The sequence below is a fragment of the Nesterenkonia aerolata genome (assembly GCF_031470965.1).
GTDB classification, from domain to species: Bacteria; Actinomycetota; Actinomycetes; order Actinomycetales; family Micrococcaceae; genus Nesterenkonia; species Nesterenkonia aerolata.
Map to the genome: position 1 here is coordinate 1 of NZ_JAVKGR010000004.1, position 114,370 is coordinate 114,370.

103 protein-coding genes, 1 tRNA gene and 5 riboswitches (1 of these 109 cut by a window edge) are annotated in these 114,370 nt (G+C 65.9%); of the genes, 54 read left to right on the plus strand and 50 right to left on the minus strand.

The annotated features are described in order from the left end of the window. Positions 1-101: 101 nt before the first annotated feature. The 4 genes from RIL96_RS05055 to RIL96_RS05070 form a co-directional block, all read right to left on the minus strand. A complete protein-coding gene (locus RIL96_RS05055) occupies positions 102-716 on the minus strand; it encodes a TIGR03085 family metal-binding protein (protein ID WP_310547925.1) in 615 nt (204 codons plus the stop codon). A gap of 62 nt (positions 717-778) precedes the next feature. After that, positions 779-2,494, minus strand: a complete 1,716-nt coding sequence (gene poxB / locus RIL96_RS05060; protein WP_310547926.1) for a ubiquinone-dependent pyruvate dehydrogenase — start codon at positions 2,492-2,494, stop codon at positions 779-781. A gap of 115 nt (positions 2,495-2,609) precedes the next feature. After that, positions 2,610-2,909 carry a hypothetical protein gene (locus RIL96_RS05065; protein WP_310547927.1) on the minus strand — a complete coding sequence of 100 codons (300 nt, stop codon included), beginning with the start codon at positions 2,907-2,909 and terminating at the stop codon, positions 2,610-2,612. After that, the gene (locus tag RIL96_RS05070) at positions 2,909-3,262 is read right to left on the minus strand and encodes a hypothetical protein (protein WP_310547928.1); all 354 of its coding nucleotides are present in this window, start codon (positions 3,260-3,262) and stop codon (positions 2,909-2,911) included. Before RIL96_RS05070 ends, RIL96_RS05065 begins: the two co-directional genes overlap by 1 nt. A 345-nt stretch (positions 3,263-3,607) precedes the next feature. Here RIL96_RS05070 and RIL96_RS05075 point away from each other — a divergent pair, with 345 nt between their 5' ends. Then, the gene (locus RIL96_RS05075; protein WP_310547929.1) at positions 3,608-4,414 is read left to right on the plus strand and encodes a metallophosphoesterase; all 807 of its coding nucleotides are present in this window, start codon (positions 3,608-3,610) and stop codon (positions 4,412-4,414) included. 16 nt (positions 4,415-4,430) lie between these two features. Here RIL96_RS05075 and RIL96_RS05080 read toward each other — a convergent pair whose 3' ends face one another. The 4 genes from RIL96_RS05080 to RIL96_RS05095 form a co-directional block, all read right to left on the minus strand. Next, on the minus strand, positions 4,431-5,333 hold the full coding sequence (locus RIL96_RS05080; protein ID WP_310547930.1) for a hypothetical protein: 903 nt from the start codon (positions 5,331-5,333) through the stop codon (positions 4,431-4,433). Positions 5,334-5,580: 247 nt separating this feature from the next. Beyond that, entirely contained in the window at positions 5,581-6,573 is a 993-nt protein-coding gene (locus RIL96_RS05085; protein WP_310547931.1) for a replication initiator, read from the minus strand. Between the two features lie 422 nt (positions 6,574-6,995). Beyond that, positions 6,996-7,700 carry an HAD family hydrolase gene (locus tag RIL96_RS05090; protein ID WP_310547932.1) on the minus strand — a complete coding sequence of 235 codons (705 nt, stop codon included), beginning with the start codon at positions 7,698-7,700 and terminating at the stop codon, positions 6,996-6,998. A 63-nt stretch (positions 7,701-7,763) separates the two neighbouring features. Beyond that, entirely contained in the window at positions 7,764-8,615 is an 852-nt protein-coding gene (locus RIL96_RS05095) for an EamA family transporter (RefSeq protein ID WP_310547933.1), read from the minus strand. Between the two features lie 167 nt (positions 8,616-8,782). On the opposite strand from RIL96_RS05095, the gene RIL96_RS05100 reads away from it, so the two are divergent. Then, on the plus strand, positions 8,783-9,694 hold the full coding sequence (locus RIL96_RS05100) for a DUF4282 domain-containing protein (protein ID WP_310547934.1): 912 nt from the start codon (positions 8,783-8,785) through the stop codon (positions 9,692-9,694). Between the two features lie 52 nt (positions 9,695-9,746). Here the strand turns inward: RIL96_RS05100 and RIL96_RS05105 are convergent, their stop codons facing one another. Further along, positions 9,747-10,550 (minus strand): exodeoxyribonuclease III, encoded by an 804-nt coding sequence (locus tag RIL96_RS05105; RefSeq protein ID WP_310547935.1) that lies wholly within the window; start codon positions 10,548-10,550, stop codon positions 9,747-9,749. 13 nt (positions 10,551-10,563) lie between these two features. Next, positions 10,564-11,589 (minus strand): LacI family DNA-binding transcriptional regulator, encoded by a 1,026-nt coding sequence (locus RIL96_RS05110; RefSeq protein ID WP_310547936.1) that lies wholly within the window; start codon positions 11,587-11,589, stop codon positions 10,564-10,566. A 123-nt stretch (positions 11,590-11,712) separates the two neighbouring features. Between RIL96_RS05110 and RIL96_RS05115 the strand changes: the two genes are divergently transcribed. From RIL96_RS05115 to RIL96_RS05150, 8 genes are all read left to right on the plus strand, one after another. Next, positions 11,713-13,248 carry a sugar ABC transporter ATP-binding protein gene (locus RIL96_RS05115; RefSeq protein ID WP_310547937.1) on the plus strand — a complete coding sequence of 512 codons (1,536 nt, stop codon included), beginning with the start codon at positions 11,713-11,715 and terminating at the stop codon, positions 13,246-13,248. Next, positions 13,245-14,285 (plus strand): ABC transporter permease, encoded by a 1,041-nt coding sequence (locus RIL96_RS05120; RefSeq protein ID WP_310547938.1) that lies wholly within the window; start codon positions 13,245-13,247, stop codon positions 14,283-14,285. The genes RIL96_RS05115 and RIL96_RS05120 overlap by 4 nt, the downstream gene beginning before the upstream one ends. Then, a complete protein-coding gene (locus tag RIL96_RS05125) occupies positions 14,282-15,358 on the plus strand; it encodes an ABC transporter permease (protein WP_310547939.1) in 1,077 nt (358 codons plus the stop codon). Before RIL96_RS05120 ends, RIL96_RS05125 begins: the two co-directional genes overlap by 4 nt. A gap of 38 nt (positions 15,359-15,396) precedes the next feature. Further along, entirely contained in the window at positions 15,397-16,425 is a 1,029-nt protein-coding gene (rhaS, locus tag RIL96_RS05130) for a rhamnose ABC transporter substrate-binding protein (RefSeq protein WP_310547940.1), read from the plus strand. 13 nt (positions 16,426-16,438) lie between these two features. Continuing rightward, complete coding sequence (locus RIL96_RS05135) at positions 16,439-16,801, plus strand: L-rhamnose mutarotase (protein WP_310547941.1); 363 nt, start codon at positions 16,439-16,441, stop codon at positions 16,799-16,801. Then, a complete protein-coding gene (gene rhaI, locus RIL96_RS05140) occupies positions 16,798-17,958 on the plus strand; it encodes an L-rhamnose isomerase (RefSeq protein WP_310547942.1) in 1,161 nt (386 codons plus the stop codon). The genes RIL96_RS05135 and rhaI overlap by 4 nt, the downstream gene beginning before the upstream one ends. Positions 17,959-18,056: 98 nt before the next feature. Beyond that, positions 18,057-20,093: a bifunctional aldolase/short-chain dehydrogenase gene (locus RIL96_RS05145; RefSeq protein WP_310547943.1), complete on the plus strand. Its 2,037-nt coding sequence runs from the start codon at positions 18,057-18,059 to the stop codon at positions 20,091-20,093. Positions 20,094-20,121: 28 nt separating this feature from the next. Further along, complete coding sequence (locus tag RIL96_RS05150; protein WP_310547944.1) at positions 20,122-21,588, plus strand: rhamnulokinase; 1,467 nt, start codon at positions 20,122-20,124, stop codon at positions 21,586-21,588. 17 nt (positions 21,589-21,605) lie between these two features. On the opposite strand, the gene nadE is transcribed toward RIL96_RS05150, so the two are convergent. After that, positions 21,606-22,430 (minus strand): NAD(+) synthase, encoded by an 825-nt coding sequence (gene nadE, locus RIL96_RS05155; RefSeq protein ID WP_310547945.1) that lies wholly within the window; start codon positions 22,428-22,430, stop codon positions 21,606-21,608. A 373-nt stretch (positions 22,431-22,803) separates the two neighbouring features. After that, complete coding sequence (locus RIL96_RS05160) at positions 22,804-23,595, minus strand: GAP family protein (RefSeq protein ID WP_310547946.1); 792 nt, start codon at positions 23,593-23,595, stop codon at positions 22,804-22,806. Between the two features lie 118 nt (positions 23,596-23,713). Between RIL96_RS05160 and RIL96_RS05165 the strand changes: the two genes are divergently transcribed. Next, complete coding sequence (locus RIL96_RS05165) at positions 23,714-25,078, plus strand: sensor histidine kinase (protein ID WP_310547947.1); 1,365 nt, start codon at positions 23,714-23,716, stop codon at positions 25,076-25,078. After that, positions 25,068-25,769, plus strand: coding sequence for a response regulator (locus RIL96_RS05170; protein WP_310547948.1), 702 nt, complete (start codon positions 25,068-25,070; stop codon positions 25,767-25,769). The genes RIL96_RS05165 and RIL96_RS05170 overlap by 11 nt, the downstream gene beginning before the upstream one ends. A 48-nt stretch (positions 25,770-25,817) precedes the next feature. Here RIL96_RS05170 and RIL96_RS05175 read toward each other — a convergent pair whose 3' ends face one another. The 3 genes from RIL96_RS05175 to RIL96_RS05185 all read right to left on the minus strand — a co-directional run bounded on the left by RIL96_RS05175 (position 25,818) and on the right by RIL96_RS05185 (position 29,404). Beyond that, on the minus strand, positions 25,818-27,515 hold the full coding sequence (locus RIL96_RS05175) for a dihydroxyacetone kinase subunit DhaK (protein ID WP_310547949.1): 1,698 nt from the start codon (positions 27,513-27,515) through the stop codon (positions 25,818-25,820). Between the two features lie 39 nt (positions 27,516-27,554). Further along, on the minus strand, positions 27,555-28,148 hold the full coding sequence (pyrE, locus tag RIL96_RS05180) for an orotate phosphoribosyltransferase (RefSeq protein WP_310547950.1): 594 nt from the start codon (positions 28,146-28,148) through the stop codon (positions 27,555-27,557). Between the two features lie 407 nt (positions 28,149-28,555). Beyond that, positions 28,556-29,404: a CPBP family intramembrane glutamic endopeptidase gene (locus RIL96_RS05185; RefSeq protein WP_310547951.1), complete on the minus strand. Its 849-nt coding sequence runs from the start codon at positions 29,402-29,404 to the stop codon at positions 28,556-28,558. A 140-nt stretch (positions 29,405-29,544) separates the two neighbouring features. Between RIL96_RS05185 and RIL96_RS05190 the strand changes: the two genes are divergently transcribed. Next, complete coding sequence (locus RIL96_RS05190; protein ID WP_310547952.1) at positions 29,545-30,225, plus strand: TrmH family RNA methyltransferase; 681 nt, start codon at positions 29,545-29,547, stop codon at positions 30,223-30,225. 162 nt (positions 30,226-30,387) lie between these two features. Beyond that, a tRNA-Ala gene (locus RIL96_RS05195) sits at positions 30,388-30,460 on the plus strand. 111 nt (positions 30,461-30,571) lie between these two features. Here RIL96_RS05195 and RIL96_RS05200 read toward each other — a convergent pair. Together RIL96_RS05200 and RIL96_RS05205 are read right to left on the minus strand one after the other, a co-directional pair. Further along, positions 30,572-30,778 carry a hypothetical protein gene (locus tag RIL96_RS05200; RefSeq protein ID WP_310547953.1) on the minus strand — a complete coding sequence of 69 codons (207 nt, stop codon included), beginning with the start codon at positions 30,776-30,778 and terminating at the stop codon, positions 30,572-30,574. Between the two features lie 83 nt (positions 30,779-30,861). Then, entirely contained in the window at positions 30,862-31,566 is a 705-nt protein-coding gene (locus tag RIL96_RS05205; protein ID WP_310547954.1) for a hypothetical protein, read from the minus strand. A 445-nt stretch (positions 31,567-32,011) separates the two neighbouring features. On the opposite strand from RIL96_RS05205, the gene RIL96_RS05210 reads away from it, so the two are divergent. Continuing rightward, complete coding sequence (locus RIL96_RS05210) at positions 32,012-32,968, plus strand: L-lactate dehydrogenase (protein WP_310547955.1); 957 nt, start codon at positions 32,012-32,014, stop codon at positions 32,966-32,968. Between the two features lie 17 nt (positions 32,969-32,985). On the opposite strand, the gene RIL96_RS05215 is transcribed toward RIL96_RS05210, so the two are convergent. Together RIL96_RS05215 and RIL96_RS05220 are read right to left on the minus strand one after the other, a co-directional pair. Next, entirely contained in the window at positions 32,986-34,845 is a 1,860-nt protein-coding gene (locus RIL96_RS05215) for a heavy metal translocating P-type ATPase (RefSeq protein WP_310547956.1), read from the minus strand. After that, positions 34,845-35,363, minus strand: a complete 519-nt coding sequence (locus RIL96_RS05220) for an acyl-CoA thioesterase (RefSeq protein WP_310547957.1) — start codon at positions 35,361-35,363, stop codon at positions 34,845-34,847. Before RIL96_RS05220 ends, RIL96_RS05215 begins: the two co-directional genes overlap by 1 nt. A 91-nt stretch (positions 35,364-35,454) precedes the next feature. Here RIL96_RS05220 and RIL96_RS05225 point away from each other — a divergent pair, with 91 nt between their 5' ends. The 5 genes from RIL96_RS05225 to RIL96_RS05245 all read left to right on the plus strand — a co-directional run bounded on the left by RIL96_RS05225 (position 35,455) and on the right by RIL96_RS05245 (position 42,074). Next, entirely contained in the window at positions 35,455-36,204 is a 750-nt protein-coding gene (locus RIL96_RS05225) for an HAD-IA family hydrolase (RefSeq protein ID WP_310547958.1), read from the plus strand. A gap of 122 nt (positions 36,205-36,326) precedes the next feature. Beyond that, positions 36,327-36,668 (plus strand): YqfO family protein, encoded by a 342-nt coding sequence (locus RIL96_RS05230; RefSeq protein WP_310547959.1) that lies wholly within the window; start codon positions 36,327-36,329, stop codon positions 36,666-36,668. Further along, complete coding sequence (locus RIL96_RS05235; RefSeq protein WP_310547960.1) at positions 36,665-37,933, plus strand: MFS transporter; 1,269 nt, start codon at positions 36,665-36,667, stop codon at positions 37,931-37,933. The genes RIL96_RS05230 and RIL96_RS05235 overlap by 4 nt, the downstream gene beginning before the upstream one ends. Positions 37,934-38,020: 87 nt before the next feature. Next, complete coding sequence (fbaA, locus tag RIL96_RS05240) at positions 38,021-39,043, plus strand: class II fructose-bisphosphate aldolase (protein ID WP_310547961.1); 1,023 nt, start codon at positions 38,021-38,023, stop codon at positions 39,041-39,043. A 235-nt stretch (positions 39,044-39,278) separates the two neighbouring features. Further along, positions 39,279-42,074 (plus strand): HAD-IC family P-type ATPase, encoded by a 2,796-nt coding sequence (locus RIL96_RS05245; protein WP_310547962.1) that lies wholly within the window; start codon positions 39,279-39,281, stop codon positions 42,072-42,074. Positions 42,075-42,083: 9 nt separating this feature from the next. On the opposite strand, the gene RIL96_RS05250 is transcribed toward RIL96_RS05245, so the two are convergent. Then, positions 42,084-42,887, minus strand: coding sequence for a VOC family protein (locus RIL96_RS05250; protein WP_310547963.1), 804 nt, complete (start codon positions 42,885-42,887; stop codon positions 42,084-42,086). Between the two features lie 130 nt (positions 42,888-43,017). Here RIL96_RS05250 and RIL96_RS05255 point away from each other — a divergent pair, with 130 nt between their 5' ends. The 5 genes from RIL96_RS05255 (at position 43,018) to phnE (RIL96_RS05275) (ending at position 47,585) form a co-directional block, all read left to right on the plus strand. Continuing rightward, positions 43,018-43,764: an HAD family hydrolase gene (locus RIL96_RS05255; RefSeq protein ID WP_310547964.1), complete on the plus strand. Its 747-nt coding sequence runs from the start codon at positions 43,018-43,020 to the stop codon at positions 43,762-43,764. 137 nt (positions 43,765-43,901) lie between these two features. Further along, positions 43,902-44,891 (plus strand): phosphate/phosphite/phosphonate ABC transporter substrate-binding protein, encoded by a 990-nt coding sequence (locus RIL96_RS05260; protein WP_310547965.1) that lies wholly within the window; start codon positions 43,902-43,904, stop codon positions 44,889-44,891. Next, positions 44,888-45,679, plus strand: a complete 792-nt coding sequence (gene phnC, locus RIL96_RS05265) for a phosphonate ABC transporter ATP-binding protein (protein WP_310547966.1) — start codon at positions 44,888-44,890, stop codon at positions 45,677-45,679. Before RIL96_RS05260 ends, phnC begins: the two co-directional genes overlap by 4 nt. Before the next feature lie 5 nt (positions 45,680-45,684). Further along, on the plus strand, positions 45,685-46,695 hold the full coding sequence (phnE, locus tag RIL96_RS05270; RefSeq protein WP_310547967.1) for a phosphonate ABC transporter, permease protein PhnE: 1,011 nt from the start codon (positions 45,685-45,687) through the stop codon (positions 46,693-46,695). Next, the gene (gene phnE, locus RIL96_RS05275; RefSeq protein WP_310547968.1) at positions 46,692-47,585 is read left to right on the plus strand and encodes a phosphonate ABC transporter, permease protein PhnE; all 894 of its coding nucleotides are present in this window, start codon (positions 46,692-46,694) and stop codon (positions 47,583-47,585) included. Before phnE (RIL96_RS05270) ends, phnE (RIL96_RS05275) begins: the two co-directional genes overlap by 4 nt. Here the strand turns inward: phnE (RIL96_RS05275) and RIL96_RS05280 are convergent. Together RIL96_RS05280 and RIL96_RS05285 are read right to left on the minus strand one after the other, a co-directional pair. Next, positions 47,485-48,237, minus strand: coding sequence for an ABC transporter ATP-binding protein (locus RIL96_RS05280; protein ID WP_310547969.1), 753 nt, complete (start codon positions 48,235-48,237; stop codon positions 47,485-47,487). The two genes, phnE (RIL96_RS05275) and RIL96_RS05280, sit on opposite strands and share 101 nt — an antisense overlap. Then, entirely contained in the window at positions 48,237-49,427 is a 1,191-nt protein-coding gene (locus RIL96_RS05285; RefSeq protein WP_310547970.1) for an FtsX-like permease family protein, read from the minus strand. The genes RIL96_RS05280 and RIL96_RS05285 overlap by 1 nt, the downstream gene beginning before the upstream one ends. Positions 49,428-49,619: 192 nt before the next feature. On the opposite strand from RIL96_RS05285, the gene RIL96_RS05290 reads away from it, so the two are divergent. Next, positions 49,620-50,954 carry a sensor histidine kinase gene (locus RIL96_RS05290; protein WP_310547971.1) on the plus strand — a complete coding sequence of 445 codons (1,335 nt, stop codon included), beginning with the start codon at positions 49,620-49,622 and terminating at the stop codon, positions 50,952-50,954. 71 nt (positions 50,955-51,025) lie between these two features. Continuing rightward, positions 51,026-51,712, plus strand: a complete 687-nt coding sequence (locus RIL96_RS05295) for a response regulator (protein ID WP_310547972.1) — start codon at positions 51,026-51,028, stop codon at positions 51,710-51,712. A 95-nt stretch (positions 51,713-51,807) separates the two neighbouring features. Here the strand turns inward: RIL96_RS05295 and RIL96_RS05300 are convergent, their stop codons facing one another. Both RIL96_RS05300 and RIL96_RS05305 read right to left on the minus strand, forming a co-directional pair. Beyond that, positions 51,808-52,143, minus strand: coding sequence for a hypothetical protein (locus RIL96_RS05300; RefSeq protein ID WP_310547973.1), 336 nt, complete (start codon positions 52,141-52,143; stop codon positions 51,808-51,810). 216 nt (positions 52,144-52,359) lie between these two features. Beyond that, on the minus strand, positions 52,360-52,752 hold the full coding sequence (locus tag RIL96_RS05305) for a hypothetical protein (RefSeq protein ID WP_310547974.1): 393 nt from the start codon (positions 52,750-52,752) through the stop codon (positions 52,360-52,362). 395 nt (positions 52,753-53,147) lie between these two features. Here RIL96_RS05305 and RIL96_RS05310 point away from each other — a divergent pair, with 395 nt between their 5' ends. The 3 genes from RIL96_RS05310 (at position 53,148) to RIL96_RS05320 (ending at position 55,862) form a co-directional block, all read left to right on the plus strand. Beyond that, entirely contained in the window at positions 53,148-53,573 is a 426-nt protein-coding gene (locus RIL96_RS05310) for a DUF3151 domain-containing protein (RefSeq protein WP_310547975.1), read from the plus strand. Positions 53,574-53,730: 157 nt separating this feature from the next. Further along, entirely contained in the window at positions 53,731-55,161 is a 1,431-nt protein-coding gene (locus RIL96_RS05315; RefSeq protein WP_310547976.1) for a lipase family protein, read from the plus strand. Between the two features lie 20 nt (positions 55,162-55,181). After that, positions 55,182-55,862 (plus strand): thymidine kinase, encoded by a 681-nt coding sequence (locus RIL96_RS05320; RefSeq protein ID WP_310547977.1) that lies wholly within the window; start codon positions 55,182-55,184, stop codon positions 55,860-55,862. 508 nt (positions 55,863-56,370) lie between these two features. Here the strand turns inward: RIL96_RS05320 and nagB are convergent. The 7 genes from nagB to RIL96_RS05350 all read right to left on the minus strand — a co-directional run bounded on the left by nagB (position 56,371) and on the right by RIL96_RS05350 (position 63,048). Next, complete coding sequence (gene nagB, locus RIL96_RS05325) at positions 56,371-57,153, minus strand: glucosamine-6-phosphate deaminase (RefSeq protein WP_310547978.1); 783 nt, start codon at positions 57,151-57,153, stop codon at positions 56,371-56,373. A gap of 7 nt (positions 57,154-57,160) precedes the next feature. Further along, positions 57,161-57,490 (minus strand): FAD-binding protein, encoded by a 330-nt coding sequence (locus tag RIL96_RS13320; RefSeq protein ID WP_374761852.1) that lies wholly within the window; start codon positions 57,488-57,490, stop codon positions 57,161-57,163. Positions 57,491-57,567: 77 nt separating this feature from the next. Next, positions 57,568-58,599: an N-acetylglucosamine kinase gene (locus RIL96_RS05330; protein WP_310547979.1), complete on the minus strand. Its 1,032-nt coding sequence runs from the start codon at positions 58,597-58,599 to the stop codon at positions 57,568-57,570. Beyond that, positions 58,596-59,540, minus strand: coding sequence for an N-acetylmuramic acid 6-phosphate etherase (locus RIL96_RS05335; RefSeq protein WP_310547980.1), 945 nt, complete (start codon positions 59,538-59,540; stop codon positions 58,596-58,598). Before RIL96_RS05335 ends, RIL96_RS05330 begins: the two co-directional genes overlap by 4 nt. Next, a complete protein-coding gene (locus tag RIL96_RS05340; protein WP_310547981.1) occupies positions 59,540-61,060 on the minus strand; it encodes a sodium:solute symporter in 1,521 nt (506 codons plus the stop codon). Before RIL96_RS05340 ends, RIL96_RS05335 begins: the two co-directional genes overlap by 1 nt. A gap of 6 nt (positions 61,061-61,066) precedes the next feature. Continuing rightward, complete coding sequence (locus tag RIL96_RS05345; protein WP_310547982.1) at positions 61,067-62,302, minus strand: anhydro-N-acetylmuramic acid kinase; 1,236 nt, start codon at positions 62,300-62,302, stop codon at positions 61,067-61,069. After that, on the minus strand, positions 62,299-63,048 hold the full coding sequence (locus RIL96_RS05350; RefSeq protein ID WP_310547983.1) for a GntR family transcriptional regulator: 750 nt from the start codon (positions 63,046-63,048) through the stop codon (positions 62,299-62,301). The genes RIL96_RS05345 and RIL96_RS05350 overlap by 4 nt, the downstream gene beginning before the upstream one ends. Before the next feature lie 389 nt (positions 63,049-63,437). On the opposite strand from RIL96_RS05350, the gene bioB reads away from it, so the two are divergent. The 3 genes from bioB to RIL96_RS05365 all read left to right on the plus strand — a co-directional run bounded on the left by bioB (position 63,438) and on the right by RIL96_RS05365 (position 66,551). Next, positions 63,438-64,511 (plus strand): biotin synthase BioB, encoded by a 1,074-nt coding sequence (bioB, locus tag RIL96_RS05355; protein ID WP_310547984.1) that lies wholly within the window; start codon positions 63,438-63,440, stop codon positions 64,509-64,511. Between the two features lie 89 nt (positions 64,512-64,600). After that, positions 64,601-65,137, plus strand: coding sequence for a DUF421 domain-containing protein (locus tag RIL96_RS05360; RefSeq protein WP_310547985.1), 537 nt, complete (start codon positions 64,601-64,603; stop codon positions 65,135-65,137). A 124-nt stretch (positions 65,138-65,261) separates the two neighbouring features. Beyond that, positions 65,262-66,551 carry an adenylosuccinate synthase gene (locus RIL96_RS05365; protein ID WP_310547986.1) on the plus strand — a complete coding sequence of 430 codons (1,290 nt, stop codon included), beginning with the start codon at positions 65,262-65,264 and terminating at the stop codon, positions 66,549-66,551. Here the strand turns inward: RIL96_RS05365 and RIL96_RS05370 are convergent. Continuing rightward, positions 66,486-67,151: a TetR/AcrR family transcriptional regulator gene (locus RIL96_RS05370; protein ID WP_310547987.1), complete on the minus strand. Its 666-nt coding sequence runs from the start codon at positions 67,149-67,151 to the stop codon at positions 66,486-66,488. The genes RIL96_RS05365 and RIL96_RS05370 overlap by 66 nt on opposite strands. A 103-nt stretch (positions 67,152-67,254) precedes the next feature. Between RIL96_RS05370 and RIL96_RS05375 the strand changes: the two genes are divergently transcribed. From RIL96_RS05375 to RIL96_RS05400, 6 genes are all read left to right on the plus strand, one after another. Beyond that, positions 67,255-68,421, plus strand: coding sequence for an acetyl-CoA C-acetyltransferase (locus RIL96_RS05375; protein WP_310547988.1), 1,167 nt, complete (start codon positions 67,255-67,257; stop codon positions 68,419-68,421). Positions 68,422-68,423: 2 nt separating this feature from the next. Continuing rightward, positions 68,424-70,088 carry a fatty acyl-CoA synthetase gene (locus RIL96_RS05380; protein ID WP_374761855.1) on the plus strand — a complete coding sequence of 555 codons (1,665 nt, stop codon included), beginning with the start codon at positions 68,424-68,426 and terminating at the stop codon, positions 70,086-70,088. Next, positions 70,075-71,313, plus strand: coding sequence for an acyl-CoA dehydrogenase family protein (locus RIL96_RS05385; protein WP_310547990.1), 1,239 nt, complete (start codon positions 70,075-70,077; stop codon positions 71,311-71,313). Before RIL96_RS05380 ends, RIL96_RS05385 begins: the two co-directional genes overlap by 14 nt. A gap of 82 nt (positions 71,314-71,395) precedes the next feature. Continuing rightward, positions 71,396-72,754: an NADP-specific glutamate dehydrogenase gene (gene gdhA / locus RIL96_RS05390; protein ID WP_310547991.1), complete on the plus strand. Its 1,359-nt coding sequence runs from the start codon at positions 71,396-71,398 to the stop codon at positions 72,752-72,754. Between the two features lie 122 nt (positions 72,755-72,876). Continuing rightward, positions 72,877-72,976, plus strand: a riboswitch (SAM riboswitch). Positions 72,977-72,980: 4 nt separating this feature from the next. Continuing rightward, a complete protein-coding gene (locus RIL96_RS05395) occupies positions 72,981-74,246 on the plus strand; it encodes an acyl-CoA dehydrogenase family protein (RefSeq protein ID WP_310547992.1) in 1,266 nt (421 codons plus the stop codon). Beyond that, entirely contained in the window at positions 74,243-75,493 is a 1,251-nt protein-coding gene (locus tag RIL96_RS05400) for an acyl-CoA dehydrogenase family protein (RefSeq protein ID WP_310547993.1), read from the plus strand. Before RIL96_RS05395 ends, RIL96_RS05400 begins: the two co-directional genes overlap by 4 nt. A gap of 362 nt (positions 75,494-75,855) precedes the next feature. Here RIL96_RS05400 and RIL96_RS05405 read toward each other — a convergent pair whose 3' ends face one another. From RIL96_RS05405 to RIL96_RS05440, 8 genes are all read right to left on the minus strand, one after another. Continuing rightward, on the minus strand, positions 75,856-77,268 hold the full coding sequence (locus RIL96_RS05405) for an NtaA/DmoA family FMN-dependent monooxygenase (protein ID WP_310548089.1): 1,413 nt from the start codon (positions 77,266-77,268) through the stop codon (positions 75,856-75,858). A gap of 88 nt (positions 77,269-77,356) precedes the next feature. After that, the gene (locus RIL96_RS05410) at positions 77,357-77,875 is read right to left on the minus strand and encodes a flavin reductase family protein (protein WP_310547994.1); all 519 of its coding nucleotides are present in this window, start codon (positions 77,873-77,875) and stop codon (positions 77,357-77,359) included. A 37-nt stretch (positions 77,876-77,912) separates the two neighbouring features. Further along, positions 77,913-78,431, minus strand: a complete 519-nt coding sequence (locus RIL96_RS05415; protein ID WP_310547995.1) for a CoA-binding protein — start codon at positions 78,429-78,431, stop codon at positions 77,913-77,915. Next, the gene (locus RIL96_RS05420) at positions 78,428-79,789 is read right to left on the minus strand and encodes an O-acetylhomoserine aminocarboxypropyltransferase/cysteine synthase family protein (RefSeq protein ID WP_310547996.1); all 1,362 of its coding nucleotides are present in this window, start codon (positions 79,787-79,789) and stop codon (positions 78,428-78,430) included. The genes RIL96_RS05415 and RIL96_RS05420 overlap by 4 nt, the downstream gene beginning before the upstream one ends. Beyond that, complete coding sequence (acs, locus tag RIL96_RS05425) at positions 79,786-81,843, minus strand: acetate--CoA ligase (protein WP_310548090.1); 2,058 nt, start codon at positions 81,841-81,843, stop codon at positions 79,786-79,788. The genes RIL96_RS05420 and acs overlap by 4 nt, the downstream gene beginning before the upstream one ends. 18 nt (positions 81,844-81,861) lie before the next feature. Next, positions 81,862-81,961: riboswitch (SAM riboswitch) on the minus strand. A 120-nt stretch (positions 81,962-82,081) separates the two neighbouring features. Next, positions 82,082-82,963, minus strand: coding sequence for an ABC transporter permease (locus RIL96_RS05430; protein WP_310547997.1), 882 nt, complete (start codon positions 82,961-82,963; stop codon positions 82,082-82,084). Then, complete coding sequence (locus RIL96_RS05435; RefSeq protein WP_310547998.1) at positions 82,960-84,003, minus strand: aliphatic sulfonate ABC transporter substrate-binding protein; 1,044 nt, start codon at positions 84,001-84,003, stop codon at positions 82,960-82,962. Before RIL96_RS05435 ends, RIL96_RS05430 begins: the two co-directional genes overlap by 4 nt. A gap of 17 nt (positions 84,004-84,020) precedes the next feature. After that, a complete protein-coding gene (locus tag RIL96_RS05440) occupies positions 84,021-84,935 on the minus strand; it encodes an ABC transporter ATP-binding protein (protein WP_310547999.1) in 915 nt (304 codons plus the stop codon). A 10-nt stretch (positions 84,936-84,945) separates the two neighbouring features. Then, positions 84,946-85,062, minus strand: a riboswitch (SAM riboswitch). A 161-nt stretch (positions 85,063-85,223) separates the two neighbouring features. Continuing rightward, positions 85,224-85,347: riboswitch (SAM riboswitch) on the plus strand. 3 nt (positions 85,348-85,350) lie between these two features. On the opposite strand from RIL96_RS05440, the gene RIL96_RS05445 reads away from it, so the two are divergent. From RIL96_RS05445 to RIL96_RS05475, 7 genes are all read left to right on the plus strand, one after another. After that, positions 85,351-86,178, plus strand: coding sequence for a methionine ABC transporter ATP-binding protein (locus RIL96_RS05445; protein WP_310548000.1), 828 nt, complete (start codon positions 85,351-85,353; stop codon positions 86,176-86,178). Then, the gene (locus RIL96_RS05450; RefSeq protein WP_310548001.1) at positions 86,178-86,840 is read left to right on the plus strand and encodes a methionine ABC transporter permease; all 663 of its coding nucleotides are present in this window, start codon (positions 86,178-86,180) and stop codon (positions 86,838-86,840) included. Before RIL96_RS05445 ends, RIL96_RS05450 begins: the two co-directional genes overlap by 1 nt. A 48-nt stretch (positions 86,841-86,888) precedes the next feature. Then, the gene (locus RIL96_RS05455; RefSeq protein ID WP_310548002.1) at positions 86,889-87,803 is read left to right on the plus strand and encodes a MetQ/NlpA family ABC transporter substrate-binding protein; all 915 of its coding nucleotides are present in this window, start codon (positions 86,889-86,891) and stop codon (positions 87,801-87,803) included. Positions 87,804-87,859: 56 nt separating this feature from the next. Then, entirely contained in the window at positions 87,860-88,693 is an 834-nt protein-coding gene (locus RIL96_RS05460) for a MetQ/NlpA family ABC transporter substrate-binding protein (RefSeq protein WP_310548003.1), read from the plus strand. A gap of 56 nt (positions 88,694-88,749) precedes the next feature. Next, on the plus strand, positions 88,750-89,568 hold the full coding sequence (locus tag RIL96_RS05465) for a MetQ/NlpA family ABC transporter substrate-binding protein (RefSeq protein ID WP_310548004.1): 819 nt from the start codon (positions 88,750-88,752) through the stop codon (positions 89,566-89,568). Positions 89,569-89,657: 89 nt separating this feature from the next. Continuing rightward, positions 89,658-90,464, plus strand: a complete 807-nt coding sequence (locus RIL96_RS05470; protein ID WP_310548005.1) for a MetQ/NlpA family ABC transporter substrate-binding protein — start codon at positions 89,658-89,660, stop codon at positions 90,462-90,464. Further along, positions 90,461-91,753, plus strand: a complete 1,293-nt coding sequence (locus RIL96_RS05475) for an acyl-CoA dehydrogenase family protein (RefSeq protein WP_310548006.1) — start codon at positions 90,461-90,463, stop codon at positions 91,751-91,753. The genes RIL96_RS05470 and RIL96_RS05475 overlap by 4 nt, the downstream gene beginning before the upstream one ends. Here the strand turns inward: RIL96_RS05475 and RIL96_RS05480 are convergent. Continuing rightward, on the minus strand, positions 91,734-92,597 hold the full coding sequence (locus tag RIL96_RS05480; RefSeq protein WP_310548007.1) for an ATP-grasp domain-containing protein: 864 nt from the start codon (positions 92,595-92,597) through the stop codon (positions 91,734-91,736). The genes RIL96_RS05475 and RIL96_RS05480 overlap by 20 nt on opposite strands. Before the next feature lie 86 nt (positions 92,598-92,683). Then, a riboswitch (SAM riboswitch) is annotated at positions 92,684-92,781 on the plus strand. 78 nt (positions 92,782-92,859) lie between these two features. Between RIL96_RS05480 and RIL96_RS05485 the strand changes: the two genes are divergently transcribed. Next, positions 92,860-94,287: an LLM class flavin-dependent oxidoreductase gene (locus RIL96_RS05485; protein ID WP_310548008.1), complete on the plus strand. Its 1,428-nt coding sequence runs from the start codon at positions 92,860-92,862 to the stop codon at positions 94,285-94,287. Positions 94,288-94,311: 24 nt separating this feature from the next. On the opposite strand, the gene RIL96_RS05490 is transcribed toward RIL96_RS05485, so the two are convergent. Next, positions 94,312-95,508, minus strand: a complete 1,197-nt coding sequence (locus RIL96_RS05490) for an isocitrate/isopropylmalate family dehydrogenase (RefSeq protein ID WP_310548009.1) — start codon at positions 95,506-95,508, stop codon at positions 94,312-94,314. A gap of 111 nt (positions 95,509-95,619) precedes the next feature. Between RIL96_RS05490 and RIL96_RS05495 the strand changes: the two genes are divergently transcribed. Beyond that, the gene (locus RIL96_RS05495) at positions 95,620-97,143 is read left to right on the plus strand and encodes an aldehyde dehydrogenase family protein (protein ID WP_310548010.1); all 1,524 of its coding nucleotides are present in this window, start codon (positions 95,620-95,622) and stop codon (positions 97,141-97,143) included. Further along, positions 97,143-97,931, plus strand: coding sequence for an SDR family NAD(P)-dependent oxidoreductase (locus RIL96_RS05500; RefSeq protein ID WP_310548011.1), 789 nt, complete (start codon positions 97,143-97,145; stop codon positions 97,929-97,931). Before RIL96_RS05495 ends, RIL96_RS05500 begins: the two co-directional genes overlap by 1 nt. On the opposite strand, the gene RIL96_RS05505 is transcribed toward RIL96_RS05500, so the two are convergent. From RIL96_RS05505 to RIL96_RS05530, 6 genes are all read right to left on the minus strand, one after another. After that, positions 97,911-99,344: an amidase gene (locus tag RIL96_RS05505; protein ID WP_310548012.1), complete on the minus strand. Its 1,434-nt coding sequence runs from the start codon at positions 99,342-99,344 to the stop codon at positions 97,911-97,913. The genes RIL96_RS05500 and RIL96_RS05505 overlap by 21 nt on opposite strands. Before the next feature lie 70 nt (positions 99,345-99,414). Next, on the minus strand, positions 99,415-101,049 hold the full coding sequence (locus tag RIL96_RS05510; protein ID WP_310548013.1) for a dipeptide ABC transporter ATP-binding protein: 1,635 nt from the start codon (positions 101,047-101,049) through the stop codon (positions 99,415-99,417). Beyond that, on the minus strand, positions 101,049-101,945 hold the full coding sequence (locus RIL96_RS05515) for an ABC transporter permease (protein WP_374761853.1): 897 nt from the start codon (positions 101,943-101,945) through the stop codon (positions 101,049-101,051). The genes RIL96_RS05510 and RIL96_RS05515 overlap by 1 nt, the downstream gene beginning before the upstream one ends. A gap of 7 nt (positions 101,946-101,952) precedes the next feature. Next, complete coding sequence (locus tag RIL96_RS05520; protein WP_310548014.1) at positions 101,953-102,900, minus strand: ABC transporter permease; 948 nt, start codon at positions 102,898-102,900, stop codon at positions 101,953-101,955. Further along, positions 102,897-104,444 carry an ABC transporter substrate-binding protein gene (locus RIL96_RS05525; RefSeq protein WP_310548015.1) on the minus strand — a complete coding sequence of 516 codons (1,548 nt, stop codon included), beginning with the start codon at positions 104,442-104,444 and terminating at the stop codon, positions 102,897-102,899. Before RIL96_RS05525 ends, RIL96_RS05520 begins: the two co-directional genes overlap by 4 nt. Positions 104,445-104,585: 141 nt before the next feature. Continuing rightward, positions 104,586-105,578 (minus strand): bile acid:sodium symporter family protein, encoded by a 993-nt coding sequence (locus RIL96_RS05530; protein ID WP_310548016.1) that lies wholly within the window; start codon positions 105,576-105,578, stop codon positions 104,586-104,588. Positions 105,579-105,761: 183 nt separating this feature from the next. Here RIL96_RS05530 and RIL96_RS05535 point away from each other — a divergent pair, with 183 nt between their 5' ends. Beyond that, positions 105,762-106,559, plus strand: coding sequence for a FadR/GntR family transcriptional regulator (locus RIL96_RS05535; RefSeq protein ID WP_310548017.1), 798 nt, complete (start codon positions 105,762-105,764; stop codon positions 106,557-106,559). A 10-nt stretch (positions 106,560-106,569) separates the two neighbouring features. Here the strand turns inward: RIL96_RS05535 and RIL96_RS05540 are convergent, their stop codons facing one another. Beyond that, positions 106,570-106,992 carry a hypothetical protein gene (locus tag RIL96_RS05540; RefSeq protein WP_310548018.1) on the minus strand — a complete coding sequence of 141 codons (423 nt, stop codon included), beginning with the start codon at positions 106,990-106,992 and terminating at the stop codon, positions 106,570-106,572. A gap of 215 nt (positions 106,993-107,207) precedes the next feature. Between RIL96_RS05540 and RIL96_RS05545 the strand changes: the two genes are divergently transcribed. Beyond that, positions 107,208-108,599 (plus strand): aspartate aminotransferase family protein, encoded by a 1,392-nt coding sequence (locus tag RIL96_RS05545; protein WP_310548019.1) that lies wholly within the window; start codon positions 107,208-107,210, stop codon positions 108,597-108,599. A gap of 30 nt (positions 108,600-108,629) precedes the next feature. On the opposite strand, the gene RIL96_RS05550 is transcribed toward RIL96_RS05545, so the two are convergent. Beyond that, positions 108,630-110,129, minus strand: coding sequence for a PucR family transcriptional regulator (locus tag RIL96_RS05550; RefSeq protein WP_310548020.1), 1,500 nt, complete (start codon positions 110,127-110,129; stop codon positions 108,630-108,632). On the opposite strand from RIL96_RS05550, the gene RIL96_RS05555 reads away from it, so the two are divergent. The 3 genes from RIL96_RS05555 to RIL96_RS05565 all read left to right on the plus strand — a co-directional run. Beyond that, positions 110,040-111,530 carry a CoA-acylating methylmalonate-semialdehyde dehydrogenase gene (locus RIL96_RS05555; protein ID WP_310548021.1) on the plus strand — a complete coding sequence of 497 codons (1,491 nt, stop codon included), beginning with the start codon at positions 110,040-110,042 and terminating at the stop codon, positions 111,528-111,530. The genes RIL96_RS05550 and RIL96_RS05555 overlap by 90 nt on opposite strands. Positions 111,531-111,541: 11 nt before the next feature. After that, on the plus strand, positions 111,542-112,900 hold the full coding sequence (locus tag RIL96_RS05560) for an aspartate aminotransferase family protein (protein ID WP_310548022.1): 1,359 nt from the start codon (positions 111,542-111,544) through the stop codon (positions 112,898-112,900). A 134-nt stretch (positions 112,901-113,034) separates the two neighbouring features. Further along, on the plus strand, positions 113,035-114,370 hold the 5' portion of the coding sequence (locus RIL96_RS05565) for an HAD-IC family P-type ATPase (RefSeq protein ID WP_310548023.1). The gene runs 1,226 nt beyond the window's last position; 1,336 of the gene's 2,562 nt are visible here — the first part of the coding sequence; it begins with the start codon at positions 113,035-113,037; the stop codon falls past the right edge of the window.

The window sequence follows — 114,370 nt, forward strand, 5'->3', positions numbered from 1 at the left end:
GAGTAGTCCTCTGCGCCATCATCGCCTGCCTACGCACATAGGAGACACGCCCTAGATTCCGCAGACGCTCAGTGCTGACGCATCACGACCTCGGCCACACTCTAGCGGCCGAAGGCCCAGAGCACCAGCTCACTCGGGGCACCCTCGAGGGAGATCATCGGGTCCCTGAAAGCTCCGTGCGTGACCGACCCGTAGCCGGGACTGATGTAGGTGATGCGGCGTCGGCGCTTCCGAGCCGCGGCCATCAGCAGAGTGCGGGAGGCCTGCTTCCACAGACGTCTCTGGAGGCTCGGAGACAGCCTGCGGCGGTGCGGCTGAAGAGCGGATGAACCCTCCGGGCCAGCATCAGCCCCAGTGCTGTGGTCGTCACCGCGCAGGACATCCTCCGTGTGGACGAAGAACTCCAAGGTGTTCATCGCGTCATCGACGGACCGACTGCGGGCCGGATGCCAGGAGGGCACCCCGTCCCCGATCCGGTCGACGAGCTCGGCGAAGCTGAGCCCTTCGAAGCTCCGGTACTGCTCCTGCGCTTTGGACCCCACCACCGGCAGCCCTCGGCCGAGGACCAGGTGCGGACGAGAGTCTCGGGCGACCACATGGACTGCGAGGTCGTGGGTGGTCCATCCTTCGCAGAGCGTAGCGGCGGCGGGGCCCTTCTCGCGCAGGGCCGCGACGAGAGCCTGCCGCTCAGCCGCGGCGGTGGATGGTGAACGCATCGATGGGGGTCCTCACTGTCGGGGAGGCGGCATGGTCAGAGGGTTGGAAGATCAGCGACGGCTCAGAACAGCTGACGCCAATTGGTGCGGGCCAGGTCCACCAGCTCGTCCCCGCGACCGGAGAGCACCGTGCGGATGGCGTAGAGGGTGAAACCCTTGGCCTGCTCGGCGGTCACGGCCGGGGGCATGGACAGCTCCTGCCGTTCGGTGACCACGTCCAGCACGGCCGGGCCGTCGTGGGCGAAGAACTCCTCCACCGCGTCCGGGAGCTCCGCTGAGGACTCCACGCGGATGCCGCGGATCCCCATGGACTCTGCGATGTCGGCGAAGCTCGGGTTGGTCAGACCGGTGCCGAAGTTCACGAAGCCAGCGGCCTTCATCTCCACCTCCACGAAGTTCAGCGAGGAGTTGTTGAAGACCACCGTCTTCACCGGCAGCTGAGCCTGGGTCAGGGTCAGCAGCTCGCCGAGCATCATGGTTAGTCCGCCGTCGCCGGCCAGGGCAACCACCTGTCGCGAGGGGTCGGCCGCAGCCGCGCCGACCGACTGGGTGAGCGCGTTGGCCATGGAACCGTGGGAGAAGGAGCCGATCAGCCGGCGTCGGCCGTTCATGCTCAGGTACCGCGAGGCCCAGACCACCGGGGAGCCGACGTCGGGGATGAACACGGCGTCCTCGGCGGCGGCCTGGTCCACCAGCCGCGCCAGATACTGCGGGTGGATGGTGCGCTTGGAGGGCGAAGCCAGCGAGTCCAGGTCCTTGCGGGTGCGCCGGTAGTGCTTGGTCATCGTGTCGAGATGCTTGGAGCTGCGATCAGCCGCCAGCCGCGGCAGCAGCGCGTCGATGGTCTCCCTGACCCCGCCGACCAGCCCGACGTCCACGGAGGTGCGCCGGCCCAGCTGGGATCCGCGCAGGTCGACCTGCACCACCGAGGCGTCCTGCGGGTAGAACTGCTGGTAGGGCAGGTCGGAGCCCAGGACCAGCAGCGTCTCAGCGGCCTCCATGGCGTGATAGCCCGAGGAGAAGCCCAGCAGGCCGGTCATGCCGACGTCGTAGGGGTTGTCGTAGGCGACGTGTTCCTTGCCGCGCAGGGCATGGACGATGGGCGCCTGGAGCCGCTCGGCGATCTGCAGCAGCGCATCGTGTGCTCCCGCCGCACCGGCGCCGGCGAGGATGGTGACCCGTTCGCAGCCGTTGAGCGCCTCTGCCGCAGCCTCGAGGTCGCCTTCGGCCGGGGTGACCACAGAGGTCGTCGGCCGGATCGTCTCAGGCTCCGCGCTGATCTCCTGCAGGGCGACGTCGCCGGGGATCACCAACACTGCCACACCCTGCTTCTCGATGGCCTCACGCATGGCGACGCGCATCAGACGGGGCATCTGGTCAGCTTGGGAGACATGCTCGACGTAGACGCTGCATTCGCGGAAGAGCTCCTGCGGGTGAGTCTCCTGGAAGTAGCCCGAGCCGATCTCCTCACTGGGGATGTGGGCCGCGATGGCCAACACCGGGGTGCGGGAGCGCTGGGCGTCATAGAGCCCGTTGATCAGGTGGAGGTTGCCGGGACCGCAGCTGCCCGCGCAGACCGCGAGTTCGCCGGTGAGCTGGGACTCGGCGCTGGCGGCGAAGGCCGCAGTCTCCTCATGCCGGACCTGGACCCAGTCGATGGTTCCGGAAGCGCGCAGCGCGTCGGTGAATCCGTTGAGCGAGTCTCCGGGGATCCCATAGACCCGCTGGATCCCGCTGGCGTGCAAGGTGTCGACCATAGTGCGTGCAACAGTCGGCATAGGACGTTCCCCTTTCCGTGACAGGACACGGCCCGGCCGGATCCTGCGGCTCGGGCCGCCTGCGATCGAGTCTATGACTATGGCGTCCCTCAGACCATGACCTGCTTCACCCGCTTCACGCGCCGGCGGCTGAACCTGACCGCCCGGAGAACTCCCAGGGGATCGCCGTTAAGCTCTCGAACTGTGCCGGCCCTTCGACGCCGGGCTTCTCAGAGGCCGCAACCGTGACGTTCAACAGCTCCGACGCCTCTTCGTCCCGACCTCGCCGCAAGGTCTCCACAGTCCACTGCGATATCCCATCAGCGTTGCCCTTCTGGTGCGCCTCAGCTTGCCCGTCGGGACGCACCATCTTCGGCCGTACGCCGACCACCATAAGGTCTCCCAGCGCGGACTGGTCCACCGGTATGGTTCGCATCAGCTCTCCTCCGCTTCCAGGTCCGTCAGGACGTCATCGACCACCGAATCACTGAGACGAACAAAACCACGACGGACAGAGCCCTCGCGTCCCGCCTCACGCTCGATGAGGCCAAGGGCCTCGGCCCGTCGCAGCGCCCGGCGGAACGTTGTGGCCGTGGTCTTCGTCTCCCTCACCAACTTGGCCGTGTTCACCGGCACCAGCTGCCGCGACAGTCCGATAACCTCCTGCACCACCAACGCGATGGCCCCCACGACCGACATGTCCACCGTGCCGTCGTCATTCAGCGAGCGACGCAGCAGCACACTGCACACCGCCCCGAACTCTCGCTTGCTCAACACCTGCTCAGTCATCACTGCTTCCTCTCACTCGGAACACCTTACAACTCCAGTGTGGTCGATTTGCACCACCTATGTCAACCACCCTATGAGACTAGTGTAGATGAGCCTACATGCTGGCTCCTGGCACGTCTCTACACATTGGTGACGATTTTCAGTGGAGATCAAGGCGTGCGCGCGGGCGCGCACGCGCGTGGTCCTGCGGGGGCCTGTGCCCCCGCCTGCGGGCCGCCCCTTGCGCATGCGGCCTGGCGGCCGTTCGCGGGGCGGTCCTCGGCGTCGCTCCGGCCTGCTCGGACACGCCGTAACCCGCCTGCTCAACATGCTCTGCAGACATCACGCAACCTAGACTTGAGCAGTATGCGCATTTACGCACTTGCCGACGTGCACGGGCACCTCTCCGAACTCAATAACGCTCTTACCCTCATCGATGCCGACGAGGGTGATCAGATTGTGTTCGGAGGCGACTACGTAGATCGGGGACCTGATTCCCTCGGTGTCCTGGCTACGGTCCGGGAATATGCCATGACCCACGGAGCCATCGCGCTCATGGGCAACCATGAAGAAGGCTTCCTAGAGTGGATCGATTCTGACGAGGACGGCGCAGAACCTTGGCCAGGTGAAGATCGCGGGTTCCTGACCCTCCGCAGCTTCCTCACAGACACGACCATTGACCAGTGGATCGGGCAGTGCCACAGCAACGACGAGGACCCCGAAACCTCAGCATGGTTCAACCAGACGGCCAAGGCTTCCATCCGCGCTCAGCATGGCGGCCTCATCAACTGGATGCGCAATCTGCGTCCCTACTATGAGACCAACCGGCAAATTTTCGTTCACGCCGGTGTCGATGAGAGCGCCGGAGACGCATGGAAGGCTGCCACCGAGGAACACGTCTGGGCCAGTAAATTTCCCCCCGCTACGGGCCAGTTCATCAAGGACGTGATCGCAGGCCATACCGAGACCAGTAGCCCTTTCCTTGCCAATGATCCGAACTATCGCGGCGTATTCTGGGATGGAGCCAGTCACTACTACATCGACGGAGGCGTCGAAGCAACAGGCCAAATCCCCGTCCTGATCTATGACACCAATACCAAGCTGTACACAACGTTCAAAGAGACCCGGCCCGGTCACTGGATTGAGCAGCCAGTAACGACTGATACGCGCTAAATCCGCAAATGGTGCCCTACCTCTCGGGCAAAGGCTCATACCCCATATTCTCAAGCTGAGAATTCATCTCCTCGAGACTCTGATCATTCCACGCGAAGGGATCAGTGACAGAAAAACTATCTACATTGTTCACTGTCACTACAGTCTCATCGGGACCTTCTGCAGAGTCGTCAATCTTCTCTACAGTAATCTGCTCCTGGTACTCCCAGTCATCCCAGAATGGATCCTCAATGTCTACACTATTGTTTTCACGAAGCTCTGTAGCATAAGGCTCTTTACGAAGCCACTCAGTAGGGTAAGAGTCTGCATTAAGAGGAAAACCAGGCTCTGCATTTGCTTCGTATCCAAGGTGAATCCCTGCGAAAATATAGCCACCATCATAGGTGTAGCTGTAGTCATCGCTAATTGAGACACCTTCAAGGTTTGTAGACCCAGGCTCAACAACTACATACATAGTAGCTCCCTGCTCATCCTCAAAAGTCAGATGCTCAGGAAACCCCTCGAAGGTATCTCTAAGAACTTGGGCATCACTGTCGTCAATCTCTACGGTCCTAGGAGCTGTTGTTTGGTTTGGGAAGATAGCGCCCTCACTAGACATAGTCCAGTCAAGCTCCATAGTGTCGCCTTCGGAGACATCTAGCGCGTCAGGCTCACGGAGTAGCACTAAAAGGTAGTTTCCACCGATCTCACCATTAGGCCATTCATCAAATCGATAGCCGATCATCGATGTATCGAAGTCTTCCACCATAGGAGAGGGTCCACTATCGGCACTCGATTCACTATCAGTTTCCGATTGCCCATTAGTATTCTCAGCATCTGACGCATTGTTTTCGTTCGTAGAGCATCCGCTAATGCCTAGAACAGTCGCTGCCGCAATAGCGCTGATTGCACCTACAATCCATCTGGCCTGCTTACTCATCAACCCTCCTATAGCTCCTGATCAGCACTATACAAGGGGGAGGGGGAAGCACTGCGAGCCACGCAGAGGTCAGCGGAGGAGGCCGCAGGCTCTCCTGCGTGACGTTTCTTGCACGCCGTATAAGTGGGCGAATTCCATCAGGCGAAGACCAGACGGTTACGGCCCACACGAGTGTTACGGCTCCGACCCGAGGCATAGACGCCGTGGAAGAACGCTTCCCGGTGGATAGCCAGGGCCTCATCCATGCTCATGCAGCCGAAACCGCAGGTTCGTCACTGAGACTCATCGCGTGCGCCTTGGCCCAAGCACGCCGCTGCTCCTGAAAGAACTTCCGCCGCAGCACAGTCCACGCCTTCGACCGCGAGACGGCATGAGAGCCAGCACCCATCGACCGATGCCGCCGATGACCACAGTCTCGCCCATGACAGTCCCGCGTGCACTCCATCTCATCCCGCGCAGCACGGGTGAGAGTATCCGCATGGGCTACAGCCTCCGGCGACCGGTTCGATACCGCCTCAGCGCCCAGGTCTTTCGCCACGTAGCCCAGCACCTTGCCGAGATAGCTGATCGCCCGGCGGACCTGGCCCGGCTCAATCCCCAGAATCCGAGCATCAACCTGACGTCCCCACCGGACCACCGAATCATCCACTGCGCTGGAGGCCACCACCCCGGCACACGTATCTTCCAGCAGCGACACCAACGACGACCGCGACACAGACAGGTGCTCAATGCGCAGCAGCACATGGAAGTGCAGGACACCCCTCACCTGCCACTCACGCACCGCCGCATAGTCGAACCGATCAGGCAGCGCCCGGCGTAGTGCAATCTGCGTGTACCGCCACAGCTCGCTCACATCACGGTTGAACCTGACCTGCCCCGCGTAGTCGTAGGCCTTGGCATCGACCGGCACCCCACGCAGCACCCGCTCACTCTCACTGTGGCGACGCCCGCACGCGCACCGCTTCGCCGCCTCGCCTGGCTTCGGCACACGATGGACCTTCCCGAACGAGGGCGCCGTCAACGTCAACAGCACGAACGTGCTCCGGCCCGGCTTCGACTCCCGGACACCATCGGCCAAAATCGCCTGCCAGTCCCGCCGATAGACCCTCGCGCACTTCGGGCACGTCAGGAACGACCGAGAACCACAGTTCACCACTTCACCCGTGGACGTCACGACCTTCTTGGCACACTGCCGCCCGGCCACCTCACGAGCAAGAGCAACCTTGTCTGAGACCTCCATCACTGACCCACCCCAAGCGTCCAGACGGGTGGGGCTGTGACCTGCGCTTTTACTGCTCTGCCGCTGCACTGTGTTGGAGCCGCTCGATGCCCCCGTGCATAGAGAATTGCTTTTGTTTGGCGCTGTGCTAACGTATTCCTCGACTCAAAGGTACCGACTGAAAATCGAAAGGTCACCGGATCGACGCCGGTCGGAGCCACACATGGCGAAACCCCTGCCTCAGGCAGGGGTTTTTCGTTTCTCACCTACAGCGCGCTGCCAGAATCTGGGGCCCGAGAAATCCGCGTTGCTTTTTCAGTCACGATCAGCGTCTCGGAGCCCGGAAAACCCTCGATTCGTGACTGCAAGTTGACCCTCGATTTAGGGACACCCTGCTCGGAGGGCCTCACACCCCCACACCTTGGGGCGCCAGTGGATTCTCCTCAGCTCCAGGAAGCGATCCACGTGTGGAGGACCGGGTCTTCCAGGGAGCTCAACCGGCGCGGCGCCTGAGGCTCCTGCCCCGGAATCGAGGGCACGGCGATCAGCTGCAGCCCCGCAGAGCGGGCGGCCTCGGCACCGGTCTCGGAGTCCTCGAAGCACAGGCACTCACCCGGTGCCGCACCGAGGGCACGCGCCGCTGCCGTGTAGAGATCCGGTGCGGGCTTCGGTTCAGCGACATCTTCGATGGCGAAGGACGCGCTGATCAGTTCCGTGATGCCCAGTCCCGCCAGCTTGACGTCGAGCATCTCCCGCGGGGAGTTCGACGCCACCGCCACCGGACGCACCGCCGCCACAGCCCGCAGGGTCTCCATCGCCCCCGGCATCGGCACCATCTCAGCATCGAGACTGTCCCGATGCTCGGCGAAGAGCTCGTCGTAGACAGTCTCCGGGGCCTTGCTCACCTTCTCCGCAATCGCGGAGAGCACCACCTCGGCTGACCGACCGGTGATCTCGCGGCGCTGGGTTGTGGTGAACCCGGTCCCGTGCCGGTGCAGATACGCATCCTGCATCCGGATCCACTGCCCCTCCGTGTCCACTAGCAGGCCGTCGCAGTCGAAGACGACGGCAGTCGGAGCCCAGACCGGGGGCCAGATCTCCAGTGGAGAGAGTGCAGGTGAAGGCGATGAGGAATCCGAGATGCTCATGGTCCGCTCAGACTATCGGTTCGCCGTCACTGGCGGCACCAGTCCGGATGACCGCGGCGCCACTCACCCCACTTTGGTGCGGCTGGCGCCGATTCTCGCGACGACCACCAGTACGATTCCCGCATACCCGGCCGCCCCGAGATCCTGCCCCAGCAGGAGTAGCCCCGAGAGCGCAGCCACCGCAGGGGAGAGCGCCAAGAGCACGGCGAAGGTCGACGGCGGCACCGTCCGCAGCGCCCGCATCTCCAAGGCATAGGGGATCGTCGAGGACAGCAGCGCCACCGCCAGTCCGACCAGCAGCACTTCCGGTCGCAGGAACACAGTGCCCGTCGTCGTCACCGCGAAGGGGACGACCGCCAGTGCCCCCACCGACATGCCCAGCGTCATTCCCGCCAGGCCGGAGAAGTGCCGCCCCGCGGCCCGGGTGAAGAGGATGTAGCAGGCCCACATGACGCCGGCGCCCAGCGCGAACACCACGCCCAGAGGGTCCAGAGTCTCGGATGGGTTCCAGCTCAACAGCAGCACACCGAGGCCTGCGATCACCGCCCACAGCAGACTCAGCAGGCGCCGCCCGGCGATCACGCTCAGCGTCAGCGGTCCCAACAGTTCCAGAGTGACTGCCGTGCCCAGTGGAATGCGGTCGATGGCCAGGTAGAACAGCACGTTCATCGCCGCCAGCACCAGCCCGTACCCGGCGGCTGCGCCCCAGGAGAGCCTGCTGATGCCGCGCAGACTCGGCCGGACCAGCAGCCACAGCACCAGGGCGGAGAGCCCCAGGCGCAGCGCTACTGTCCCCACCGGGCCCGCCAGGGAGAACACCATCGCCGCCACGGCAGAACCGGTCTGCGCGAAGGATATCGCCAGCACGACCAACGCCGGCCCCTGGGCGCCTGAGGGAGGATGCGGGGCAGTCATGCTCATATCCTCAGCCCCCGGCGCCGGAAACGAAAATCATCGACGCGGCATGTCAGCACCGTTCAGCTGACGCCGCGGCTCAGGTAGGTTGACCGTAGGCGCGGACATCGGGCCGTTCAGCGGCGATGTGCCCCGCGTCCGCGATCGGACCTGTCCGAGGAGGACACATGACACAGCAGCCCGGAGACCCGCAGCAGCCCGAGGAAAACCCGGAGGGCGCCGCGACCGGTGAGCAGCCGACCAGGGAACACTTCGCCGGTGAGCAGCCGACCACGCCCCAGCCCGACGGTCCTCCGCGTGAAGGCGGACTGCCCGGAAGTGTGGAACTCACGGAAGAGGACCAGGCCGGCTACGCTCAGCCTCCCTATGGTCAGCAGCCCCTGTCAGCGCCGCAGGACACCGGCCAACCGGTGTACGGACAGTCCGACGTCGACCAGCAGGGCTACGGAGATCAGCAGGGCCATGGACAGCCTGTGTATGGACAGCCGGAACCCGGCGAACCGCAGCCGGGTCCCTACGGCGGTCAGCAGCAGGGCTACGGACCCCAGGACGCCGGTCAGAGTGGGTATGACGCCAGCGGCTACCAACAGGGCGGCTACCAACAGCCGGGGTATCAGCAGCCGGGCTATCCTCAGGGCGGCTATGAGCAGGGTGGGTACGAGCAGGCGGGCTATGGTCAGCCTGCCTACGGAGCGCCCCAGCCGGCAGGACACCCGCAGCCCGGCCCCGCACAGCAGCGCCCGTCGGCCAACGCTGTCGAGGCCAAGGGCTTCTTCGCAGCGCTCTTCGACTTCAGCTTCCGCAGCTTCATCACGATCAAATTCGCCAGGTTCATCTATGCGCTGCTGATCATCGTCTCAGCTCTGGCCTGGTTCATGATGATCATCTCCGGATTCGCCACGGGCGAGCCGGTCTTCGGGATCATCGTTCTGCTGCTGGGCTGGATTCCGGTGGTCCTGTACATCGTGCTCTACCGAGTGGTGCTGGAGGTCATGATCTCGATGGTGCGGACCTCCCAGAACACCGCGGCCACACAGGCTGAGGTCGAGCAGCTGCGTGCTGACCTGATGAACCGGTGAGATGAACCGATGAGCAGCTGAAGTATCCTCCCCGGACGCGCAGGGGCAGGGGTCAGCTGAGGTCCACCACCACCGGTGCGTGGTCTGAGGCGCCCTTGCCCTTGCGCTCTTCACGGTCGATCGCAGCATCGTTCACTCGCTCCGCCAGGGCTGGGGAAGCCAGGACGAAGTCGATGCGCATCCCCTCCTTCTTGGGGAAGCGCAGCTGCTTATAGTCCCAATACGTGTAGACCCCCGGCCCCGGCTTCAACGGGCGGACGACGTCGACGAACCCGGCGTCGAGGAACCTCTGGAAGGCCGCACGCTCCGGCTCGGAGACGTGGGTCAGGCCCTCCTGACGGAAGAAGTCGATGTCCCAGACGTCGTCGTCCTGCGGTGCAATGTTCCAATCGCCGACCAGCGCGATCTGCGCCTGCGGATCATCGCTCAGCCAGGATGTGGCGTGGCCCCGCAGAGTCTCGAGCCACTGCAGCTTATACCCCATGTGCTCGTCCTCCAGGGCGCGGCCATTGGGGACATACAGGCTCCACACGCGCACCCCGCCGCAGGTCGCGGCCATCGCGCGGGCCTCCTGCACCGGATCCTTCCCACCCTTGCCGAAGGCAGGCTGCTCGGGGAAGGTGCGCTCGACGTCGGCCAGCCCCACCCTGGAGGCGATGGCCACCCCGTTCCACTGGTTGAAGCCGAAGTGTGCGACCTCGTAGCCGCTGTTCTCGAAGACCTCCCAGGGGAAGTTCTCGTCCTTGCACTTGGTCTCCTGGATGGCCAGGACATCAGCGTCCCAGCGGTCCAACCAGGCCTCGACCCGGTCGGCCCGGGCCCGCATCGAGTTCACATTCCAGGTGGCGATTCGCATGCGCCCGAATCTATCAGTCGGCGGTGACAGCTGAGCTCCGGTTGGTGGACTCTCGGATGACCAGTTCCGGCTGAAAGACCGTTTGCTCTGTGGGGGTTTGCGGGTCGTCAATGAGGGAGCACAGCAGTTCGGCTGACTTGCGACCCATCTCGTGTGCAGGCTGTCTGATTGAGGTGATCGGGATGGTTGCAGAGCCCGCGAAGGCGATGTCGTCGTAACCAGAGAGGAGCATATCGCCGGGGACGTCGAGGCCGCTGCGCACGAGTTCCTGTAGAGCGCCGATGGCGATGAGATCGTTGGTGGCCATTAGGGCGTCTGGTCTCTGTTCTGAGTCGCGCGCTAGGATCCCTGCCGCCGCCATCCTGCCGGATTCGATATCCATGGCACCGGTGTCGATGCACTCCACCTGCACGCCTGGGCTCGCCGAGGCCGTAGATTCGGCACCTTCGAGCCGCTGGGAAACCTGTCGCAGATGACGTGGACCACCGACAACGGCGATGTGGCGGGCACCCTCATCGATGAGGTGCTGGGAAATCAGCCTGCCGCCTTCGACGTCGTCGAGAGACACCGAGGAGAACTCATCCTCTCCTGCCATCCTGTCGACGATGACCACAGCTGTATCACGTTCCTTCAGTCGCCTCAGCTGCGGTGTGACATCCCCGACGGCGATGATGAGCAGCCCGGCGACCCTCTGTTCTTCGAAGAGTGCCAGATGCGCGGATTCACGCTCGGGGATCTGAGAGGAGTTCCCCAGCAGCAGGGGTCGGCCCTGCTCGGCGAGGTGGTCTTCGGCGCCTTCTGCGAGGTTCGAGAAGAAGGGGTTCCCGGCATCGAGGACGATCATTCCTACTGCGCGGTTGCGTCCCGCCCGCAGCTGACGGGCAGCATCGTTGGGGATGAAATCGAGCTCCTCGATGGCCTTCCTGACGCGTTCCCGGGTGCGTTCCGAGACCTTCTCCGGGTGGTTGATCGCGTTGGAGACAGTGGCGGGTGAGACCCGCGCCCTTGCCGCGACGTCCCGTACCTGAGCCACTGCCATGAGTGTCAGCATACAAGCCCTCTCGTCACACCCCGTTGACACGTCTGTGATGTGCCTCATATGATCTGACTCACGAATTAAATCGTTTCAATTCGTTCAGTTCCCAGGACATTCGGAGGTTTCATGTCGAACGAGACAGACCGGGTGCCGGTGCTGCAGCTCGACTCAGTGCGTAAGTCCTTCGGGTCCGTCAAGGCACTGGCTGAGGGCAGCCTGACAGTTCACCCCGGCTCGATCCACGCGCTGGTCGGGGAGAACGGCGCCGGCAAGTCGACCCTGATCAAAGTAGTGGCCGGACTCCACCGTCGGGATTCAGGAGCCTTCAGATTCCGTGGACAGGACGTCGACTTCACCAACACTGCTGAGGCCAAAGATGCCGGCATCGCAGTCATCTACCAGGAGCCGACGCTCTTCCCGGATCTCTCCGTGACGGAGAACATTTTCATGGGCCGCCAGCCACTCGGCTCCGGTCGGCGGATCGACAAACAGGCCATGCTCCGCGAGACACGGCAGATTTTCGCCCGGCTCGGTGTCGATCTTGACCCCCAACGGTCGGCACAGGGGCTTTCGATCGCCGATCAGCAGATCATCGAGATCGCCAAGGCCATTTCACTAGATGCCCACCTGCTCATCATGGATGAACCTACTGCGGCATTGAGCGGGACCGAGGTGGAACGGCTCTTCGCCGTCGCCCGCAGCCTGCGAGATGAAGGGCGCGGTATCGTCTTCATCTCGCATCGCTTCGATGAAGTCTTCTCCCTCTGCGACATGATCACCGTGATGCGGGACGGCTCCTACGTCGCCACCCGTCCTACTGCTGAAACCGACTCACAGGAACTTGTCCGTATGATGGTCGGTCGCGAAGTCGACGAGCTCTATCCCAAGACCGAAACGACGATCGGTGATGTGGTCCTCGAGGTGCGCAACCTCCACAGCGCAGGGAACTTTCACGACGTGAGCTTCGAGGTCCGGTCCGGTGAGATCGTCGGACTCGCCGGGCTCGTCGGCGCCGGGCGCAGTGAGATCGCTCGAGCCGTCTTCGGGGTCGATGGCTACGACTCCGGGACAGTGCGACTTCTCGGTAGTCAGATCCCTCAGAAGAAGCCACAGGCAGCCATCGCTGCCGGCATGGCCCTGATCCCCGAGGATCGTAGGCAGCAGGGCCTGGTGATCGCCTCGTCGGTCGCACAGAACATCGCCGCGGCCATCCGTGACCGCCTCTCCCGCTCAGGGATACTCACCACCGCGGCAGAGAACCGTGCCTCCCAGATGTGGGCACGCAAGCTCCAGGTCAAGACCAACGCCCTGTCCATGCACGCCTCCACGATGAGCGGCGGGAACCAGCAGAAGGTCGCCATCGCCAAGTGGTTGGCCACCGAACCTCGACTGCTCATCATCGACGAGCCGACCCGAGGCATCGACGTCGGGACCAAAGCGGAGGTGCACAGGCTCCTCTCCGAGCTGGCCGGAGAGGGGATGGCCATCCTCATGGTCTCCTCCGAACTCCCCGAGGTGCTCGGTATGGCAGATCGTGTGCTCGTCGTACGGGAAGGGCGGATCAACGCCGAACTCGACCGCAGCGAGGCCACACCTGAAGCAGTCATGTATGCCGCCACTGAGGACAGGGCTCCGCGCGAGGCCGGTAAGGAGAGGGTATGACCGCCACACCTCAGACGCTGGCTCGCCCCAGCCGCCTGTCGACCTCCCAGAAGATCCTGCGGAACGTGCTCGGCTCACGTGAGATGGCCATCGTCGTGGTCATCGGGATCGTCGTGGCTGCGGCGACGTCGATGAACTCCAACTTCCTGTTCACCGCACAGGGATGGCGGGACCTCCTCCTGACCCCGTCGATCCTGCTGGTACTGGCCGTCGGCTCGGCGGTCGTGATCATCACCCGGAACGTCGACCTCTCCGTAGGCTCGACCCTGGCCATCACGGCATATCTCACCGGCCGTCTCTTCATCGACTTCCCGGCCCTTCCTGTTGTGGCGGTGGTGCTCATCGGGATTCTTGTGGGGGCGCTGCTCGGGCTCATCAACGGACTGCTCGTCGCCTTCGGAAGGGTCCCGGCGCTGGTAGTCACCCTGGGCACCATGTACGTCTATCGCGGGATCGTGCTGACCTGGGCGGGGAGTGACAGGATCAACGCGTCGGACCTGCCGCGTGAGTTCCTGCGTCTGGGAACGCTTCAGGTGATGAGCATTCCGCTGCTGACCGTTATCGCAGTCGTCATCCTGCTCGCCGTGGGCTACTACCTCTCCACAGCCCGCGGAGGGCGCGAGTTCTATGCTATCGGCTCCGACCCACAGGCCGCCGAGCTGTACGGACTCTCAGTGACCCGGCGAGTCATCGGGGCCTTCGTCCTCTGCGGTGCGCTCGCCGGGCTCGCCGGAGTGATGTACACCGCCCGCTACGGAACAGTCAGCGCGGGAGCAGGCTCGGGTTGGGAGCTCGAAGCCATCGGTGCTGCAGTCATCGGAGGTGTGGCGATCTTCGGTGGCAGCGGAACGGTATGGGGCGCGGCCGCCGGTGCAGTGCTGCTGATGACGATCAACCGCACTCTGCCGATCCTCGGCGTTCCTGACTTCTGGCAGCGCGCCGTGGTCGGTGCGCTCATCATCGGCGCCATCGTCCTCGATCGTTATCTCGCCGCCCGACAGGCGCGCAAGCTGCAGGAAGCGAGGGACCAGGTATGACCGTCTCCGAAAAATCTCCAGCGACATCCACCGACACCTCGCAGGTGCAGTACCGCTCCTTTGACCGGCCCTTCTGGGCAAGGGTTCTCTTCACCCCAGAGTTCCTCATCATCGGGCTGCTCGTCGCAGTATGGATCGCCGCCCTGCTCCTGGTCCCGAACTTCGACGGACCGCTGACGGTGAGATACCTGCTGCTGGACATCGCCCCGCTGATGATGATCGCCCTGCCGATGACCCTCATCATCGTCACCGGGCAGATCGACCTCTCCGTCGCATCGGTCGTCGGACTCTCCAGCGTCCTCGTCGGAGTGCTCCACGTACAGATGGGCCTGTCTCTGCCGACGGCCGCCCTCATCGCCGTCGCCGTCGGCGCCCTGTGCGGGGTATTTAACGGCTTTCTCGTCGCCTATGTGGGCCTTCCCTCGTTGACCGTCACCATCGGCACCCTGGCGCTGTTCCGAGGAATCGCCGTCGGACTACTCGGGACGACGGCGCTGACCGACTTTCCCGAGCAGTGGACCTCCCTCGCCAGCGCATCAATCGGAGAGACCCGCATACCTGTCGTCGTCCTACCGATCCTGGTACTGATCGCGATCTTCACGGTGCTGCTCCACTTCACACGGTTCGGACGAGGCCTCTACGACATCGGCCACAACGACGAGGCCGCGCGGTTCTCCGGAGTCAACGTTGCGCGGTCGAAGATGATCACCTTCCTGCTGTCGGGCACCGTCTCAGCGATGGCAGGCGTCTTCTACACGCTGCGCTTCGGCAACTCCCGCGGAGACAACGCCATGGGCCTCGAGCTCGAGGTCATCGCCGGAGTGCTGCTCGGCGGGGTACTCATCTTCGGCGGGCGCGGCGCCCTCCACGGAGTGATCGCAGGAGTCCTGCTCATCGGCGTCATCTCCTCGGCACTGCGTCTCGAAGGGGTCACGGTCAACGTCATCAACATCATCATCGGCCTGCTGCTGATCATCTCTGTCATGACCCCCTCGTTGGCTACTCGCTTCCGAGCTCTGTGGAGTAGTCGGCCCCGCGAGCCACGTCAGCCAGCCCCCAGCACTGAGAAGTGACACCGCTCGTACGAGCCCCAGATGGAAGGAACACGACCATGAAGAACACCCTGAACACACGACGGTTCGGAGTCGCCGCAGCGATCGGACTGAGCGCCACGTTCGCCCTGTCAGCTTGTGGGGGAGGGGGCGGAGATAACGGGGGCGACGGTGAGGACATCCAGGTCACCATGCTCCCTAAGAATCTCGGAAACCCCTACTTCGAGACCTCGAACGCCGGGGCGGAGAATGCCATCGAGGAGTTCGGAGGCACGCACTCCGAGGTCGGCCCAGAGCAGGCCAGCCCCGACGGCCAGGTCCAGTACATCAACACTGCCGCGCAGCAGGGAGACGACGCTCTGGTCGTCTCGGCCAATGACCCGAGCGCGATCTGTGGCGCCCTCGACGAAGCCCGTGAAGCCGGGGCCGCCGTCGTCACCTTCGATTCGGACACCGATACCGAATGCCGCGACATCTTCGTCAACCAGGCCAGCGCTGAGGGTATCGCCCGTGCCCAGGTCGAGCTCGTCGCCGAGCAGATCGACGGAGAGGGCGAGATCGCCGTCCTCTCCGCCGATGCCAACGCCACGAACCAGAACCGCTGGATCGAGCTGATGGAAGAAGAGCTTGAGGCGGAGTACCCGGACATCGAACTGGTCGACATCGTCTATGGAGACGACGACGATCAGCGTAGCTTCGACCAGACGGCGGCCCTGCTGCAGTCGCACTCGGACTTAGATGCGATCGTCTCACCGACCACGGTTGGCATCGCGGCCGCGGCCCGCTACATCTCCGACTCCGGTTATGCCGGTGAGATCGCGCTGACTGGCCTCGGTACTCCGAACCAGATGCGTGAGTACGTCGAAGACGGCACAGTCGAAGCCTTCGCCCTGTGGAACCCCGAAGACCTCGGCTACCTGGCGGCCTGGGCTGCCTACGCACTAGCAACCGATGAGATCGACGGTGAAGAGGGCGACACATTCGAGGCCGGCGAGCTCGGCGAATACACCGTCGGTGAGGACGGCGAAGTCGTGCTGGACGACCCATTCGTCTTCGATGCGGACAACATCGACGACTTCGACTTCTGAGGCCTTCAGGGACATGCGACGAGTCTGCTTCCGACTCCAGGTCAGACCCGACAGGTTGGATGAATACGTCCGGCGTCATAGTCAGGTGTGGCCGGAGATGCTTCGTGCCCTAGAAGAAGCCGGATGGACCAACTACTCCCTGTTCCTCGGCCAGGACGGTCTGCTCATCGGCTACGTCGAAGTTGCTTCCCTGGCTGACGCGCAGGCGGCCATGGAAGCAACCGAAGTCAACGCCCGGTGGCAGGAACAGATGAGTGAGTTCTTCGTGGAGCTTGACGGCTCCCGGCCCGACACCGGCTTCACCCAGCTCACAGAGGTCTTCCACCTGGAGGACCAGCTCGACGCGATCAGATCAGACCAGAGTGAGGACATATGACAGCTTTCGAGACCATCGCAGGAGCACTCGATGATCTGAGGATCGAAGTGCCGTCCTGGGCCTACGGAAACTCCGGTACCCGGTTCAAGGTATTCGGATCCCCGGGAACACCCAGGACTGTTCAGGAGAAGATCAGTGACGCCGCCGCCGTGCATCGTGTCACTGGACTCACCCCCAAGGTCGCCCTGCACATCCCGTGGGACCGCGTCGAGGACGTCGACGCGCTCGCATCCTTCGCTGCGGACCAGGGAGTGGAGCTCGGCACCATCAACTCCAACACCTTCCAAGACGATGACTTCAAGTTCGGGGGCCTCACCCACCACGATGAGGCGATCCGTCGCAAGGCGATCGACCACCACCTCGAGTGTCTCGACATCATGGATCGCACCGGGTCCCGGGACCTCAAGATCTGGCTGGCTGACGGGTCGAACTACCCCGGTCAAAGCGATATGCGAGCTCGACAGGACCGTCTGGCAGATGCCCTGCATACCATCTATGAGCGCCTCGGCACTGACCAAAGACTCGTGCTGGAATACAAGTTCTTCGAACCGTCCTTCTACCACACCGATGTGCCCGACTGGGGCACGGCGCTCACCCAGGTGTTGGCCCTGGGGGAGAAGGCCGTGGTCTGCCTGGACACCGGGCATCATGCGCCGGGGACGAACATCGAGTTCATCGTCATGCAGCTTCTGCGGCTCGGAAAGCTGGGATCCTTCGACTTCAACTCGCGTTTCTATGCCGATGACGATCTCATCGTCGGCAGCGCCGACCCGTTTCAGCTCTTCCGCATCATGGTCGAGGTCATCCGCGGAGGAGGTTTCGGACCAGATGCCGACGTGGCCTTCATGCTCGACCAGTGCCACAACATCGAGAAGAAGATACCGGGACAGATCCGTAGTGTGCTCAATGTCCAGGAGATGACTGCCCGTGCACTGCTCGTGGATCGTCCTGCCCTCACCGAGGCGCAGGAAGCCGGTGACGTGCTCGGGGCCCATGAGATCTTCATGGACGCCTTCTACACCGACATCCGGGCGGACCTTGCTGACTGGCGGGCCGACCGCGGTCTGCCCAGGGACCCGATGCGAGCATACGCCCAGTCCGGATATCAGGAGCAGATCGAGACCGATCGTGTTGGTGGCACTCCGATGAGCTGGTGAGACGAGATTCGTCTATACCCCAGACACATGTAGGAGAGCGATGTGAGCATCCCGATCCCGACAGCTTCTACAGACATCAGATGAGAGGAACTGAGGCCATGACCCACCCACAGGTGCGTGAGCTGATCGACAGGTCCAACAGACTGGGCTCCGATCCGAAGAACACCAACTACGCCGGCGGAAATGCCTCTGCCAAGGGAACGTCCCAGGACCCTGCGACCGGGGAGGAGGTGGAGGTGCTCTGGGTGAAGGGCTCCGGAGGAGATCTCGGCACCCTCACCGAGGAGGGGCTGGCAACACTGCGCCTGGACCGGATGCAGGCCATGGTCACCACCTATCCCGGTGTAGAGCGGGAAGATGAGATGCAGGCCCGCTTCGACTACTGCATGCACGGCCGGGGCGGAGCCGCACCTTCCATCGACACGGCTATGCACGGGCTCGTGGACGCGGCGCACGTGGACCACCTGCACCCGGACTCCGGTATCGCCGTGGCGACGGCCGAGGACGGGCCCGAGCTGACCAAGAGGATCTTCGGGGACAAGGTGGTGTGGATTCCCTGGCGCCGTCCCGGCTTCCAGCTGGGCCTCGACATCGCGGAGACGAAGCGGGACCATCCGGATGCGGTCGGCTGCATCCTCGGCGGGCACGGGATCACCGCATGGGGAGACACCTCCCAGGAGGCTGAGGAGCACTCACTGTGGATCATCGACACAGCCCAGGCGTACATCGACGCCCACTCGAGCCCAGAGCCTTTCGGCGCGCAGGTGCCTGCTCGTGCGCCGCTGCCGGAAGCGGAACGGTGCCGGAAGGCGGCAGCCTTGGCTCCGGTGATCCGCTCCCTTGCGGCACAGGACCAACCGCAAGTGGGGCATTTCACCGACGACCAGAGGGTACTGGAGTTCCTAGCCTCTGAGAAGCTCCACAGCCTCGCGGAGCTGGGCACATCCTGCCCCGACCACTTCCTCAGGACCAAGGTCAAGCCCCTGGTCCTCGACCTCCCGGCAGATGCGACGCTCGACGAGTCAGTGGCCCGCCTGCGTGAGCTTCACTCGGAGTACCGTGCCGACTACCAGGCCTACTACGACCGTCATGCTGAGCAGGACAGTCCTGCCATTCGCGGTGCGGATCCGGAGATCGTCCTTGTTCCCGGCGTTGGGATGTTCAGTTTCGGCAAGGACAAGCAGACTGCTCGTGTGGCTGGTGAGTTCTATCTCAACGCGATCAACGTGATGCGTGGGGCAGAGGGCATCTCACGTTACGCGCCGATCGAGGAATCGGAGAAGTTCCGGATCGAATACTGGGCCTTGGAGGAGGCCAAGCTGCGCAGGATGCCGGCGCCCAGACCGTTGGCCAGCAAGGTCGCTTTCGTCACTGGGGCCGCCTCAGGAATCGGTCGAGCGATCGCCGAACGACTGGCCGCCGAGGGTGCGGTGGTTGCCGTCGCGGACCTCAACCCGGAGAAGGCCCGTGAAGTGGCAGCGGAGATCGGAGGGCCGGACAGGGCTGTCGGCGTTGCTGTCGACGTCTCTGACGCCGAAGCGGTGGCTACAGCTCTAGAGGAGACCGTACTGGCCTTCGGGGGGCTCGACATCGTTGTGAACAACGCTGGTCTGTCCCTATCCAAGCCGCTCTTAGAGACCACTGAAGCCGACTGGGATCTCCAGCACGATGTCATGGCCAAAGGCTCGTTCCTGGTCTCCCGAGAGGCAGCACGCATCCTCACCGCACAGGGACTCGGCGGCGACATCATCTACGTCTCCTCCAAGAACTCCGTCTTCGCGGGACCGAACAATATCGCCTATTCAGCGGCCAAAGCGGATCAGGCACATCAGGTCAGGCTTCTCGCCGCAGAGCTCGGCGATCATCAGATCCGGGTCAACGGCGTGAACCCGGACGGTGTGGTCCAAGGTTCCGGGATCTTCGCTTCCGGATGGGGCGCCGACCGGGCGAAGACCTACGGTATCGAGGAGAAGGACTTGGGCCGGTTCTACGCTCAGCGGACGATCCTCAAGCGTGAGGTGCTGCCTCAGAGCGTGGCAGATGCCGTGTTCACCCTCGTCGGGCCGGATCTCCGACACACCACGGGGCTGCACGTCCCCGTTGATGCCGGTGTCGCAGCGGCGTTCCTGAGGTAGCCGGATGACGGGTAGGACTGCAACGAATATGACGACGGCGCAGACTGCCGTGAGAACAGGTGATGGCGGGATGTTCGCGGCGGTGGATCTGGGCGCCTCGAGCGGACGCGTTGTGCTGGGGCGGATCGGGCGCGGTGAGGTGGAGCTTCGTGAGACTGCTCGCTTCCGCAACGGTCCGGTCCGCCTCCCGGACGGGCTACGGTGGAACATTCTCGGCCTCTACGACAACATCCTCAGCGGGCTGGGGCAGGCACATCGTATGGCACGTGCTGACGGTGGACTCGTCTCGGCGGCGATCGATTCCTGGGCGGTGGACTACGGACTCCTGAGCCGTCGTCGTGGACGTACGACGATGCTCGGAGTGCCGTTCCACTACCGTGACGACCGCACCGCACGCGGTGTTGCTGCCGTCGAGGCCCGAGTGCCGTTCGCCGAACTCTATGTCCGCAACGGACTCCAGTTCCTACCGTTCAACACCATCTACCAGTTGGCGGCCGACGAGCTGCGTGAAGCAGCCGACCAGGCGCTACTCATCCCTGACCTGCTCGGATACTGGCTCACCGGAGAGGCGATCACCGAGGCCACGAATGCGTCGACGACAGGCCTGTTGTCGGTGGCGACGGGAGATTGGGACGAGGAGCTGATGGGTCAGTTGGGGATCCCCGCCGATCTGTTCCCTGAAGTGAGGCCGGCGGGGACCCGCATCGGGCATACACGGAAGGAGCTCTCCGATACCTTCGGAGGAAGCAGGCTCACGCTGACCTCCGTGGGGTCTCACGACACCGCCTCCGCTGTGGTCGGTGCCCCGTTGGAATCAGCGCAGTCTGCCTATATCTCCTGCGGAACCTGGGGGTTGGTCGGTCTTGAGCTGGGTGCGCCGGTGCTCTCTGATGCGGCGCGACAGGCGAATTTCACCAACGAGGGAGGTGTCGATGGTCGTACTCGGTTCCTGACCAATGTGATGGGCACCTGGCTGCTCTCTGAGACGCTGCGTGCCTGGGAACAGGAGAGTGGCGTGACGCCGGACCTCTCCGAGCTGCTGCAGGCCGCTATACGGGTTCCCGAACACCGGATCGTCGAGTTCGATGTGCAGGACGCACGTTTCATCCCTCCCGGTCATATGCCTGACCGCATAACTCAGTGGTGCCGGGAGCGGGACATACGACCACCGGAGGGACGAGCCGCCGTGGTTCGGAGTATCGTCGAGTCGATCGCGGCGGGCTTTGCAGAGTCGGTGCGGCAGGCGGCTCAGCTGGCAGGCCGTCGTGTCGAGGTGATCCACATGGTGGGAGGAGGCTCTCAGAACGAGCTCCTTTGCCGGAGCACTGCCGAGCGTAGCGGCCTTCCGGTGATGGCGGGCCCCGTCGAGGCGACTGCCCTTGGCAACCTCTTGATCCAGGCGAGGACTGCGGGCCATCTAGACGGAGATCTCGGGGATCTTCGAGATCTGATCAGACGGACCCACCAGCCCACGGTCTATCGGCCGCAGTCCTGACCGTCGGTGGGTTGTCCTCAGTTTCGCCACCAGTCGTCAGCGATGCTCACCGGCGTCGTACGTTTGTGCCGAGTAGCCCGCCAACGAGCTTCAATGGCGTGGGCGACCGTCTCCGGGACCTCACGGCCCTCCAGATAGTCATCGAGATCCTCGTAGCTGATGCCCAGCTCATCCTCATCGGTGCGGCCGGGGATGCCATCGAGCAGATCCGCAGTGGGCACCTTCTCGGCCACGGCCTCTGGAGCCCCGAGGTGATGCAGGATCTGCCGGACCTGGCGCTTATTGAGGGTGAACAGCGGCAGCACGTCGGCGCCGCCGTCGCCGTATTTGGTGAAGAAGCCGGTCACCGACTCCGCCGCGTGATCAGTGCCGATGACGACGCCGCGGTGCTCACCGGCGATCGCATACTGGGCGATCATCCGTATCCGTGCCTTCACATTGCCGCGGTGGTAATCGCTCAGCTCTGCACCGAGACTCTCCCGATATGCGGCGTCGAACCCGCGCACCGGCTCGGCGATGTTGAACGTGTGGGCATGATCTGGGCTGATGAATTCCATGGCCGCCGCCGCATCGGCCTCATCATGCTGCACGTCATAGGGGAGCCGCACGGCATGGAAGCTGGCGCGCCCACCCTGAGAGCGGATCTGCTCACCAGCCAGCTGGCAGAGCCGCCCGGCCAACGTGGAGTCCACCCCACCCGAGATGCCCAGCACCATCGACTCAGCGCCGACCGCGGCCATATAGTCCACGAGGAAGTCCACCCGGCGGATGACCTCCTCTGCCGGGTCGATCTGAGGGGCGACGCCCATCTCCTCGACGATCACACGCTGCAGCTCACTCATATCGGCGAGTCTAGTGTCCGCCTGTGACATCGATGTGAACCGCTGTCGCTGGTCTGGTCTTGCCTGCTCTGAGCTGGTTCTGCGGTGTCGTCGCAGCGGCAGTCGCACCATGAACACCCGCCCAGCTGAGGGCGTGTTCCATTCCTGCTCCATCGAGGGAGAGAAAATTGCTGAGACTCGCCGAAATCCAGAACCAGATTCTCTCCTTCGGTGGAGAGGCCGCCTGAACCGATCATTGAGGGAGAGAAAATTGCCGCAACACGCCGAAATCCGGCACGAGTTTCTCTCCCTCGATGAGGTGAGGTGAGGCGGGGTGAGGGAGGGCAGGGGCCCGGCGACGCGGGGCAGGGGTCCGGAGAGGCAGGAGCACTGGTCAGGCGGTGAGAGCTGAGATCAGGCGGCCCCCGGCGTTGATGACCAGGACGACGCCGAGGATTCCGATCGCCCAGGCCGCCATCCCCGCAGAATGCTTGGAGAAGAACCGCTCCAGCCGGCTCAGCATCGGCCGCATGGTGTGGTCGGCCACCAGGCGCAGCACCAGCAGCACCAAAGCCGGCAGCACCATCACCACGCAGTAGTACACCACCCAGCCGGCCGAGGCCGGCAGCCCTGGGCCGTACGCCCCGACCAGTGCCATACCCGCCAGATAGGGCAGCATCGTCGCCACCTCCACGGCGACGGCGACCCCGGCAAGCCCGACCAATGGAGCCAGACGCGGGGCCTCACCACCCATCACCCGAGCACGCCACCGTACAATCCGTCCCTCGCCCGACTCTGCCTCCTCACGACGACGGCGCTGCTGCCGCTGCCTCCCCGCGGCGGTCATCGGATCCAGGTGCTCGCTGTAGACGATGAGCCCCACGCCCAGCAGGGTGATGACGAGCAGCCCCGGCGTTGAGGCTGCGGCGCCGAGGAGCAGCTCACCGATCCTGTCCCGCAGCGCCTGCGCACCGAGCAGCAGGGCCACGCCGATAAGCGCATACGCCCCTGACACGGTCCCGAGATAGACCAGCATCCGCCCGGGCCGCACCCGCCCCGGAGTCATCAGCAGCCACAGGGGGATCAGTAATGTGCCGAACGTCGTGGAATCCAGGAGGGCCAGTACGGTGAGAACCCCGGCCAGGCCCTCCTGGGCGATACCGTCGAGCTGAGGGAGCATATCCATAGCCTCAGCCTTACCCGCGCGGAATACTCTGTGATCGGGCGAAAGGATGAGGCGAGGACCGCACCGCTCCGCCTTCGGAACGAGGTCTGCCGCCGCCCGGCTGTGGTCGAATATCACCATGAGGTCCCCGATTTCTCACCGGCTCCGGCTGGCGATCGCCCATCTCTCGATCGCCGGGGTGCTGCTCGTCGTTCAGGGCTCACTCTTTCCAGCGGCCTGGCTCAGCGCGCTGGGTCTACCTGCTTCTCCGTGGTGGCACGCGCTGACCCTGGCAGCTATGGGCGGAGTTATGCTGCTGAAGTACACCCGTCCCCTCACCGCCCTCGGGCTCGGTACCGGAGTGCTGCTGATCGATCTCGGTTTCGGTGCGGCACTGGGCCTGTGGCTGTGCTTCACCGATCTCATCTACTACGCCGGGCTGCGGGGAGATCGCCGCATGCTGCGCGGCATCGAGCTCAGTGCCCTGTTGGTGACCCTGTTCGGTGTCGCCGTCCCGCTCGGGCTGGGCTGGGGTCTCGGCGAGGCCATCAACATGGGACTGCTGATCGGAGTCATTCTTCTGCTGCCGCTGTGGTGGGCCACCGAAGTGCGGATCGGCCACCCGCTCGGCCCTTTCTCCGAAGAGCGCGAGGAACTGGAGGCGGAGCGCAGCCGACTCCGCCGCCGGGAGCAGGAGCTCGGCCGTCAGGAGGCGGTGATCGCGGAGCGCCGCCGTATGGCCCAGGACCTGCACGACGGCGTCGCCGCACATGTCTCAGCGGCGGCGCTGCGCTCCGCCGCTGCCCTACAGAGCGCCCCGGACCCCCAGCGCGACCGCGAGGCGCTGGCAGCAGTGCGCGCCACGAGCCTCTCCGCGCTGGAGGATCTGCGCTCGATGGTGACGCTGCTGCGCGACGGCGGCGCCGCACCGGAGAACTGGGGTGCGGTGCAGAGCCCGTCGCAGGCGGTGGAGCGGGCCCGCGAACTGGGTCTGACCGTGTGCCTCGAGGGCGAGGAGCTCGACCTGCTGTCCGACGCAGTGGCCGGTCCGGTGCTCCACGAGGCGCTGATGAATGTGCTCGCCCACGGGGACTCCGCGCAGCCGGTCACGGTCAGTGTCACCGCGGGGGACGCACGGGGTGTAGGCGGTGCAGGACGGAGCCGCAGTGGGTCGGCGCCATCGCACCGGCAGGTGACGGTCACCTCCTCGCGAGCAGACGCCGAGGGTGCTGCCCCGCAAGTACCGTTCCTCGCCACAGGCACGGGGCTGGAATCGATGCGCGCGAGGGTCACCCGGCACGGCGGCGAACTCCATGCCCAGGCGCAGGGAGAATCCTGGGTGGTGCGCTTCACAGTGCCGGTCGCGGTGCCGATCACGGTGCCGATCGCGGTGCCGGTCGCGGTGCCGGTCGCGGTGCCGGCAGGGTCCGATGACGCAGGGCGGCCAGAGCACCCCAGCCACCGCAGCTCCAGTGCAAGGGCAGGCGCAGCACATGACAGCTGAGACTGGCGATCACGCCAAGGCCGACAGGATCACCGTGGTGCTGGCCGATGACCACAGCTCCGTCAGGGCCGGACTGCGGCTCATCCTGGAGACCGCCGAGGACGTCGCCGTCGTGGGCGAGGCGGCCGACGGCCCCACAGCAGTCGCCCAGGCGCGGGCTCTGCGTCCCGACGTGGTGCTCATGGACGCCCGGATGCCCGGCGGTGATGGGATCGCTGCGACCCGGGAGATCGTCGCTCAGGAGCTTGCCCAGGTGCTGATGCTGACCACTTTCGACGTCGACGAGGTCGTCTTCGGTGCCCTGCGGGCCGGTGCCGCCGGATTCCTGCTGAAGTCGGCGGAGCCCGATCAGCTGCTCGACGGCGTCCGAGCGGTGGCCCACGGCGACGGCGTCGTCGCACCGGAAGTCACCCGTCGGGTGCTCGAGGCGTTCGTGGCGGCGCCACTGAACGCGGAGACTGCCCAGGGTGCTGTGCCGTCAGCTCCCGCACCGCCGCTCCCCGGGCTCACCGAGCGGGAGACAGAGGTGCTCGCCGCCCTCGGGAAGGGCGCCTCGAACGCTCAGATCGCCGCGCAGCTAACCGTCAGCCTGCCCACGGTGAAGACTCATGTCTCGAATGTGCTGACGAAGCTGCACGTCACCACCCGCATGCAGGCAGCCGTCATCGCCCGCGAGCACGGCTTGGCCTGATCGAGAACGGTCTGGTCTGATCCGCATCACTCCAGGCCGAAGTCCGTCTCAGCCCTCCAAGGAGTCGCTCAGTGCGCGAAACAGCTTCGCGATGGCCACTGCGCCCGCATCCTGGGTGTCCCGTGCCTTGTACCCAGGGACATAGGCCGCCCGCCCGGCCTTCGCCTCCAACTCCGCAGTACCGCGGGCACCCTGCGCCGCAGCGTCGGCCGCCTCGGTGAGGCCACCGCCCGAAGCCAGTACCCGGTGGGCTGGTATCAACGCATCCAGCATGGTGCGGTCGCCCTCTGAGGCGCCGCCGTGATGCTGCATCGATGCAATGCCCGCGCCCAGAGCCTCCGCTCCGGAGGACCCCTCCGCTAGGGCCCGCGACGCTGCCGTGGCGAGGATCGCCAGCAGCACTCCGGAAGAGCCACCCATCCCCGTCTCCAAAGCACGTGCCATACGTGCCAGCCCGGCAGCAGGGTCAGCGAACCCCAGTCCGCCGTCCTGCAGCAGCGCGGACACCGAGGCTGCACCGGCGCTGAATGTGGTCCCGGCATCGGCGTCACCGGCCACCCGGTCCAGCTCATCGAGCTCCTCCTGTGCGGCGATCAGCGCGGCACAGGCGTTGTCCGCCGCGGCCTCCAGACGACCATCGGTCGAGACCTGCCATACTGAGTTCCCATCAGAGTCCTCACCGGGGCCCTCGCTCCGACTCTCATCTGGAGTCTCAGGAGACTGCCCGCCACCGGACCGACGCCGCGGTGGAGTCAGCGCCACGGCCGGAACCCAGGCCGGTGCGGAGCTCGGTGCATCCACCGCCTCCAGAAGATCAGGCCGTGCCGGAGCCAGAGTCACCGAGAAACCATGCATATCCAGAGAGCTCATCGCCCGCACCGGGCCGATGAACCGGCTGATCCGTTGCTGGCCTAGCTGGCGGATCACTTCATGAGCCAGAACCAGACCTTCCTGCGGAGAGCAGCCACCCAGATCATTGAGCAGCACCACGAGTCCAGAACCCTCATCGATCGTCTCCGGTGCCACCGCGGACAGTACCGCGGCGACGGCGTCGGAGGCGCCCTGCACCTCGACCGGCTGGGCACCTGGTTCATTGTGGATGCCCAGCCCCAGCTCCGCCCCGCGAGAGGTATCGGTGCTTGCACCGGGCAGCCTCGCGGCACGCAGGGAGAGCCCGATGGTCGACAGTGACTGCGCCACACGCCGCGCCCCTGAGGCCACCTCCTCCAGCGAGGCTCCCGAGGCGGCCAGGTGCCCTGCCGTCTTATGCACCAGCACAGTGCCCGCCAGTCCGCGAGGCTGATCGATCTCCGGCAGGGCGACGTCATCGCTGACCAGCACCGTCTCCACGGCGTAGCCCTCCTGCCGGGCACGTTCGGCGGCAAGCCCGAAGTTCAGCCGGTCGCCGGTGTAGTTCTTGATGATCAACAGGCAGCCTGCCGGTCCGGTGACGGAGCGGATCGCCTCCAGCACCGCACTGACCGGCGGTGAGGCGAAGAGTGATCCGGGTACGGCAGCGGTGAGCATACCCTCACCGATGAAACCGACGTGTGCGGGTTCGTGCCCAGAGCCGCCGCCTGAGATGACGGCCACTTGGTCGTCACCGGGGTCGGTCCCGGGTTCGTGCCCGGCTCGGATGACCACCGCCGTCCCCTCAGATGTGGCCAGATGTTCCAGCTCGGTGGTCTGCAGCAGCGCCGAGAGCATGTCATCGACGAGGGTCTCTCGCGAATTGTAGAACGCCATCGCTCCTCCTCAGGTCAGTGGGTCATCTCCTGATCCGCATCACTCCAGGCCGAAGTCCGTCTTGGAGTAGGCGTAGTGGTACGGCACACCGGCAGCCTCACGGATGTGCTCGGCGGCACCGGTGTCCCGGTCCACCAGCACGGCGACGGCCTGGACCTCCCCGCCGGCGGCCCTTACGCCCTCCACAGCGGTCAGTGCGGAACCTCCCGTCGTCGAGGTGTCCTCCAAGACGACGACGCGGCGGCCCTCCACCGACGGGCCCTCCACCTGCCGACCCATGCCGTAGGACTTCTGTGCCTTGCGGACGACGAAGGCGTCGATCGCCCGGCCCTGCGCGGCGGCCGCGTGCATGATCGCAGTGGCGACCGGGTCCGCGCCCATGGTCAGCCCACCGACGGCGACGTAGTCCGCGCCGACCTCATCGAGCAGGCGCATCATCACCCGCCCCACCAGCTGCGAGGCCTCATGGTGCAGCGTGACCCGCCGCAGATCGACGTAGTAGTCAGCTTCCTTGCCGGAAGACAACGTGACTTTGCCGCGGATGACGGCGAGCTCGTCGATGAGCTGCCGCAGGCGCTCGCGGTCAGATTCGGCGTCAGCGGGTTTGGGGGATGCGGTGGAATCAGCGGTCATGTGAACATCCTAGCGACGGGGCTCAAGCCCTTGGCCGCAGGGTCAGGCGGGTCCATCGTGACATCTGCTCAGGAATGACCATTGACAGTCTCGCCACGCTCTGCCACATTGTTACCGGCGGGTAGGACTTGGGTCCACGCGCTGAACCGAAGAAGAGACAGATGCGGCGGTCCACATCCCGCATCATGCGGGGGAACGGGCGCCGTCGAACGGAAAGGTGGACGTCATGGACGCTGGAACGTTCATCGGTCAGATCGTGCAGGGTGTGACCCTGCTCGGTGAATTCCTCTCCAACATTCTGGGGGCGTTCGGTCTCTGAGTCTGGGAGGCCTCGGCGGCGGATCGCTGTCGCCGAGGGTGCGCCGGGGTGTTCATGATCTCGTCATCATGGCACCCCGGCGTTCTCGTCAGGACCGGATGGTGCGAGCCTGGCGGGGCAGTACGGCATGGAGGCCACGCGCGATCAGGAAGACGATGATCGGGCAGGTGAACACCATGATGTAGAGCAGCGGGGAGACCTCGTGACCCCCGGCACCGAAGAGCAGGACCTGCGCGAAGGCGAAGCAGCTCTGCAGCGAGTGGGCCACCATCGCCGCCGTCATCGATCCGGTGATCAGGTAGACCAGGCCGAAGGCGATGCCGGTGAGGACGAAGGACGCAGCCTCTCCGGCGCTGAGCGAGGCGCCGAGGTGAGGCATTGCGAAGGCCAGCGAGCTGACGAGGATGGAGATGATCCCGGCCATCACGGTCCGCCCGCGCCGGGCCAGTGCGTCATGGATCGGGCGCATGATCGCCCCGCGGTAGAGCAGCTCCTCACACACCGGGGCCAGGACCACGGAGGCGAAGAGCAGCGCCGCGGCCGGCAGCAGTGCGCCGCCGAGACCCATCTCTTCGAAGTATCGGGAGGCGCCATCGGGGTCGGTGCCCTGGCCGAGCGTTAGCAGCCAGAAGCCCAGGTGCGAGATGACGAAGACGACGACCAGCAGCAGGACCTCACGCAGTCCCAGCGACTTCTTCAGGCCGAGGTCCAGCGTGGTGGGCCATCTCCTCGACAGCAGGCCGATGACCCCGAGCGACAGCACGGCGAAGGCGATGAACTGCGCGGGCACGAGCAGCGCCATGACCGTCTCATTGTCACCGGCCCCCAGGAGGCCGCCGAGCACGGGCAGCAGCGAGGCGATGATGATCGTGAACATGGCCGGGATGGCATACCAGGCTTTCCACGTGGTCAGATGATCGGCGAGGCGGTTCTTCATGGGCGCAGGGGCTCCTTCGGTGTTCTGGCAGGCGGGGGATGATATGTCCACGCTAGGTGCTGCACAGTGGGCGGCACATCGTCCCTGGGGATTAACTGGGTGGTCACTGGATCACCCTGAAGGTGCATACGCTGGTCAGCATGAATGACGAGTCAACGGCCGTGCCGCGCGGTGAATCGAGGCCGGACGACGCATCACCGGCTGGCGTTGCTGCTGCGGCGCGGGAGATCGGCGTCGGGCCCTGGGAGGGTCCGTGGCCCGAGGGCGCTCACTGGGATCCGCAGCTTCTGGCAGAGGGTGACCGGCGCAACGTCGTCGACGCGTACCGGTATTGGCGCCATGAGGCCATCGTCGCGGATCTGGACTCCCGGCGGCACGGGTTCCACGTGGCGATTGAGAACTGGCAGCACGATTTCAACATCGGCACGGTGGTGCGTACGGCCAACGCGTTTCTGGCTGCTGAGGTGCATATCGTCGGGCGCCGGCGGTGGAACCGGCGCGGGGCGATGGTGACCGACCGCTACCAGCATGTGCGCCACCACAGTTCTGTGGAGGAGTTTGTGGCCTGGGCGGATGACGCGGGGGTGCCGGTGCTCGGCGTGGACCTGTTCCCGGAGTCGAAGCCGATCGAGAGCTACCGGATGCCGCGTGAGTGTGTGCTGGTCTTCGGACAGGAGGGGCCGGGGCTCTCCGAGCAGATGCGGGTGGCTGCGCGGGAGACGCTGTCCATCGCACAGTTCGGCTCCACGCGCTCCATCAATGCCGGAACCGCCGCCGGCATCGCGATGCACACCTGGATCCGCCAGCACGCCACCCCCTGACTATCGAGTCTCCCTGGGGTTGTGAGTTCTCCCGCCGTATGTTCCACGGGATACCTCACAAAGCCAGGGATACTCGATCCCTGGGGCCGATCTGACGAGTGCCGGGTGGACGCGCTACGCTGGTGCACCTGACGGTTCGGCGAGGACGATCGCCGACCGTGCGGGGCTATAGCTCAGTTGGTAGAGCGCGTCGTTCGCATCGACGAGGTCAGGAGTTCGATTCTCCTTAGCTCCACATAAAATTCCCCGGGACGAGGGCTGTCCTCAGATTGGCCAGGACTGTCCCCACGGAGAACCCAGGATGCTGTCATGGCCAGCATCGAGACCCGCACCCGGAACCCGCCGCTCACGCCAGCGGCAACCCCGAGGTGCAGTGTGTGGCGCGGTCGTGAAGTTCGATCAGACGTTGCTCATCGAGCGTCGGCCAGGGACCGGTGGTGCTCACCAGTTCGCACACCGCATAGCCCTGGGAGGCGGCCTCGTAGTCGCGCACCCAGTCGCGCTGGAGATCGGTCCCAGACCACCACGGGGCGGAGCTGTGGACTTGGCGCATCCCGATCCGCCACGGTTTCGGAGTCAGGCGCGCCCGGTAGCACTCCTGCACCCGGCACAGCCTCGTGTACAGCGCATCGCTGGTCAGATCCTCATGATCTGTGCGGCACGGTTGCTGCGCGGGGGCGCTTCAGCCCCGGTGATCAGCACTCGAAAACCATTGCGCGTGCGATAGGTGCGCACACCCAGCTCAGGATTGCGCGCGGCGAACTGTCCGATCAGACCGGTGATCCGCTCGACCTCCCGGCTCAAGCGCTCCTCAAAGCTGACATCCGACGGGCTGCTCGCAGTGGCACCAGCTGTCGGGTCCGTCGGGCTCGTCGATCCCAGCTTCTCAGCGGCGGTGCTGCGCCGGAACAGCCACCCCAGTAGACCGTGACCGCGGGCATTGACCTTCTCAACGCTGCGCCGTGCCCGACGTCCCGTGTCCGGACCCTGGCCAGTCGCGGGAACGGCGAGGTCCACATCGGTGATCAGTACAGCGTCCGTGTTGAGGATCGCGGCGCCGTAACGGTTACGGGTGATGGCGGCGACCAGTCCGACGTCCTCGCTGCGGATCTCCTCCAGCAGCTCCTCGGGGAGCTGTCTGTCCGGGTAGTACCAGCCGCGCGGTGTATCGCCGTCGGGCCCACCGGAGGCGACAAAGCGGGCCAGGCGTTCACGCGCGTTGCGCTGCGCATCCTCTTCCGAGACGAGGGAGGACCCGGTGATTGTCATGTCCCAGGTGGTGCCGCCGTGGAAGGTGACGGTCTCGTGATACTGAGCCCAGTACGGAGGGATCGGTTTCATAGCACGACGGTACCCGGATGCACCTGCCGCTTCAGATTCAGAGGGAACTCCCAGGCTATCTGGGGGTCCCACTCAACCTACGTCCCTAGAGTAGGGAATGCCTCAAAGGTGCGAGTGATACAGACAGACCCCGTATCGACGTCAACGGCGTTCCCCTCACGCTGTCGATACGGGGTCTGTCGCTGTCTGCGGCCGGATTTGATGCCCCGTGGACAGTGTGACCGGAGCTTCCGCTATGTATGTGCGTCGTCCTGTCCATATATCTCAGCCCGACGCACGTGCATAGCGGAAGCTCAGCGATGGGGGAGTAGTGCACTGACTATCCGCGACTGACCGGGGCCGGTCTGACCGGCCCCGTACGGTGTGACTGGCGCGGATGTTCTGGCTTGAGAGGCCGGTCACGAACCCCTTGACCCCTGGTCTGACCATTGCGGAGGATCGAGATATGAGGTCACAGAGCAATTCGAAACTTGCAGTCATCGGCGCCGGCGCCGTCGGCACCTCAACGGCCTACGCAGCGCTGATCCGCGGCAGCGCGCGGCATGTCACCCTCTACGACATCAATACCGCCAAAGTCGACGCCGAAGTGCTCGACCTCGCCCACGGCAGCCAATTCACCGGGGTCGCCGACGTCGACGGTGGCGACGACATCTCCTGCGTGGAAGGCGCGGACATCGTGGTGATCACTGCCGGAGCGGCTCAGCGGCCGGGGCAGACCCGCCTGGATCTCGCCGCCACGAACGTCGACATCCTGCGTGATCTCATGCCCCAGCTCGTCGCCCACGCCCCGGAGGCCGTCTACCTGCTGGTGACCAACCCCTGCGATGTGCTCACCGTGGCCGCCCAGCAGATCTCCGGACTGCCCGCCCAGCGAGTCTTCTCCTCCGGCACGGTGCTGGACACCTCCCGGCTGCGCTGGCTCCTTGCCCAGCGTGCCGGGGTAGCCCGTGCCAGCGTGCACGCGCACATCGTCGGTGAGCACGGTGACAGCGAGTTCGCGCTCTGGTCCAACGCCAGCATCGGTGTCACGCCCATCCTGGACTGGACCCGTGATGGTGAGCTCGCATTCACTGCCGAGCAGCTCGATGAGGTGACCGAGGAGGTGCGCAACGCCGCATACCAGGTCATCCAGGGCAAGGGGGCGACGAACTACGCCATCGGCCTCTCCGCGGCGCGTATCGTCGAGGCGGTGCTGCAGGACCAGCACGCCGTGCTGCCGGTCAGCACCGTGCAGAGCGGCCTGCACGGAATCGAGGGTGTGGCGCTGTCGGTGCCGAGCATCGTCTCCGCCACGGGCGCAGAGCCGGTGCTCACCACTCCCATGTCAGACGCAGAGATCGAGCAGCTGCAGGCCTCGGCCGCCACGCTGAAGTCCTCGCAGCAGGCGCTGGGCCTCAGCTGAGGGATCACCGTCGACGGTTATCGAACCCCTTCACCTCCGGCCGATTCCCGTGAACTGCGCCCGCCGCGGCGTGCTCGCAACGCGTAGAGGATGCACGCCAGGTCCACCAGCTCCTGGGTCAGCGCCCCTGCCACCGCGGGGATGTGCCCGAAGGCCGCGATCACCATCAGCCCTACGCTGAGCACCACACCGATCCAGATCGCCGTGATCGCCACCCGGACAGTATGCCGTCCGATGTCCACGGCATCGACCACACGGCCGATGTCGTCGCGCAGGATCACCACATCCGCTGATTCTGAGGCCGCGGTCGCACCCCGGGCACCCATGGCGACGCCGACGTCGGCGGCCGCCAGCACCGGAGCGTCGTTGACTCCGTCACCGACCATCATCACCGGATGCGGCATCTGGCCGAGCAGGCGGACCTTGTCCTGAGGCAGCAGCTGGGCATGGACCTCCTGGATCCCGGCCTCTGAAGCCAGAGACTGTGCTGTGGCTGCGTTGTCCCCGGTGAGCATGGCGATCTGCTCCACCCCCGACGCACGCAGGGTGCTGACAGTGCTCGGTGCCTCCGGCCGCAGTCCGTCGCGCAGCACCAGTGAACCGGCGAAGGTACCGTCCACTGACACTGCCACGGCTGTCTCACCGAATGAGAGAGCCGGGAACTGTGCCCCAGGGTCCAGCTCCTGGATGAAGCTCAGCTTCCCCACACGGACATCACGGCCCGCGATCATCGCACGGACCCCGTTGGTCGCCGTCTCCGTGGCCTCGGACCCGGATGCCGGCTCCATGCCTCGTGCCGCGGCGGCGCGCATGATGCTCGACGCCAGCACGTGGGAGGAGAACTGCTCGGCCGAGGCGGCCAGGTGCAGCAGCTCATCCTCCTCCATCGCCTCGACCGGATACATGGCCACCAGCTCCGGCCGCCCCTGGCTCAGCGTCCCCGTCTTGTCGAAGGCGGCTGCCCGCAGCCTGGCCAACGATTCCAGCACGACTCCGCCCTTGACGATCACACCGGCCTGCGCCGAGCGGCTCATCCCACCCATGAACGCCACCGGGGCGGCGATCAGCAGGGGACACGGAGTGGCGAGCACCAGCACCTCCGCGAAGCGCACGGCCTCCCCGGAAAGCCACCATGCGATCCCTGCGATCGCCACAGATACTGCGGTGAAGGGCAGCGCGAAGCGGTCGGCCAGACGGACCGTCGGTGCCTTCGACGCCGCGGCTCCTGCGACCAGTGACACGATCTGCTGGTACTGGGAATCGGCGGCGGCAGCAGTGGCCCGCATCCGCACCGCCAGATCCCCGTTGAGCGCACCAGACATCATGGCATCACCACGGACGTGGTCCACCGGCAGGCTCTCTCCGGTCAATGAGGACTCGTCGAGCCGGGCTATCGGATACTGCAGCTCACCGTCGACCGGTACCACCTCGGAGGGTCGGACCAGCAGCAGGTCACCCACGCGCAACTCGTCGACGTCGATCTCCTCGACCGTTTCTCCGCTCAGCCGATGTGCCCGGCGCGGAGATCGATCCAGCAGGGCTGTGAGCTCGTGGCGGGCTCGTCCGGCGGCGAAGTCTTCCAGCGCTTCACCCCCGGAGAGCATGAGCACGATGATCAGCGAGGCGAGGTATTCGCCCACGGCGAGCGTGGCGATCATGGCCATCACCGCGAGGATGTCCAGCCCCCAGTGGCCGCGCATGACGTCGCGGACCATATCGACCGCCGTCAGTACTACGATCACGGCGACATAGCCGGTCGCTGTCCACTGTGCCGGGGCGGGAAGCCCCATCGCCAGCAGGCCGAGTACGACAGCACCTGCTATCAGTGTCCACGCCACCATCGGGTACTGACGTGCGGCTCTCAGGATTCGCTCCATCAGTGCCTCCCCGCGCTGAAGGGCGACTCCCCACGATGGGCCGCCAGGGCCTGGCGCTGCTCGGAGCTCAGCCGCATGAGCTGAGCGCTCGGTGCGTGGAAGAACGCCAGCTGGGTTTCGGCGATCACACGCCGGGAGCCGTCGTAGCCGTCGAGGATCTCATAGGCGAGGGTCAGCCCGGCGCCCTTCAGGGCGGAGACCCAGACGAGGACCGTCGCGGGAACGTCGCGGTATTGGAGCACCGCGAGGTACCGGATGCGGTGCTCCACCACCAGCGCTTGCGTGCCCTCCGGCAGATCGTTGAACAGCGGCACGGCCGGAGCATGCACAGGTGACCCCGTGAAGGCGGGGGATCCGAAGGCGCGGACCCGGGCCTCCTCCAGCAGGCGCAGGACCTCCACATTATTGATATGCCCGTAGGCGTCCATATCTCCCCAGCGCAGGGGGACCTCAGTGCGCAGGCGAACTGGACCGGGGGAGGACACGGGCGCGGCGGGTGCGTCGTCGCGGGTGCTCATAGTCTCAGCTTAGGCCGGACCAGTGACAGGGACCGTCAGTTGGGAGATGATCTGAGGACGGCATCCGAGGCCGTCTCAGATCGGAGGATCCATGTCTCTCACCCTCACTGACTACGACGCCCTGAGCTTTGACTGCTATGGCACGCTTATCGACTGGGAGGCCGGCATCGCCGCGGTCATCGGTCCCTGGGCTCGTCGGCACGCCCCTGACCTGACCGATGAGCAGGTCCTCGTCGCCTACTCGGAGAACGAGGCCGCCGTGCTGCGCGAGACTCCGCGCATCCTCTACCCGGACGCCCTGCGGGAGGCCTTCCGCCGCACCGGTGAGACCCTCGGATTCCCGGTCACCGACACTGAGGCCGAGGAACTGGGCACCTCCGTGCCGAACTGGCCGGCCTTCGACGACTCCGTGGAGGCGCTGACCGTCCTCAAACGGCACTACCGCCTCATCATTCTCTCCAACGTGAACCGCGACGGCTTCGCAGACTCGAACCAGCGCCTGGAGGTGGAGTTCGACGACATCCTCACCGCCGAGGACATCGGTTCCTATAAGCCGAACCCGGCGAACTTCGAGGCCCTGAACTCCCGGGTGGAGGAGCTGGGTATGACTGGACGCCTACTGCACGTCGCCCAGTCACTGTTCCACGACCACGTCCCGGCCCAGCAGTTCGGGCTCCCCGGGGTCTGGATCAACCGCCGCCACGACCGCCCCGGCTGGGGCGCGACCCCGGACCCGCGGGCCGAGATCACTCCTGATGCCGAATACCCCTCGCTGATGGCCTTCGCCGAGGCCGTGGAGGCTGCGTTCTCAGGCCGAGCGCTGCGGAGTCAGGAGCGATAGGCGCACCGTTCCGCTACACATGTGGTTCGGGCTGCGCCATATGACGAGCCCGAACTACATCCATAGCGGAAGCTCCACGCATTCCGTCCAGAAGCGTGCCTCAGCACCGATACGGTGGAGCCATGACCCCACAGACTGAGCTCGTCGTGATCGTCGTCTACGTCCCGCACACCGATGCCGAGGCCGTACGCGCCGCCCTGGCCGAAGCCGGGGCCGGGGCGATCGGAGACTACCGAGGATGTTCCTGGTCCACCTCCGGGCAGGGCCGGTTCACCCCGGTGGAGGGCGCTAACCCCACGATCGGGGGCATCGGCGTTGAGGAGACCGTACCTGAGGACCGCATCGAGGTCATCGCCGCGCGCAGCGATGCCCGCCGCATCCTCGAAGCCATGATCGCCGCTCACCCGTACGAAGAGCCTGCCCACCACGTCATCCCGGTGCTCAGCGCTGCCGAGCTGCCGTGAGTCACGCCCCGCAGACGCCCGATCAGCCCCGGATCCCCACGCAGGACGACGGCCCCACGGTCCTGCAGGTCGCCGGTCCGACCTATTTCCCGGTCGCCCTGATCGCCCGGTTCCCCTATGCCATGATGGTCGTCGGCGTCCTCACCCTCGTCGTCTCCGCCCGCGGCTCGATGTCTCTGGGCGGGCTGACCTCGGCGATGGTCGGCCTCGGCACCGCCGTGTGCGGACCGCTGATCGGCGCGGCCGCCGACCGCTTCGGCCAGCGCCCGGTGCTGCTCATCGCCGGTGCTGCTTCCAGCCTCACCCTGCTCGCCCTGACCCTGGTGGTCTACTCCGATCTGCCCAGCGACGCGGTGCTCGCCGCCGGTGTGGCCGTGGGCGCCACCGCCCCGCAGGTGCCGCCGCTCTCCCGCAGCCGCTTGGTCGGGATCATCTCCACCCGGCTGCCGAAGCACCGGCATGTGCGCAGCGTGAACTCCACGATGGCCTACGAATCCGCCGCCGACGAGCTGACCTTCGTCTTCGGGCCGATGATCGTCGGCCTGCTGGCCACCACCATGCACCCGGCCGCGCCCATCATCGGTGCCGCGGTGATGACGCTGCTCTTCCTCACCTGGTTCGCGGTCCACCCCAGTTGGTTCCAGACCCCGAACTCGACCGGTGAGCAGGCCGTCGTCTCGTCGGTCTCCGCGCTCTTCGCCCCGCGTCTGCTGGTGGTCTTCGCCGGAGTGCTTGGTGTGGGGATGGTCTTCGGATCGGTGCTGACCTCGCTCACTGCGGTGCTCGGCGACGCCGGTCACGCCGAGCGCGCCGGGCTGCTCTACGGGGCGATGGGCGTGGGCTCGGCGGTCTGCGCGCTCGCCGTGGCAGCCCTGCCCGACCGTTTCTCCCTGCGCAACCGGTGGGTGGTCTTCGCGGTGATCCTGCTCATCGGGTCCGTCGGGCTCTCCGTGGTGGAGACGCTGCCCGGCATCATCGCCATGCTGGTGCTTCAGGGGATCGGGGTCGGCCCCACGCTCGTCACAGTGTTCAGCTTCGCGGCCCGCCGCACCCCTGAGGGACGTTCGGCCACGGTGATGACGATGGCGAGCACCGCGGTGGTCGTCGGTCAGTCGGCCGCCGCCGCGACCACCGGTCAGATCGCGGAGAGCTTCGGCAGCGCGGGCGCGATCAGCGTGCCCATCGCCGCAGCGTGCGTGGTGACCGCCGCTGCCCTGATCAACCGCGCGTTCACCCGCCCCTCATCGACGGGCCGGATGGTGTGAGCCGTCCCACGACTGCATCGGCGGGCGGCGGTTAGGATTGAAGGCGGACATCGAAATCCAGTCTGAGTCGACGGCAAGGAGCCTGAAGTGGCCATCGCAACACCGGACAAGTACACCGAGATGATCGACACCGCCAAGGAGAAGGGCTTCGCCTTCCCCGCGGTCAACGTCACCAGCTCGCAGACCCTCAACGCGGCGATCCGCGGCTTCGCCGAGGCGGAATCCGACGGCATCATCCAGGTCTCCACCGGAGGTGCCGAGTACTGGTCCGGCCCGACGGTGAAGAACATGGTCACCGGCTCGCTGGCCTTCGCCGCCTTCGCCCGCGAGGTCGCTAAGTCCTACGGGGTGAACATCGCTCTGCACACCGACCACTGCCCGAAGGAGAAGCTCGACGGCTTCGTGCTTCCGCTGATCGAGGCCTCTGAGGCCGAGGTCGCCGCTGGGCGTGACCCGTTCTTCTCCTCGCATATGTGGGACGGTTCGGCGGAGACTCTGGAGGAGAACCTGCGGATCGCTGCGGAGCTGCTGCCGCGCACCGCTGCGGCGCAGCAGATCCTCGAGGTGGAGATCGGCGTCGTCGGCGGTGAAGAGGACGGCGTGGAGAACGCCATCAATGACAAGCTCTACACCACCTTCGACGACGCCGCCGCCACGGTGGAGGCCCTGGGCCTGGGGGAGAAGGGCCGGTACATGACGGCACTGACCTTCGGCAATGTCCACGGGGTGTACAAGCCGGGCAATGTGAAGCTGCGCCCGGAGATCCTCAAGGACATCCAGGACCAGGCTGGTGCCAAGTATGGCAAGGACCGTCCCTTCGACCTCGTCTTCCACGGCGGTTCGGGCTCCACCGAGCAGGAGATCGCTGACGCGGTGAGCTACGGGGTCATCAAGATGAACATCGACACTGACACCCAGTACGCCTTCACCCGTCCGGTGGCTGACCACATGTTCAGCAACTACGACGGTGTGCTGAAGGTCGACGGGGAGGTCGGCAATAAGAAGGTCTACGACCCCCGGGTCTGGGGCAAGGCCGCCGAGGCCGGGATGGCGGCGCGCGTCGTCGAGGCCTGCGAGCGTCTGGGCTCGGTGGGCAAGACCATCGGCTGAGGCCTCCGCGCACGGCTGCTCCGGAGCGTCCGATCCCCGCTGCTGGGGTTCGGGCGCTCCGCCGTTTCCAGGCATCCCGCGCACCTTCGCCCGCCCTTACTCATCCCGCTTACTCATCCCGACGACACTCCACCGGTACTCGCACAGGTGAAGCGGCGTGACGCAGTCGATACCGCCGGTCACCAGAAGTTCATAGGATCGACAGGTGCACCACACCTAGTCACGAGGGGCATCGATGACTCGCACCGCAGAGACCACTTCAGCCCAGCCGCACCCGCCGGCAGGCCCGGCACAGCTGGAGCGCGCGCATAGCCTAGCCGCTGAGGAGGTCCTCTCCCGGCTCGACGTCGATGCCGAGACCGGCCTGAGCACCGCGGAGGCGACCTCGCGTTACCAGAGGCTCGGCCCGAACCGGCTGCCCGAACCTGAGCGTGACTCCGCCGTCCTGCGCTTCGTCCGCCACTTCCACGACGTTCTCATCTACGTCCTGCTCGGCGCGGCCGTGCTGACCGCGGTGCTCCAGCACTGGGCAGACACGATCGTCATCCTGCTGGTCGTGGTCATCAACGCCCTCGTCGGTTTCCTCCAAGAGGGCCGGGCGGAATGGGCCTTGGAGGGCATCCGCCAGATGCTCTCGCCCACCGCTGAGGTCCGCCGCGACGGCGCCTGGGCCTCCGTCGACGCCGAGGCTCTGGTCCCCGGGGACATCGTCCGGCTGAGCTCCGGAGACCGCATCCCCGCCGACCTGCGTCTGCTGCAGACTGCGGATCTCGCGGTCGAGGAGTCTGCGCTGACCGGCGAATCCGTGCCGGCGGAGAAGTCCTCCGCCGCTGTCGAGGACGACGCCGGCATCGGCGACCGCACCTCGCTGGCCTTCTCCAGCACCCTGCTGACCTCCGGCACGGGGCTCGGGGTTGTGGTCGGCACCGGTGAACACACGGAGATCGGCCGGATCAACACGATGATGTCCGAGGTCGAGACGCTGGAGACCCCGCTGACCCGGCAGATCGCCTCCTTCGGGAAGATGCTCTCACTCGGTGTGCTCGTCCTCACTGTGGTGCTGGTGTTCATCGGTTGGAGCGTCCACGGCACCCCGATGGCTGAGCTGCTGCAGGCCGCCGCCGGGTTCGCCGTCGCGGCCATCCCTGAAGGGCTTCCCGCGCTGATCACCATCACCCTGGCCCTGGGCGTGCAGACGATGGCGCGCCGTCAAGCCATCACTCGCCGCCTGCCGGCGGTCCAGACCTTGGGCAGCGTGACGACGATCTGCTCGGATAAGACCGGCACGCTGACCAAGAACGAGATGACTGCGGAGCGGGTCGTCGTGGCGGAGGAGGAGTTCGAGATCTCCGGCGCCGGGTATGCGCCTGAGGGCGAGGTCACCGGTGAGGGCGCGCCGGTGGGTCTGGAACACTCGGGTCTGCGCCGATTCGTGGAGATCATGTCCTTGGCCAATGACACGGACCTGGTCCGCGGCGAGGCCGGATGGGGGATCAGCGGTGAACCGACCGAAGGCGCGCTGAAGTCCTTGGCCGGCAAACTCGGCTATGACGATGCGGAGGCGCGTCGTCTGGCGACGCTGCCGTTCAACTCCGAGAACAAGCTCATGGCCGTCACTGCGGAATTCACCGGTGCTGACCAGAGCAGCGCCGGTCAGAGCAGCGCCGACCAGAACAGTGCCGAGGCCGTGCAGCACCACCGGCGCGTGCTGGTCAAGGGCGCACCGGACCGCCTGCTTGACCGTGCGGCCACCCAGCTCGGTCCCGACGGCGAACCCGTGGCCCTGGATCGTACGCACTGGGAGCGGCGGATCGAGGCGCTCTCGGCTGATGGGCTGCGTGTGCTCGCCGCCGCTCAGCGCCCGGCGCACAGTGAGGATGCCGAGGCGCTGAGCATCGAGTCACTGGGTGAGGAGCTGATGTTCGTCGGGATCGTCGGCATTGTGGACCCGCCCCGTGAAGAGGCGATCGAGGCGGTGCGTGTGTGCCGTGAAGCCGGTATCAAGGTGAAGATGATCACCGGCGACCACGCGGGCACGGCCACGGCCATCGCCTCGCAGATGGGCATCGACGACGGCGCCGGCGCGGTGTCCGGGCATCAGATCGAGGACGCCGATGACGACGAGCTCCGCCGGCTGGCACAGGATCACCACGTCTTCGCCCGCACCTCCCCGGAGCATAAGCTCCGCCTGGTCCGTGCTCTGCAGTCCGAGGGCCACGTGGTGGCGATGACCGGAGACGGGGTCAACGATTCCCCCGCGCTGCGCCGGGCCGACGTCGGCGTCGCGATGGGGGTCAAGGGCACCGAGGTGACCAAGGATTCGGCGGAGATCGTCCTGGCTGATGACAACTTCACCACGATCGAAACGGCCGTGGAGGAGGGCCGGCGCATCTATGACAACCTGCGCAAGGCGCTGGTCTTCCTGCTGCCGACCAACGGTGGGCAGGCGGCCGTGGTGCTGGTGGCGGTGATGCTCGGCTGGACACTGCCGCTGACACCGCTGCAGGTGCTGTGGGTCAATATGGTCACCGCGGTGACCTTGGCCTTCGCCTTTGCGTTCGAGCCGGCGGAGAACGGGATCATGCGGCGGCAGCCCAGAGATCCCTCGCGGGGGATCGTGGGGGCGCGGCACATCACCCAGATTCTGGTGGTCTCGCTGATGATCGCCGCGGTGACAGTGGTGGTGTTCCGCTGGCGCATCGACGTCGGCGACGACGTCGAGACTGCCCGGACGCTGGCGACCACAGTGCTGGTGGTCTGCCAGGTGTTCTACCTGTTCAACGTGAAGTCCCTGGAAGGGGTGAGCCTGCGTCCCTCAGTGCTCTTCCGCAACGGTGTGGCCTGGGTGATGGTGGCGGTGCTGACCGTGCTGCAGGTGGCGTTCATCTACGCGCCGCCGCTGCACGCGGCCTTCGACACCACCTCATTGAGCCTGTACTACCTGTGGATCACAGTCGGCGCGGGAGCGGCGGTGTTCCTGCTGACTGAGCTGCTGAAGCTGCTGCTCTACCCCCGGCACCTGGCCTCCTGAACCCGGCACTCACGGGGCGGGCGGCTGGTTGATCTGGAACGACGCCCCTTCCGGGTCGGCGACGGTGGCCACCCGGCCGAACGGCGAGTCCATCGGACCGTCGAGCACGGAGCCGCCGCGGGCGAGGATCGCGGCAGCTGTGGCGTCAGCGTCCTCCACACCGATGTACCAGCGCCACTGGGAGTGATCGAACCATTCTCTGGCGTCGCAGAGGCCGGCGACGGTCTCCCCGTCGATGTTCGCGGTGACGTAGGGGTAGCGCACGCCGTCGTGGGGTTCGACGACGACGGTGCCGTCCTCGGCCATGAACTCCGGCTCCCAGCCGAAGACCTCCCGGTAGAAGGGCAGGGCGGCGTCTATGTTCACGGACATGGACTCGAACCACACCGGAGTCCCGGGGCTCAGCGGCAGATCCACACCGGAGAAGGTGCCGCGCTGCCACACCCCGACGACGGCGCCGGCCGGGTCGATCAGCACCGCCATCGTTCCCATCTCGCCCACTGCCATGGCGGGAACCATCACCTGGGCTCCCGCCTCCCGGGCGGTGTGGACGGTCTCTTCGATGGACTGGGACTCCAGGTACACCGTCCACACGGAGGGAGCCTCGAGGGGCTGGCCGTCCTGGGTCATCGCGCGCATCATGCCGCCCACCTGGTGGCCGTCCTTGGTGATGCGCTGGTAGTGGCCGAAGTCGGGGCCGGCGTCGTGGAATTCCCAGCCGAAGACCTCCGAGTAGAACCGCTGGCTGGCGGGCAGGTCTTGGACGGTCAGGTCGACCCAGATCGGTGCGCCGTGGCGTGATATCTCGGGCATGGTGACTCCTCAGCGACGTCATGTCCGAATCCCGCCGCGGGTCTGCGGCATCGCCGGTCAGGCCGATTCTAGAATGCCTGCTCGGCCCTGCCTAGATGTGCTGGCTGTGCAGGACGGTAGCCTGAGCCCCGTGACTGATCCGCGCGCCCAGCTCATGCTCTTCGACTTCGACGGCACACTCTGCCTCGGAGATGATCCGGTGCTCGCCTATGCCGTCGCCGTCGAGGATCGGCTTCGCGCACGGGGCGAGAGCACTGCGCTGAGGGACAACGTCCGCCATGCGCTCAACTCCAATGACCTCAACTCCGATGACCTCGGCATCGTGCCCGGAGGTGCTGCCGAAACGGCCACCCCGCAGGACGGCTACCAGCTCGTCCAAGCCCTGGGCCAGGCGGCCGGGCTCGACGAGGCCGAGTGCTCCGCGGCATTCCGCGCCGCCCGGGCTCAGCTGATCGCTGGGGGACTGCACCGCACGGACGTCCACACCCCGGCCGGGGTGCAGTCGCTGCTCGCCGAACTGCGCCAGAGCGCCGCCGTCGTCCTGGTCACCAATGCCCCCGCTGAGGGGTTCAGTCTATGGCTGGAGGCGCTCGGGCTCTCCGCCGCCTTCGACGCCGTGATCAATGATGCCGCGAAGCCCGCCGGTATGCCGGCGGCCGTGACCCGTGCGCGCAGCCTCACAGGCATCAGTGACTCATCACCTGTGTTATCCATCGGTGACATCTGGGCCAATGATCTCGCACCAGTTGCGGAGCTCGGCGGGACCACAGTGCTGATCGATCGCCACGCTGCTGGTGCCGGCAGCCCCGATCACCGAGTGCGCAGCTTCGCAGAGGCCGCCCCGTTGCTGCGGCAGTGGGTGCAGAATCCGCGATGAACTCTGTGTAACGGCTCAACAAACCGGGCGCAGAGGGGTTTGTCACCCTGCTGCCGCCGGTTAGCGTGAGGACCAACTCCCGCACCGATGAACAACTCCTGCACCGATGAAGAGGTAGTCCTATGCAGTCCAAGACGATGTCATTCTTCGCTCTCAGCTCAGTCCTGGCGCTCGGCCTCACCGCTTGCGTCACCGATGAGGACAACGGCACAGACGACGGCGGCGAAGACAACGGCACCGACGAGGCCCTGGTCCTTGGGCTGGTCCCGTCACAGGACGCCGACGCCCTGGTGGAGGATGCCGACGTCCTCGCCGAGCAGCTCTCCGAGGAGCTGGACCGCGAGGTCGAGCCCTACATCACCGACAACTACTCCGGCCTGATCACGGCGATGGAGACCGGCCAGGCCGATATCGGCATGTTCGGGCCCGTCGCCCTGGTGCAGGCCGTGGACCGCGCCGACGCCGAACCGATCCTGCAGTCGGTGCGCTACGGCTCCGACACCTACGTCACCCAGTGGTTCACCAACGACCCTGACACCTACTGCATGGACGAACCCGTGGAGGAGGAGACCGAGGACGGCGACACCCTGCTCTTCTGCAACGGCACCGATGAGGCCGAGGACGGCCCCGCCGGAGAGGAGGCCCTGGAGCAGATCGAGGCCGGCACCACTATCTCCTTCGTCGATGAGGGCTCCGCCTCGGGCTACTATTACCCGGCCACCCAGCTCGAGCAGGTCGCTGATCTGGACCCGATGACCGACCTCGACGCCCAGTTCGCCGGAGGCCACCCCAACTCAGTGCTCAACGTCTACAACGGTGAGATCGACCTGGGCGTGAGCTTCGACGACGCCCGCCTCGACGTCGTCGAGGAACAGGCCGATGTCGGTGAGGAGGTCGTGGTCTTCGCCTACTCGGAGAACATCCCCAACGACGGCATCGTCGTCTCCGGCGATCTCGACGAGGACGAGCAGCAGCAGATCACCGACGCGTTCATGGCGATGACCGAATCGGATGAGGGCCTGCAGGCGCTGGAGGACGTCTACAACATTGAGGACCTTGTCGAGGCCGACGTCGACGCCCTCGACGCGGCCCGGCAGGTGGCCGAGAACTTCGGCGACGAGGAGTGAGCGAACCCCGGCCGGGGACCATCGTCTTCGAGGCCGTCGACGTCGTCTACCCCGGCGGCTATCAGGGACTCACCGAGGTGGACCTGCGCATCGAGCAGGGGGAGTTCGTGGTCATCGTCGGGCTCTCCGGCGCGGGGAAGTCCACGCTGATCCGCACGATCAACGGCCTGGTGCCCTACACCTCCGGGCGGCTGAGTGTGGGATCAGAAGTCGTGGACCCGCACTCCAGGCGCCGGCTGCGCAGGCTCCGCTCCCGGGTGGGGATGATCTTCCAGTCCTTCAACCTGGTCTCGCGGATCAGCGTGCTGCACAACGTGCTCGTCGGCCGTTCCTCGCAGACCCCCACCTGGCGTTCGCTGCTGGGGTGGTACCGGGCTGCGGATCAGGAGATCGCCTTTCAGTCCCTGGAGCGGGTCGGCATCGTGGAGAAGGCCTACGTCCGGGCGTCCTCGCTCTCCGGCGGTCAGCAGCAGCGGGTGGCCATCGCCCGGGTGCTCGCCCAGGATCCGCAGGTCATCCTCGCGGACGAGCCCGTCGCCTCCCTGGACCCGCCGACAGCGCATCAAGTGCTCCAAGATCTGCGGCGGATCAACCGGGAGCTGGGCATCACCACGATCGTGAACCTGCACCATCTGGATATGGCGCGCCGCTACGCCGACCGCGTGATCGGGATGCGGGCCGGGCGGATCGTCTTCGACGGTCCCGTGGCTGAGGCTGACGACGCCGCCATCGAGGAGGTCTACCAGCGTTCACTGACGGCCCAGGACGTCGCCGGAGACCCAGAGTGAGCCCGATGACGGCACCTCAGGCAGCTGAGCACACCCCGGGGACCGGGGCCGCCCGTCCGCGGCGGCCGGCGCCCCGCCCGGCCCCGTACCTGGGGCTGCTCGCCCTAGCCGGCGTGCTCATCGTCGTATTCTCGGCGACGACGACCTCCACCCTGCGGCTGTCCTTCGGCCTCTTCGCGGTACCGCTCTACGCCGGGTTGGCCGGAGTGCTGCTGGTGGCGGTCATCGGACTGGGGTGGCGGCTGCGCGCCCAGCCGCTGCCGGTTCTCGGCGTGCTCGCGGTGATCGCGATGTGCTGGTGGGGCGGCAGCGGTATCGGCTTCACGCTCGCTCCGCTGTGGGAGGACCTCGGCCGCGCGGAACGGGTGCTCGCCGAGTTCCTGGACCCGAACTGGCGCTTCGTCATCCGGGTGTGGGATCAGTGGGTGGTGACCCTCGCCATGGCGATCGTCGCGACCACAGTGGGCTGCGCCGTCGGACTGCTGCTGGCGCTGGGTGCCTCACCGGTGTCCAGTCCGACGAAGCTGACCAGCCAGGTCATCAAAGCGACGAACTCCGTCATCCGCTCCATTCCGGACATCGGCTACGGGCTGCTCTTCGTCGCGATGCTCGGCGGCACCGCCGGCGGTGCCGGACCGATGGCCGGGATCATGGCGCTGGTGATGTTCAACATCGGCATCGTGGCCAAACTGACTGGTGAGACCATCGACTCCGTGGATCCCGGTCCCTTAGAGGCTGCGGACGCCACCGGTGCCACGCTGATCCAGCGCAACCGGCAGGCCGTCATCCCGCAGATCCTGCCGGGGTTCTTCTCCTACACGCTCTACACCTTCGAGCTGAACATCCGCGCCTCCGTGGTGCTGGGCATCGTCGGTGCCGGAGGTGTGGGGCAGGTGATCACCGTGCAGCTCTCCCACTTCAACTACTCGAACATCGCCGCAGTGATGATCGCGCTGGTCGTGGTGGTGCTGGCCGTGGACTATCTCTCGCTGACCATCCGCAGGAGGCTGACATGACCGCTCAGCCGCGCCACCGTACATCGGGTGCCGTCTTCTCCGAGGACGCGCTGGACCGCCGCCCCGTCCGACCGGCGAAGACGGGCTACACCGTGGGGATGATCGCCTTCGGGGTCCTTGTCATCGCTGCGGTCTCCAGCACCGGGGCGGACTTCTCCCGGCTGCTCGAGTTCCCGGGGAACTTCGTCAACTACGTCGGGCTCATGACCCAGGGCGTGTTCCAGGTGCCCGATGAGACGGTCCGCGGCTATTGGGGCTCCTCGGTGGACGCGATGCTGGAGTCGGTGCAGATCGCGTGGATCGGGACCGTCGTCGGGGCTCTGTTCTCCCTGCCGATGGGATTCCTCGCCGCCCGCACGATGACCCCGCTGCCCGTCTACGTGGTGGTGCGGTTCATCCTCTCAGTGATCCGGGCGGTCCCCGAGATCATCTTCGCCATCGCGATCATGCTGCCGATCTTCGGACTCGGTCCACTGGCCGGTGCCCTGGCGCTGGGCGTCAGCTCGATCGGGACGCTGTCGAAGCTGATCTCCGAGGCGGTGGAATCGGTGGACACCGGGCCTCTGGAGTCGGCGGTGGCCTCCGGGGCGTCGAAGACGCAGATGATCCGGTGGGCGGTGCTGCCCCAGGTGCTGCCGGAGGTCATCGCGATCTGGCTCTACCGGTTCGAGGTCAACATCCGGGCTTCGGCGATCCTCGGTGTCCTCGGCGCCGGCGGGGTGGGCTCACTGCTGAGCACTCTGTTCAACCAGCGTGAATGGGAGCGGATCGGGATCACCCTGGTGGTGATCATCCTGGTGACGATCCTGGTCGATCAGATCTCCGGGTGGATCCGGCATCGGGTGATCCACGGTGCGCCGAAGCAGACAGCACGCCGTCGCGCATTGTGACCATCGCATCCGTCAGCGGTACGAAGTCGGTGTCGTGAGTGACCATCACTGTGGCGGTGCCGCGCTCGCGGGTGATCCGGCAGAGCAGCGTCACCACCTCTTCTGAGCGTTCGTGGTCGAGGGCGGCGGTAGGTTCATCCACCAGCAGCACCGATGGCTCTGACATCAGCGCGCGGGCGATGTTGACCCGCTGGCGCTGGCCGCCGGAGAGCTCATGGGGACGCCTGCTGCAGGACTCAGCCAGTCCGACGTGATCCAGGATCTCGGCGCCGCGCTCGCGGGCTCGGCGCCGGGGCTTCCCGCGTAGGTCGTCGACGATGACCAGCTGCTCCAGCGCGGTGAGCGAGGGCAGCAGGTTGGGCTGCTGGAAGATCAGTCCGACCTCGTCCCGACGTAGCCCCGCCCGGTGTTTCTCCGTCAGCTCGGTGACCTCCCGGCCGTTGATCCGCACGCTGCCGCTGGTGGGCGTCAGCAGCGTGGCGGCGACGGCGAGCAGGCTGGACTTCCCTGAGCCCGACGGCCCGACCAGGGAGGTGATCGTCCCGACCTCGGCGGTGAAATCGACGTCATCGAGGGCCCGCAGCGTGCCGTCCCGGCCGTCGGGGTATTCCAGGGTCACATCGGTCATCTGCAGGGCAGGAGTCTGGGTCATCAGTTGCCTCCCAAGGCGAGCATCGGGTCCACTGTTCTCACTCGGCGCACCGCCAGCACGGAGCCCAGCGCTCCGAGCACGACGACGCCGGTCATCGGCAGCAAGGTGGTGGTCAGGTCTGTCAGGAAGGGAGCGACGTCGGCGGCGAGGAGACCACCGGCGGCACCGAGTCCTCCGCCCAGGCCAGCACCGAGGAGCAGTACGATCAGGGCTTGGCCGACGGCATCGCGCAGTACGTAGCCTGAGGAGGCCCCCAGCGCACGCAGCACGGCGATATCGCGGGTCCGCTGGACGGTCCACACGGAGAGGAACGCGAGGATGACCAGTGCGGAGATCCCGTAGAGGAACCCCTGGATCATCGTCAGCGAACCGTTCTCTGAGGTGTAGGAGGGCAGTGCGTGGAAGCTCTCGCCGCGGGACATCGCTTTGGTGCCGGCAGCCTCATCGACGGCATCGCGGATCTCGCCGCCGCTGAGCTCGGCACCGGTCACCGCTTTCCACAGCCCGGGGGTGAGGCTGCTGATCGGGTTCTCTGAGGTGACGTCCTCGGTGAACGAGGAGATCACGACTGTGCCGATGATCTCCTCAGCCTCGCTGCCGCCGGTTCCATCGATATGTGAGGCTGCCTGCCAATCCTCTCGAGTCGTCCACACCACGGGTAGGTGGCTGTAGGACTTCTCGGCGACGACGTCGACCACCTCCAGCTCCACACCGCTGATCACCACGGTGTCTCCGCGGCCGACATCGAGTTCTTCGGTGATGCCTGCGCTCAGTACCGCTTCCCCGGAGCTGAGCTCGGTCCCAGCACCTGCTGCTGCCGTCGCCCCGCTCTCAGCGCCGAAGAGCGCCACTGACGTCGAGCCCTGCCGGTCGCCGGAGAGGTCGAGGCGCGTCTGTGAGATGCCCAGTGCGGAGGCGGACTCCACGCCGTCGGCCGAGCCCCACGCATCGACCTGAGCTGAGGTGACGGTGGAGTCGGTGAATTCCGCCGAGGGTTCGTCCTCCCCGGCAGGTGCACCGAAGGCCACAGTGTCGGCCTCGAGCTGTTCGATCGCGCTGGTGGTCTGCTGAGCCAAACCTGCAGTCAGCCCGGAGAGCATGATCAGCAGGAAGGTGATCAGGGCGACCACCGCCCCCATCAGGGCAAAGCGGCCGGTGGCGAAGCGGATGTCGCGTAGGGCCAGGAACATGGTCCTCCTTGAGATCTGAGTGAGGGGCTTGTGGCGGGTTTTCGCTTCTCCTCAGCCCCCGCTCTCCAGCCTTCCGCGGGAGGGGGACGGATACATCGGGTGCTTGGTCGGTAGTAGGGCGTGGGTCGGTGGAGCCGCGGATCAACCGATCGGTGGATCCGCGATGTCATCCGTTCTCGTTACGCTGATGGGATGCACAGCAGTGTCCGTGACCCGCTGACCGGCCCCGGTGTCCTCAGCGGGCTGCGGATGAGCCTGCAGGTCGCCGTCGGGCTGCTGCTGGTGGTCGGTATCGGACGTATGTACACCGATGCCGACGCTCTGTGGCCGGGGCTGGTGCCGGTTGCGCTGTTCACCCTGCTCTACGTCCTCGGCACTGTGGCGGAGGAACGACGCCGTCGTCGCGGCTCCTCCTTTCCCCGCAGCCTGCAGATGGGTTGGCTGTTTGCGGTGACGGCGGCCTGGGGGCTGCTGGTGCTGCACCACTCGGATTTCGCCTGGCTGGCCTTCCCGCTCTTCTTCCTCCATATCCACCTGTTGCCGCTGCGCTGGGGGCTCGGTGCGGTGCTGGTGATCACCGCGGTGGTGATCGTGGCCCTGGCCTACGGTCAGGATGGACTGCAGGTCGCCACAGTGCTGGGCCCCAGCATCGGAGCCGTCTGCGCGGTGGTGATGGCACTGGCCTACCGCACGCTGCGCCGCGAGAATCTCGCCCAGCAGCAGGCCCTGGACGAGCTTCGGCGCACCCGTGAGGATCTCGCCCGGAGTCAGCGGGAAGCCGGTGCCCTGGTGGAGCGGGAGCGGATGGCTCGTGATATCCACGACACCCTGGCCCAGGGGCTCTCCTCCATCGTGCTGGTCTCCCGCGCGGCGGTCTCCAGCCTCCAGGCCGGGGACCAGGCGACGGCGGCGGCGCGGCTGGAAACGGTGCGTCACACTGCCGGGGAGAACCTTCAAGAGGCCCGACGGCTGGTGCGTGTGCTGCAGACAGAGCCCGGTGGCACAGCGCAGGAGGCGCAGCAGGAAGAACCCGTGGTGGATCGGTTGCAGGCACTCTGCCGCCGGACCCAGCTCCAGGCGGAGGCTGGCGGCGCGAGGCTCAGCGTCCGTCTGGACGTCCAGGGGACGGTGCGCACGCTCAGTGAGGAGGTCTCCTCTGCCGTGCTGCGGGCGGTTCAGTCCTCTCTGGCGAATGTCACCCAGCATGCCGATGCGCGGACTGCCGTGGTCACGCTGAGCTTTCTCGACGATGAGGTGACGCTGGATATCTTCGACGACGGCCGTGGTTTCGATCCCGCTGCCGTTCCGGTCAGTGGCGCGTCCAGCGGCGCGTCGAGAGATAGTGCGGCAGATGCTGGTGCGTCAGATGCCGGTGCTCTGGACGGTTCCGGCGTCGGGCTGCGGGTGCTGGCGCAGCGCGCGGCAGCGGTGGGTGGGACCGTCGAGGTGGAATCCTCACCGGGGGAGGGCACAGTGGTGGCGCTGCGGCTGCCCGCGGCGCGAGGCGGGAATACTCGTGGCCGGTAGTCGATGGCTGGGGATGGCCCGGCCGGGAATGTTTGAGGTCAGTAATGTTTGAATGTCGTGGACAGCAGCGCATGGACTCTGCCGCGGCGCTGCCGTCGGCCCCACCGATTCGTGTGTTGCTGGTGGATGACCACCCGGTGGTCCGGGCTGGGCTGCGTGCCATGCTGGCTGAGGCGCCCGCAGCTCCTGGGCTGCCTGGGCAGGAGGCTGTCGATGTCGTCGCCGAGGCTGCCACCGGTGAGGAGGCGGTGCGCTTGGTGGTGCGGGGTGAACCGCAGGTGGATCTGGTGCTCATGGATCTACAGCTCGGCGACGGCATCGACGGCGCCGAGGCGACCCGTCGGATCCGCGCCGTGGGGGAGTTCCCAGTGCTGATCCTGACCACCTATGACACTGATGCCGATATCCTCACCGCCGTGGAGGCCGGTGCCGCCGGATACATGCTCAAAGATGCCCCGCCCGAGCAGATCCACCGTGCGGTGCGTGATGCTGCGGCGGGACGGACAGCTTTGGCGCCGGAGGTCGCGGCCCGGCTGATGGGCCGTATCCGGGAGCCTTTGCCGTCGTTGAGCGCACGGGAGGTGCAGCTGGTGGAGCTGCTGGCCACCGGGCTCTCGAACCGGGCGATGGCCAAGGAGCTGTTCATCTCGGAGGCGACGGTGAAGACCCACCTGATCCACGTCTACCAGAAGTTGGGTGTGGACAACCGGGTCGCGGCGGTGACTGAGGCCCGCGCACGTCGCATCATCCGCAGCTGATATCCGGAACCATGCGCTGTGTGCTCGACAAGGTCATCAATAGGGTCACTGGTCGGGTCCAGAGGGACTGCGCGGGTGACGAAAGCGGAGGAGGCTCACACGGCTTTGATGCGCAGCCTGTCGCAGGCCTCAAGCAGCTCAGGGGTGTCTCGAGTCAGATGACGTGGCGTGATCTGCGTGAGGCGCAAGCTGGTATCCCCGTCCTGTGGCCGCTCGAAGATCGCCCATAGCTTCAGATCATCACCATGCCTCGAGGCGAACTCGATCCCGTCACAGAGATCTCCGCCGGAGACCGACCCCGCCTCCCAAAGGTGCTGGGAGACTTGCTGAGTCAGCTCCCGCGGCCGGGCACTCTTCAGCGCCGCGGTGTCGAAGTCGTCGAGACCGAACACCCGAGCCACGCCGCGGAACGGGGCCAACAGCTCGATCAAGCAGGCCAGTAGCGAGTCCCCCGTATACATCGTTCGATACTTGGCATCGATCGAGTCCCACCTACCGTGGAAACGCATTCCAGGAGTCTCTTGAGTTCCCGAGGGTTCCCACCTGGCCCACTTCCAATCAGGCCACTGCCAAGGGTCTGGGGGAAACCCCACGCGCCAGACTGTCTCGTCGACGTCCCTCAGCTCCACCACGTCGTAAGGCGCCCGTCAGCCGAGACGGGTAAACGTCTTCGCAGCAGCCATCACGGCGATGACTTCGTCTGAATCGGGGCGATGCTCTCGCAAAATTCGAGCCGGGGAGACATCATCAAGCTGGGGATTCGCCCCCTGAAACCAGAGCTGCAGAATCTCCTTAGACTCTTCAGCCTCTGCGATGAGACCCGCAATCTGATACGCGGTCCTCAGGCGCTGAGCATTCTCACCCTGAACCGCCCGGGATCCCTCCGCCCATTGCCGAACTGCCCGAGTCTCCCCCACGTTGCCGATGTAGGCCACCAACTTCGCCCCCAAGAGATCCCGTAGCTCAGAGATCACCTGCTCAATCGGTAACCTGACCGACTGCAGATAGGGCATCATGCCAGGAGAGGTGATCGTCGTCATGCCCCCATTATGGCATACGGCAAGAGAATCACACAGGGGATGACAAGGAGATCACATCCCTGATCCCACCCTAAATCACGTGAAAAACACAGGTGATCCTGACCGAGTCAGCTACTCTGAGGCGTCTCGCCGCAGACCAGCACATAGCGTCGAGAACCGGTTCGACCACAATGCACGCGGGGCCTCAAGGCTATTTCCGTACCCCGAAGGTTGAGAGCCCCGGTCCACAAGGCCCTCTGTATTTCCCTGCTGGAGTGATACCTACTCTGGCAAGATTCGCTTATGCGTCGATCAGCCGCTGATCAGGGCAATGAAAAGTTCCTCGGGGTCCATCCAGAGAGTCCATCCAGAGTTCTCCGACTGCGCGCGATCTGCCGATCGATAGGATGAGGAGCATGAGCATCGTGGGACGCAATCTGATGGAGCCGGAGCCGACGCTGCTTCCGGCCGAGCCCGAGGTCAAGCAGGCGCTGGAGGCTGGTGCGGAGGCCGTCGACGTCGTCGCCGACCACCCCACCTCCTCCCTGCTGTGGGCGTTGCTGGCCGAGGACGCCCTGGCCGAGGGGTACACCGTGGAGGGTTATGCCTACGCTCGCGTGGGCTACCACCGCGGTCTCGATGCCCTGCGCGGCTCGGGGTGGCGGGGTGCGGGCCCGGTGCCGTGGTCCCACGAGCCCAACCGCGGGTTCCTGCGTGCCCTTGCCGCTCTGGGTCAGGCCGCGGCCGCGATCGGCGAGTCCGAGGAAGTCACCCGCATCACCCAGTTCATCCGGGACTGTGATCCGCAGGCTGAGGCGGAGATCGCACAGCTGCTTCGGTGATCCTTGCGGCTGACCAGTAGCACTGACCTGGGACTCTTCCGCCTACCCTTGACGTGAGTCCTGACTGCGCTAGGGTATGAGCCGGATCACAGGTTACTCGGCGGTATCTCTCTGGGTCGTCTGTGACGTCCGTGTCACTCAACCTGCGGAGGCGTCCGTGTTCACTCGTCCTGCCCATACTCTGCCGCGTGCGGTGACCCGTTCAGCCGCGCTTCTCGGGCTCGGCGGCCTGCTTCTGGCTGGTGCTGTTTCTGCCGGGGCCGTCCCGATGAGTCAGCAGATCCCGGAGCCGGAGGAGGTGCTGGCCGAACGTCAGGCCGATGAAGCGGCTCAGGAGACGCTCACCGAGGACGATCTCCCGGACGGGATCGATCTCGGCACCGCCCAGGAGCTGATCGATGAGTCTGAGGAGATCACCGCTGACGATCTCCGCTACGCCGAGGCCGTCGAAGATCTCCCCGAGTCCGAGGACCTGAGCTTCTATCAGACCCCCGCGGAGCTGCCCGAGTCCGAGGGCGAACTCATCCGTCAGCGCGAGGGCACCTTCTACCTCGATCCGCTCAACCTCATCGAGCCTGAGGCCGAGGTCACCACGTTCATGTACCGGACCACTGACAGCAACGACTCAGCTCGTGCTGCCACGGCCACTCTGCTGGAGCCGGAGGACGGCTCTGGGCGCGTGGTGGTCCAGGCGCCGGGCACCCAGGGGATGGCGGACGAATGCGCCCCGAGCCGTCAGCTCGCCGCCGGGACTGAGTACGAGGGCATCGGCATCGCCAACGCGCTCAACGCCGGCTACACCGTGGTGCTGGTGGATTACATCGGTCTGGGCACCGAGGGAGAGCACACCTACCTGAACCGCGCTGATCAGGGCCACGCCGTGCTAGACGCCGCCCGGGCCGCGGCTCAGGTGGAGGGTTCCGGTGTGGCGGAGGACTCCCCGCTGCACATCCGCGGCTACTCCCAGGGCGGCGGCGCGGCGGCCTCGGCGCTGGAGCTCGCCGCCGAGTACGCCCCGGAGCTGCCGGTGGTCTCCGGGTCTGCGGGCGCAGTTCCGGCGGATCTGCCGCGGGTGGCCGAGAACATCGACGGTTCCCTATATTCGGCGTTCCTGCTCTTCGCCATCGGCGCCATGGCCGAATCTGAGGGCATCGACCCGGCAGAGTTCCTCAACGCTGGCGGGCTGCAGGCCTTGGAGAGTGCCTCGGAACAGTGCGCCATCCAGGCGGTCTTCTCCCATGCGTTCACCGATTCCAGCACGCTGACCCTCGACGGGCGTTCCTTCACCGAGATGATTCGGGAAGAACCCTTTGCCTCCTATCTGCAGGAGCAGAACCTGGGTCAGCCGGGCCGGGCGCCGGAGGTGCCCACGCTGATCAACCATGCCCCACTGGATGACGTCATCCCCTATGCTGTCGGCCGTGACATGGGATCGGCCTGGTGTGCAGCCGGTTCCGCGGTGACCTTCGAGGCCACCGGGGTGCCCACGCATCTGGGTGCCTATCTGGGGTCGATGCCGCGCACCGGGATCTTCACTGCGCGGATGTTCGATGGCCGCAGTCCCGTGGACAGCTGCTGGAGGCTGTGAGCCGGTAAGATCATCCGGCGATGGCCAAGCTGTACTTCCGCTACGGGGCGATGAACTCCGGTAAATCCACCAGCCTGCTGCAGGCGGCGTTCAACTATGAGGAGCGGGGCCAGCGGGTATTGCTGGCCAAGCCGGTCACCGACACCAAGGGCGACGACGAGATCGTCTCCCGCCTCGGGGTGACCCGCCGCGCCGATCTCCTCATCGGTCCCGGTGATGAGCTGCGTACGCGGTTCCATCAGTACGCGGCGGCTGAAGAGCCCGGCACCCTCTTGGAAGCTTTCGAGTACGAGCCCGCCGGAGATTCGGTCTCGGAAGGGTTCCGTGCCGGGATCCGGCCGGTGGCCTGCCTGCTGCTGGACGAGGCCCAGTTCCTCACGCCTGCGCAGGTGGACGACCTGCTGCGCATCGCGGTATTGGATGAGGTGCCCGTGCTGGCCTACGGCATCCGCACTGATTTCCGCACCCGCGCCTTCCCGGGCTCTGCCCGGCTGATGGATCTGGCGCATTCGCTGGAGGAGCTGAAGACCATCTGCCGGTGCGGGCGCAAGGCCCTGTTCAACACCCGCCGTGACGGTGACCGCATCGTCTTCGACGGTGACCAGGTCGCGATCGACAGTGGTGAGGCCGGCGGCGAGGTCTGGTACGAGTCACTGTGCGCGGCGTGCTACCTCGAGGTCTCCGGAGGCCGGTTGGGCTGACGGCGCTGTCAGTCGCCGGCGGGCTGGGTTGCGGTGTGGGTCGTCGTCGGGGCAGACGCCGTCGTGGCCTGGTGTCCTGCCCGGCCGCCGTCGGCGCTCCCGATGCTCTGTATCCCACCCTTGTGCAGCTCCAGCGTCCTGCATCCTATCGTTGCGCGGAGATCCCATCCCTATAGGCAGGGGACGCCTGCACAAGGATGGGATCTGCGCGATAGGCGTGCGACGGGCTCCTGGGGTGCCGGTGTAGACCAACCACTTCCTGCGTGACCACGTCATCCCTTACTCCAGAGGTCGTGGTCTGGCGCAGTCGTGGTTCGAGGCAGCGACGCACGTGACCTTCGAGTCGAACCTCGGCCTCACACGGTGGCCGCGCCCACGTCCGTGACGATCACGGCGACCACCGTGTTACACCACTATGCGGGACTCAACTGCGGCTCTGAGCCACACCCTCAACCCGCCTGCGGAGAGCTTCTGCGTTTTTGACCGCCCCCGCTCCTTCAGTTCAAGCTCAAAGGCCCTGCCAGGCGGGCTTGGAGGCGTAGGTCTGACGGTAGTAGTCCGCGAACTCCAGGTGCGACGCCGCGCCCTCGTCCACCAGCACGGTGACATGCGGGTGATGCTGCATGATCGTGGCTGGCCACCGGGCGGAGACGGGTCCCTCCACCAGCTGGTGAACGGCCTCGGTCTTCTCCGAACCGGTGGCGAGCAGGATAAGGTGGCGCGCCTCCGTGATGGTGCCCAGACCCTGGGTGAGGCAGTGCCCAGGCACCAGAGCGGGGTTGCCGCCGAAGAACCGGGCGTTGTCCTGCCGTGTCTGCCGGGTCAACGACTTCACGCGGGTCCGGGACGTCAACGACGACATCGGCTCGTTGAAGGCGATGTGTCCGTCCGAGCCGATGCCGAGCAGCTGGATGTCCACGCCGCCGGCCTCGGCGATCGCTTCCTCGTACTCTGTGCAGGCCCGCGGGAGGCTCTCGGCAAGGCCGTCCGGTCCCACCACCTGATCGGCGGGCCAGTCCAGATGGTCCACCAGCTTCTCAGCGATCACCCGACGGTATCGCTGGGGGTGCTCCGCGGGCAGCCCCACATACTCGTCGAGTAGGAACCCGCGCGCTCGGGAGAAGGACAGTCCGGTCTCGCGGTGGCGTCGGATCAGCTCCTCGTAGACCTTCAGCGGACTCGAACCCGTTGCCAGTCCGAGCACCGACTCTGGTCGCCGCCTCAGCTGCGCTTCGATAGTTTCGGCGGCAAGCACGGCCAGGTCGTCAGCCACACCGATTACGACCTCCATCGATCCATCACGTCCTTTCGTCTGTCGTCTTCCTCAGGGCGTTCGCCGCACCGGGCGGCTTTGGTGTGTGTTGCCTACGGGACGCCGTCCCTCCTAGGCCCAAGGACATTGGCGGCCACATCGAGCAGGTGTCCACCAGGATTCCCGTGCCCAAGCACTGGCCGGAGAAGCTGGTGCCTCCGGAGCGGAAGGTCACCGGAACGCGGTGCGTCGCGGTGATGACCAACACCGCAGCGATCTCCTGGATGCTCCCTGCAATCACCACCACCAGAGGCACCAGCCGATAGCGCGAGGCATCGTGACCACGGGAGTGTGGATTGATCGCCCGGTCCAGCACCTTCTCCTCTCAGACGGCATCCGTGAGGGTGGCCGTTGTCCGGTGGTGAGCGGAGCGGATCAGCTCCGGGGCTCTCCTTAGATCCATAAGGCACCTTCCTGAGACGAGAGGCGTTCGCGTGCGGCGAGGCGGGCCAGGGTGAGAGCGCCGTCCAGGGGATCACCGGCTGCCTCGCGGATCGTGACGGCGCGAGTGTGCTCGGCGACTCGGGCGGTGAAGCCCTCCTTGAGTGCGCCCCCGGCACGCGCGAGCCCTCCGGTGAGCACCACCTGGGAGGGGACGTCGTGGACGGAGAGGGGGCCTGCCGAAGGGAAGCCGCCGGGGTGGTGGTCGCGGTCGGTGGCGAGTGCGGCCAGCGCGCTCTGCGCGGCCTCCCGCCCGGCCTGACGGACCAGCTCCACCGCGGTCGGGTCCTCCCCGTCGGCCAGCTCGACTACGTCGCGGGCGAACTCGCCGAGCACGCCGGCGCGATCCTCACGGGTGTAGAGCTGCCCGGGCCAGGTGGCGGGCTCCCCGAAACGTCTCCGGGCCGCGACCAATAGCGCTGCTCCGGAGGGGTTGACGCCGTCATGGGCGCGCATCGCCAGTTCAAGGCCGTGCCTGCCCAGCCATGCGCCACCGCCACGATCACCGAGCAGGTGGCCCCACCCGTCCACTCGACGCCACTGTGGTCCGTGTAGTCCTGAGGCGTCTGGACCGGGGTGCCCGACGGCTATCGCCCCGGTGCCCAGCACGACGACGGCGCCGCCGGACCCGCCGAAGGCCCCCAGATGCGCGGTGACGGCGTCCACAGCCAAGGCCGCAGGACAGGCGTTCTCTGCGGTGAGCTGGGCGACCAGGCCAGTGGGGTCCTTCACCAGAGAGGCCAGTCCGGTGGACCCGACTCCGATGCCGTGCAGCGTGCGCAGCCGTCCGGGCCAGGTGCGCGCGGCGGTGTCGAGCAGCTCCCGCATTAGCTGGGGGACGGAGCTTCCTGCGGTGCTGACGCGCACCCGCGGGCCGGTCAGCTCTTCCCTTGGTCCGGGCTCGAGACCGGACCAGGCGATTCGGCTGCCGGACCCGCCGATGTCGAGGCCGAGGACCCCGGCCTCGGGGGAGGCGGCGGTCACGAGCTAGTCTCGGCGGACTGTCGGACGGCGTCCGCGATGGCGTCCCGCACCGAACCTGCATGGTCCGCGAGCAGGGCTGAGGCCCGGGTGACGGGCACATCGGCCAGAGAGCTTACGATGGCGGTCTTGAGATCGCCGTCGGCGCGCTCCAGCAGCTCGCGGGCGGGAGCCTCCTCCAGACCCACAGCTTCGCACAGGATGCGCACAGTGCGGTCCCGCAGCTTCGCATTGGTGGCCACGACGGAGACCATGAGGTTCTTCCACGTGCGGCCCAGTGCGATCATCAAGGCGGTGGAGAACCCGTTGAGCACCAGCTTCTGGGCCGTGCCGGCCTTGAGCCGCGTCGAGCCGGTGACTACTTCGGGACCGGTGTCCAGAGCCAGATGGACGTCGGTCGCGTTCGCGAGTGGCGCCTCCGGGTTGTTGGAGACCAGCACAGTGTATGCCCCTGCCGCGCGGGCGGTCTCCAGCGCCCCGCCCACGTATGGGGTGGAGCCGCTCGCCGCCAGACCGATCGCCACGTCGTCGGGCCCCAGCCGCTCCGCAGCCCTGCGGCCCTCCTCCACTGAGTCCTCGGCGTTCTCCACAGCCTCGACCAGGGCCTTGCGCCCGCCGGCGATGTGACCCACCACCCGGTGCGGCTCAAGGTTGAATGTCGGTCTGAGCTCGCTGGCGTCCAGCACGCCGAGACGGCCGGAGGTCCCGGCCCCGTAGTAGTGGACGGTTCCTCCGCGTCGCATCCGCTCTGCCGAGGCCTCCACCATCTCGGCCAACTGGGGGAGCACCGCTGTGACCGCCTGGACGGCCCCTTCGTTCTCGGTGGTGAGCAGCCGCAGGACGCCGAGGGTGTCGAGATCGTCGAGGTGACCGCTCCGGGGGCTGCGCCGCTCCGTGGGCGGCAATGGGTCGGCGGGTGAGGCCTCCGCATCAGAGGGTGTCATCAGCCGCTCGTCCTCTCCTGCCCTTCCAGCTGTCCGTCCGACCGCTGCAGGATCCTCGGGACGGAGGGGTGCCGCAGGGACAGCAGGCCTCCGACGGCGAAGGTGACCAGCACGCCCAACAGCGGATACCACTGCCAGGCTACCCACACCTCGCCGGTGACGTACTTCTCCATCACGAAGAAAAAAGCGTTGACCCCGACGGCGGCGAGGAAGGCGATGTTGGCGTCCGTGGCCCGGGCCCTCCGGTTGAGGATCCCGAAGACGAAGGCGCCGAGGAGTCCGCCATAGGTGATGCCGGCGACCCCGAGGGCAAGGATGACGATGTTGCCCTCGTCGGACTGAAAGACGGCGGCTGGGGCGATGAACGCCAACCCCCAGCCGATGGTCGCCCAGCGGCCGACCTTCAGCCCTTCCTCGTCCGACATCGAGGTCTTCTTGAAGCGTGCGTAGACATCGCTGACGGTCGAGGAAGACAGCGCAGATAGAGAGGAGGACAGCGTTGACATGGCCGCAGCCAAGATGCCCGCCAGCAGAATTCCCGAGACGCCCGGCGGCAGACCCTCGATGATGAACAGGGGGAAGATTTCGTCGTCGCGGGTGAGTCCGAGCGCCTCGGGGGAGGCGTGCTCGTAGTAGGCCCACAGAGCCAGTCCGACCATCAGGAAGATCGCGAACTGCACGAACACCACCACGCCCGAGGCAATTATCGCCTTCTGTGCCTCGCGCTTGCTGCGGCAGGCCAGCAGACGCTGGACCACCAGCTGGTCAGACCCGTGGGAGGCCATGGCGAACACCATGCCGCCCAGCAGTGAGGCGACGAAGGAGGCGTCGGAGGAGATCGGGTTGCCCTCAAACACGAACATGGTCAGCTTGCCAACGTCGGCGGCCTCGCCGAGCCAGCCGCCACCTGTGGTGGCGGTGATGACGATGATGGCCAGGAGCCCGCCCGTGACGTAGAGGAACATCTGGGCGACGTCGACCCACACCACGGCCTTGATGCCGCCGATGAACGTGTAGAGGATCGTGACCACCGCCAGCACGACGATGATCGTGAAGTAGTCGGTGTTCAGCCCCATGCCCTGCAGGATCATGTTCACCGGGATGGCGGCCGCCAGGACTCGGATGCCGTCGGCCAGGAGACGGGTGAACAGGAAGGTGACCCCTGCGGTGGTCTGCGTCGACTGGCCGAACCGCTTGCCCAGGTAGGCGTATGCGGTGACCATCTGGCCGTCGTAGTAGCGCGGCAGCATGAAGAAGGCCACGATGATCCTGCCCAATATGTAGCCGATGGCGAGCTGCAGGTAGCTGATGTCTCCGAGGTAGCTCATCACCGGGATACCGATGACAGTCAGGGCGCTGGTCTCAGTGGCGACCACGGAGAGACAGACGGCCCACCAAGGCAGGTTGCGTCCGCCGACGAAGTAGTCCTTCAGCCCGGTTTGGCGTCCGCTGAGCTTCAACCCCAGCCAGGCGGTGGCTGCGAGGTACGCCGCGATCACCAATAGGTCGATGGTCTGCATGTCATCTCACTTTCTGGGCCCTCCGACCACCCGGAGGTTGGTCGGCATGCGGTGCAGGGGCGGGGGCAGCTGGAGCGGGCCTCGGCCCGGGGTGAGGCGCCCGGCGATGGTGCCGCGAGCGGCACCGGTGACGCTGGGCAGAGTGGCGGGCAGGCTGTGCCAGCTGAGCCAGCCGAGCAGAGCCATCAAGCAGGCCTCCTTGGCGTCCCCAGGTAGGGCGAGGGCCTCGTCGGTGGTGCGGAGGTTGACGTCGGCCCCGAACGCGACCTCCAATTCGGTGCGCAGCAGCGCCATGAGCGTCGGGTTCCGGGTCCCGCCGCCCGAAGCGACGACGCGCCGCACGCCGTGGTCCCGGCAGGCCCGGGCGACGGTGCGGGCGGTCAGCGTGGTCAGGGTGGCGATGACGTCGACGTCGTCGAGAGTGGGGTCTGCGGCGCGGCGACGCTCCAGACGGCTGTCCAGGTAGTCGGAGTGGAAGTGCTCCTTGCCGGTGGACTTGGGGGCGGGGGCGGCGTAGTAGGGGTCGGCGAGGAGGTCCTCCAGCAGCATCGGGTCAGCGGTACCCCGGGCGGCTAGGGCGCCGTCGTGGTCGATGCCGCGCGGGTCGCCGGTGATGCGGCGGGCCATCAGGTCGATCAGTGCGTTAGCCGGTCCTGTGTCGAAGGCGATGGTCTCCGCGCCCGGGGAGGCCACGGTCAAGTTGGCGATCCCGCCCAGGTTGAGCAGCGCTGTCGGGGTTTTTCCGTTGGCCAGCAGCAGATGGTCGAGAATGCTCGCCAGCGGTGCCCCCTGCCCGCCGGCGGCCACGTCCCGGGAGCGGACGTCGGAGAGTACGGGAGCACCGGTGGCCTCGGCGATCCAGGCCGGCTGCCCGAGCTGGAGAGTGGAGGTCACGGAGCCGTCTACGACGTCGTGGAGGATGGTCTGTCCGTGCGAGACCACCAGGTCGCAGCTGGTCCCGATCTCCCGGCACAGGACCTCCACGGCGTCGGCGGCGAACTGGCCCAGGCGGGCGTCTACGCTGCTGACCAGCTGGAGCGGGACATCGTCGGGCTCCAGCAGACGGAGGATGTCCAGGGCGAGCTCCTCCTCGAGGGGCGCCTCCCTAAAGGCGAGCAGGCGCATACTGAGGGTCGGCCCGCTGGCCTGTTCGCCGAGGGAGGGCTCCTCGGTGCGGAATTCCACGAGGGCGACGTCGAGCGCGTCGGCGGAGGTGCCCGTCATGAGTCCGGCGATGATCATGGCCTCCTCCCGTCTGTGGCGTCCTGCTGAGTGCCGCGGCCCGTAGGGTGGGGCACGGTGAGTTCGGTGCGGATCTTGTAGCGGTCGCCGCGGTAGACCGACCGGACGAATTCGATCGGGGTGCCGTCCGCATCACACGAGGTCCGTTCGAAGAGCAGGGCCGGCGTGTGGACGGGTACGTCGAGATGGCCGGCCTCCTCGTCGTCGAGGACGGTAGGTTCGATGGTCTGGATGCTGTGGGCCACGTGGATGCCGTGTTGCTCCCGCAGCAGCTCGTAGAAGGAACGGTCTTCCAGCTGCTCGGCGCGCAGATCCGGCAGCAGCGCGCGGGACACGTTGAGGTCCTCTAGGGCGATCGGTTCGTCGTCCGCGAGGCGCAGTCGCGAGATGGCGACGACCTCTGCGCCCTCCCTCAGGCCCAGCTGGCGTTGAGTACGGGATCCCGCGGGGGAGATCTCGAAACTCAGCGTTCGGGCGCCGGGGGTGAGGCCCCGGGCTCGCATGTGCTCGGTGAAGGAGCTGGCGATGAGGGCCTGGTCGAGCTTCGGGCCTAAGGCGAAGACGCCGGAGCCATGGCGTCGGCGCACCGCGCCGCGGGTGACCAGCTCATCAATGGCTCGACGCAGCGTCATCCGAGAGACGCCGAGCTCCAGGGCGAGGTCACGCTCCGGCGGGAACTGGTCGCCGGCGGTCATGTCGTCGAGACGGTCCAGGAGCTGGTCACGCACTGCGTGGTACTTAGTCACGCGTCCATTGAGACACAGGCCACTCTCAAAATCAAGACCATTGGACTAACTTTTGTCGGTGAGGGTCTCGGCCGAGGCGGTGCGGACCTGGGCCGGCTGGGTTGCGGTGCGGGCCGTCGTCGGCGCTCCCGTTGCGCGCGTCCCATCGTTGTGCAGCCCCAGCGTCCCGCATCCCATCCTTCTGCAGCTCCAGTTTCCGGCGTCCCATCCTTGTGCGGAGATCCCATCCCTATAGGGAGGGGACGCCTGCACAAGGATGGGATCTGCGCGATGGTGGCGCGATGGGGGCGCCGGGCTCCGCGTCCGCCGCACCGACACCGCTCGCCACCCACCTGAACACTGTTCAGGTATGCTCGGAGGGCCCGTCGTCCCCCACGCCAGGAGCTGCCATGCCGTGCGACCCCGAGGCACTCGTCGACCGCATCGAGGCCGGCCACATCCTCACCGCAGAGGAAGCCGAGTCCCTGCTCGCCACGCCCGATGAGGCCACCTTCCGCCTCGTCGCTGCGGCCTCGCGCCTGCGGCGTCGCCACTTCGACCGCACGGTGAAGGTGAACTACCTGGTCAGCCTCAAGACCGGGCTGTGTCCGGAGAACTGCACCTACTGCTCCCAGCGGCTGGGCACCGAGGCCGAGATCCTCAAGTACACCTGGCTGAAGCCCGAGGAGGCCGTGCGCCAGGCCGGCTTCGGCATCGCCGGCGGCGCCTCACGGGTCTGCATGGTCGCCTCCGGCACCGGCCCCACCGACCGCGACGTCGAGCGGGTCGCCGGGATGGTTGGTGACCTGAAGCAGCAGCACCCGCGGGTGGAGGTCTGCGCCTGTCTCGGCTTCCTGAAGGACGGGCAGGCGCAGCGGCTGCGCGAGGCGGGCGTCGACGCCTATAATCACAACCTCAACACCGCCGAGTCCAAGTACCCGGAGATCTGCACCTCCCACACCTACGCCGACCGCGTAGACACCGTCACCCGCGCCGACGACGCCGGCCTCTCGCCCTGCTCGGGGCTGATCGCCGGGATGGGGGAGACCCACGCCCAGCTGGTCGAGGCGATCCTCGCCCTGCGCGCGCTCGACGCCGACTCCATCCCGGTGAACTTCCTCATGCCCTTCGACGGCACGCCGTTGGAGGGGTACTGGGAGCTCACTCCGCTGGAGTGCCTGCGCATCCTCGCGGTGGTGCGGATGGCGTGTCCGGAGAAGGAGCTGCGGATCGCCGGCGGCCGGGAGATGCACCTGCGCGCGCTGCAGCCGATCGGCCTGGAGGTGGCCAATTCGATCTTCCTCGGGGACTACCTCACTTCCGAAGGGCAGGATGCCGAGGCGGATCTGGCCATGATCCGCGACGCCGGGTTCACCGTCCTGGGGGCCTCAGCTGGAGACGCCGCAGACGAGGCCGCCGAAGCCGGTGCCACCGTCGAGCTGCGTCGCCGCGGGGCAGGGACCGATCAGCGCGCCAACGCCTGAGTCCGATCACCGACACTGACACCGCATCGTCCCAGCTCAGCGCCGTATGGCGGATCGACACGACCCGGCTGACATGACAGGCTCCTCGCATGGACATCACACAGTTCTGGGACGGATGGGACCCCATCGTCCATACGCTGCTCACCGTCACAGTCGGCTATCTGGCGCTGCTGCTTCTGCTGCGGATCACCGGCCCGCGCACTACTGCGGCGATGACCCCTCTGGACCTGATCATGGCGGTGACGATCGGTTCGGCCTTTGGCCGGACGATCACGGCCCCTGACGTGCCCCTGGTGCAGATGCTGCTCACTCTGGTGATGCTGGTGCTGTTGCACTGGGTGCTGGCGTGGGTCCGACGGCGCTCGCCGAAGGTGCGTCACATGGTGGATTCACAGCCGGTGCTGGTCTATTACCGCGGTCAGTTCCAGCGCCGGGCGATGCGTGTCCACCAGCTGGTCGAGGATGATGTGCACACCGCTGCCCGGCAGGCCGGGCTCGGTGCGATGGATACGGTCGAGGCGGTCATCCTGCAGCAGGACGGCACGTTGGGGGTCATCTCCTCCGGTGACTTCGGCTCCGGGGAGACGGTCCTGCCCTACACCGGGGAGCCTGACACGACGAGGTAACCGCGGCGTTCGTCGATGGGGCATCGGCACCCCGCAGCTGATCGCCTGGGTTCAGACGGCTCGGTCCCTGCTGCTTGGTAGACTTGCGCAGGCGTCAGACGACCAGCGCCTATGGAGGAGACTCATGCCAGCGATCGTGATCGTCGGCGCCCAGTGGGGCGATGAGGGCAAGGGCAAGGCCACAGATCTGCTCGGCGGCCGTGTGGACTACGTGGTCAAGCCCAACGGCGGCAACAACGCCGGCCATACCGTCGTCGTCGGCGGGGAGAAGTTCGAGCTGAAGCTGCTGCCGGCCGGGATCCTCTCACCCAACGCCACTCCGGTCATCGGTAACGGGGTCGTGGTCAACCTTGAAGCGCTGTTCGAGGAGATCGACGGCCTCGAAGCCCGCGGCCATGACTGCTCCCACCTGCGGATCTCCGCCAATGCGCATCTGGTCGCTCCGTACCACCAGACCATGGACAAGGTCACCGAACGGTTCCTCGGCAAGCGGGCCATCGGTACCACGGGCCGCGGAATCGGCCCCACGTATATGGACAAGGTCGCCCGGTTGGGCATCCGAGTCCAGGACATCTTCGACGAGTCGATCCTGCGGCAGAAGATCGAAGGGGCGCTGCGGCAGAAGAACGAGCTGCTGGTCAAGCTCTACAACCGTCGCTCCATCACTGTCGATGAGATCGCCGAATACTTCCTCTCCTATGCCGAACGTCTGCGGCCGATGGTCGTCGACACCACGATCCTGCTCAATGACGCACTCGACGACGGCAAGGTCGTGCTCATGGAGGGCGGGCAGGCCACCTACCTCGACGTCGACCACGGCACCTACCCGTTCGTCACCAGCTCCAATCCCACTGCCGGCGGCGCTTCAGTGGGTTCGGGCATCGGCCCCACCCGCATCGCCCGCTCCATCGGAGTGGTCAAGGCCTACACCACCCGCGTGGGCGCCGGGCCGTTCCCCACGGAGCTGTTCGACGAGTGGGGTGAATACCTGCAGCGCACCGGCGGGGAGTTCGGCGTCAACACCGGGCGGCCGCGCCGCTGCGGATGGTTCGATGCGGTCATGGCCCGCTATGCGGCACGCATCAACGGGTTCACCGACTACTTCCTCACTAAGCTCGATGTGCTCACCGGCATTGAGCGCATCCCGGTCTGTGTGGCCTATGAGATCGACGGGGTTCGGCATGAGGAGATGCCGATGACTCAGACCGAGTTCCACCACGCCGTGCCGGTCTTCGAATACTTCGACGGCTGGACTGAGGACATCTCCTCAGCCCGCACTCTCGATGACCTGCCGACCAACGCACGGGACTACGTGCTCGCGCTGGAGAAGCTTTCGGCCACACCGATTTCAGGCGTCGGCGTCGGTCCCGGGCGCGACGAGGTCGTCGCCGTCCGCGACCTGATCGACGGCTGAATACCGCTTACCGGCATCCGGCCGTGCGGTGATCCCATCCACCAGCAGCGCCCCGAGCTGCCGGTAGGCCTCGCCGCCGTCGACCTCCCCGAGCCCTGCTTGCTGCTGGATATGTCCCATCGTCAGAGTCGCCACTGAGGCGACGAACTGTGCGGGCACCTGCCGCAGCTCTCCGCTGGCCATACCCTCTGCCAGCAGCTGCTGCAGCCGACAGGAGACCACCTCGATGTTCTCCCGGTAGATCCCTTCGGCCAGCGGGTGGGTGGCGACTTCGCGCATGAACTGTGGTGAGGCTGGCCGCAGAGCCTCGGCCATCGCGCCCAGGTACCGCCGCAGCCGGACGGTGGCCGGGTTCTCGGTGTGCAGTTCGGCGGAGGAGCGCTCGGCCACGTCTCGGAAGAACTCGATGATCACCCGCCGGATGAGTTCCTCGCGCGTGCGTCCCAGTGAGTAGATCGTCGTCTTGGAGCAGCGCAGGGTCACGGCGGCGGAATCGATGGTGAAGTCGGCGAACCCTTCGGCGAGGAAGGCGCGCAGCAGCTCGTCGAAGAGTTCCTGCTGCCGCGCAGTGCGGGGCCCGGGCCGTCTGGTAAAGGTCATGCACACCTTCTTCAGGAGCAGGTATGTACAGGGAACAGTACGATCGTCTACAGTTTCGTATTGTGAGCTGGATCTCATTCTTGCATATCGATAGGAGTGCTCCATGACCGAGGCCTATATCGTCGACGCCGTCCGGACCCCGGTGGCCCGACGCCGCGGCGGGCTCAGCGGCGTCCACCCTCTGGACCTGGCCGCCGCCCCGCTGCGGGAGATCGTCACCCGCCATCTGGAGGATTCCGCCGCCGTCGATGAAGTCATCCTCGGCTGCATCGATCAGATCGGGCCGCAGGGCATGGACATCGCTCGCAACGCCTGGCTCACTGCCGGTCTCTCCGAGGCTGTGCCCGGTACCACGGTGGAGCGGCAGTGCGGCTCTGGTCAGCAGGCCATCTCCTACGCCGCGCAGGCGGTGATGTCGGGAACCTCAGATCTCATCGTCGCCGGGGGAGTGCAGTCGATGAGCGCGATCCCGCTGTCGATCAGCAATACGCTCGCCGAACCCTACGGCTTCGCGACTCCCTTCGACGGCTCGCACGGCTGGCAGTCTCGCTACGGAGAGCAGGAGATCTCGCAATTCATCGGTGCGGAGATGATGGTCGAGAGGTGGGGGCTCAGCCGTGATGAGCTGGAGGACTTCGCCGTCGAATCCCACCGCCGGGCCTTGGCTGCCCAAGAGAAAGGCCGCTTCGACCGCGAGATCCTGCCGGTCTTCGGCGTCGCCGCCGACGAAGGGCCGAGGACCCCGGACCGGGAGAAGATGGCCTCACTGGAGCCGATCCGCCCCGGCGGCAGCCTCACCGCCGCTACGGCCTCACAGATGTCAGACGGTGCGGCCGCTCTGCTGATCGCCTCCGAGGCGGCGGTGCAGCGCCACGGCTTGAGTCCGCGAGCACGGATCCACCACATCTCAGCCCGCGCCGATGACCCGATCATGATGCTCAGCGCCCCCATTCCCGCCACCCGCTACGCCCTGGACCGGGTCGGGATGAGCCTGGAGGACATCGATCTGATCGAGATCAATGAGGCCTTCGCCTCCGTGGTGCTGGCCTGGATGCGCGAACTCGACGCCGACCCGGCCACGGTCAACGTCAACGGTGGGGCCATCGCCCTGGGCCACCCCATCGGCGCCACCGGAGCCCGGCTGATGACCTCGCTGCTGCACGAGCTGGAACGCACAGGAGGCCGTTACGGGCTGCAGACCATGTGCGAAGGCGGCGGCCAGGCGAATGTGACCATCATCGAGAACCTGCAGACGGAGAACCGCGCATGACCATGACAGACATGACCGAAGCCACCCGTGCCACTGTCCATGAGGTGACTCAGCATGTGCCTGCAGCCGCTTCGGCCGGGACGCTGTCCACACTGCTGCACCGCAGCGCTGACACCTACGGACGAGCCGTGGCCCTGCGCTTCGAGGAACGCAGCTGGAGTTATCGTCAGCTCGACGCCGCGGTGACGCTGCTGGCCGATCAGCTGCACCGTCTGGGGCTGCAGCGCGGGGATCGGGTCGCCGCCTTCGGCGCGAACTCGGACCTCTACGTGGTGCTGTTCCTGGCCTGCGCCCGCGGCGGGTTCATCCACGTGCCAGTGAACTTCGCGCTCAAGGGCGATGAGCTGACCTACCTGCTCGAGGACTCCCAGGCCCGCGTGGTCTTCGTCGAGCCGGAGCTGCTGCCGCTGGTCTCCGAGGTGCGCGCCGCAGGTGCGGCGGCCGATCTGGAGCAGGTGATCCCGCTGGAGCCCGCGGAGACGCTCACTGGGCCGGACTCGCTGCCGGATCTGCTGATCGCGGTCTCCGGCATCCTCGCCGGAGAGGCGGCGGAGGATGATGTGGGTGAGACTGCCGGTGCACCACAGAGCTCGTCGGCTCCCGAGCAGCCGGCGGACCCGGAAGAGATCGTCCAGCTGCTCTACACCTCCGGCACCACCTCCGCGCCGAAGGGCGCGATGATGAGCCATCGGGCGCTGCTGGCTGAGTATGTCTCGGCGATCATCGCCCTGGACCTCACTGAGGATGACCGGCCGCTGATCGCCATGCCCCTGTACCACTCGGCGGCGATGCACGTGTTCCTGATGCCCTATCTCTCCTTGGGCGCCACGGCGCGCATCATCCGCAAGCCAGTGATCGACGAGGTGCTGCGACAGATCGACGCCGAGCGCATCGGTTCACTGTTCCTCGCCCCGACGGTCTGGGTGCCGCTGGCCAACCGTGACGATCTGGGACCTTTCGATCTCAGCTCACTCGTCAAGGCTCAGTACGGTGCCTCGATCATGCCGACGCCCGTGCTGGACCGCCTACGGACGATGTTCCCCAAGCTCGGCTTCTATAACTGCTTCGGTCAGTCCGAGCTCGGCCCGCTGACCTGTGTGCTGCGCCCGGAGGATCACGAAGCCCGTCCGGCCTCCTGCGGCCGGCCGGTCCACCACGTCGAAGTCCGCGTGGTGGACTTCGACGGCAACCCGGTGGCCACCGGTGAACCCGGAGAGATCCAGTACCGCTCCCCGCAGGTCTGCTCCGGCTACTGGCGCAAACCCGAGGCGACGGCGGAGGCCTTCGCGGGCGGCTGGTTCCGCTCCGGTGATCAGGTGGTGCGTGACTCCCGCGGGTACATCGAAGTCGTCGACCGCATCAAGGACGTCATCAACACCGGCGGGGTGCTGGTGGCTCCGCGTGCTGTGGAGGACTGCATCTACGAGATCGACGGGGTCGCGGAGGTCGCCGTCGTCGGGCTGCCGGATGACCGGTGGATCGAGGCGATCACGGCCTTCGTCGTCCTCAAGGACGGGGTGCAGCTCACTGCTGAAGAGGTCCAGGCGCACGTGAAACGTCGGCTGGCGGACTTCAAAGTGCCCAAGGCGGTGGAGTTCGTCGCCGAGCTTCCCCGCAACCAGTCGGGCAAGCTGCTGAAGCGGGAGCTGCGCCGTGAGTTCGGCTGAGGGCGGCGGACCGCAGCAGCGGCTGACCCCGGAGATCGAAGAGGACCTGCGAGCACCGTTGGACATCGACCACCTGGGCGCATTCGCCCAGGCGACCGCGCATGACCTCGCCGTGCACCGGCGGGCCCGTGAACTGGTCGCTCCGATGGCTGACGAGCTGGCCGCGGCCTGGCACACGGCGGACTATCCGGTGCACTTAGTCCAGCAGGTGGCCGAAGCCGGACTGATCACCGACGGCGTGGAGGTGCCCGGGATGGAGCGGCTCTCCCCGCTGGCCGCAGGCTTCGTCGCCCTGGAGATCTCCAGGGTGGACGGCTCATTGGCCGCGGCCTGTGCGGTCCAGGGCGGGCTGGCGCTGCGGGCGGTGGCGGACCTCGGCTCCCCGGTCCAGCGGGAGCAGTACCTGCGCCGGCTGGCCACCGGTGAGCTGCTCGGCGCCTTCGCCCTGACCGAGCCTGACCACGGCTCCGATTCGGTGGCCCTGGCCACCACGGCCCGGCGTGACGGTGACGGGTGGACCCTGAACGGGCAGAAGAAATGGATCGGCAACGGCAGCGGCGGGGGAGTGACGGTCGTCTGGGCCAGGGACGACGACGGCGCAGTGCGCGGCTTCCTCGTGGACCAGCAGGCTCCCGGTTACTCGGCGGTGCCCATCACGCAGAAGGGGGCGCTGCGTGGGATCCACCAGTCGCTGATCACCCTGGATGAGTGCCGAGTCCCGGATGAGGCGCTTCTGCCCGGAGCGCGCAGCTTCGCCGACGCGGCCGCGGTGCTGATCGCCACCCGGGTCAACGTCGGCTGGTCTGCGCTGGGCCACGCGGTGGCACTGTTCGAGACGGCTCTGCGGTATGCCCGCAGTCGTGTGCAGTTCGGCCGTCCACTGGGCGCCCAGCAGATGGTGCAGGAGCGGCTGGCCCAGATGCTGGAGTCGATCACCTCCATGCAGCTGCAGGCCGCCGCCGTCGCCCGGGCGCAGGAGGCCGGGACGATGACCCCGACGCAGGCCTCGATGCTGAAGTACCACAACACCCGTGCTGCCCGCCGGGTGGCGCAGATCGCGCGGGACATGCTCGGCGGCAACGGGATCCTGCTCGAGCACGGGGCTATCCAGCACGTCGCCGATATCGAAGCCCTGCACACCTACGAGGGTACGGAGTCGATGCAGGCACTGCTGCTGGGCCGGGAGCTCACCGGTGTCTCGGCCTTCGGCTGGGCCGGGAGCTGATGGCGGCTGAGCGCTGTGGGGGTCCGAATCCGCCGCGGGGTTGTTAGTGTGAACACCAGAATCCCCGCAGGAAGGAGCTCCCATGAGCCTCACCACCGATCATCTGGAGTCGGTCTACGAGCAGGTCATTTCACGCAACCCCGGTGAGGACGAGTTCCACCAAGCGGTGCGTGAAGTCTTCGACTCCCTCCACCCCGTCCTGGCCGACCACCCGCAGTATGTGGAGGCCTCCGTCCTGGAGCGGATCTGCGAGCCTGAGCGGCAGATCACCTTCCGGGTGCCCTGGGTGGACGATGACGGCCGGGTGCAGATCAACCGGGGCTTCCGGGTGCAGTTCAACTCCGCGCTGGGACCGTATAAGGGCGGTCTGCGTTTCCATCCGACGGTGCTGGCCGGCACGGTGAAGTTCCTCGGCTTCGAGCAGACCTTCAAGAATGCGCTGACCGGGTTGCCCATCGGCGGCGGCAAGGGCGGGGCCGACTTCGATCCCAAGGGGCGCAGCGAAGCCGAGATCATGCGGTTCTGCCAGTCGTTCATGACTGAGGCGTACCGCCACATCGGCTATGACCTGGACATCCCCGCCGGGGACATCGGCGTCGGCGGGCGTGAGATCGGGTACCTCTTCGGCCAGTACAAGCGGATCGCCGGGCGCTGGGAGTCCGGGGTGATCACCGGTAAGGGTATCACCTGGGGTGGTTCCCTGGTGCGCAAGGAGGCCACCGGCTACGGCACCGTCTACTTCACCGACCACATGCTCCGGGCCACCGGGCGCAGCTTCGACGGTGCGAAGGTGCTGGTCTCCGGTTCCGGGAACGTGGCGATCTACGCGATCCAGAAGATCCAGGAGCTCGGCGGCGTCGTCCTGGGCGCCTCGGACTCCTCGGGCTCGGTCTATGACCCCGACGGCATCGACCTGAACCTGCTGCGCCGGATCAAGGAGGCCCAGCGCGGGCGGATCAGCGAGTACGTGGAGAAGCGGGACCGCGCCGAGTTCCTCGAAGGCCGCAACGTGTGGGCCGTGGCGGAGAAGTCCGACGTCGACATCGCCCTGCCCTGCGCGACCCAGAACGAACTCGACGCCGATGACGCCGCGAAGCTCATCAAGGCCGGTGTGGTTGCCGTGGCCGAGGGCGCGAATATGCCCACCACTCCGGAGGGGTACCGGGTGCTGCGTGAGGCCGAGGTGCTCTTCGGGCCGGGCAAGGCGGCCAACGCCGGCGGTGTGGCGACCTCGGCGCTGGAGATGCAGCAGAACGCCTCTCGGGATACCTGGTCCTTCGACTACACCGACACCCGGCTCAGCGAGATCATGGAGAACATCCACTCGGCCTGCGCGGAGACCGCCGCCGAGTACGGCCGTGAGGGCGACTATGTGACCGGGGCGAACATCACCGGGTTCCTGCGCGTGGCCGATGCGGTGATCGCCCAAGGGGTGATCTGAGCCAGCCTCTGCCCTGCGGGGCAGGCAGCGCAGCGCGCACGGCGTGGTGTTGAAGACCGTGCTGTGTCGAAGTGTGACGTCCGGCGTGACCTACTCGGTCACGCCGGATTAGTGTGAGGTGCGACCCATCCAGAGCGGCTGAGAGATCTGGCTCGACGACGCCGCAGCAACCCGGGATTCTGTGAGGATCGGCTCGGGTGCTACCGCCAGGATCGATGGAGGAGCGATGAGCGTTTCTGTGCACCCACCCACCCCTTACGACGTGCCTGGTCAGGCTGCGGGCTTGCTGCATGTCCCCATCAGTGACGCGCTGCGCCAGGCGCTCACCGCACTCGGCGATGGCGCGGTGAGCCGCGAGACGGACCGGACGTTGGCCTTCCAGGAGATCCGCGCACTGCTCGACGCCGGTATCGGGCGGCTGCGAGTTCCTGAGGAGTTCGGCGGTTTCGGGCTCAATTGGGTGCAGACCACAGAGGTGCTTCTGGCGCTCGCCACGGAGGACTCCAATGTGCTCCAAGCACTGCGCGCCCACCTGGCCGTGGAAGAGGAGGCGCTCTGGCGCGGGCCGGAGGATCCGGCGGCCGCACAGTGGCTGCGGCTGCTCGGACAGGGACAATCGGCAGGTAACGCCTGGACCGAGCCCGGTGCCGGCGGGCTGCACCACTCCGGAACCATCGTCCGGCGCACACCCGATGGGCTGAGGATCTCTGGAGAGAAGGCCTATACGACGGGGTCGATCTTCGCTGACTGGCTGGATGTCACCGCCGCTGATGAAGACGGCCGTGAACTGGGAGTCCTGGTCCGGCGGGATCAGCCCGGTGTGCACGTCCGGGACGACTGGAACGGCTTCGGCCAGCGGACCTCCGGATCCGGTGGGCTCACCCTCGACGAGGCTGAGGTGACACAGAGCGAAGTCCGTGAACTGGCCGATCGTTTTCCGTACCAGACAGGGCTCTACCAGCACATTCTGCTGACAGTGCTCGCCGGCATCGCGGAGGCTGCGGCCCGGGATATTAGTCGTGAGGTGCGGGTCCGCACCCGCGTCTACTCCCATGGGAATGCCGAGCACAGCGCAGCTGACCCGCAGTTGCTGCAGGTCGTCGGGGAGGTCGACGCCGCTGCGGCGGTGGCTCGGGCCTCCGTGGTGGAGAGCGCGCGCAGCCTTGACCGCGCTTTAGCCACCCGTACTGAGTCCGAGCAGTCCCAGCAGCGTGTGGCCACCGAGGTGGAACTGGCCACGGCACGGGCGCAGGTGGGACTGCACCGGCTGGTTCTGGACTCGGTGACGAAGATCTTCGACGCCCTCGGAGCCTCCGGGGTCGCCGCGCCGAAGGCGCTGGACCGGCATTGGCGCAATGCGCGCACTGTGACCAGCCATAACCCGTGGGTGTTCAAGGCCCGCATCCTCGGTGATCACCGGGTCAACGGCACGGAGCCTGTGCGGCTGTGGACCGTGGGAGAGCCAGTGCGAGCAGAAGGACAGAGCCGATGAGCCGGCAAGACACCACCCGGGTCCAGACGAAGAATGCGGCCCGGAGTCACTGGTCCGGCCGTGCGGAGGCTGAGGAGATCGAGCAGTGGTCCGCTGTTGCTCAGCAGGTGGCCGACCGGCTCGCCGAGGACGCGCTCGCCCGGGATCGCGCCAATGAGATCCCGCACCGTGAAGCCGCCCTGCTCAGAGACTCAGGGCTGGTCACCCTGCTTGATCCGGGAGAGCACGGCGGTGGCGGTGCGCACTGGGAGACCGCTTTTCGGGTGGTGCGCATCCTGGCGCGGGCGGACGCCTCGATCGCCCAGGTGCTGGCGTACCACTACATCAATGCCGGCAACATCACCTTCACCGTCCGGCAGGAGGCTGAGCGTCAGCCGTGGTTCCGTCGCAGTGTGCCGCAGGCGTGGATCTGGGGCGATTCGGTCAACCCGACGGACCCGGACCTGCGTCTGGCGCCGCATCCCGACGGCGGCTACGTGCTGACAGGGAAGAAGCGGTACTCCACCGGCTCCGCCGTCGGGGATGCCCTGCTGGTCAATGCCCGTGTGGAGTCCGGGCCGGAGTCTGGCACTGTTTTGGCGTTCGTCCTGGAGAATGGGCGCGAGGGTGTGGAGTACGTCGATGACTGGGACTTCTTGGGGCAGCGGCTCTCCTCCTCGAACAGTGTGGTCTACCACCAGGTGCCGGTGCATCCGGAGGATGTGCTCGGCTCGCTGACCGATGAGCCGTTCTCCACACTGGTGACCCCCGGGATCCAGCTGTTCTTCGGGAACCTGTATCTCGGTATTGCCGAGGGTGCGCTGGCCGAGGCTCGTCGGCTGACGAATGCGCGCCCGTCGTCGTGGTTCCTCTCACCGGCAGACCGTTACCGCCATGACCCGTTCGTCCAGCGGCTCTACGGGGAGCTGCGCTCGCGGACCGCCGCCGTCGAGGCTCTGGCTGACCGGGTGAACCGCCGGTTCGACGAGGTCATCGACCTCGGTGACGCCGTCACCGAGGAGGTCCGGGGAGAGCTGGCTGTGGAGATCGCCCAGGTGAAGGTGGTCAGTTCAGAGCTGGCCACGGACCTCACCCATCGGATCTTTGAGGCGACCGGTACGTCGTCGACGGCCTCATCCATCGGCTTCGATCTGTTCTGGCGCAATATCCGCACCCACTCCCTGCATGACCCGGTCGACTACAAGAAGCTCGAGGTCGGGGCCCACTACCTCAACGGCGAATACCAGCCGCTCTCGCTCTACACCTGAGCCTCGCTCGGAGGGTGAGGGAGGAGGCCAGCGTGACAGGTGAGGATCGGCCCCCGGAGACAGCCCGCCCGCCCCAGCATCGAGGGAGAGAATCTGGTGCCGACACGCCGGGTCTGGGGTGCAAGATTCTCTCCTTCGAGGCAGGCTTGGTTCCCACTTGTCATCGAGGGAGAGAACCTGGTCGCGACACGCCGGTGTGCGGCACCAGATTCTCTCCATCGATGGAGGGAGGTTCCCGGGAACTGTCCCGGCCGTGCGGTGCAGCGGTCTTCTCAGCAGCAGGGCAGAGATGTTCTCAGAAACAGGGTCTCAGAAACAGGGGAGGTCTCTCTGGCAGATGCTGACCGCGGGCCCCGGCATGGTCAGAGCCCTGGGGGAACCTCCGTGGCCGCCGCCGAGTACTCGGCGAAGGCGCCGCGGTAGCGGGCCGCCGGGTGAGACTCCGGGAGCCGGTCGGAGCCGGTGAGTGCGCCCCGCAGTGTCTGGGCAGGGGCTTCAGCATCCGGGGCCGGCCGGGCCAGCCCGCGTTCCCGCAGCACGGGCAGGACGTGGTCGATGAACTCCACATAGCTTCCCGGGATCTCCGCATTGATGATGTTGATCCCGTCGATGCCGGCAGCCTGCCAGGCCGCCAGCTCATCGGCGATCTGCTCCGGGGTGCCCACCACGCGGGTCGCCTGGGCCCGGAACGTGGCCAGGTCCCGTAGGGTCACTCGTCCGTTGGGCGCCATCTTCCGGATCTCACCCAGATGGCCCTGTGCGCCCTCGGTCTCCAGGTCATCCAGCGGAGTATCGATGGGCAGGCCGCCGACGTCGACGCCGAGGCTGCCGGCGGTGTGAGCGATCAGCGCATGCACGTCCAGAGATTCATCGAGCTCGGCCGCCTTGGCTTTCGCCTCTGCCTCAGTGGAACCGATCACGAAGGACAGCCCCTGGATGAACGCCACATCCTCAGCCCGGCGCCCGTAGGACTCGGCCCGGCGGCGGACGTCGGCGGCATGCGCGGCGGCCAGATCCCGGCGCGGCGCCATGGAGAACGTGGCCTCGGCATGACGCGCCGCCACGTCCCGGCCCCGCTCGGAGGAGCCGGCTTGGAAGAGATACGGAGTCCGCTGCGGTGACGGTGCGGAGAGATGGGGCCCGTCGATCTCATACCGCGCTGAGCGGTGGTGGATCTTCGCCACCTTCGCCGGATCAGCATGCAGCCCACGGCCCCGCCCGTGCTCCAGGGCCTTGTCCGCCAGCAGGGCACCGTCCTCCCAGGAGCCCTCCCACAGCTGATAGACGACGTCGAGGTACTCCTCGGCCCAGTCGTACCGGTCGCCGTGGGCGGTGAGCCCACCCCCGCCGAAGTTGCGGTGGGCGTTCTCCGTCGCCGAGGTCACCACGTTCCAGCCGACTCGTCCGCCGGAGAGGTGGTCCAGAGTGGAGAGCTGCCGGGCGAAGGTGAACGGGTGTGCCTGGATGACCGAGGAGGTCATCGCCAGACCGATCCGCTGGGTCGAGGCCGCCAGCGCGGAGATCAGCACCAGCGGGTCGTTGGCCGGGATCTGCAGGCCACGGCGGACATGCGAAGCCCATCCGCCCTCGTGGTCGCCGTAGACTCCGACCACATCGGCGAAGAACGCCAGATCGAACCCGGCCTCCTCCAACCGGCGGACCAGCTCCGTCCAGTGCTGAAGCTCGTTGAACCGGTGCTGCTGCGCGGTCTCACGCCGCCAGGCTCCGCCGAGGATGTGGCTGGTGGTGTTCATCAGGAACGCCGAGAGGATCAGCGGCTTCGCGGCACGGTGGGACGCGGCACTGCTGGATGCGGCGCTGCTGGATGCGGCAGGTTCGGATGCAGACACAGGCACTGTCACCTCAGGCCGAGAGCTCGAGGGCGGCGAGCTCCTTGAAGGAGCTCTGGTGGAAGACCATGCCCGCGGCACCGGGAATCGATCCGACGTCGGTGATCTCCAGGATGACGATGTCGTGATCGCCGGCGCGGACCTCGTCGTAGATCCGGGTGCTCAGCCACATCGGGCTCGCCGGGAGGGTCAGGGCACCGGCGTCGTCGATGGCGTAGTCGACTCCGTCGAACCGGGAGGCCCGGTCCTTCGAGGCCAGCTGACGGCACAGGCCGAACTGATCACGTCCCATGACGCTGACCCCCAGGGCTGGGGCCGAGCGCAGCCGGGGCCAGGTCTGGGAGGTGTGCTGCACGGCGAAGGTCACCAGCGGCGGTTCCAAGGACACCCCGACGGTGAACGTGGACGCCACCAGCGCCTGCGGGGCACCGTCGATCTGCGCGCCGACGGCGACCACACCCTGCGGGAAGTGCGAGAACGCCTCGCGCAGGTCGAGCGGATCGAAGGTCCGTGTAGTGGGAGTGGTAGTCATCTCTGTCTCCTCATGCATCGGGTCAGAAAGCCCCGAATCAGATATCGAGTTTCTGCCGGGCGGAGCTGATCACCCCGGTGTTGAAACCGGCTAGGTGCAGTCCACCGTGGAAGCGGGCGTGTTCGATCTTCAGGCAGCGGTTCTGCACCGCCTCCAGCCCGGCGTCCTTCGCCTGCTGGGCGGCCTCGGTGTTCTCGATGCCCAGCTGCATCCAGATGGTCTTCGCCCCGACGGCGACGGCGTCGTCCACGATGCTCGGCACATCGGCCGGCTTGCGGAAGATGTCGACGATGTCGGGGGACTCGGGGAGGTCCTGCAGCGAGTCGTAGACCGGGTGGCCGAGGATCTCATCGACTGTCGGGTTGATGAAGTACACCCGGAAGGTCGAGGAGCTCAGCAGGTAGGTGGCGACGAAGTGGCTGGACCGAGAGGGTTTATTCGAAGCGCCGACGATCGCCACGGACTCGGCGTTCGAGATCAGCTGCAGCCGCCTCACCGCCGAGGGCGGCTCCCAGATGCCGTGCGGGTGCTCTGCCACGGGTGCGGTGGTGGTCATCGTGCGTCTCCTTCGTCCTGTGCAGTGCCGCGCTGTTCTGCACCATCCTGTGCAGCGCCGTCCTCTCCAGCGCCGTGCAGCGCGGCCTCCAGTGCCTGGTCGATATCCCAGAGGATGTCCTCCGGGTCCTCCAAGCCCACCGAGATGCGGATGAGGTCCTCAGGGATCCCGGCGGCCTCGAGCTGTTCGGGGCTGAGCTGCTGATGGGTGGTCGAGCCCGGGTGCAGCACCAGGGTGCGCACATCGCCGACGTTGGCCAGATGGGAGGCCAGCTGCAGGGACTCGATGAACCGTGCCCCGGCCTCTCGCCCCCCGGCCAGCCGGAAGCTGAACACTGAACCGACCCCCTGGGGCAGCAGCCGCTTGGCCAGCTCGTGGTCCCGGTGCGAGGGCAGACCGGCGTACTCCACCGAGAGCACCCGCTCATCCGCCTCGAGCGCCTCGGCCACCCGCTGGGCGTTGGCGATGTGCGCGTCGATCCGCTGCGGCAGGGTCTCCACCCCCTGGATGAGCTGGAACGCCGCCTGCGGGGTCAGCGAGGGGCCGAAGTCGCGCAGCTGCTCGGCGCGGATCTTGGTGAGGAACCCGAACTCGCCGAAGTTCCCCCACCAGCTGAGCCCCCCGTAGGAGGCCACCGGCTCGGTCATCTGCGGGAAGTTGCCGTTGTCCCAGGGGAACTCACCGGATTCGACGATCACTCCGCCCAGAGTGGTGCCGTGTCCGCCGAGGAACTTCGTCGCCGAGTGGACGACGATGTCGGCGCCGTGCTCGATCGGCCGCAGCAGGTAGGGAGTGGTCAGCGTGGAGTCCACCACCAACGGGATCCCGCGGGCATGGGCGACCTCGGCCAGACCCGGGATGTCGGCGACGTCGGAGCTGGGGTTCGCGACGGTCTCGGTGTAGACCACCTTGGTGTTCTCGGTGATCGCCGCGGCGAAGTCCGCCGGGTCGGTGGAGTCCACGAAGGTGGTCTCGATGCCGAAGCGGCGCAGGGAGACGTCGAGCTGGGTGATGGTGCCTCCATAGAGCTTGGAGGAGGCGACGATGTGGTCCCCGGAGCCGCACAGCGCGGCGAAGACCAGGAACTCCGCGGACATCCCCGACGCCGTCGCCACGGCCCCGATGCCGCCCTCCAGCGCGGCAATCCGCTCCTCGAAGGCAGCCACCGTCGGGTTGCCGATGCGGGAGTAGATGTTGCCGTACTTCTGCAGGGCGAAGAGGTTGGCGGCGTCGTCGGTGTCCTTGAACACGAAGGACGTGGACTGGTGGATCGGCACCGCACGGGTGCCGTAGACGGCGTCCGGCACTGCGCCGGCGTGCAGCGCGCGTGTGCGGAATCCGAACTGGCGGTCGTTCATCGTCTCTCCTGTGCTGTGGGGGTCTGTGCAGTGCCGCGGGCGCGGCAGATCTCGTCGATCACGGGGACGCAGGGCTCGTTCTGCAGGCTCGTGGTGTCTCCGAGCTTCTGCCCATCGTGGAGCTGAGTCAGCAGCCGGCGCATGATCTTCCCGGACCGGGTCTTCGGCACCTCGGGCACGGGGATCAGGGTCCGTGGTTTGGCCACCGGGCCGATGACCTCACCGACGTGGGCGCGCAGCATGCTCAGCAGCTCAGTCTCGGCGGCAGCGTCATCGGCGATGCGAGCTTGGGCACCGGCGGAGAGCACCACGAAGGCGACGGCGGCGTGGCCGGTGGTGGCATCGGCCACCGGGCAGACCCCGGCTTCGACGACGTCGGGGTGGGAGACCAGCGCGGATTCGATCTCGATCGTGGAGAGCCGGTGCCCGGAGATGTTGATGACATCATCGATGCGGCCGAGGATCTGCACATCACCGTCTTCGTCGATCTTCGCGCCGTCGCCGGCGAGGAACCAGCCCCGGTCGGCGTACTTCTCCCAGTACGAGGTGTAGAACCGCTGCGGGTCACCCCAGACAGTGCGTGCGGCCGAGGGGATCGGGGTGGTGACCACGATGTTGCCCTGCACGTGCGGAGCCACCGGCTCCCCAGACTCATCGACGACGGCGACCGCGGTACCCGGCATCGCACGTCCGGCCCAACCGGGCTTCAGGCGGTGGCCGGTGGCGGGATCGGCATCCTCGGGCCGCGGGGAGAGCACAGTGGACCCGGTCTCGGACTGCCACCAGGTGTCCACCATCGGCAGCGCGGGCGCGCCCTCGGCATCGCGGGCGTCCCGGCCGAGCTGCTGGCGGATCCAGTGCCAGGCCTCCGGGTTGACGGCCTCGCCCACTGTGCCGGCAAGCCGCAGAGAGGACAGGTCGTATTCTGCCGGGATTCCCTCCGGGAACCAGCCCATCAGTGAGCGCACCAGCGTCGGCGCGGTGTAGTAGGTGCTGACCCGGTGACGGGCGATGATCTCGAAGTGCCGCCCCGGGTGGGGAGTGTTCGGAGTGCCCTCGAAGATGACCTGGGTGGCGCCGGCGGAGAGCGGCCCATAGATCTCATAGGTGTGTGCGGTCACCCAGGCCAAGTCCGCAGTGCACCAATGCACCTCGCCCTCGCGCCGGGCGGGGTCCGGGTGGGCGAAGAGCCGCAGGTAGGTGTAGAGCGCGCCAGTGAGGTAGCCGCCGGTGGTGTGCACCAGGCCCTTGGGCTTGCCGGTGGTGCCGGAGGTGTACATGATGAACAGGTCATGCTCGGCGTCGAAGGACTCAGGGGAGTGCACCGGTGAGGCGGTCTCCACCGTCTCGTGCCACCACAGATCCCGGCCTTCGGTCCAGGAGATCTCAGAGCCGGTGCGGCGGATGACCAGCACGTGCTCCAGATGCCCGCCGTTGTTGACGCCAGCCTCGGCCACGGCGGCGTCGGCATTGGCTTTGACCGGAACGGCGGTGCCCCGGCGGAACTGCCCGTCGGTGGTGACCAGCAGCTTCGCACCGGTGTCCTCGACGCGGAACTTCAGCGCCTCAGCGGAGAACCCGCCGAAGACCAACGAGTGGACCGCGCCGATCCGCGCGCAGGCCAGTGTGATGACGATGGTCTCCACCAGCACCGGCAGGTAGATGACCACGCGGTCACCGGGGCCGATGCCTAAGTCCGTCAGCGCATTCGCGGCACGGGAGACCTCCTCCTGCAGCTGCGCGTAGGTGACGTCCCTGCGGTCGCCGGGTTCGCCCTCGAAATGCAGGGCCACCGTGTCACCGCGGCCGGCGGCGACGTGCCGGTCCACGCAGTTCACGGCCGCGTTCAGCCGACCTTCTTCGAACCAGGCCGCCTCGGGTCCCTGCCGGGTCTGCGGGTTCGGCGGTGTCCACCGGCGCACGGTCTCCCACGGGGTGTCCCAGTCGAGGAGTTCGGCGGTGCGGGCCCAGAACGCCAGACGGTCTTCGTCGGTCTGCGGGTCCGGCCAGCCGTGCACATCAGCCAACAGCGGATGGACGGCGGCGGTGTTCAGCGACACGGGCGGAATTCACTCCCATCGGTCCTGGCGGTAGCACCCACCTTGCGGGAGGATCTCCCATGGGTTGCTGCGGCGTCGTCGAGCCAGATCTCTCAGCCGCTCTGGATGGTTCGTCAGTTCATCGTACGCCTGGGGTGTGGCCGGGCACAAAGAACGTGTCTGAGTATGACCGGCTGGATGGCCGTGTGCCTCGTGGCACCTGCTGCTCAGCCCAGGATCTCCGCCCAGCACCTCAGCCCCAGGTCTTCAAGGCCTTGCGTTCCAGGACGCCGAGCAGGGCATCGGTGAGCTTGCCGAGGATGGCCAACAGCAGGATGGCCAGCAGCAGGCGGTCGGTCCGGCCGTTGTTCTGGGAGTCGGTGAGCAGGAAGCCCAAGCCCATGGACGAGGCGATGAGCTCCGCGGCCACCAGGAACAGCCAGGCCTGGGCCAATCCCAGCCGCAGCCCGGAGAACACCGAGGGGACCACGGCCGGCAGCTGGACCGTGGTCAGCAGGCGCACCCCGTGGAATCCGAAGGCCCGTCCGGCCTCGACCAGCTGCGGGTCCACATGGCGCAGCGCCGAGTGCACCGCAGTGAAGACAGGGAAGAACGCGCCGATGGCGATCAGCGTGACCTTCGAATCCTCATAGATGCCCATCCAGAGGATCAACAGCGGCACCCAGGCCAGTGAGGGCACCGCCCGGAACGCGCCGATCGTGGGCTGCAGCAGTGCATCGGCGATCTTCGAGAGTCCCAGCAGAGACCCGATGACGAGCCCCAGCCCGGCGCCGACGGCGAAGCCGAGCAGCACCCGCTGCACGGAGATGGCGATGTGGTGGGTCAGGTCTCCGCGCTCGAAGAGCTCCACACCTGCGGTCAGCACGGCCTGCGGGGCCGGAAGCTGCACCGGGGTGAACACTCCCGCGGCGGTGACGCCGTACCAGGTGGCCAGCAGCACCAACGGCACGACGGCGCCGATGAGCAGCCGGCCTCCGGGCAGGGCGCGGCGGCGGCGCACACCGGCAGTCTCCTCCGGTGTGGTGTCCGGGGTCTTTCGGGTGTTCTTCGGTGACGTGTGCGCCTCGGTCTCGGCAGAGGCCTCGGCATGGGGAGTGTCAGTAACTACTGTCATGAGTCCTCCCCGTCAGCGTCCCCATCAGCATTTCCGCCGGCGGCTTCGGCCTGCTCGGCGAACTCAGGGTGGAACAGTGTGTCCAGGGCGTCGTCGATGCTCTGCTGCTCGGAGACGTCGCCGGTCTCCACGAAGTACGGGCCGATGTTCTCTAACACCTCGTACTGCTCCTCGCCCGGCACCGGGTCCACGCCGAAGTTCGAGCGCTCGGTGATCACCAGTTCGGCGACCTCGACGTCGATGTCGGCCTCCTCCGCGAGGATCTCAGCAGTCTCCTCCGGGTTCTCCTGGGCCCATTGCCGGGCGCGTTCGTAGGTGTCGATCACCGTCTGGGTGACCTCGGGGTGGTCTTCGATGAAGTCCTCAGTGCTGTTCACCACGGAGTAGGTGTTGAAGTCCACCTCGCGCCGGAACAGTTCGGCGCCCTCCTGCTCAGCGGAGGCCATGATCGGGTCCAGCCCCGCCCAGGCATCCACATCCCCGTTCATCAGAGCCGTCCGACCGTCGGCGTGCTGCAGGTTCTGCACTGTCACGTCACCGGGCTCCAGTCCTTCGGCCTCCAGCGCTTGGAAGAGGAAGAAATACGGGTCAGTGCCCGCGGTCGCTGCTACGGTCGCGCCCTCGAGATCGCTGACGGTCTCCACATCGGAGTCCGCCGTGGAGACCAGCGCCGTCCATTCTGGCTGGTCAGCGATGAGTACGGTCTTCACCGCGGAGCCATTGGCCCGGTTGAGCAGGGCTGCCGACCCGGCGGAGGAGCCGAAGTCGACAGCGCCGGCGCGCAGATTCTCATGGGCGCGGTTCGAGCCCTGGGACTGCACCCAGTTGACGTCGATCCCCTCTTCGGAGAGCTCCTCCTCCAGCCACCCCTGGTCTCGAATGATGAGGCTGAGCGGGTTATAGGTGGCCCAGTCGATATCCAGAGTGCTCAGGTCTGAGTCCTCCTCGTCCGCGGGGCCTTCCCCGTCGACGCAGGCGGTGGCCAACAGGGCGCTGAGCCCGAGCACTGCCGCGGTTCTGGTGCGGCGTCTGGCCGTCATCAGGTGTGTCCTCTCGCTCAACGGTGCGCTCCTTCTCCAGTGGCGCCCCCAGTAGTCTCCGCAGCGGTTTCTGCAGTGGTGTCCGCAGCGGTAGTGCCCTCGACGCCGAGGCCCTCCAACAGGGCGCCGCGCAGTGCGGCCAGGTGCGCTGAACCGCGGTCCCGGGGGCGGGGGTTGGTGATCTCCAGCAGCTGAGCCACACCGGCACCCTCGCGGTCGGTGCCGTCAGCGCCGAGCAGTAGAATCCGGTCAGCCAGGTGCAGCGCCTCATCGACGTCATGGGTCACCAGCAGAACGGTGGTGCCGGTCTCAGCGTGGATGTCCAGCAGAAGGTCCTGCATCTTCAGCCGGGTCAGGGCGTCGAGTGCGCCGAACGGTTCATCGAGCAGCAGTACTCCGGGGCGCCGGGCGAGAGCGCGAGCCAGGGAGGCGCGCTGGGCCATGCCCCCGGAGATCTCCCGTGGGCGCAGGTCAGCCCGTTCCGCCAGGCCGACGAGCCGCAGCAGCTCGTCGACGCGCTCGCGGCCCTGAGCCTTCGGGGTGCCGCGGGGCAGACCAAGAGCCACGTTGGCGCGCACTGTGCGCCAGGGCAGCAGACGAGGTTCCTGGAACCCGACCGCGGTGCGCTCGTCGTAGCGGCTCACCGCCTGCCCGGCGATCTGAGCCTGACCGGTGAAGCCGGTGTCGAGCCCGGCCACGGCCCGCAGCAGGGTGGACTTCCCGCAGCCCGAGGCTCCGAGGACGGCGAGGATCTCACCGGGGCGGATGTCGACGTCGACGTCGCGCAGCACAGTGCGCCCGTCGAAGCGGCGGCCGAGTCCGCGCAGTGTGACTCCGAGGGACCCGCTGGTCTCAGGGGTGGAGTCGTCAGAGAAATCCGCAGCGGAGCCTGCGGCGGCACGGTCGGTGTAGGTCAGCGTGGACGAACCCATAGAGCACTCACTCCCATCGGTCCTGGCGGTAGCACCTTTCCCGGCCCTCACCTGTTCGGAGCCAGGGAGGAGGGGGCGGTTGCTGCGGCGTCGTCGAGCCAGATCTCTCAGCCGCTCTGGATGGTACGGACAGCGACTCTACGCGGCTGTTCTGTGGTGCAGCAACTCGACGGGCGGTACGTCAGTCTGAAGCCTGGTGAGTGAACATTTATGACGAATATTGCGGACTCCTGCTCTGAACGTATTGACGGAAACGGTGCTGGCATGCCTAGAGTTGTCCAGCTTCGCAAACCATCCAGAGCGACCGAGAGACCCGGCTCGACGACGTCGCAGCAACCTGCCGAGCGCCTTCTTCCGCGGCTTTGATCCGCAGGCGCATCGGTCACGGTGCTACCGCCGGGACCGATGGAGGATCATGATCTCACTGCGCCATGTCACGACCACTTTCGCCGCCACTCGCGGGCGGGGGCCGGTCACCGCCGTCTATGACGTCAGCCTCGAGGTCGGCCGCGGACGCATTCAGGGCATCATCGGATTCTCCGGAGCGGGGAAGTCCACGCTGTTGCGAAACATCAACCTGCTGGAGCGTCCCAGCTCGGGTGAGGTGCAGGTGGGTGACACGGTGCTCACCGGGCTCGGTGATGAGGGCCTACGGCGTGCACGGCATCAGATCGGCATGATCTTCCAGGGCTTCAATCTGGTGAACAATCTGACCGCCGCGCAGAACGTGGAGCTTGCACTGAAATTCGCGGGGGTCAGGGACCGTGCGGTCAGGCGCCGGCGGGCCGCGGAGGCCTTGGAGATCGTCGATCTCTCCGGTAAGGCCTCCGCCTACCCGGCTCAGCTCTCGGGTGGGCAGAAGCAGCGGGTAGCGATCGCTCGGGCGCTGGCTCCGGAGCCGGAGGTGCTGCTCTGTGACGAGCCCACCTCCGCATTGGACCCCTTCACCACGGCCTCGGTGCTGCAGTACCTGGCTGATGTGAACCGTGAGTTCGGCATCACTGTGGTGATCGTGACCCATGAGATGGAGGTCATCAAGGCGCTGGCCGATGATGTCGCGGTCATGGAGGACGGCAGAGTAGTGGAACGCTTCGGCGCGCAGGATCTGCTGTCGGGGTCCTTCGACCCGGCCACCAGCATCGGCCGTTATCTGGTCAGCGACGGGATCTCTGTGGACCGCAGGCCCGCCACCGATGTCGAGTCCACCGCGCAGTCAGAGGCTCTGCTGGAGGTGGTGCGCTGATGGAACGCATCGTGGAACTGCGCGGTGAGCTCCTCGTCGCGATGCTGCAGACCTTCGCGATGGTCGGTGTGGCCATTCCGCTGGCGGTGCTCATCGGCACGCCGATCGGGATCTGGCTGTTCAACCATGCGCCGGGCGGGATCGCGCCGTTGCCGAAGCGTCACGCGGTGGTCAGCGGGCTGGTCAATATGGTGCGGTCCTTTCCGTTTCTGATCCTGCTGATCGCGATTATCCCGTTCACCCGATTGCTGGTCGGCACCACAGTGGGAACGGCCGCGGCGATCGTTCCGCTGACGGTCAACGCGATCCCCTACTTCGCCCGTTTGGTGGAGCAGAACCTGACCCAGCTGGGCACCGGTGCAGTGGAGGCATCGCGTGCGATGGGTGCCACACGCGGCCAGATCATCCGCAATGTGCTGCTGGTGGACGCGAAGCCCGCCATCATCGGCTCTATCACGATCACCACGGTCAGCTTCATCTCCTATTCGGCGATGGTGGGGCTGGTCGGCGGAGGCGGAATCGGTGACTTCGCCATCCGCTACGGCTACTACCGCTATGAGACGCCGGTGATGCTGGTGGCCATCGTGCTGATGCTGCTGCTGGTGACGCTGGTGCAGTGGGGCGGGACCACGCTGTCCCGGCTCACCGATAAGCGCCTCTGAACCCGGCGCCTCGTTTTCGCTCGTTTCCTTCTCAAAGGGAGATCCCCTATGTCTTCTGCTGCCTTTTCCGCCCCTTCTGCCGGGGATTCTGTACCCCGCCACGCGCGGCGTCACATCTTTGCCGGTGCTGCTGCGGCGTCCGTGCTCGGTCTCACCGGATGCGGCCTGGCCGGTGATGACGACCGCACCATCACCATGATCGTCACGGAGTCTGCTCCGTTCCAGGAGCCCACGGAATTGGTCAAGGAGCAGTTGGAGGAGGACGGGTGGACGTTGGAGACGACCTATGTCACCGATATCATCCAGCCGAACCAGGCCGTCGCCCAGGGCGAGTACGACGCGAACTTCTTCCAGCACATCTCATATCTGCGGCAGTTCAACGAGGACAACGACACGGAGGTCACTCCGGCGTTCTCGGTGTATTACGCGCCCAGCGGCATCTTTTCGCTGGAGCATGACAGCGTAGATGAGATTCCAGAGGGCGCGCAGATCGCAATTCCCGTGGATACCTCCAACAACGGCCGTGCGTTGAAGATGTTAGCTGATGAGGGGCTGATCGAGGTCGATGAATCCCAGGATGTCACCGATCTCTCTCAATCAGATATCACGGACAATCCGCGGAATATCGAGTTCATCGAAGTGGATCAGCAGTCCACACCGCAGAGTCTGCCTGATGTAGACGCAGCCTTTGCCTTTGCCCGGTTAGTGGCTGAGGCTGACTATGACGTCGAAGGGACCGCGCTGATCATGGAGGATGATCCGGAGGTCGAGACGCCATACACCGTCGTGGTCGCCGCTCAGCCGGGTTTCGAGGAGACGGAGAAGGCTGAGGTGCTGCAGGAGGCGTTCCAGTCTGAGGAGGTCGAACAGTGGTACGCCGACTACCTCGGAGGAACCGTTGAGTACAGCGACGCATTCACCACGGAGAACATCGAGACGATCTGGGGTGAGTTCGCCGGATGAGTAGGCACCACGCACCTCAGGTGAGACCCTATGGAGCCGGCGCTGCGGCGATCCTGATGTCAGTGAGCCTCGTCGGTTGTGGGCTGTCTGATGCCGCGGGCGGTGAAGATCGCACCATCACGATGATCGTCACGGAGTCTGCTCCGTTTCAGGAGCCCACGGAGCTGGTCAAGGAGCAGTTGGAGGAGGACGGGTGGACGTTGGAGACGACCTATGTCACGGACATCATCCAGCCGAATCAGGTGGTGGAGCAAGGCGAATATGATGTGAACTTCTTTCAGCACTTTGCGTATTTGAGGCAGTTCAATGAGGACAACGGCACTGATGTTGTTCCGACATTCTCTGTGTTCTACGCCCCTAGCGGCGTGTATTCCCTAGAGCATGATTCAGTCGATGACCTGCCTGACGGTGCTGAGATCGCCCTGCCGGTGGATACAGCGAACAACGGAAGGGGGCTAAAGATGCTTGCTGAGGCCGGTCTGCTGGAGATCGACGAATCGAAGGAGATCACTGAGCTGTCCCAGTCGGACATCACAGAGAACCCTCGGAACTTCTCATTTACTGAGGTCGATCAGCAGTCCCTGGCTCAGACCCTTCCCGACGTCGATGCTGCGTTCGTCTTCTCTCGGTTGGTGGCCGAGGCCGGTCATGACGTCGATGACACCGCTCTGCTCGTCGAAGACGGTGAAGAGTATGAGACTCCATACACAGTAGTCGTCGCCGCTCAGCCGGGCTTCGAAGAAACGGAGAAGGCTGAAGTGCTGCAAGAGGCCTACCACTCGGAAGAAGTCCAGCAGTGGTTCGAGGACTACTTAGGTGGTATCAAAGAGCACTCTGACGAGTTCACCACGGAGAACATCGAGACGATCTGGGGTGAGTTCGCCGGATGAGTAGGCACCACGCACCTCAGGTGAGACCCTATGGAGCCGGCGCTGCGGCGATCCTGATGTCAGTGAGCCTCGTCGGTTGTGGGCTGTCTGATGCCGCGGGCGGTGAAGATCGCACCATCACGATGATCGTCACGGAGTCTGCTCCGTTTCAGGAGCCCACGGAGCTGGTCAAGGAGCAGTTGGAGGAGGACGGGTGGACGTTGGAGACGACCTATGTCACGGATATCATCCAGCCGAATCAGGCCGTCGCTCAGGGTGAGTACGACGCGAACTTCTTCCAGAACCTCAGTTATTTGGACCAGTTCAATGATGACCACGGACTCGATGTCGAGACCACGTTCGCGGTCTATGAGGCTCCGGGTGGGATCTACTCCGAGGATTATGACTCGCTAGAGGATCTGCCCTCAGGTGCCCAGATCGCGATCCCCGTCGACACGGCGAACAACGGTCGCGCCCTGAAGCTGCTGGCCGATGCCGGGCTGCTGGAGATCGACGAGTCTGTGGAGGTCTCTGAGCTCTCCCAGGGTGACATCGTGGAGAACCCGCAGAACCTGGAGTTCGTGGAGGTCGATCAGCAGTCAGTGGCCCAGAGCCTCTCCGATGTGGATGCGGCCTTCGCCTTCGTCCGACTGGCCGCGGAGATCGGTCTCGATGCGGATGACGCCGTGGTGCTGGAAGGCGATGATGTGGCGCTGCCATTCACCTGTGTGGTTGCAGCGAACCCTGACTTTCAAGGCACGGAAAAGGCTGAGGCCCTGCAGGAGGCCTTCCAGTCCCAGGAGGTCCAAGACTGGTTCGATGACTATCAGGGCGGAGTGCTGGATACGGCCTTCGACGTCGACATCGACGAGGCTTGGACAGAGGTCCAGGGCTGATGGGCAAGGCCGTCTCGCGCCGAAGCGTGCTGAGCGGAATGTGGGGCGCTGCTGTCGCAGGTGGTCTCGGATTCGGCACAGGAGTAGGAGTGACTGGATGCGGACTCGACGCCTTCGGCGGAAAGGCGCTGCGGCTCATCGTCACGGAGTCCGCACCGTTTCAAGAGCCCACTGAGATCGCCCGTGGAATCCTCGAAGACGACGGCTGGGACGTCTCGGTTACCTATGTCACTGACATCATTCAGCCCAATCACGCTGTCGAGCGAGGCGAGTATGACGTCAATTTCTTCCAGAATCTCAGCTATCTGAAACAGTTCAACGAGGACAACGATCTCGATATCGAGCCGATCCTCTTCATGTTCGAGCAGCCTTCCGGTATCTACTCCTCTGTCTATAACTCACTCGACGATCTTCCCGACGGTGCGCGCGTCGCGCTCCCAGTGGACACCGCGAACAACGGCCGGGGTATCCGTCTGCTGGCTCGCGGAGGGCTGCTGGAGATCGATGACTCTGTGCCCGTGGCCGCGTTGAGTGTCCATGACATCACAGCGAATCCGAAGAATCTGGAATTCATCGAAGTCGATCAGCAGTCTGTGGGGCAGGTCTACACGGATGTGGACGCCGTCTTCGGCTTCGCCCGGCTCCTCGCGGAAGTCGATGTCATGCCGGAAGAGGTGCTCATCATGGAGAGCGCTGAGGAGGCGTTGCCCTTCGCGCTGACGATCAGTGCCAAGCCGGGGTTCCGGGATGAGCATCCGGAGAAGTATGAGGCCCTGCGCACCGCATTCCACGATGAGACGGTGGAGCAGTGGTACGGCGACTATCTCGAGGGAATACTCACCCCGGCGTTCGACCGGGATCTTGACGACGCATGGGAGGACGTGAACAGCCGATGACACAGGCACAGGCACAGGCAGAGACACAGAGCCAGGGAACAGCGAGGCTTCCTGAGGAACTGCTCGGCCAGATCGCCGAGGGGGCCGTGCGCCGTGAGCTGGACCGGGAGCTGCCGTTCGAGGCGGTCCGGTGGCTTGACGAGCACCGCTTCGGCGCACTCCGGGTTCCCGAGGAACACGGTGGCGCGGGAGCTTCAGTGGAGGAGCTGATCGTCGAGGTCATCCGGCTGGCTGAAGCTGATTCCAATGTCGCGCACCTCTACCGCGGGCATTTCGGATTCGTCGATGCGCTGCGCTTCCAGCCGGTGGAGATCCGTGATGAGTGGTACCGCCGGGTGCTCAACGGGGCCACCATCGGCAACGCGTCCACGGAGAAGGGCGGCAACGCACTGGGTGAGCTCAATACCGTCCTTGCTCAGAGGTCTGATGGCAGCTGGCGGTTGGACGGGGAGAAGTTCTACTCCACCGGCACGATCTTCTCCGACTACACCCGGGTCTCCGCCGCCCGCGACGACGGGCCGGGGCGTCGGTTCGCAGTGGTCGCCACCGATGCGGCGGGAGTGACCGTCGAGGACGACTGGGACGGATTCGGCCAGCGGCTCACCGGCACCGGGACCACGCGCTTCGTCGATGCGGACATCGAGCCCATCGGCGTGCTGGACCGTGTCCCCGGCTCCCATGAAGCCGTCCACGAGGCCGCCTTCTTCCAGCTGTATCTGCTTGCGGTGCAGGTCGGTGCGGCCCGCGGCGCCCTGCGGGATGCAGTGGCACTGATCCGGGGGCGGAAGCGGACGTTCAACACTTCGGGCTCCGGCAAACTCTTCCGCGAGGACCCGCTCATCCAGCAGATCGTGGGGAAGATGTCAGCAGGGCTGTTCGCTGCAGAGTCCACCGTCCTGGAAGTGGCCCGTGTCCATGACCGCGCCCTTGAGGCAGGCCGCCTGGCCGGTACCCATGAACCCGGTGCCGGCGCCGATGTCCCCGCCGCGGTCTATGAGAGCGAGATCGCCGTGGAGCGGGCTCATGTGGTGGTGCCGCAGCTGTGTCTCGACGTCGTCGGTGAGCTGTTCCAGACGGTCGGCGCCTCAGCAGTGTCACGGTCAAAGGCTCTGGACCGTCATTGGCGCAACATCCAGACGGTCGCGACGCATAACCCGATCGTCTTCCGCGCCCGTTCATTGGGGGAGTACGAGCTCGACGGCGTGCTTCCGGAAGGGCTCAACGCCATCGGTGATGCACCTGCCCCTTCACCCGGTGGAAGTGAACCGGTCAGCGGCTCGCACGCCTGAGGATCTTCTCCGCCAGCGCGCCGGACGCATCGCGGCCCCGGCCGATATTCGGACGGTGGAAACTGAGGATATCCGGGGCCACGGTGATCCCGGTGACCACGGCGTCCTCAGCTGAATCCACTCCGGGTGTCCGGACGGTGACAGATGCCGCAGCCAGTCCCGGCAGAGCGGTGACGGCGTCGGCAGCCAGCGCGCGCAGCCCCGGGGCGAGCAGATCGGTGACGTCGACGGTGAGCTGCTGTTCTCCGTTGTCGGTGAAGACCAGGCCTTCGGAGGTGTGCTCGAAAGCGGGAGTGCGCAGCAGTGCGGCGATCGCTTCGTCGCCGACGACGAACACTTCGACGTCCATGCTGGACTGCTCGGCCGTCCCCCCGGTGGCTTCGTCGTCGGTGTCCTCCTCACCGGAGTCCTCACCCTCTCCCGCGGGGGCTTCCTCGGCTGTGGAGACCGGGGGAGCGGAGCCCTCTGGCACAGCGACGTCGGCATGGCGCAGGAAACGCTCCAGCAGCTTCTGATCTGCGGCGATGCGGCGGGAATGCTCTGAGACCAACGTCGTCAGCTGTCCCTGCATTCCGCCGATGATGTAACCGGCGAATCGAAACAGCAGGTGCCCGGGCATGACCTCTTCGACCTCGACGTGCCGCTGTGCCAGGGCATCGCGCAGCAGATCCTCGGCTGTGAGGGTGTGATCCGCCTGCGCCGTGGGACCACCTGCCTGCTCAGTTGTCTGTTCAGCAGGATGTTCGGCCAGGACGGCAGAAATGATGCGCACGAGTGGACCCGCGGAAGATGACGCCAGGGCGGTGGGTTCGACTGTGGGTGTCGCGGACTCGGGGGTGGACATGGCTCCCACGATATACCGCTCGGTTCCGGCATCGGCAGATGACGTTGTGCGTCGTCGGGCCGCTGAGCCGGTGTAGGGTGTAAGGGCAACCATCCAGAGCGGCTGAGAGACCTGGCTCGTCGACGCCGCAGCAACCCACAGGATGTCTTCCGTAGGTGGGTGCTACCGCCAGGACCGATGGAGGTCCTCCTGGGAGCGGTGCCAAAAGGGCACCTGTCTGTCCTCGGGTGCCCTGCATCGGCTGAGCTCTGCAGGAGGAGACATGACCCAGACGCAGCCCCAGCCGTCATCCCAGCCCCCGCACACCCCTCAAGGCGGGCGGGAGATCCTGTTCAACGCCTTCGATATGAACTGCGTGGTCCACCAGTCCCCGGGGTTGTGGCGCCACCCGGAGGATCGGGCGCGTGACTACAACACCATCGGCTACTGGACTTCCCTCGCCCAGACCCTGGAGCGTGGCCTCTTCGACGGCCTGTTCATCGCCGATGTGCTCGGCCCCTACGACGTGTTCGCCGCTGGCCCAGAGGCTGCACTGCGGTCCGGCGCGCAGATTCCGGTGAACGATCCGTTCCTGCTGATCTCCGCGATGGCGGCGGTCACACAGAACCTCGGGTTCGGAGTCACCGCGGGCACCGCCTATGAGCACCCGTACCCGTTCGCCCGGCGGCTGGGCACTCTGGACCACCTCACCGGAGGCCGGGTTGGTTGGAACGTGGTGACCGGCTATCTGCCGGCGGCCGCGCAGAACATGGGCCAGGACGATCAGATGGAGCACGATCGCCGCTACGACCACGCTGATGAGTACATGGACGTGGTCTATAAGCTGCTGGAGGCCTCCTGGGAGGACGACGCCGTCGTCGCCGACCGTGAGCGTGGTGTGTTCACCGATCCGTCGAAGGTCCACCGCATCGAGCACGAAGGTGAGTTCTTCAAGACTCCGGGTATCTCCGTGGTGGAGCCGAGCCCGCAGCGGATGCCCGTGGTCTACCAGGCTGGGGCGTCCACCCGCGGCCGCGCCTTTGCGGGGAAGCACGCCGAGGCGGTGTTCATCAACCCGCCGACGAAGGAACTGGCGAAGGCCTCGGTGCAGAAGATCCGTCAGGCCGCAGTGGAGGCCGGGCGCGATCCCTATGACGTGCGGATCTTCGCGATGCAGACTGTGGTCACCGGGCCCGACGAGGCGGCCGCGCAGGCCAAGTACGATGAACTCGCCCAGTACGTGGACCCGGAGGGCGGTCTGGTGCTGATGTCCGGATGGATGGGGATCGACCTCTCGACGTTCGATCTGGACCAGCCGATCGGTGATGTGGAGTCCAACGCGATCCGCTCCACAGTGGAGACGTTCCAGAAGGCCTCAGGCCGTGAGGATGAGACGTGGACGGTGCGGCAGCTGGCCGAGTGGGTCGGCGTCGGCGGGTTCGGTCCGGTCATCGTCGGTGATGGCCCGACGGCGGCGCGCCGTCTGGCCGAATGGCAGGATGAGACCGACGTGGACGGCTTCAACTTGGCTTACCACATCACTCCGGGCACCTTTGAGGACATCGTGGAGTACGTCGTCCCGGAGCTGCAGCAGCTGGGCCGGTACAAGTCGGACTACACACCGGGAACCCTGCGGCAGAAGCTTTTCGGCCGTGGCGATCACCTGCCGGAGAACCACTACGCGGCACAGTTCCAGCTGCGCCGTCGCTGAGCGGTCACTGGCCCATCGCCTGCATCACCCCATCGATGAGTGGGAAGGTGTCAGAGCCGTGAGAAGCGAGTGGGGGACGGGCGCCGCGGTGCCGTCGGCGATTCGGTCGGCTATCCGCTCAGCCGCTCCTGCCGTACCACCGGGCAGCCCGACCCCTGAGATCGGCACTCCGCCGGACAGCTCGGCGGCAACGGCGGATTCGATGGCGATTCCGGCTTCCGTATGACCCAGAGAGGCCAGCCCCATTGCGAGCGAGAGGATCGTCGCGAAGGGGCTGGCCCATCCGCGGCCAGCAATATCCGGAGCCGACCCGTGGACGCCCTCGACCATGGAGGGGGCGGTGCCTTCCAGGTTGAGGTTCGCGCTCGCTGAGAGACCGATCCCGCCCTGCACCATCGCACCGAGGTCAGTAAGGATGTCGCCGAAGAGGTTGTCGGTCAGGACGACATCGAAGCGCCCGGGATCATAGGGCAGGTGCAGGCACATGGCGTCGGCATTCACCTGGTCGATGTCGACGTCGTTGAAATGCCGAGCCTCGTCCTGCAGGACTCGCCACCACAGGTCACCGGCCGCGGTCAGGATGTTCGTCTTATGGCAGAGCGTCAGGTGGCCCCTGCGTCGGCTCGCCAGACCGAGTGCATAGCGGGTGGCTCGTCTGATGACCGGCTCAGTGTTCACCGACTCCTGGAGGGCTACCTCGTGACCGGTGCCTCTGTGTGTGGTGGATCCGCCCCCGGTGTACGCTCCTTCGAGGTTCTCGCGGATGAAGACGAGATCGCAGTTCTCTGCGTTCACGCCTCGGACCGGCGACTCGACGCCGGAATAGAGACGGACGGGGCGTACGTTGACGGCCTGGTCGAATGCCGTGCGCATCGCCAGGATGATCCCTCGTTCGAGGATTCCCGGTGCCACGCGCGGATCACCGAGGGCTCCGAACAGTATGAGCTGGCTGGAGAGTAGCTCTTCGCGCAGCGCGTCGTCGAAGAGGCGGCCGGTCTTCAGGTAGACATCGGCGTCATAGTCGACATGGCGCGGACGCAGCCCGACACCGAGGGGTGTCCGCGCGGACACAGCCTCCATCACATCCTCTGCGGCTGAGATGACTTCGGGTCCGATGCCGTCGCCGGCCAGAACGGCGATGTCTATCGAAGGCCGACGTTCACAGGATGGCTGGTCCTCGGACTTCTCACCGTTAGGCGGCGGGGCGGAGTCGGCAGTCATGGGAGTCTCCTGAGCTCACATCACGATGTGATGTCGAACTGGTCGGACAAGTTGTACTATGTGAATCAGATTACATTCAGTTGTCGGTGTGGCACCAGGAGGTTCGACGTGATGGATGCAGGACGTTTCCCCTCAGCCCTTTTCGAGGAGGTCCCGGCGGGGTTGCCCGTCGGCCCGGCGTGGGTCACACCATCGATCTCTTCGCCGGTCGTAGATGCGTGGACCGGAGAAGATCTCGCGCAGGTCCCTGTCGCCGATGTGGCGACGGCGCAGTCGGCCCTGACTCATGCTGCACAGCTGTGCATGGCGTTCGCGAAGATCTCTTCGGCTGTGAAGAAGCAGGTGGTGTCGGATTGCGTCGAAGGACTACGTCGGAATCGTCACCTGCTGGAGGACCTGCTCATCCTGGAGACCGGGAAGCCGCGCCGTGATTGCCGGACCGAGGTGGCGCGGACGATCAGCTGCTGGGAGGCTTCGGTAGAGGAGGTGGGGCGCAATCTCGGCGAGCTGGTGCCGGTGGATCTCCAACCTGGCGGTGAGGGAATGACAGCGTGGTATCGCCGCAGGCCGTTGGGTGCGGTCGTCGCCATCGCAGGCTTCAACTATCCGTTGCTGTTGGCCAGTCATAAGATCGCACCCGCCCTGGCCGTCGGAGCCCCCTTCATCCTCAAACCTGCGCCCGCCACGCCGCTCTCTGCTCTGTGGCTCGTTTCTCTAGTCCGGAGGAGCCTGCGCTCAGCAGGGCTCGATGAGAGCATCGCTCAGTGCCTTACAGGAGGTGCTGAGGTCGGCAATGCGCTCGTCAGCGATGAACGTGCCGCTGTGGTCAGCTTCACTGGGTCCGCTGCTGTCGGGCACGCGATCGCCAAGGCGGCGGCGCCAAGACGTACCGTTCTCGAGCTCGGGTCCAATGCCGCACTCATTGTGACCGGCTCGGCGAATCTCGACGACGCCGTCGACGCTGTCGTCAGAGGTGCCTTCTACGCCAACGGTCAGGCATGCATCTCCATCCAGCGGATAATCGTCACAGCAGATGTCGCCGAGGACTTCGAAGATCGGTTGAGTGAAGCTGTTCAGCGGTTAGCCGTGGGTGATCCCTGGGACGAAGAGACACAGGTGGCGGCGCTCATCGATTCTGCGGCAGGTCAAAGGGTGCAGGAGACGCTTCAGTCCGCCCGAAATGCAGGTGCTCGAACAGTGGCTCGTCGTGAGGCGCCAGAAGCGGTGAATGCTCGACATGCTGGTGGAGCATTGATCATGCCGGAGCTGCTGGCTGATGTCTCGGATGATGAGGCGCTGTGGAATGAGGAGATCTTCGCGCCGATCGCGGCAGTGCGGAGAGTGGGCGATCTCGACGAAGCTTTCCAGGTAGCAAATGATTCGCGCTACGGCCTGCAGGCCTCCATCTATACGGCGGATCTCGGCGAGGCATTGCGTGCAGCCGAGGAGCTCGAGGTGGGGGGAGTCGTCGTCAATCAGATTCCCGGTTTCCGTTCCGATGTGATGCCCTACGGAGGAGTCAGAGATTCCGGTGTGGGGCGTGAAGGCCCGCGATGGGCGATGGAGGAGTACACCGTGACCCGCATGGTCATGATGCGGATGCCCTCGGGCGCAGAGCAGGTGGGGGAGCGCTGATGGTGCAGTACAGTCGACTGTTCTCGGTGCAGGGTCAGCGTGCCTGTGTCATCGGTGCGGGGTCCGGCATCGGACGAGAAATCGCCCAAGGGCTGGCCGCCTGGGGAGCTGATGTGGTCTGTGCGGACCGCGATGTGGACGCGGCCCGGGAGACCTCATCGCTGTGCCGTGCCCAGCGGCCCCTGAGTGCGGCCGAATACATCGACGTCACCGATCCGGAGCAGGTCCGTGAAGCACCGGAGCGTTTCGGCCACCCGCAGATCTTGGTGCATACCGCCGCGATGAACGTCAGGCGCCGCATCCTGGATTATAGGGATGACGAACTCGAGAAGGTGACTTCCCTCAACCTGACCGGGACTTTCCGGGTGCTTCAGGCGTTCGGTGGGTCGATGGTGGAGCGTGGCCGTGGCTCGATGGTCTTCTTGTCCTCGATCCGCGCGCGTGTCGTGGAACCTGGTCAGGGTGTATACGGTGCGACAAAGGCTGGACTGGAGTCTCTCGTGCGTTCTGCCGCCAGCGAGTTCTCAACCCGCGGAGTCCGCGTCAACGCCATCGCCCCGGGAGTGGTCACTACACCCCTGACGCAGCAGGTGCAGAGCGATCCCGGCTGGTTCCGGAACTATGCGGCCCAGTCTGCCCTGGGCCGGTGGGCTGAGCCGAGTGAGCTGGTCGGAGCGGCCGTCTACCTGGCCTCGGATGCGGCGAGCTATGTCACCGGTTCCGTACTGGCTGTCGACGGAGGATGGACCGCCATCGACGGGGGGACCTCAGAGCTGCATACTCCCTGAGAGGAGTGCGGCGTCGAGCGAAGCCCAATCAGGAGCCGCGGAGGCCGGTCGAACCTGCTCCCACCATGCCATCAGTCTCAGGACATCGGCATCGGAGGCCATCGGCCCGGCGATTTGCATGCCGATCCACCGTCCGTCAGCACTCTTGCCGACATTGACCGTACCAGCGGGCTGCCCCGACATATTGAACGGCAGGGTGTAGGAGATATGTGCCATGGGTTCTTCGGGATGCGGATGCGGCATGGGATTCTCCGCAGCGAAGGCCAACTGCGGCGTGACCGGCGACAGGAGGACATCGACGTGCCGGGTCAAAGCCCGTGCGCGGGCTGCGAGTTCTCCCAGAGCCTCGTAATCGCCAACAGCCTGTGCCGCGGAGCGTGACTGTGCTTTTCTGCACCAGGCCAGGATGTAGTCGAGGACTTCGCCCTGCTGGGGTTCCCTCGGCAGGTTGAGGAGCGAATTCAGCGAGCGTGCCCGCCAGAAGTCGTCGATCCGTCGGAGAAGGCTCTCGGTAGTGATGGCAGGCACCTCCACCACGCGGGCGCCGTATGAGGCGAAGATCTCCGCAGCGGCGCTCACCGCCGCACGCACTTCATCGTCGAGCTCAAGACCCGGGCCACCATCCATCTGCAGGCCGACGACCATCCCTTCGGGGGATGAGGCCCGGGTGGTGAAATCGAGAGGTGGGTAGGGGTGACTGGAGTGATCACGGTCATCCCATCGGGCTGCAACCGACATGAGCGGAAACAGGTCGACGGCTCGGCGTGCCATAGGGCCGGCCGCGCGTCCGGTGTAGGGGTGATCCAGAGGAAGGAGCCCTGCTGAGGGTTTCAGCGTGGCGAGCCCGTTCCAGGTACCCGGCAGCCGGATCGATCCGCCGATGTCAGTGCCGATGTGCACGGGTCCGTGACCTGCGGCCGCCGTCACTGCGGCTCCCGAGGAGGAACCTCCGGTGGTGAGCTGAGGGTTCCACGGACTTCGGGAGATGCCGTGACGCGAGCTTACCCCGGAGGAGAGCATGCCCCAGTCGGGCATGACGGTAGATCCCACGATCACCGCCCCTGCCTCGTGCAGTCTCTCAACGATCGGTGCATCACGCTCCGGGGAGGGTGGATCTGGGAGTGCTGTTCCGGAGGGCATGGTGACTCCACGTCGCCCCAGGTTCTCCTTGACGGTGACGGGGACACCGTCAAGGGGTCCGAGAGGACGCCCCTGCTCCCACCTGCGGTCGGACTCCTCGGCTGCATGTTGAGCCTCATCAAGGGTGATGGCGTGATATCCGTTGAAGCCTGTATCGCGGTGGATACGTGCGGCGACGCTTTCCAGTGCATCACTAGGAGTGATCTGGTGCTCACGGAACGCTGCCTGCAGCTGCGCGACACTGAGGTCGCTTGGCGAGGAGTGAGAAGGCAAGAGAATCCTTTCTGGAGTCATGTGCTGGCCCATTGGTGAGGCGTACGGCGACCGTTCGGTCGCCCTGTCATCACGAGGTGCGTCGGGATGCGAGAACGCGGTCCAGCGACGGAGTGGCCTCCAATAATGTCCTTGTGTAGTCGTCCTGAGGAGACTCGTAGATGCTGCGGGTCTCCCCGCTCTCGACGATCTGCCCGTGACGCATCACGATGACGCGGTCACACAGGTAGCGGACGACGGAGAGATCGTGGGAGACCATCACCAGTGTCAGACCGCGTTCGTCCACCAGGTGCTGGATCAAATCCAGCACTTGGGCTTGGACGCTCACGTCGAGGGCGCTGACCGGCTCGTCAGCCACCAAGACGTCCGGGTCAGTGATCAGAGCTCGAGCGATCGAGATCCTCTGGCGCTGTCCGCCGGAGAACTGATGGGGAAACCGCTGCGCGGCCTCGGCGGGGATTCCCACGGCTTCGAGGCTTTCGGCCACGAGTTCTCGACGCCGGGGAGCTCGGGGAGCATCGCGGTGTCCGATCAGAGGTTCCTCGACGATCTGCTGGACAGACATCCGAGGGTCCAGTGACCCCATCGGGTCTTGGAAGACGATCTGCAGTCTTTCCCGCAGCGGCCGGAGCGAGCGACGTCCGGCGCGCGTGACATCGACGCCGCACACCTCGGCAGTCCCTGAGGAAGGTTGGTCCAGGCCCGCAAGGATCTTCAGCAGGGTGGTCTTCCCGGATCCGGATTCGCCGACGATGCCGAGACGTTCCCCTTCAGTGACTGTCATCGACACGTCATTCAGTGCGTTCACGGTCCGGCGCCGTGAGCGGAAGCGTCGATGGAGTCCGTCGATCCGTATCAGCGACTGTCCGCTCCCGCGTGTTTCTCGGTCCCGTGACGGAGGTTCAAGGCGAGAGGCCGCGAGCAGCTTTTTGGTGTAGTCATGCTGGGGATCAGAGAGAACGTCGACCACCGGTCCGGCTTCGACGATCCTGCCGTGCTCCATAACGAGGATGCGGTCACAGGTGTCGGCGACGACGGCCAGGTCGTGTGAGACGAACAGCAGGCTCGTCCCGCGTGTCCGGACAGCTTCGTCGAGGAGGTCGAGGACTTGGCGCTGAACGGTGACGTCCAAGGCCGTGGTCGGTTCATCGCAGATGAGCAGATCGGGATCGTTCGCAAAGGCCATCGCCAGCATGACACGCTGACGCTGTCCCCCGGAGAGCTGGTGCGGGTATGCCTGGGCGGTCTGTGCGGGGTCCGGAAGATGGACTGAGTGGAGCAACTCCTGAACCCGGTCGGAGACCTCACGGCGTGAGGAGAGCGTGCGGTGGTGGTACAGCACCTCGCCGACCTGCTTGCCCACCTGCATCAGCGGGTTCAGGGCTGTCATGGGCTCTTGGAACACCATTGAGATACGACGGCCCCGAAGCTTGCACATGTCACGCTCCGGTGCGGTCAGCACGTTCGTCGCTCCGTCGCGGAAGAAGACAGAGCCGCTGGGCTTGAGCTCATCGGGAAGGAGCCCGATCAGCGACAGTGCGGTGAGTGACTTCCCGGATCCGGATTCGCCGATCAGTCCGACACGTTCACCCGGACGAATGACGAGATCGAGAGGATGGACCAGATCTGCCGAGTCGGACGATATGCGCAGTCCCTCGACGTCGACGAGCGGGATCTCCGGGGACTCAGGAGTCTGTGCGGCCATCAGCGTTTCCTCATTTTCGGGTCCAGGACGTCACGAAGTCCGTCACCGAGCAGGTTGAATCCGAGGACGGCCACGGCGATGGCCAGACCGGGCCAGATTGCTAGATGAGGAGCGACAGCCAGGTAGTCTTGCGCGCCTTGGAGCATCCGGCCCCAGGAGGGTTCGGGTGGGGGAGTCCCGAGTCCCAGGAAACTCAGTGCGGCCTCGGCGAGGATTGCCAGCGCGAAGGTCACGGAGGCCTGGATGACCACCAAACCGAAGATATTCGGCAGGACATGACGCCGGGCGATGCGCATCTCAGGCTGTGAGGCGCTGCGGGCAGCCAGAATGAAGTCTGAGGACATCACCTGCAGGGTTCCGGCCCGCGCGACTCTGGCGAATCCTGGGCCTGCTGCAAGCCCGATCGCAATCATGGCTGCCAGTGTGCTGGCTCCCATCACGGCACTTGCCATGATGGCGAGTAACAGCGCGGGAAACGCCAGCATCATATCTGCGCTGCGCATGATGAATTCTTCGGTCCAGCCGCGACGCATGGCGGCCAGTATTCCCAGCGGTGTGCCGATGACGGCGGCGATCAGGACCGCCACGCAACCGACGAGCAGCGTTACCTGGGCTCCGGCCATCAGTGTGGAGAGCACGTCGCGGCCGTAGCGATCCGTGCCGAGTAGGTGCTGAGCGCTGGAGCCGCTGAGACGGTCGGCGGGGTCGGCCTGCAGGGGATCGTACGGGGTCCATATGAGCGACAACAGAGCGACGGCTACGATTCCGAGAACGATGATCAGGCCGATCGTGCCCGTCAGCGGCATTCGCCGGAGAAAGCGGCGCAGCCGCGAGGCGAGGCGTGTGGGGGCTGGTGCTGCCGTCTGCCTGATCGGCGCGGTGTGGTCACTGCTCATGGAGTTCTCACCTCGTGGCGGCTGTCCGCGGGTCCAGGACGACATAGAGAAGGTCGACGACGAAGTTGATGGTCAGAGTGATCAGTGCCAGGAGCATCACGATCGACTGGACGGTCAGGTGATCTCGGTTGGCGACTGCGTCCAAGAGCTCGGAGCCGATGCCGGGTATGACGAACACCTGTTCGATGACGACGGCTCCGGTGACCAGCGTGGTGAGCTGGATACCGGAGACGGTGAGGGCAGGAAGTGCGGCGTTGCGCAGACCATGGCGCACCAAGGCCTGGAACCGGCTCAGACCTTTGGCGCGTGCGGTGCGCATCCAGTCGTCGCCGAGTATCTCGAGGACCGCAGTGCGCACGTACCGGGTCATAATGGCCGCCTGGACCGCCGCCAATGCGACGACCGGCAGGATCAGGTGTCGGAGGAACTCGAGCGGATCGTACGTCGGTGGCATCCAGCTGTTGGCGGGAAGCCAGCCGAGAGCCAGGGCGAAGACCGCCACCAGGAGCATTCCGGCCAGGAAGTTCGGAATGGCGATGCCGAACTGTGTGCTCGCACTGATCGCGATGCCGTCGGGCCTGTTGTGGCGGACTGCGGCCCAGGAACCCAGGGGTATTGCAATGAACAGCGCCAGGACCATGGCGCAGCTGACCAGGATGAGACTGACGCTCAGGCGGTCCAATACGACGGGACTGATGTCTTGTCCAGTGATGAACGAGACGCCGAAGTCACCGAACGGGATCCCTGAGATCCACTCCCAGTATTGAACGATAAGAGGGCGGTCCAATCCGAATTCAGCGCGAGTCTGGGCCAGGGCCTCTTCCGTCGCACCCGTACCGAGGACCACTTCCGCAGGGTCACCTGGGAGAATGCGCATGAACGCGAAGATCAGCACAGAGGTGATGAAAAGGGTGACGAGGAAACGTGCGATGCGCCCGGCGACTGCGCGGATCATGGTGTGCCTCCGAGCGTCACTCCGGCGAGGCGCAGCTCGTCAGTGGGCCGGTCGGCTGGCAATCCGCTGAGCTGCCTGTCACGCACGACGATGTTGGGGAAGATGAACAGCGTGTCGGCGGCTGCTTGGTCGACGATGCGTGCCACAGCCTGCTCCATCAGCTCATCCCGGTCCTCTGGTGAGCTTCGGTCGGCTTCGGTGAGAAGCTCTTGGGTCTGCTCGTCGTCGAAGCCGAGGTAATACTCCGGGTTGCCGAAGAGAACCGGAATGTCTCGAGCCTCAGAATGGACGATGATGCTCATCTGATAGTCATGCCTGGTGAACACCTCATCGAGCCAGAGGGCAGGGAACTCGACTGATTCGATCCGTACGTCGATTCCGACCTCGTGGAGTTGGGAGACGAGAATTTCGCTGATCTGCTGAGCATACGGGCGAGTGGGGACTTTGAAGGTGATCTGCAGCTTCTCCTGGCCTGCCTCCCGTAGCAGCTCACGAGCCTTATCAGGATCGTAGGGGTAGGCGGAGGACTCGACGAACCACGGATCTGTGGGTGGGGTGGGGGAGCCGCCGGTGTCGGTGCCGAAACCTCCCCACGCTGTGTCGATGATCGCCTGACGGTCCACCGCGTACATCACAGCACGTCTGACGCGCACGTCGTCGAAAGGGGCGGCGCGGTTGTTCATCGAGAGCAGTATCTGGCCGCTGGTCGTCCCGGTCTCGATCTCCAGGTCGGAATTTCGCTCCAGGACTGTGGTCAGCTCAGGGGACTGCATATCGTAGACCGCGTTGACGTCACCGGCCTGCAGCGCATTGGTGCTGGCGGTGGCGTCGTTGAAGTACTGGATGGTCACCGACGCGCTCCCAGGCCCCTCGCCCCAGTAGTCGCCGTTCGCCAGGAACCTGAGCGACTGGCCTGGGGACCACCTATCAACGAGGAAGGGGCCTGTCCCCACAGGTGCGGATGAGAGGTCGTCCACACCGTCCTCGGTCATCATGGCACCGATGAGAGTCCCCATGGACCAGAGCCAGGCATTGCTCGGTTCGGAGAGCTCGACGCGAAGGGTGTGGTCATCCTCAGCGACGGCTGACTCAACGATGTCCATACCGGCGGCCAACCCATTGGTCCACGCATCAGATTGGACTCGTTCGATGCTGAAGACTGCGCTGTCCGCGTTGAAGGGGGAGCCGTTCGAGAACCTGACGTTTCGACGCAGCTCGAAGGTGTAGGTCTTCCGGTCTTCGGAGATCTCCCAGTCCGTGGCCAGAAGCGGCGTCGGTTCGCCGGAATCATCGATCCGGACGAGCCCCTCGAAGACGTTGCTCATGAGCACCAGAGGGATGGCGACGCCGTCAGTCCGTGTGAAGTCCAAGCTGGAAGGAGGTGCCGTCAGTGCGAGCGTGATCGAGCCATCGATCGCCTCAGCAGGATCTGCGATCGCAGTGTGGCCAGCGCGGCAGCCGGAGAGCAGAAGTGGGGCGCTGAGTCCAGCCAGGAGCACATTGCGCCGCGAGACTTTCTGCATTTCGGAGCGACGATGTGTCATAGCCACCTCTCTCGACGATGCAGAGCAGTTTCTTCGGTGTGACCCATCTAACAGCTTTCACGAGGGAATGGCAAGACTGGTCGGACCAGTTGCGACTTGGCGACCTTTGAGCGGCTTGGGCCCGTCATGGTGTTTCGTGATTCAGGGGGCTTTCTTAGCGCGCCCGTGAGCGCGGTCCACCCGTCGGCACGCCATGGCGAACAGGGCGCCTGACATGTTGTGCCAGATAGAGAAGAGTGCCGCGGGCAGCGCTGCCACCGGATTCATATACTGGGCGGCCAGTCCCGCGGCAAGCCCGGAGTTCTGCATGCCGACTTCCACTGCCATGGTTCGACGGACGTTGTATGGCTGACGAGTCATTGCAGCGACGACGTACCCCAGAGACATCCCCACGAGATTATGGAGAAAGACGGCGGCGATGACGAGGGCCCCTGCTGAGATGACGAACTCAGCGCTCCCGGCGACGACGATGGCGACGATCAGTGCGATGACTGATACTGACAGCCAGGGGAGGCTCGGCAAGAGTCTCGAGACGAGCGTCGGGATGAAGTGCCGGAGTATGAGTCCTGCGAGCACGGGGATCAGGACGATCTTGGCGATGTCCCATGCCATGCTTCCTGCATCGACGGGAAGGTAGTGGCCAGCCAGCCATAGGGAAAGCAGAGGCATCGCGATTGGAGCTAGAAGTGTGGAGACTGAGGTCATAGTCACTGAGAGTGCGACGTCGCCCTTGGCCAGGTAGGCGACGACATTCGAGGCAGTGCCGCCTGGGGCGCAGCCGACGAGGATGACGCCAGCCGCCAGTTCCGGTGGAAGTTTCAGAGCCCAAGTGACGAGTACTGCAGCAGTGGGCATGATGATGAACTGTGCGGCGATGCCGAGAAGGACCGGCAGTGGTCTTCTGGCGACGAGGCCGAAGTCGATAGGGCGCAGAGTCAGGCCCATAGTAAACATTACGAAGCCGAGCATTGCTGGGACGAATGACGCTATGGCTCCGAAGCTCTCGGTGAAAAAGAATCCACAGGTTCCGCCAGCCAGAATGAGCAGAGGGAAGATGAGGACTGCTCGGTAGCCAGCTCGCTCCTCGCGGCGCAGAAGGCGGCTTGTCTCGTCGGGTTGAGCGGAGTCGTTCACGATGCTCCCTAGGAGGTGGCGATGGGGTTGTGGAGCTGTCACAAAATAATGTGATACATCTAACACCCTTCGTTGGATGAGGGCAAGACTGGTCGGACCAGTTGCGGACTCCCTTCCAGCGGGCAGAATGGTAGTGCTTCGCTATTTCGGTGGAGCTCAGTTTCCAGGGAAGGTGAAGGCGACATGGCCTCGAGCATCACATTTCGCCCGGCCGTCGGTGTCCGGACTTACGAGCGCATCGTCGACCAGGTAGAGGAGGCGCTCACGGCGAAGCAGCTTTCCCCGGGTGACCATCTGCCGAGTGAGCGCATGCTGATGGAACAGTTCGATGTCAGTCGCTCGACCGTGCGGGAGGCACTGAGAGTCCTGGAATCGCGCGGATTGGTCGAGCTTCGACACGGAGGGCGGTCCGGGCCCCGTCTGCTTGAGCCCTCGCCGAAGCTCTTGGAGCGGGACATTACGAGCATGGTGCGTCTGGGGCGCAGTGGCTTCGGAGATCTCATCCAGCTTCGTATGGCCCTCGACGGTACTGCTTGCGCGGTCGCCGCACATTGTGCCACTGACGAAGACGTTGAAGACCTGCGTGGCCGGTTGGAGGCTATGGAGGCTGCAGTGGACGGAGCCGACGTCGAGTTCGCGCGGGCTGACGCCGCGCTTCACGAACGCATTTGGGCCATCACGGGAAATGACCTTCTTGTCGCTACAGGTCAGGCAGTGACGGAGTCGATCGTCCAGCTGATCGCTGTTGACCTGGGGAGTGAAGGGCGCACTCAAGGGGGAGGGCCGATCCCTGAGGGCGTCATGCCTGAAGGTCAGGACGGTGCGCAGGACTCTCTGCGCCGGGACCGTATTCTCGTCGACCTCATCGCTGAGGGGGACGGTGCTGGCGCGGGGTCATGGATCCGGCGTTGCTTGTGGGAGCGCTTCGAAGGACTCCTGGAGCCTGATGAGGCCCGAACCCTCAGGTCACTCGTGAGCTGACAACGGGGCCTCAGCTGCCGGAGGCCGGACGTCCGCCCTCATCGGCCCAGTCACTCTCCGAATCCGCGCCGCCCAGGCCGGGGTCCGAGATGGTGTCGGCCTTGGCCGCCGGAGCCGGGCGCTCGTCGGAGTCCGAGCCCGGGCCGGTTGCTGAGGAGAGCCGTTCCTTGGCGTCGTCGGCCGCTTCGGAGACCTTCTTCTCGGCGCTTTGCGCCGCAGCAGAGACGGCGTCCTTGGCCTGATCGGCGACGTCGTGGGCGACCCGGTTCGCCTGATCGCCCACCTTGTGCACGGTCTCCTGGACCTTCGGGTCGTTCCAGGTCTCGCGGGCGGTGTCCTTGATCTTGTCGAGTCCCTGCTGGCCCTGTTTCGCGCCGACCACATAGCCGACGGCGGCGCCTGCGGTGAAGGTGAGTAGTCTGAGCAGCTTCATAGTGCGTCGGCTCCTCCAGTTCTGTGATGCGCAGCGTCTCTGCGCATGGGTGCTCCATGGGTGTTGATCGGTCGCCCCTGGTCAGGGCCACCCTCCCTACGAATCTAGTCGGCTCTTCCCGCAATGTCACCAGCACGGCTCCTGATGAGTGGTGGCGTGGATGTCATCGGTCAGGATTAGGATTGCTTTGACCGAGGTCACATTCAGGAGGTCGTATGAGTCAGAACCAGCAGCACGTCGGGCAGCGTGATCCACGGATCAGCGATGCGGCGATCGAGCGCGGACGCCGAGCCTACGAGCTCGACAGATCCCATGTGTTCCATTCCTGGAGCGCTCAGCGCAAGCTAGACCCGATGACCATCATCGACGCCGACGGCTCCTGGGTCTGGGACGGTGAGGGCCGCCCGATGCTGGACTTCAGCGGGCAGTTGGTCTACACGAACGTGGGGCATAAGCACCCGCGCGTGGTCCAGGCCATCCAGGAGCAGGCGGCCACGTTGCCGACCATCGCTCCGCAGCACGTCAACGATGCCCGTTCCGAGGCGGCCCGGCTGATCACCGAACGCCTGCCCGAATCGATCCAGCACGTCTTCTTTACCAATGCCGGCGCGGAGTCGAACGATCACGCGGTGCGGATGGCCCGGCTGCACACTGGCCGCCACAAGGTACTCTCCACCTACCTCTCCTACCACGGGGCCACCCGGCTGACCGCCAACCTTACGGGCTCGCTGCGCCGGGTGGGCTCGGATCAGGCCGTCGACGGCGTTGTTCATTTCCAGCCGGCCTATACCTACCGCTCAGCCTTCGGCTCGGAGAACGATGAGCAGGAGTCGGAGCGTGCACTGGCCCACCTGCGCGACACCATTGAGATGGAGGGTGCCTCCACAGTGGCCGCGGTCATCCTTGAGGCCGTACCCGGCACGGCGGGGATCTTCATGCCCCCGCCCGGTTATATGGCGGGGGTGGAGAAGCTCTGCCGCGAATACGGCATCGTGCTCATCATCGATGAGGTCATGGTCGGCTTCGGCCGGGTCGGGGAATGGTTCGGTCACCAGCTGGCCGGGATCACCCCGGATATCGTCACCTTCGCCAAGGGTGTGAACTCCGGCTACGTCCCGCTGGGCGGTGTCGCCATGAGCGATGAGATCTACGAGAGCTTCGCCGAGACGCCGTATCCCGGTGGCCTCACCTACTCCGGGCACCCGCTGGCCTGTGCGGCCGCAGTGGCGGCGATCAATGCCATGGAGGAGGAGTCCCTGGTGGACAACGCCCGGCGCATTGGCGAGGAGATCATCGGGCCGCGCCTGCGGGAGATCGCAGAGAAACATCCGGGCGTGGGTGAGACCCGGGGCGCTGGAGCGTTCTGGGCGGTGGAGCTGGTCAAGGACCAGCGGACCCGTGAGCGTTTGGCCCCGATGGGCCAGGCGGCACCGGTGATGGGCAAGATGATGGCGGAAGCCAAGAGCCGCGGCCTGCTGCTGTTCACCGCCGAGAACCGGTTCCACCTCTGCCCGCCGCTGAATATCTCCGATGATGACCTGCGCTTCGGCCTCGACGTGCTGGACGAGGTGCTCGCACTTGCTGACGAGGAGGTCGCGGCGGGCTGACGAGATCTGCGTCCAGCGTGTCTGACTTGCTCAGTCTGTGTTGTCGGAGGAGAGGCTGCGCAGTCGTAAAGCGATGTAGAGCGCAGTGAGTCGCGGGCCTTCGGTGATCGGGCCTCCGAGCAGATGTTCCAGCCTGCTGAGCCGATGGTAGAGCGTCGGGCGGCTGATACTCAGGAGTTCGGCGAGTTCTGTCTTTGAGCAGCGAGTTTCGACGAGGCCGCGGACGAGTTCTATGGTCGGACCGTACTCTGCGTCAGGGATCTTCTCTACCTGCCAGTCGGCGAAGGACTGTGCGATCGGATCGTCGGCGATCCACGCGAGAAAGGCATCGAGCCCGACGTCCTGGGGGCTCCAGCAGTCAGACGAGTCCTCTCTCTGGGGCGTTGTCGTCCATCGGTCCCGGCGTCTTCGGAGCGCTGTGATGCTCTCAGCGACATCGAGTGCTGTGCCGAGTTCTAGCACGCTCGCGCTGAGCCCTGGACGGGGATGACCCATGCCTACGGTGAACTGGGGGATGGCGCGCGACCGGTGCGAGGAAGCGGTCAGTTCACGTGTCCGTGCCACGAGGCGCCGTACTCGGTCGGGCAGGTCGTGGCCATCTGGGCCGGATACGATTCCGGCCAGATCCCCATCCTCCCATCCGCCGATCAGAGCGGGACAATGCAGCGTGGTGGCTGCCTCGCGGAGGGTGTGGGCTAACAGCCGTCGGCTCCTATCGTGTTCATCGGCACTTCCGTGAGGGAAGCGGCAGATGAAGGCGAGGTACGCCGCGCCGTCTGTCAGGCCGAGGGACCTGGCCTTAGCTTGCGCTGAGGCGCTCGGGTCACTGCGATGCAACTGCCGTAGCACCCCGGAGGCTGCGGCAAACTGCGGGTCGATAAGTGCTTCGTAGCTTTGGGCGGTTCCTGGTTCGCGCTGGATGAGCGCGCGATGAATATGCTCGGTCATCTCAACGAACCTGACGAAGCGGCCGAAGAGAATCACCGGCAGGGCCGTGTCGGTCGTCCCGGTAGGGACGGCTGCGACATCGCGCAGAGCGGCGAGGAGACGGGGACGGTCGGCAAACACCTCCACGGCGAGTGCGGCGGCACCGACCTCCGCGAGCTCGCGGAGGTGGATGCACAGCCGGTCTCGGAGGTCGGTGAGGTCCTCAGTGAAGTGCGTCAGGGTCGAGAGCACCAGCTCGTCGCCCTGAAGCATCGCCGCGGGATCAGCTGCCTCCAGGGCATGCGCCCAACGCACCGGTCGACGCAGATCGGGTTGCGGGGTCAAGATCTCGTAGCCCGAGGAACGGAATGGAGGCAGGTCCAGGACGGTGCCGAGGTCCAGGACGGCCTCTGAAATATGGTGTGCCATTGATTGACAGAGTGTAATGAAAAAATCTGAGGAATTGACGCCTTGACTCTGTGAGGCGAGTAACACGGTCGGCACAGTGGGGTCATGCGAACCACGACTCATCTCATCAACGGCACGTCCGTCCACCCCGAGAACGCTCAGACCATCCCCGTCGAGAACCCGGCCACCGGTCATGCGGTGGCTGAGGTCCCCTTGGCTACTCAGACAGAGGTGGACCAGGCCGTCGGTGCGGCTCTGGAAGCCTTCACCTCCTGGCGCACCATGTCACTGGCCCGGCGAACGCAGATCCTGTTCCGGTACCGGGAGCTGCTCAACGCCCGCAAGGATGAGCTCGCCGCACTCATCACTGAGGAGCACGGCAAAGTGCATTCGGATGCGCTCGGTGAGATCCAGCGCGGGCTGGAGATCGTCGAGTTTGCCTGCGGCATCCCGCATCTGCTCAAAGGGGAGCAGACCAAGAACGCCTCCACCGCCGTCGACGTCCATTCCGCACGGCACCCCCTGGGCCCAGTGGCAGTGATTACGCCGTTCAACTTCCCCGCCATGGTGCCGATGTGGTTCGTGCCCATCGCAGTGGCCACCGGCAACACCGTGGTGATCAAGCCCAGCGAGAAGGACCCCTCCGCGGTGAACTGGCAGGTGGAGCTGTGGAAGGAGGCCGGGCTGCCCGACGGCGTGGCCAACGTCCTCCACGGTGACAAGACTGCCGTCGATGGCCTGCTCACCCACCCCGATATCCAGGCGGTGTCCTTCGTCGGGTCCACTCCTGTCGCGCGGTATGTCTACGAGACCGGCACTGCCGCCGGTAAGCGTGTACAGGCCCTGGGCGGTGCGAAGAACCACATGGTGGTGCTGCCGGACGCTGACCTCGACCGTGCCGCGGACAGCGCCGTGTCCGCGGGCTACGGCTCAGCCGGTGAGCGATGCATGGCGATCTCCGTGGTCGTCGCCGTCGGCGAGATCGCAGAGCCCCTGGTGGAGAAGATCGCCGAGCGAACCCGCGGGCTGAAGCTCTCGAGCACCTCGGGGGAGCCGGATCTGGGGCCGCTGATCTCACGGGATCGCCGCGATAAGGTCCGCGGCTATGTCGACGGAGCTGAGGGGGAGGGTGCGATGGTCGTCGTCGACGGCCGTGAATGGTCCGAGAGCGATCAGCCTGAGGCCGCATTCCTGGGACCGACCCTGCTCGATCATGTCACCGCAGACATGCGTGCCTATCAGGCCGAGATCTTCGGCCCGGTGCTCTGCGTGGTGCGCGCCGACTCCTATGACCAGGGCCTGGAGCTGATCAACGCCAACCCCTACGGCAACGGCACGGCGATCTTCACCCGCGACGGCGCGGCCGCCCGCCGGTTCGAGATGGATGTCACCGCCGGGATGATCGGCATCAACGTGCCGATCCCCGTACCGATGGCGTACTACTCCTTCGGCGGCTGGAAGAACTCGCTGTTCGGAGACACCCACGCCCACGGGGCCGAAGGCGTGCACTTCTTCACCCGGGGCAAAGTGGTGACCACCCGCTGGGGAGACCCGGCTGAGGGTGGACTTGAGCTGGGCTTCCCGCAGAGCAGCTGAGGAGGATCATCATGACAGAGCGCATCACCCCGGAACTGATCGAGGCTGGCCGTCGGGGCTACGAACTGGACCGCCAGCACGTCTTCCACTCCTGGAGCGCGCAGGAGAAGATCACCCCGATGACCGTGATCGACGCCCAAGGGTCCTGGCTCTGGGACGGTGAGGGCCAGCGGCTGCTGGATCTGACCTGCCAGCTCATCTATACCAACGTCGGACATCGGCATCCGAAGGTCGTCGAGGCGATCAAGGAGCAGGCGGACAGGCTGTGCACCATCGCCCCTCAGCATGCCAACGACGCCCGATCCGAGGCCGCGCGGCTCATCACGGAACTGCTGCCCCAGGACATCAACCATGTGTTCTTCACCAACGGCGGGGCCGATGCGAATGAGCACGCTGTGCGCATGGCCCGGCTGCACACCGGCCGGCATAAGGTGCTCTCCGCGTACCGGTCTTACCACGGTGGGAGGCACATGGCGATCAACCTGACCGGGGATCCTCGCCGTATCGCCTCTGACCGTGCCGCTGACGGCGTCGTACACTTCCTTCCGCCCTACACCTACCGTTCCTACTTCGGCTCTGCGGATGAGAAGCAGGAGGCAGAACGGGCCCTGGGACACCTGCGGGACACGCTCCTTCTGGAGGGTGCCTCAAGTGTGGCGGCCATCATCCTGGAGGCCATTCCTGGGACCGCGGGGATCTACATGCCGCCCCCCGGATACGTGGAAGGCGTGCGCCAGCTCTGCGACGAGCACGGAATCGTGCTGATCATGGATGAGGTCATGGCCGGTTTCGGTCGTTCCGGACGGTGGTTCGCCCACGAGCATTTCGACGTCGAGCCGGACATCGTGACCTTCGCCAAGGGGGTGAACTCCGGGTACGTGCCTCTAGGCGGCGTGGCGATGGACGATGAGATCTACGCGACCTTCGCTCAGGACCCGTATCCCGGCGGGCTCACCTACTCGGGCCATCCGCTGGCCTGTGCGGCGGCGGTGGCGACCATCAGGACGATGCACGAGGAAGGCATGGTCGAATACGCCAGGCGTCTGGGAGACCAGGTCATCGGACCGCGCCTGGAGGAGCTGAAGGACCGGCATCCCTCGGTGGGTGATGTCCGCGGGGCGGGGGCGTTCTGGGCCATCGAACTGGTCAAGGACAAGGACACCAGAGAGCCGCTGGCCCCCTACGGGCAGACCGCACCGGTGATGGGTGAGATCGTCGCCGAATGTCGGCGCCAGGGTGTGCTGCCGTTCATGAACATGAACCGGCTGCACATCTGCCCTCCGCTGAACATCTTGGAGGAGGACATCGTCTTCGGGATTGAGGTGATCGACCGGGCGCTGAGGATCGCCGACGAGAGCATCGCCGGCTGAGCAGGCCGCCCCCGACATCCTCCTCAAGGCTGAGGCCGGGTCGCGTCGCACCCCCATAGAATGGCGGAGCGGGACCCGGCCTCAGCCGTGCTCCGGTTCCGCGTTGCGCCAACCCTTCCGGAGGATGCCTTCTCGTGGCCGCTGAGACGACCGACCCCCCGCCACCGTCGGCGCAGCGGTCTCCCATCGATCGCGCCGCCGTCGAGGCCCGGGGGCTGTCCTCGGTCCAGGTCGCCGAACGCCAGCGGCTGGAGCTCTCCAATATCCACCGCGGCACCACCTCACGCTCCCTGGTGGAGATCCTGCGCACCCACCTGATGACGCTGTTCAACCTCATCATCGGTCTGTGCGCCCTCGTGATCATCCTGCTGGGCCGCTGGCTGGACCTGCTCTTCGCGATCTCCGCCGTCGCCAACGTCATCATCGGCCTGGTCCAGGAATACAGTGCCAAGCGTAAGCTCGATGCCATCGCCCTGCTGCACCAGGACCACATCCGGGTGCTGCGCGACGGCGTCGTCGTCGAGATCCACCGGGAGCAGATCGTCCTCGATGACGTCGTCGAGCTGCGCCGCGGCGATCAGGTCCCCGCCGACGGCATCATGCTCTCCTCACGCGGCCTGGATATGGACGAGTCCATGCTCACCGGGGAATCCCGCCCGGTCCCCAAGCGTCGTGATGATCTCGTACTCTCCGGCACGGCCGCGCTCGCCGGCACGGGCCGGTTCCTGGTGACGGCTGTCGGTCAGGATGCCCGTGCGGCGAAGATCGCCGATGAGGCTCGTCAGTTCCGGAAGATCAACTCGGAGCTGCGCCGTGCCCTGGAGCGGATCGCGTTCTGGGTCTCCATGGTGCTCATCCCCATCGTGATCGTCGTGGCCAACGGGCAGATGCAGGCTGCCGGTGGCTGGGGCACTGCCTGGGAGTCCGGGCAATGGCGAGAGGCGCTGGTCACTGCGGTCTCCTCGATCACCGCGATGATCCCTCAGGGCCTGGCGCTGATGACCACGATCGCCTTCGCCGTGGCCGCATTGAAGCTCGCCCGGCAGAAGGTGCTCATTCAGGAGCAGCCCGCGGTGGAGATCCTCGCCCGGGTCGATGTGGTCTGCCTGGACAAGACCGGCACGCTGACCGACGGCACCGTCGCCTTCGAGGACGCCGAACCGCTGGACCGCTACGGTATGGCGGTGCACCGTCCGCCGGACCCCAGCTCCACGGCTATGGGCGGAACCGACCCGTGGGAGCAGGTGCTGGCCTGGTTCGGTGCCGATGAGCAGGCAAACCCCACCGCCGCGGCCCTGACCGAGCGTTACACGGCCCTGCCCCGCCACTGGGCGGCGTATCAGGTGCAGTTCTCCTCGGCCCGGCGGTGGTCGGCGGTGACCTTCGCCGACGACGCCGGGGAGCTGGCCGGCCACTGGGTGCTCGGTGCGGCAGATGTGTTGTTGCCGGCCATGGACGCCGGAGTCGTCG

Coding starts and splice junctions, on each gene's coding strand:
- phnE (WP_310547968.1), top strand. CDS start 46,692: ATGACCGCTCAGCCGCGCCACCGTACATCGGGTGCCGTCTTCTCCGAG.
- RIL96_RS05370 (WP_310547987.1), bottom strand. CDS start 67,151: ATGACCTTTACCAGACGGCCCGGGCCCCGCACTGCGCGGCAGCAGGAA.
- RIL96_RS05245 (WP_310547962.1), top strand. CDS start 39,279: ATGACTCGCACCGCAGAGACCACTTCAGCCCAGCCGCACCCGCCGGCA.
- RIL96_RS05410 (WP_310547994.1), bottom strand. CDS start 77,875: ATGACTACCACTCCCACTACACGGACCTTCGATCCGCTCGACCTGCGC.
- RIL96_RS05345 (WP_310547982.1), bottom strand. CDS start 62,302: ATGATCATCGCCGGACTCATGACGGGCACCTCCGCCGACGCGCTCGAC.
- RIL96_RS05100 (WP_310547934.1), top strand. CDS start 8,783: ATGACACAGCAGCCCGGAGACCCGCAGCAGCCCGAGGAAAACCCGGAG.
- RIL96_RS05395 (WP_310547992.1), top strand. CDS start 72,981: ATGAGCGTTTCTGTGCACCCACCCACCCCTTACGACGTGCCTGGTCAG.
- RIL96_RS05320 (WP_310547977.1), top strand. CDS start 55,182: ATGGCCAAGCTGTACTTCCGCTACGGGGCGATGAACTCCGGTAAATCC.
- nadE (WP_310547945.1), bottom strand. CDS start 22,430: ATGAGTGAGCTGCAGCGTGTGATCGTCGAGGAGATGGGCGTCGCCCCT.
- RIL96_RS05415 (WP_310547995.1), bottom strand. CDS start 78,431: ATGACCACCACCGCACCCGTGGCAGAGCACCCGCACGGCATCTGGGAG.
- RIL96_RS05075 (WP_310547929.1), top strand. CDS start 3,608: ATGCGCATTTACGCACTTGCCGACGTGCACGGGCACCTCTCCGAACTC.
- RIL96_RS05205 (WP_310547954.1), bottom strand. CDS start 31,566: ATGAAACCGATCCCTCCGTACTGGGCTCAGTATCACGAGACCGTCACC.
- RIL96_RS05490 (WP_310548009.1), bottom strand. CDS start 95,508: ATGACTGCCGACTCCGCCCCGCCGCCTAACGGTGAGAAGTCCGAGGAC.
- RIL96_RS05335 (WP_310547980.1), bottom strand. CDS start 59,540: ATGACACCCTCTGATGCGGAGGCCTCACCCGCCGACCCATTGCCGCCC.
- RIL96_RS05360 (WP_310547985.1), top strand. CDS start 64,601: ATGGACATCACACAGTTCTGGGACGGATGGGACCCCATCGTCCATACG.
- RIL96_RS05185 (WP_310547951.1), bottom strand. CDS start 29,404: ATGAAGAACCGCCTCGCCGATCATCTGACCACGTGGAAAGCCTGGTAT.
- RIL96_RS05540 (WP_310548018.1), bottom strand. CDS start 106,992: ATGAAGCTGCTCAGACTACTCACCTTCACCGCAGGCGCCGCCGTCGGC.
- RIL96_RS05085 (WP_310547931.1), bottom strand. CDS start 6,573: ATGGAGGTCTCAGACAAGGTTGCTCTTGCTCGTGAGGTGGCCGGGCGG.
- RIL96_RS05215 (WP_310547956.1), bottom strand. CDS start 34,845: ATGGAGCGAATCCTGAGAGCCGCACGTCAGTACCCGATGGTGGCGTGG.
- RIL96_RS05525 (WP_310548015.1), bottom strand. CDS start 104,444: ATGACACATCGTCGCTCCGAAATGCAGAAAGTCTCGCGGCGCAATGTG.
- RIL96_RS05480 (WP_310548007.1), bottom strand. CDS start 92,597: ATGTCCACCCCCGAGTCCGCGACACCCACAGTCGAACCCACCGCCCTG.
- RIL96_RS05560 (WP_310548022.1), top strand. CDS start 111,542: ATGACAGAGCGCATCACCCCGGAACTGATCGAGGCTGGCCGTCGGGGC.
- RIL96_RS05520 (WP_310548014.1), bottom strand. CDS start 102,900: ATGATCCGCGCAGTCGCCGGGCGCATCGCACGTTTCCTCGTCACCCTT.
- RIL96_RS05165 (WP_310547947.1), top strand. CDS start 23,714: ATGAGGTCCCCGATTTCTCACCGGCTCCGGCTGGCGATCGCCCATCTC.
- RIL96_RS05125 (WP_310547939.1), top strand. CDS start 14,282: ATGACCGTCTCCGAAAAATCTCCAGCGACATCCACCGACACCTCGCAG.
- nagB (WP_310547978.1), bottom strand. CDS start 57,153: ATGGAGGTCGTAATCGGTGTGGCTGACGACCTGGCCGTGCTTGCCGCC.
- RIL96_RS05250 (WP_310547963.1), bottom strand. CDS start 42,887: ATGCCCGAGATATCACGCCACGGCGCACCGATCTGGGTCGACCTGACC.
- RIL96_RS05445 (WP_310548000.1), top strand. CDS start 85,351: ATGATCTCACTGCGCCATGTCACGACCACTTTCGCCGCCACTCGCGGG.
- RIL96_RS05285 (WP_310547970.1), bottom strand. CDS start 49,427: ATGTTCCTGGCCCTACGCGACATCCGCTTCGCCACCGGCCGCTTTGCC.
- RIL96_RS05400 (WP_310547993.1), top strand. CDS start 74,243: ATGAGCCGGCAAGACACCACCCGGGTCCAGACGAAGAATGCGGCCCGG.
- RIL96_RS05310 (WP_310547975.1), top strand. CDS start 53,148: ATGAGCATCGTGGGACGCAATCTGATGGAGCCGGAGCCGACGCTGCTT.
- RIL96_RS05065 (WP_310547927.1), bottom strand. CDS start 2,909: ATGCGAACCATACCGGTGGACCAGTCCGCGCTGGGAGACCTTATGGTG.
- RIL96_RS05120 (WP_310547938.1), top strand. CDS start 13,245: ATGACCGCCACACCTCAGACGCTGGCTCGCCCCAGCCGCCTGTCGACC.
- gdhA (WP_310547991.1), top strand. CDS start 71,396: ATGAGCCTCACCACCGATCATCTGGAGTCGGTCTACGAGCAGGTCATT.
- RIL96_RS05210 (WP_310547955.1), top strand. CDS start 32,012: ATGAGGTCACAGAGCAATTCGAAACTTGCAGTCATCGGCGCCGGCGCC.
- RIL96_RS05295 (WP_310547972.1), top strand. CDS start 51,026: ATGGACTCTGCCGCGGCGCTGCCGTCGGCCCCACCGATTCGTGTGTTG.
- RIL96_RS05110 (WP_310547936.1), bottom strand. CDS start 11,589: ATGGCAGTGGCTCAGGTACGGGACGTCGCGGCAAGGGCGCGGGTCTCA.
- RIL96_RS05070 (WP_310547928.1), bottom strand. CDS start 3,262: ATGACTGAGCAGGTGTTGAGCAAGCGAGAGTTCGGGGCGGTGTGCAGT.
- RIL96_RS05515 (WP_374761853.1), bottom strand. CDS start 101,945: ATGAGCAGTGACCACACCGCGCCGATCAGGCAGACGGCAGCACCAGCC.
- RIL96_RS05455 (WP_310548002.1), top strand. CDS start 86,889: ATGTCTTCTGCTGCCTTTTCCGCCCCTTCTGCCGGGGATTCTGTACCC.
- pyrE (WP_310547950.1), bottom strand. CDS start 28,148: ATGACCGCTGATTCCACCGCATCCCCCAAACCCGCTGACGCCGAATCT.
- RIL96_RS05095 (WP_310547933.1), bottom strand. CDS start 8,615: ATGACTGCCCCGCATCCTCCCTCAGGCGCCCAGGGGCCGGCGTTGGTC.
- RIL96_RS05135 (WP_310547941.1), top strand. CDS start 16,439: ATGCGACGAGTCTGCTTCCGACTCCAGGTCAGACCCGACAGGTTGGAT.
- RIL96_RS05555 (WP_310548021.1), top strand. CDS start 110,040: ATGCGAACCACGACTCATCTCATCAACGGCACGTCCGTCCACCCCGAG.
- phnE (WP_310547967.1), top strand. CDS start 45,685: ATGACGGCACCTCAGGCAGCTGAGCACACCCCGGGGACCGGGGCCGCC.
- RIL96_RS05450 (WP_310548001.1), top strand. CDS start 86,178: ATGGAACGCATCGTGGAACTGCGCGGTGAGCTCCTCGTCGCGATGCTG.
- rhaS (WP_310547940.1), top strand. CDS start 15,397: ATGAAGAACACCCTGAACACACGACGGTTCGGAGTCGCCGCAGCGATC.
- RIL96_RS05465 (WP_310548004.1), top strand. CDS start 88,750: ATGTCAGTGAGCCTCGTCGGTTGTGGGCTGTCTGATGCCGCGGGCGGT.
- RIL96_RS05090 (WP_310547932.1), bottom strand. CDS start 7,700: ATGAGCATCTCGGATTCCTCATCGCCTTCACCTGCACTCTCTCCACTG.
- RIL96_RS05290 (WP_310547971.1), top strand. CDS start 49,620: ATGCACAGCAGTGTCCGTGACCCGCTGACCGGCCCCGGTGTCCTCAGC.
- RIL96_RS05460 (WP_310548003.1), top strand. CDS start 87,860: ATGTCAGTGAGCCTCGTCGGTTGTGGGCTGTCTGATGCCGCGGGCGGT.
- RIL96_RS05380 (WP_374761855.1), top strand. CDS start 68,424: ATGACAGACATGACCGAAGCCACCCGTGCCACTGTCCATGAGGTGACT.
- RIL96_RS05510 (WP_310548013.1), bottom strand. CDS start 101,049: ATGGCCGCACAGACTCCTGAGTCCCCGGAGATCCCGCTCGTCGACGTC.
- RIL96_RS05535 (WP_310548017.1), top strand. CDS start 105,762: ATGGCCTCGAGCATCACATTTCGCCCGGCCGTCGGTGTCCGGACTTAC.
- RIL96_RS05545 (WP_310548019.1), top strand. CDS start 107,208: ATGAGTCAGAACCAGCAGCACGTCGGGCAGCGTGATCCACGGATCAGC.
- RIL96_RS05375 (WP_310547988.1), top strand. CDS start 67,255: ATGACCGAGGCCTATATCGTCGACGCCGTCCGGACCCCGGTGGCCCGA.
- RIL96_RS05080 (WP_310547930.1), bottom strand. CDS start 5,333: ATGAGTAAGCAGGCCAGATGGATTGTAGGTGCAATCAGCGCTATTGCG.
- RIL96_RS05220 (WP_310547957.1), bottom strand. CDS start 35,363: ATGAGCACCCGCGACGACGCACCCGCCGCGCCCGTGTCCTCCCCCGGT.
- RIL96_RS05260 (WP_310547965.1), top strand. CDS start 43,902: ATGTCATTCTTCGCTCTCAGCTCAGTCCTGGCGCTCGGCCTCACCGCT.
- RIL96_RS05190 (WP_310547952.1), top strand. CDS start 29,545: ATGAATGACGAGTCAACGGCCGTGCCGCGCGGTGAATCGAGGCCGGAC.
- RIL96_RS05305 (WP_310547974.1), bottom strand. CDS start 52,752: ATGACGACGATCACCTCTCCTGGCATGATGCCCTATCTGCAGTCGGTC.
- RIL96_RS05225 (WP_310547958.1), top strand. CDS start 35,455: ATGTCTCTCACCCTCACTGACTACGACGCCCTGAGCTTTGACTGCTAT.
- RIL96_RS05500 (WP_310548011.1), top strand. CDS start 97,143: ATGGTGCAGTACAGTCGACTGTTCTCGGTGCAGGGTCAGCGTGCCTGT.
- RIL96_RS05280 (WP_310547969.1), bottom strand. CDS start 48,237: ATGACCCAGACTCCTGCCCTGCAGATGACCGATGTGACCCTGGAATAC.
- RIL96_RS05365 (WP_310547986.1), top strand. CDS start 65,262: ATGCCAGCGATCGTGATCGTCGGCGCCCAGTGGGGCGATGAGGGCAAG.
- RIL96_RS05475 (WP_310548006.1), top strand. CDS start 90,461: ATGACACAGGCACAGGCACAGGCAGAGACACAGAGCCAGGGAACAGCG.
- RIL96_RS05145 (WP_310547943.1), top strand. CDS start 18,057: ATGACCCACCCACAGGTGCGTGAGCTGATCGACAGGTCCAACAGACTG.
- RIL96_RS05150 (WP_310547944.1), top strand. CDS start 20,122: ATGACGACGGCGCAGACTGCCGTGAGAACAGGTGATGGCGGGATGTTC.
- RIL96_RS05495 (WP_310548010.1), top strand. CDS start 95,620: ATGGATGCAGGACGTTTCCCCTCAGCCCTTTTCGAGGAGGTCCCGGCG.
- RIL96_RS05430 (WP_310547997.1), bottom strand. CDS start 82,963: ATGACAGTAGTTACTGACACTCCCCATGCCGAGGCCTCTGCCGAGACC.
- RIL96_RS05230 (WP_310547959.1), top strand. CDS start 36,327: ATGACCCCACAGACTGAGCTCGTCGTGATCGTCGTCTACGTCCCGCAC.
- RIL96_RS05485 (WP_310548008.1), top strand. CDS start 92,860: ATGACCCAGACGCAGCCCCAGCCGTCATCCCAGCCCCCGCACACCCCT.
- rhaI (WP_310547942.1), top strand. CDS start 16,798: ATGACAGCTTTCGAGACCATCGCAGGAGCACTCGATGATCTGAGGATC.
- RIL96_RS05550 (WP_310548020.1), bottom strand. CDS start 110,129: ATGACCGGTGGCCGGGTTCTCGACGGGGATGGTCTGAGCGTTCTCGGG.
- RIL96_RS05170 (WP_310547948.1), top strand. CDS start 25,068: ATGACAGCTGAGACTGGCGATCACGCCAAGGCCGACAGGATCACCGTG.
- RIL96_RS05440 (WP_310547999.1), bottom strand. CDS start 84,935: ATGGGTTCGTCCACGCTGACCTACACCGACCGTGCCGCCGCAGGCTCC.
- RIL96_RS05115 (WP_310547937.1), top strand. CDS start 11,713: ATGTCGAACGAGACAGACCGGGTGCCGGTGCTGCAGCTCGACTCAGTG.
- RIL96_RS05160 (WP_310547946.1), bottom strand. CDS start 23,595: ATGGATATGCTCCCTCAGCTCGACGGTATCGCCCAGGAGGGCCTGGCC.
- poxB (WP_310547926.1), bottom strand. CDS start 2,494: ATGCCGACTGTTGCACGCACTATGGTCGACACCTTGCACGCCAGCGGG.
- RIL96_RS05175 (WP_310547949.1), bottom strand. CDS start 27,515: ATGGCGTTCTACAATTCGCGAGAGACCCTCGTCGATGACATGCTCTCG.
- RIL96_RS05105 (WP_310547935.1), bottom strand. CDS start 10,550: ATGCGAATCGCCACCTGGAATGTGAACTCGATGCGGGCCCGGGCCGAC.
- RIL96_RS05420 (WP_310547996.1), bottom strand. CDS start 79,789: ATGAACGACCGCCAGTTCGGATTCCGCACACGCGCGCTGCACGCCGGC.
- RIL96_RS05200 (WP_310547953.1), bottom strand. CDS start 30,778: ATGCGCCAAGTCCACAGCTCCGCCCCGTGGTGGTCTGGGACCGATCTC.
- RIL96_RS05055 (WP_310547925.1), bottom strand. CDS start 716: ATGCGTTCACCATCCACCGCCGCGGCTGAGCGGCAGGCTCTCGTCGCG.
- bioB (WP_310547984.1), top strand. CDS start 63,438: ATGCCGTGCGACCCCGAGGCACTCGTCGACCGCATCGAGGCCGGCCAC.
- RIL96_RS05340 (WP_310547981.1), bottom strand. CDS start 61,060: ATGCAGACCATCGACCTATTGGTGATCGCGGCGTACCTCGCAGCCACC.
- RIL96_RS05435 (WP_310547998.1), bottom strand. CDS start 84,003: ATGACGGCCAGACGCCGCACCAGAACCGCGGCAGTGCTCGGGCTCAGC.